General features: G+C 66.9%; 109 protein-coding genes, 3 tRNA genes and 1 other annotated feature (1 of these 113 running past the window's edge). Of the genes, 70 read left to right on the top strand and 42 right to left on the bottom strand.

The genetic code is table 11. The features are described 5' to 3' along the window. The 5 genes from VGV58_RS01495 to VGV58_RS01515 all read left to right on the top strand — a co-directional run. A partial coding sequence (locus VGV58_RS01495; protein ID WP_326872195.1) for an autotransporter outer membrane beta-barrel domain-containing protein occupies positions 1-1,345 on the top strand: 1,345 nt, incomplete at its 5' end. Positions 1,346-1,484: 139 nt separating this feature from the next. After that, positions 1,485-2,123, top strand: a complete 639-nt coding sequence (locus tag VGV58_RS01500; protein WP_326872196.1) for a lysophospholipid acyltransferase family protein — start codon at positions 1,485-1,487, stop codon at positions 2,121-2,123. Next, entirely contained in the window at positions 2,120-3,070 is a 951-nt protein-coding gene (locus VGV58_RS01505; protein ID WP_326872197.1) for a phosphatidate cytidylyltransferase, read from the top strand. The genes VGV58_RS01500 and VGV58_RS01505 overlap by 4 nt, the downstream gene beginning before the upstream one ends. Before the next feature lie 20 nt (positions 3,071-3,090). Continuing rightward, positions 3,091-3,474 (top strand): hypothetical protein, encoded by a 384-nt coding sequence (locus tag VGV58_RS01510; RefSeq protein ID WP_326872198.1) that lies wholly within the window; start codon positions 3,091-3,093, stop codon positions 3,472-3,474. Then, positions 3,461-4,102: a CDP-alcohol phosphatidyltransferase family protein gene (locus VGV58_RS01515; RefSeq protein ID WP_326872199.1), complete on the top strand. Its 642-nt coding sequence runs from the start codon at positions 3,461-3,463 to the stop codon at positions 4,100-4,102. The genes VGV58_RS01510 and VGV58_RS01515 overlap by 14 nt, the downstream gene beginning before the upstream one ends. Positions 4,103-4,129: 27 nt before the next feature. On the opposite strand, the gene VGV58_RS01520 is transcribed toward VGV58_RS01515, so the two are convergent. Next, a complete protein-coding gene (locus VGV58_RS01520; RefSeq protein ID WP_326872200.1) occupies positions 4,130-5,071 on the bottom strand; it encodes a PLP-dependent cysteine synthase family protein in 942 nt (313 codons plus the stop codon). Positions 5,072-5,116: 45 nt separating this feature from the next. Then, entirely contained in the window at positions 5,117-5,524 is a 408-nt protein-coding gene (locus VGV58_RS01525; RefSeq protein WP_326872201.1) for an MAPEG family protein, read from the bottom strand. Positions 5,525-5,647: 123 nt separating this feature from the next. Here VGV58_RS01525 and VGV58_RS01530 point away from each other — a divergent pair, with 123 nt between their 5' ends. Then, on the top strand, positions 5,648-6,613 hold the full coding sequence (locus VGV58_RS01530; RefSeq protein WP_326872202.1) for a GlxA family transcriptional regulator: 966 nt from the start codon (positions 5,648-5,650) through the stop codon (positions 6,611-6,613). A 3-nt stretch (positions 6,614-6,616) separates the two neighbouring features. Here the strand turns inward: VGV58_RS01530 and moaA are convergent, their stop codons facing one another. Next, on the bottom strand, positions 6,617-7,618 hold the full coding sequence (gene moaA / locus VGV58_RS01535) for a GTP 3',8-cyclase MoaA (RefSeq protein ID WP_326872374.1): 1,002 nt from the start codon (positions 7,616-7,618) through the stop codon (positions 6,617-6,619). Between the two features lie 168 nt (positions 7,619-7,786). Here moaA and VGV58_RS01540 point away from each other — a divergent pair, with 168 nt between their 5' ends. Both VGV58_RS01540 and VGV58_RS01545 read left to right on the top strand, forming a co-directional pair. Further along, positions 7,787-8,152: a gamma-butyrobetaine hydroxylase family protein gene (locus tag VGV58_RS01540; protein WP_326872203.1), complete on the top strand. Its 366-nt coding sequence runs from the start codon at positions 7,787-7,789 to the stop codon at positions 8,150-8,152. A 17-nt stretch (positions 8,153-8,169) separates the two neighbouring features. Beyond that, positions 8,170-8,451, top strand: coding sequence for a hypothetical protein (locus VGV58_RS01545; protein WP_326872204.1), 282 nt, complete (start codon positions 8,170-8,172; stop codon positions 8,449-8,451). A gap of 97 nt (positions 8,452-8,548) precedes the next feature. Here VGV58_RS01545 and VGV58_RS01550 read toward each other — a convergent pair whose 3' ends face one another. After that, positions 8,549-9,127, bottom strand: a complete 579-nt coding sequence (locus VGV58_RS01550) for a L,D-transpeptidase (RefSeq protein ID WP_326872205.1) — start codon at positions 9,125-9,127, stop codon at positions 8,549-8,551. Between the two features lie 354 nt (positions 9,128-9,481). Between VGV58_RS01550 and VGV58_RS01555 the strand changes: the two genes are divergently transcribed. From VGV58_RS01555 to VGV58_RS01570, 4 genes are all read left to right on the top strand, one after another. Next, on the top strand, positions 9,482-10,249 hold the full coding sequence (locus VGV58_RS01555) for a hypothetical protein (RefSeq protein WP_326872206.1): 768 nt from the start codon (positions 9,482-9,484) through the stop codon (positions 10,247-10,249). 257 nt (positions 10,250-10,506) lie between these two features. Next, positions 10,507-10,767, top strand: coding sequence for a hypothetical protein (locus VGV58_RS01560; RefSeq protein ID WP_326872207.1), 261 nt, complete (start codon positions 10,507-10,509; stop codon positions 10,765-10,767). 249 nt (positions 10,768-11,016) lie between these two features. After that, entirely contained in the window at positions 11,017-11,655 is a 639-nt protein-coding gene (locus tag VGV58_RS01565; protein ID WP_326872208.1) for an outer membrane protein, read from the top strand. Positions 11,656-11,801: 146 nt separating this feature from the next. Continuing rightward, positions 11,802-12,485, top strand: a complete 684-nt coding sequence (locus tag VGV58_RS01570) for a response regulator transcription factor (RefSeq protein ID WP_326872209.1) — start codon at positions 11,802-11,804, stop codon at positions 12,483-12,485. Positions 12,486-12,494: 9 nt separating this feature from the next. Here VGV58_RS01570 and VGV58_RS01575 read toward each other — a convergent pair whose 3' ends face one another. Beyond that, positions 12,495-13,838 (bottom strand): HAMP domain-containing sensor histidine kinase, encoded by a 1,344-nt coding sequence (locus tag VGV58_RS01575; RefSeq protein ID WP_326872210.1) that lies wholly within the window; start codon positions 13,836-13,838, stop codon positions 12,495-12,497. 201 nt (positions 13,839-14,039) lie between these two features. Here VGV58_RS01575 and VGV58_RS01580 point away from each other — a divergent pair, with 201 nt between their 5' ends. Then, positions 14,040-14,708 carry an EipA family protein gene (locus tag VGV58_RS01580; protein ID WP_326872211.1) on the top strand — a complete coding sequence of 223 codons (669 nt, stop codon included), beginning with the start codon at positions 14,040-14,042 and terminating at the stop codon, positions 14,706-14,708. A gap of 25 nt (positions 14,709-14,733) precedes the next feature. Here VGV58_RS01580 and VGV58_RS01585 read toward each other — a convergent pair whose 3' ends face one another. From VGV58_RS01585 to VGV58_RS01600, 4 genes are all read right to left on the bottom strand, one after another. Then, on the bottom strand, positions 14,734-15,417 hold the full coding sequence (locus VGV58_RS01585) for a lysophospholipid acyltransferase family protein (protein WP_326872212.1): 684 nt from the start codon (positions 15,415-15,417) through the stop codon (positions 14,734-14,736). A gap of 81 nt (positions 15,418-15,498) precedes the next feature. Next, positions 15,499-16,248, bottom strand: a complete 750-nt coding sequence (locus VGV58_RS01590; RefSeq protein ID WP_326872213.1) for an alpha/beta hydrolase — start codon at positions 16,246-16,248, stop codon at positions 15,499-15,501. A 178-nt stretch (positions 16,249-16,426) separates the two neighbouring features. Next, positions 16,427-16,501: transfer RNA gene (locus VGV58_RS01595), tRNA-Val, on the bottom strand. 36 nt (positions 16,502-16,537) lie between these two features. Further along, on the bottom strand, positions 16,538-17,236 hold the full coding sequence (locus tag VGV58_RS01600) for an HAD-IA family hydrolase (protein ID WP_326872214.1): 699 nt from the start codon (positions 17,234-17,236) through the stop codon (positions 16,538-16,540). Between the two features lie 164 nt (positions 17,237-17,400). Between VGV58_RS01600 and VGV58_RS01605 the strand changes: the two genes are divergently transcribed. The 4 genes from VGV58_RS01605 to VGV58_RS01620 all read left to right on the top strand — a co-directional run bounded on the left by VGV58_RS01605 (position 17,401) and on the right by VGV58_RS01620 (position 20,740). Continuing rightward, a complete protein-coding gene (locus VGV58_RS01605) occupies positions 17,401-17,802 on the top strand; it encodes a hypothetical protein (protein ID WP_414643836.1) in 402 nt (133 codons plus the stop codon). A gap of 131 nt (positions 17,803-17,933) precedes the next feature. Then, positions 17,934-19,385, top strand: a complete 1,452-nt coding sequence (locus tag VGV58_RS01610) for an NAD-dependent succinate-semialdehyde dehydrogenase (protein WP_326872215.1) — start codon at positions 17,934-17,936, stop codon at positions 19,383-19,385. Continuing rightward, complete coding sequence (gene rpiA, locus VGV58_RS01615; RefSeq protein WP_326872216.1) at positions 19,382-20,092, top strand: ribose-5-phosphate isomerase RpiA; 711 nt, start codon at positions 19,382-19,384, stop codon at positions 20,090-20,092. The genes VGV58_RS01610 and rpiA overlap by 4 nt, the downstream gene beginning before the upstream one ends. A gap of 156 nt (positions 20,093-20,248) precedes the next feature. Then, positions 20,249-20,740 (top strand): DUF2059 domain-containing protein, encoded by a 492-nt coding sequence (locus tag VGV58_RS01620; protein ID WP_326872217.1) that lies wholly within the window; start codon positions 20,249-20,251, stop codon positions 20,738-20,740. 223 nt (positions 20,741-20,963) lie between these two features. On the opposite strand, the gene VGV58_RS01625 is transcribed toward VGV58_RS01620, so the two are convergent. The 3 genes from VGV58_RS01625 to VGV58_RS01635 all read right to left on the bottom strand — a co-directional run bounded on the left by VGV58_RS01625 (position 20,964) and on the right by VGV58_RS01635 (position 24,030). Beyond that, positions 20,964-22,463: a tripartite tricarboxylate transporter permease gene (locus tag VGV58_RS01625; protein WP_326872218.1), complete on the bottom strand. Its 1,500-nt coding sequence runs from the start codon at positions 22,461-22,463 to the stop codon at positions 20,964-20,966. A 19-nt stretch (positions 22,464-22,482) separates the two neighbouring features. Next, positions 22,483-22,962, bottom strand: a complete 480-nt coding sequence (locus VGV58_RS01630) for a tripartite tricarboxylate transporter TctB family protein (protein ID WP_326872219.1) — start codon at positions 22,960-22,962, stop codon at positions 22,483-22,485. 105 nt (positions 22,963-23,067) lie between these two features. Continuing rightward, the gene (locus tag VGV58_RS01635; RefSeq protein ID WP_414643837.1) at positions 23,068-24,030 is read right to left on the bottom strand and encodes a Bug family tripartite tricarboxylate transporter substrate binding protein; all 963 of its coding nucleotides are present in this window, start codon (positions 24,028-24,030) and stop codon (positions 23,068-23,070) included. 410 nt (positions 24,031-24,440) lie between these two features. Here VGV58_RS01635 and VGV58_RS01640 point away from each other — a divergent pair, with 410 nt between their 5' ends. Together VGV58_RS01640 and gor are read left to right on the top strand one after the other, a co-directional pair. Next, positions 24,441-25,616, top strand: coding sequence for an O-antigen ligase family protein (locus VGV58_RS01640; protein ID WP_326872220.1), 1,176 nt, complete (start codon positions 24,441-24,443; stop codon positions 25,614-25,616). After that, a complete protein-coding gene (gene gor, locus VGV58_RS01645; RefSeq protein WP_326872221.1) occupies positions 25,609-26,982 on the top strand; it encodes a glutathione-disulfide reductase in 1,374 nt (457 codons plus the stop codon). The genes VGV58_RS01640 and gor overlap by 8 nt, the downstream gene beginning before the upstream one ends. A 93-nt stretch (positions 26,983-27,075) precedes the next feature. Here the strand turns inward: gor and VGV58_RS01650 are convergent, their stop codons facing one another. Beyond that, complete coding sequence (locus VGV58_RS01650; protein ID WP_326872222.1) at positions 27,076-27,291, bottom strand: hypothetical protein; 216 nt, start codon at positions 27,289-27,291, stop codon at positions 27,076-27,078. Positions 27,292-27,389: 98 nt separating this feature from the next. Between VGV58_RS01650 and VGV58_RS01655 the strand changes: the two genes are divergently transcribed. Next, positions 27,390-28,283, top strand: coding sequence for a LysR substrate-binding domain-containing protein (locus VGV58_RS01655; RefSeq protein ID WP_326872223.1), 894 nt, complete (start codon positions 27,390-27,392; stop codon positions 28,281-28,283). Positions 28,284-28,296: 13 nt separating this feature from the next. Here VGV58_RS01655 and VGV58_RS01660 read toward each other — a convergent pair whose 3' ends face one another. Further along, positions 28,297-29,334, bottom strand: coding sequence for an alpha/beta hydrolase (locus VGV58_RS01660; RefSeq protein WP_326872224.1), 1,038 nt, complete (start codon positions 29,332-29,334; stop codon positions 28,297-28,299). 148 nt (positions 29,335-29,482) lie between these two features. Then, on the bottom strand, positions 29,483-29,872 hold the full coding sequence (locus VGV58_RS01665) for a RidA family protein (protein ID WP_326872225.1): 390 nt from the start codon (positions 29,870-29,872) through the stop codon (positions 29,483-29,485). 257 nt (positions 29,873-30,129) lie between these two features. Here VGV58_RS01665 and VGV58_RS01670 point away from each other — a divergent pair, with 257 nt between their 5' ends. Both VGV58_RS01670 and VGV58_RS01675 read left to right on the top strand, forming a co-directional pair. After that, the gene (locus tag VGV58_RS01670) at positions 30,130-31,515 is read left to right on the top strand and encodes a class II 3-deoxy-7-phosphoheptulonate synthase (RefSeq protein WP_326872226.1); all 1,386 of its coding nucleotides are present in this window, start codon (positions 30,130-30,132) and stop codon (positions 31,513-31,515) included. Positions 31,516-31,627: 112 nt separating this feature from the next. Then, positions 31,628-32,464, top strand: coding sequence for a cycloisomerase (locus VGV58_RS01675; protein WP_326872227.1), 837 nt, complete (start codon positions 31,628-31,630; stop codon positions 32,462-32,464). 138 nt (positions 32,465-32,602) lie between these two features. On the opposite strand, the gene VGV58_RS01680 is transcribed toward VGV58_RS01675, so the two are convergent. Beyond that, the gene (locus VGV58_RS01680; RefSeq protein WP_326872228.1) at positions 32,603-33,475 is read right to left on the bottom strand and encodes an outer membrane protein; all 873 of its coding nucleotides are present in this window, start codon (positions 33,473-33,475) and stop codon (positions 32,603-32,605) included. Positions 33,476-33,638: 163 nt separating this feature from the next. Between VGV58_RS01680 and VGV58_RS01685 the strand changes: the two genes are divergently transcribed. Together VGV58_RS01685 and VGV58_RS01690 are read left to right on the top strand one after the other, a co-directional pair. Beyond that, positions 33,639-33,932, top strand: coding sequence for a Dabb family protein (locus VGV58_RS01685; RefSeq protein WP_326872229.1), 294 nt, complete (start codon positions 33,639-33,641; stop codon positions 33,930-33,932). A gap of 78 nt (positions 33,933-34,010) precedes the next feature. Then, on the top strand, positions 34,011-35,750 hold the full coding sequence (locus VGV58_RS01690) for an NAD+ synthase (protein ID WP_326872230.1): 1,740 nt from the start codon (positions 34,011-34,013) through the stop codon (positions 35,748-35,750). 21 nt (positions 35,751-35,771) lie between these two features. Here VGV58_RS01690 and VGV58_RS01695 read toward each other — a convergent pair whose 3' ends face one another. Then, positions 35,772-37,247: a SulP family inorganic anion transporter gene (locus VGV58_RS01695; protein WP_326872231.1), complete on the bottom strand. Its 1,476-nt coding sequence runs from the start codon at positions 37,245-37,247 to the stop codon at positions 35,772-35,774. A gap of 58 nt (positions 37,248-37,305) precedes the next feature. After that, positions 37,306-37,361 (bottom strand) — a sequence feature (sul1 is cis-regulatory element that is thought to sense ions involved in sulfur or methionine metabolism; They are found in Alphaproteobacteria). 98 nt (positions 37,362-37,459) lie between these two features. After that, a complete protein-coding gene (locus VGV58_RS01700; RefSeq protein ID WP_326872232.1) occupies positions 37,460-38,239 on the bottom strand; it encodes a peptidoglycan-binding domain-containing protein in 780 nt (259 codons plus the stop codon). Between the two features lie 137 nt (positions 38,240-38,376). On the opposite strand from VGV58_RS01700, the gene gltX reads away from it, so the two are divergent. After that, positions 38,377-39,717: a glutamate--tRNA ligase gene (gene gltX, locus VGV58_RS01705; protein ID WP_326872233.1), complete on the top strand. Its 1,341-nt coding sequence runs from the start codon at positions 38,377-38,379 to the stop codon at positions 39,715-39,717. A 59-nt stretch (positions 39,718-39,776) separates the two neighbouring features. On the opposite strand, the gene VGV58_RS01710 is transcribed toward gltX, so the two are convergent. The 3 genes from VGV58_RS01710 to VGV58_RS01720 form a co-directional block, all read right to left on the bottom strand. Next, a complete protein-coding gene (locus VGV58_RS01710; RefSeq protein ID WP_326872234.1) occupies positions 39,777-41,210 on the bottom strand; it encodes an aldehyde dehydrogenase family protein in 1,434 nt (477 codons plus the stop codon). Positions 41,211-41,392: 182 nt separating this feature from the next. Further along, positions 41,393-42,253, bottom strand: coding sequence for a DUF3313 domain-containing protein (locus VGV58_RS01715; protein ID WP_414643846.1), 861 nt, complete (start codon positions 42,251-42,253; stop codon positions 41,393-41,395). Positions 42,254-42,389: 136 nt separating this feature from the next. Then, entirely contained in the window at positions 42,390-43,718 is a 1,329-nt protein-coding gene (locus VGV58_RS01720; protein ID WP_326872235.1) for an MFS transporter, read from the bottom strand. Between the two features lie 285 nt (positions 43,719-44,003). Between VGV58_RS01720 and VGV58_RS01725 the strand changes: the two genes are divergently transcribed. Next, on the top strand, positions 44,004-44,633 hold the full coding sequence (locus tag VGV58_RS01725; RefSeq protein ID WP_326872236.1) for an HAD hydrolase-like protein: 630 nt from the start codon (positions 44,004-44,006) through the stop codon (positions 44,631-44,633). Between the two features lie 10 nt (positions 44,634-44,643). On the opposite strand, the gene VGV58_RS01730 is transcribed toward VGV58_RS01725, so the two are convergent. The 3 genes from VGV58_RS01730 to VGV58_RS01740 form a co-directional block, all read right to left on the bottom strand. Next, entirely contained in the window at positions 44,644-45,777 is a 1,134-nt protein-coding gene (locus VGV58_RS01730; RefSeq protein ID WP_326872237.1) for a DUF2865 domain-containing protein, read from the bottom strand. 274 nt (positions 45,778-46,051) lie between these two features. After that, positions 46,052-46,540 carry a MarR family winged helix-turn-helix transcriptional regulator gene (locus VGV58_RS01735; RefSeq protein ID WP_326872238.1) on the bottom strand — a complete coding sequence of 163 codons (489 nt, stop codon included), beginning with the start codon at positions 46,538-46,540 and terminating at the stop codon, positions 46,052-46,054. A 249-nt stretch (positions 46,541-46,789) separates the two neighbouring features. Beyond that, entirely contained in the window at positions 46,790-47,875 is a 1,086-nt protein-coding gene (locus VGV58_RS01740) for a TRAP transporter substrate-binding protein (RefSeq protein WP_326872239.1), read from the bottom strand. A gap of 62 nt (positions 47,876-47,937) precedes the next feature. On the opposite strand from VGV58_RS01740, the gene VGV58_RS01745 reads away from it, so the two are divergent. From VGV58_RS01745 to VGV58_RS01765, 5 genes are all read left to right on the top strand, one after another. Beyond that, positions 47,938-48,951, top strand: coding sequence for a fumarylacetoacetate hydrolase family protein (locus VGV58_RS01745; protein ID WP_326872240.1), 1,014 nt, complete (start codon positions 47,938-47,940; stop codon positions 48,949-48,951). Positions 48,952-49,097: 146 nt separating this feature from the next. Then, positions 49,098-50,054, top strand: a complete 957-nt coding sequence (locus tag VGV58_RS01750) for an MBL fold metallo-hydrolase (RefSeq protein ID WP_326872241.1) — start codon at positions 49,098-49,100, stop codon at positions 50,052-50,054. 12 nt (positions 50,055-50,066) lie between these two features. Next, positions 50,067-51,635 (top strand): FAD-dependent oxidoreductase, encoded by a 1,569-nt coding sequence (locus tag VGV58_RS01755; protein ID WP_326872242.1) that lies wholly within the window; start codon positions 50,067-50,069, stop codon positions 51,633-51,635. Further along, positions 51,632-51,853 carry a DUF2783 domain-containing protein gene (locus VGV58_RS01760; protein WP_326872243.1) on the top strand — a complete coding sequence of 74 codons (222 nt, stop codon included), beginning with the start codon at positions 51,632-51,634 and terminating at the stop codon, positions 51,851-51,853. The genes VGV58_RS01755 and VGV58_RS01760 overlap by 4 nt, the downstream gene beginning before the upstream one ends. Positions 51,854-51,887: 34 nt before the next feature. Then, on the top strand, positions 51,888-52,421 hold the full coding sequence (locus VGV58_RS01765; protein ID WP_326872244.1) for a hypothetical protein: 534 nt from the start codon (positions 51,888-51,890) through the stop codon (positions 52,419-52,421). Here VGV58_RS01765 and VGV58_RS01770 read toward each other — a convergent pair. Then, a complete protein-coding gene (locus VGV58_RS01770; RefSeq protein WP_326872245.1) occupies positions 52,391-53,029 on the bottom strand; it encodes a GNAT family N-acetyltransferase in 639 nt (212 codons plus the stop codon). The two genes, VGV58_RS01765 and VGV58_RS01770, sit on opposite strands and share 31 nt — an antisense overlap. A 47-nt stretch (positions 53,030-53,076) precedes the next feature. Here VGV58_RS01770 and VGV58_RS01775 point away from each other — a divergent pair, with 47 nt between their 5' ends. After that, positions 53,077-53,592, top strand: a complete 516-nt coding sequence (locus tag VGV58_RS01775) for a CreA family protein (protein WP_326872246.1) — start codon at positions 53,077-53,079, stop codon at positions 53,590-53,592. A 22-nt stretch (positions 53,593-53,614) separates the two neighbouring features. Here the strand turns inward: VGV58_RS01775 and VGV58_RS01780 are convergent, their stop codons facing one another. Together VGV58_RS01780 and VGV58_RS01785 are read right to left on the bottom strand one after the other, a co-directional pair. Further along, positions 53,615-53,962, bottom strand: a complete 348-nt coding sequence (locus VGV58_RS01780) for a hypothetical protein (protein ID WP_326872247.1) — start codon at positions 53,960-53,962, stop codon at positions 53,615-53,617. A 91-nt stretch (positions 53,963-54,053) separates the two neighbouring features. After that, positions 54,054-54,425 (bottom strand): hypothetical protein, encoded by a 372-nt coding sequence (locus VGV58_RS01785; RefSeq protein WP_326872248.1) that lies wholly within the window; start codon positions 54,423-54,425, stop codon positions 54,054-54,056. A 344-nt stretch (positions 54,426-54,769) separates the two neighbouring features. Between VGV58_RS01785 and cysS the strand changes: the two genes are divergently transcribed. Beyond that, on the top strand, positions 54,770-56,239 hold the full coding sequence (cysS, locus tag VGV58_RS01790; protein ID WP_326872249.1) for a cysteine--tRNA ligase: 1,470 nt from the start codon (positions 54,770-54,772) through the stop codon (positions 56,237-56,239). Positions 56,240-56,434: 195 nt separating this feature from the next. Continuing rightward, positions 56,435-58,090, top strand: coding sequence for a citramalate synthase (gene cimA / locus VGV58_RS01795; protein WP_326872250.1), 1,656 nt, complete (start codon positions 56,435-56,437; stop codon positions 58,088-58,090). Positions 58,091-58,309: 219 nt separating this feature from the next. Here the strand turns inward: cimA and VGV58_RS01800 are convergent, their stop codons facing one another. Continuing rightward, on the bottom strand, positions 58,310-58,657 hold the full coding sequence (locus VGV58_RS01800; RefSeq protein ID WP_326872251.1) for a hypothetical protein: 348 nt from the start codon (positions 58,655-58,657) through the stop codon (positions 58,310-58,312). Between the two features lie 171 nt (positions 58,658-58,828). On the opposite strand from VGV58_RS01800, the gene VGV58_RS01805 reads away from it, so the two are divergent. The 7 genes from VGV58_RS01805 to VGV58_RS01835 all read left to right on the top strand — a co-directional run bounded on the left by VGV58_RS01805 (position 58,829) and on the right by VGV58_RS01835 (position 64,890). After that, positions 58,829-59,455, top strand: coding sequence for a nucleoside triphosphate hydrolase (locus VGV58_RS01805; protein WP_326872252.1), 627 nt, complete (start codon positions 58,829-58,831; stop codon positions 59,453-59,455). 96 nt (positions 59,456-59,551) lie between these two features. Next, a complete protein-coding gene (locus VGV58_RS01810) occupies positions 59,552-61,462 on the top strand; it encodes an ABCB family ABC transporter ATP-binding protein/permease (RefSeq protein ID WP_326872253.1) in 1,911 nt (636 codons plus the stop codon). Positions 61,463-61,489: 27 nt separating this feature from the next. Continuing rightward, entirely contained in the window at positions 61,490-61,789 is a 300-nt protein-coding gene (locus VGV58_RS01815) for a hypothetical protein (protein WP_326872254.1), read from the top strand. Positions 61,790-61,921: 132 nt separating this feature from the next. After that, positions 61,922-62,776 (top strand): AraC family transcriptional regulator, encoded by an 855-nt coding sequence (locus tag VGV58_RS01820; RefSeq protein WP_326872255.1) that lies wholly within the window; start codon positions 61,922-61,924, stop codon positions 62,774-62,776. After that, on the top strand, positions 62,773-63,423 hold the full coding sequence (locus tag VGV58_RS01825; protein ID WP_326872256.1) for a methyltransferase domain-containing protein: 651 nt from the start codon (positions 62,773-62,775) through the stop codon (positions 63,421-63,423). The genes VGV58_RS01820 and VGV58_RS01825 overlap by 4 nt, the downstream gene beginning before the upstream one ends. Then, positions 63,423-64,307: a DMT family transporter gene (locus VGV58_RS01830; protein ID WP_326872257.1), complete on the top strand. Its 885-nt coding sequence runs from the start codon at positions 63,423-63,425 to the stop codon at positions 64,305-64,307. The genes VGV58_RS01825 and VGV58_RS01830 overlap by 1 nt, the downstream gene beginning before the upstream one ends. A gap of 79 nt (positions 64,308-64,386) precedes the next feature. Then, positions 64,387-64,890, top strand: coding sequence for a hypothetical protein (locus VGV58_RS01835; protein ID WP_326872258.1), 504 nt, complete (start codon positions 64,387-64,389; stop codon positions 64,888-64,890). Between the two features lie 56 nt (positions 64,891-64,946). On the opposite strand, the gene VGV58_RS01840 is transcribed toward VGV58_RS01835, so the two are convergent. Together VGV58_RS01840 and VGV58_RS01845 are read right to left on the bottom strand one after the other, a co-directional pair. Continuing rightward, positions 64,947-65,339, bottom strand: coding sequence for a hypothetical protein (locus VGV58_RS01840; RefSeq protein ID WP_326872259.1), 393 nt, complete (start codon positions 65,337-65,339; stop codon positions 64,947-64,949). A 113-nt stretch (positions 65,340-65,452) separates the two neighbouring features. Then, complete coding sequence (locus tag VGV58_RS01845) at positions 65,453-66,457, bottom strand: SDR family oxidoreductase (RefSeq protein ID WP_414643839.1); 1,005 nt, start codon at positions 66,455-66,457, stop codon at positions 65,453-65,455. 144 nt (positions 66,458-66,601) lie between these two features. On the opposite strand from VGV58_RS01845, the gene VGV58_RS01850 reads away from it, so the two are divergent. The 3 genes from VGV58_RS01850 to VGV58_RS01860 all read left to right on the top strand — a co-directional run bounded on the left by VGV58_RS01850 (position 66,602) and on the right by VGV58_RS01860 (position 70,126). Then, on the top strand, positions 66,602-68,257 hold the full coding sequence (locus VGV58_RS01850) for an FAD-binding dehydrogenase (RefSeq protein ID WP_326872261.1): 1,656 nt from the start codon (positions 66,602-66,604) through the stop codon (positions 68,255-68,257). Positions 68,258-68,362: 105 nt separating this feature from the next. Next, complete coding sequence (locus VGV58_RS01855) at positions 68,363-69,103, top strand: phosphatidylserine decarboxylase (RefSeq protein ID WP_326872262.1); 741 nt, start codon at positions 68,363-68,365, stop codon at positions 69,101-69,103. A gap of 165 nt (positions 69,104-69,268) precedes the next feature. Beyond that, positions 69,269-70,126, top strand: coding sequence for a CDP-alcohol phosphatidyltransferase family protein (locus VGV58_RS01860; protein WP_326872263.1), 858 nt, complete (start codon positions 69,269-69,271; stop codon positions 70,124-70,126). Here VGV58_RS01860 and VGV58_RS01865 read toward each other — a convergent pair. After that, positions 70,123-70,500 carry a hypothetical protein gene (locus VGV58_RS01865; RefSeq protein WP_326872264.1) on the bottom strand — a complete coding sequence of 126 codons (378 nt, stop codon included), beginning with the start codon at positions 70,498-70,500 and terminating at the stop codon, positions 70,123-70,125. The two genes, VGV58_RS01860 and VGV58_RS01865, sit on opposite strands and share 4 nt — an antisense overlap. Positions 70,501-70,787: 287 nt before the next feature. Between VGV58_RS01865 and VGV58_RS01870 the strand changes: the two genes are divergently transcribed. From VGV58_RS01870 to VGV58_RS01895, 6 genes are all read left to right on the top strand, one after another. Continuing rightward, complete coding sequence (locus VGV58_RS01870) at positions 70,788-71,438, top strand: Maf-like protein (protein WP_326872265.1); 651 nt, start codon at positions 70,788-70,790, stop codon at positions 71,436-71,438. A gap of 21 nt (positions 71,439-71,459) precedes the next feature. Then, complete coding sequence (locus VGV58_RS01875; protein ID WP_326872266.1) at positions 71,460-72,887, top strand: L-lactate permease; 1,428 nt, start codon at positions 71,460-71,462, stop codon at positions 72,885-72,887. A gap of 109 nt (positions 72,888-72,996) precedes the next feature. After that, entirely contained in the window at positions 72,997-73,821 is an 825-nt protein-coding gene (locus tag VGV58_RS01880) for an SDR family NAD(P)-dependent oxidoreductase (protein WP_326872267.1), read from the top strand. Beyond that, entirely contained in the window at positions 73,811-74,020 is a 210-nt protein-coding gene (gene yacG, locus VGV58_RS01885; RefSeq protein ID WP_326872268.1) for a DNA gyrase inhibitor YacG, read from the top strand. Before VGV58_RS01880 ends, yacG begins: the two co-directional genes overlap by 11 nt. Positions 74,021-74,454: 434 nt before the next feature. Then, positions 74,455-74,530: transfer RNA gene (locus VGV58_RS01890), tRNA-Phe, on the top strand. Positions 74,531-74,697: 167 nt separating this feature from the next. Beyond that, entirely contained in the window at positions 74,698-75,006 is a 309-nt protein-coding gene (locus tag VGV58_RS01895) for a DUF6894 family protein (RefSeq protein WP_326872269.1), read from the top strand. Positions 75,007-75,140: 134 nt separating this feature from the next. On the opposite strand, the gene VGV58_RS01900 is transcribed toward VGV58_RS01895, so the two are convergent. Both VGV58_RS01900 and VGV58_RS01905 read right to left on the bottom strand, forming a co-directional pair. After that, on the bottom strand, positions 75,141-76,796 hold the full coding sequence (locus tag VGV58_RS01900; RefSeq protein ID WP_326872270.1) for a caspase family protein: 1,656 nt from the start codon (positions 76,794-76,796) through the stop codon (positions 75,141-75,143). 166 nt (positions 76,797-76,962) lie between these two features. Further along, complete coding sequence (locus VGV58_RS01905; RefSeq protein ID WP_326872271.1) at positions 76,963-77,247, bottom strand: hypothetical protein; 285 nt, start codon at positions 77,245-77,247, stop codon at positions 76,963-76,965. Between the two features lie 467 nt (positions 77,248-77,714). Here VGV58_RS01905 and VGV58_RS01910 point away from each other — a divergent pair, with 467 nt between their 5' ends. From VGV58_RS01910 to VGV58_RS01925, 4 genes are all read left to right on the top strand, one after another. Continuing rightward, complete coding sequence (locus tag VGV58_RS01910; protein ID WP_326872272.1) at positions 77,715-78,341, top strand: transglutaminase-like cysteine peptidase; 627 nt, start codon at positions 77,715-77,717, stop codon at positions 78,339-78,341. Positions 78,342-78,554: 213 nt separating this feature from the next. Continuing rightward, positions 78,555-79,388, top strand: a complete 834-nt coding sequence (locus VGV58_RS01915) for a hypothetical protein (RefSeq protein WP_326872273.1) — start codon at positions 78,555-78,557, stop codon at positions 79,386-79,388. Positions 79,389-80,245: 857 nt separating this feature from the next. Beyond that, entirely contained in the window at positions 80,246-80,677 is a 432-nt protein-coding gene (locus tag VGV58_RS01920) for a hypothetical protein (RefSeq protein ID WP_326872274.1), read from the top strand. A gap of 129 nt (positions 80,678-80,806) precedes the next feature. Beyond that, positions 80,807-81,880: a helix-turn-helix transcriptional regulator gene (locus VGV58_RS01925; protein WP_326872275.1), complete on the top strand. Its 1,074-nt coding sequence runs from the start codon at positions 80,807-80,809 to the stop codon at positions 81,878-81,880. An 18-nt stretch (positions 81,881-81,898) separates the two neighbouring features. Here the strand turns inward: VGV58_RS01925 and VGV58_RS01930 are convergent, their stop codons facing one another. Further along, on the bottom strand, positions 81,899-82,522 hold the full coding sequence (locus VGV58_RS01930; protein WP_326872276.1) for a Vgb family protein: 624 nt from the start codon (positions 82,520-82,522) through the stop codon (positions 81,899-81,901). Between the two features lie 36 nt (positions 82,523-82,558). Next, on the bottom strand, positions 82,559-83,779 hold the full coding sequence (locus VGV58_RS01935) for a helix-turn-helix domain-containing protein (protein ID WP_326872277.1): 1,221 nt from the start codon (positions 83,777-83,779) through the stop codon (positions 82,559-82,561). A gap of 127 nt (positions 83,780-83,906) precedes the next feature. Between VGV58_RS01935 and VGV58_RS01940 the strand changes: the two genes are divergently transcribed. The 6 genes from VGV58_RS01940 to VGV58_RS01965 all read left to right on the top strand — a co-directional run bounded on the left by VGV58_RS01940 (position 83,907) and on the right by VGV58_RS01965 (position 88,130). After that, positions 83,907-84,698 carry a DUF899 domain-containing protein gene (locus VGV58_RS01940; protein WP_326872278.1) on the top strand — a complete coding sequence of 264 codons (792 nt, stop codon included), beginning with the start codon at positions 83,907-83,909 and terminating at the stop codon, positions 84,696-84,698. Continuing rightward, positions 84,686-85,522, top strand: coding sequence for a DUF2182 domain-containing protein (locus tag VGV58_RS01945; protein WP_326872279.1), 837 nt, complete (start codon positions 84,686-84,688; stop codon positions 85,520-85,522). Before VGV58_RS01940 ends, VGV58_RS01945 begins: the two co-directional genes overlap by 13 nt. Before the next feature lie 160 nt (positions 85,523-85,682). After that, a complete protein-coding gene (locus tag VGV58_RS01950) occupies positions 85,683-86,795 on the top strand; it encodes a branched-chain amino acid ABC transporter substrate-binding protein (RefSeq protein ID WP_414643843.1) in 1,113 nt (370 codons plus the stop codon). A gap of 267 nt (positions 86,796-87,062) precedes the next feature. Continuing rightward, entirely contained in the window at positions 87,063-87,260 is a 198-nt protein-coding gene (locus tag VGV58_RS01955; RefSeq protein WP_326872281.1) for a hypothetical protein, read from the top strand. Between the two features lie 99 nt (positions 87,261-87,359). Continuing rightward, positions 87,360-87,450, top strand: a tRNA-Ser gene (locus tag VGV58_RS01960). Between the two features lie 317 nt (positions 87,451-87,767). Further along, entirely contained in the window at positions 87,768-88,130 is a 363-nt protein-coding gene (locus tag VGV58_RS01965; RefSeq protein WP_326872283.1) for a hypothetical protein, read from the top strand. Positions 88,131-88,875: 745 nt separating this feature from the next. On the opposite strand, the gene VGV58_RS01970 is transcribed toward VGV58_RS01965, so the two are convergent. The 5 genes from VGV58_RS01970 to VGV58_RS01990 form a co-directional block, all read right to left on the bottom strand. Beyond that, on the bottom strand, positions 88,876-90,255 hold the full coding sequence (locus tag VGV58_RS01970; RefSeq protein WP_326872284.1) for an amidase: 1,380 nt from the start codon (positions 90,253-90,255) through the stop codon (positions 88,876-88,878). Next, positions 90,255-90,473, bottom strand: coding sequence for a hypothetical protein (locus VGV58_RS01975; protein WP_326872285.1), 219 nt, complete (start codon positions 90,471-90,473; stop codon positions 90,255-90,257). Before VGV58_RS01975 ends, VGV58_RS01970 begins: the two co-directional genes overlap by 1 nt. Further along, positions 90,470-91,870, bottom strand: a complete 1,401-nt coding sequence (locus tag VGV58_RS01980) for an MmgE/PrpD family protein (protein ID WP_326872286.1) — start codon at positions 91,868-91,870, stop codon at positions 90,470-90,472. The genes VGV58_RS01975 and VGV58_RS01980 overlap by 4 nt, the downstream gene beginning before the upstream one ends. Continuing rightward, complete coding sequence (locus VGV58_RS01985; protein ID WP_414643847.1) at positions 91,870-92,826, bottom strand: ABC transporter substrate-binding protein; 957 nt, start codon at positions 92,824-92,826, stop codon at positions 91,870-91,872. Before VGV58_RS01985 ends, VGV58_RS01980 begins: the two co-directional genes overlap by 1 nt. Positions 92,827-93,092: 266 nt before the next feature. Then, on the bottom strand, positions 93,093-93,995 hold the full coding sequence (locus VGV58_RS01990) for a LysR family transcriptional regulator (RefSeq protein ID WP_326872288.1): 903 nt from the start codon (positions 93,993-93,995) through the stop codon (positions 93,093-93,095). A 314-nt stretch (positions 93,996-94,309) separates the two neighbouring features. Between VGV58_RS01990 and VGV58_RS01995 the strand changes: the two genes are divergently transcribed. From VGV58_RS01995 to VGV58_RS02025, 7 genes are read left to right on the top strand one after another with little or no spacing between them, the layout of a single operon-like run. Next, complete coding sequence (locus VGV58_RS01995) at positions 94,310-95,350, top strand: ABC transporter ATP-binding protein (RefSeq protein ID WP_326872289.1); 1,041 nt, start codon at positions 94,310-94,312, stop codon at positions 95,348-95,350. Next, entirely contained in the window at positions 95,347-96,195 is an 849-nt protein-coding gene (locus VGV58_RS02000; RefSeq protein WP_326872290.1) for an ABC transporter permease, read from the top strand. Before VGV58_RS01995 ends, VGV58_RS02000 begins: the two co-directional genes overlap by 4 nt. Further along, positions 96,192-96,986, top strand: a complete 795-nt coding sequence (locus VGV58_RS02005; protein WP_326872291.1) for an ABC transporter permease — start codon at positions 96,192-96,194, stop codon at positions 96,984-96,986. Before VGV58_RS02000 ends, VGV58_RS02005 begins: the two co-directional genes overlap by 4 nt. After that, entirely contained in the window at positions 96,983-98,092 is a 1,110-nt protein-coding gene (locus VGV58_RS02010) for an NAD(P)/FAD-dependent oxidoreductase (protein ID WP_326872292.1), read from the top strand. Before VGV58_RS02005 ends, VGV58_RS02010 begins: the two co-directional genes overlap by 4 nt. After that, positions 98,085-98,396, top strand: a complete 312-nt coding sequence (locus tag VGV58_RS02015; RefSeq protein WP_326872293.1) for a (2Fe-2S)-binding protein — start codon at positions 98,085-98,087, stop codon at positions 98,394-98,396. Before VGV58_RS02010 ends, VGV58_RS02015 begins: the two co-directional genes overlap by 8 nt. Further along, complete coding sequence (locus tag VGV58_RS02020; RefSeq protein ID WP_326872294.1) at positions 98,386-99,780, top strand: FAD-dependent oxidoreductase; 1,395 nt, start codon at positions 98,386-98,388, stop codon at positions 99,778-99,780. The genes VGV58_RS02015 and VGV58_RS02020 overlap by 11 nt, the downstream gene beginning before the upstream one ends. After that, a complete protein-coding gene (locus tag VGV58_RS02025) occupies positions 99,777-100,136 on the top strand; it encodes a RidA family protein (RefSeq protein WP_326872295.1) in 360 nt (119 codons plus the stop codon). Before VGV58_RS02020 ends, VGV58_RS02025 begins: the two co-directional genes overlap by 4 nt. Positions 100,137-100,308: 172 nt before the next feature. Here the strand turns inward: VGV58_RS02025 and VGV58_RS02030 are convergent, their stop codons facing one another. Together VGV58_RS02030 and VGV58_RS02035 are read right to left on the bottom strand one after the other, a co-directional pair. Next, positions 100,309-105,279: an autotransporter-associated beta strand repeat-containing protein gene (locus VGV58_RS02030; RefSeq protein ID WP_326872296.1), complete on the bottom strand. Its 4,971-nt coding sequence runs from the start codon at positions 105,277-105,279 to the stop codon at positions 100,309-100,311. Between the two features lie 858 nt (positions 105,280-106,137). Beyond that, a complete protein-coding gene (locus VGV58_RS02035; RefSeq protein ID WP_326872297.1) occupies positions 106,138-107,025 on the bottom strand; it encodes a LysR substrate-binding domain-containing protein in 888 nt (295 codons plus the stop codon). A gap of 137 nt (positions 107,026-107,162) precedes the next feature. Here VGV58_RS02035 and VGV58_RS02040 point away from each other — a divergent pair, with 137 nt between their 5' ends. The 3 genes in view from VGV58_RS02040 to VGV58_RS02050 are tightly spaced (at most 17 nt apart) and all read left to right on the top strand, a layout consistent with a single transcriptional unit that may run on beyond the window. After that, the gene (locus VGV58_RS02040; RefSeq protein WP_326872298.1) at positions 107,163-107,915 is read left to right on the top strand and encodes an SDR family NAD(P)-dependent oxidoreductase; all 753 of its coding nucleotides are present in this window, start codon (positions 107,163-107,165) and stop codon (positions 107,913-107,915) included. Positions 107,916-107,932: 17 nt separating this feature from the next. Further along, positions 107,933-108,775: a transketolase gene (locus VGV58_RS02045; RefSeq protein WP_326872299.1), complete on the top strand. Its 843-nt coding sequence runs from the start codon at positions 107,933-107,935 to the stop codon at positions 108,773-108,775. Continuing rightward, a protein-coding gene (locus VGV58_RS02050) for a transketolase family protein (protein WP_326872300.1) crosses the window boundary here: on the top strand, positions 108,772-109,631 show its 5' portion. Its footprint extends 166 nt past the window's final position; 860 of the gene's 1,026 nt are visible here — the first part of the coding sequence; its start codon is at positions 108,772-108,774; its stop codon lies off the right edge, out of view. The genes VGV58_RS02045 and VGV58_RS02050 overlap by 4 nt, the downstream gene beginning before the upstream one ends.

Consider the following 109,631-nt stretch of genomic DNA (forward strand, 5'->3'; position numbering starts at 1 on the left):
GGTGATCAACTATACCGGCGGGACCTTCGTCGCCGGCCAGCGCTACACCATCCTGACCTCGACCGGGCTGACCGGCAGCTATGGCGGCGACCTGACGCTGTCGGCCTTCCTCAGCCTGCGCAACAGCAGCGACGCCACCAATGCCTATCTGACGGTGGTCCAGACCGCGACGGCCGGCAATGTCGGCGGCACCGGCAATGAGCAGGCGGTCGGCAACGCCGTCGACAGCCTGCCGAGTGGCAACGCCGTCCAGACCGGCGTCTACAACCAGCCGACGGTCGAGGCGGCGCGCGGCGCGCTCGGCCAGCTCGCCGGCGAGGTTCATGCCACGGCTCGCACCGTGCTGGTCGATGAGAGCTGGCTGCTGCGCTCGGCGGTGAACGACCGCCTGCGCTCGGCTTTCGGTGCGGTCGGCGCCGCCCCGATGGCGACGCTGTCCTATGGCTTCACCGCCGACCTCGCGCCGGCGGTGAAAGGACCGATGCCGAAGCCGCCCTCGGCCGAGCGCTTCGCCGTCTGGGGCCAGGGCTATGGCTCCTGGGGGCGCACGCGCAGCGACGGCAATGCCGCCAGCCTCTCCCGCTCGACCGGCGGCCTGCTGGTCGGCGCCGATGCCGCCGTCTTCGACAATTTGCGCCTCGGCGTCGTCGCCGGCTTCAGCCACAGCAAGTTCGACGTCAACGGCCGGCTCTCCTCGGGTGAGAGCGACAACTATCATCTGGGCCTCTATGGCGGCGGGCAGTTCGGCGCCCTCAACCTGCGCACCGGCCTGAGCTACACTTGGCACGATCTTTCGACCCGGCGCAGCATCGTCGCGGCCGGGCTCGGCGACACCTTGCGCGCCGATTACGATGCCGGGACCCTGCAGCTCTTCGGCGAGGCCGGCTATCGCATCGATCTCGGCCAGACCGCCTTGGGCCAGGTCGCGCTCGAGCCCTATGCCGGCCTGGCCTATGTCCTGCTGCGCAGCGATCGCTTCAGCGAGCGCGGCACCGGGGCTGCGGCACTCGCCGGCACCAGCGACGACACGAGCCTCGGCTACACCACGCTCGGCCTGCGCGCCGCGACGACGACGCGCCTCTCCGGCATGGACCTGACCCTGCGCGGCGGGCTCGGCTGGCGCCATGCCTTCGGCGATGTCGATCCGAAGACGACGCTCGCCTTTGCCGGCAGCAACCCGTTCGCCATCGCCGGCCTGCCGATCGCGCGGGATGCCGCTCTGGTCGAGGCCGGGCTCGATCTTGGGCTCGGTCCGAACATCAGCCTCGGCGCCTCCTACACCGCCCAGCTCGCACAGGACGCGCAGGACCACGCCTTCAAGGCAAACCTCGCCGTCAGGTTCTGAGGAAAAGGGTCGGCAGCTGGCCGATAAGCAGATCAGAGCGCGCCCTCGCAGCTTTCGAATTCGTCCCAGACCTCCGCAATCTCGACAGCGTTCGAGATGAACGCTACGCCATCGTCAGGCTGGTAATCGGGTGGGGGGAATGCGCGACATCGGAGCCGGCCTGGCTGGCGCGCTTATTCTGTTCTTTGCCCGCTTCATCACGGCGGTGCGCGGGCGCTGGGACGGCGTCGCGCCGACCGACGAGCAGCGCATCTATTTCGCCAACCACGCCAGCCACGGCGATTTCGTCCTGATCTGGACCGTGCTGCCGCGCCGCATGCGCTTCGCGACCCGGCCGGTCGCCGGCAGCGACTACTGGCTGAAGAGCAGCCTGCGGCGCTTCATCGGCCGCGACGTCTTCAACGCCGTCCTGATTGACCGCGATCCCGCGACGCGAACGGCTGACCCGATCGTCCAGATGACCGAAGCGCTCGATGCCGGCTCCTCTCTGATCGTCTTTCCTGAGGGTACGCGCAACACCACGGATGCGCCGCTGCTCCCGTTCAAGAGCGGGCTGTTCCATCTGGCGCAGGCGCGCCCGAACGTGGCGCTCGTGCCGGTCTGGATCGACAATCTCAACCGCGTCATGCCGAAGGGCGAGTTCGTGCCGGTGCCGCTGGTCTGCACCGTCACCTTTGGCGCGGCTCTCACCCTTGCCGAGGCTGAGGCCAAGCAGGATTTCCTGGCGAGGGCTGAAGCGGCGCTGCTCGCGCTGTCACCGAAGGCGAACGCGCCATGACGATGCCGCATCCCGATCTCCTCGCCGTGCTGGCCGGCCTGCTCGGCGTCCTGATCGTCGCGTCCACTGTCGGCTACGTGCTGCAGCGCCGGCTGTCGCCCGACGGCTCGAATGCCGTGGTCGAGAACCTGAACGACCGCATCCGCGCCTGGTGGATCATGATCGTGCTGATGGGCCTGGCGCTGATCGGCGGCAAGACCGGCGTGACGCTGCTCTTCGGCTTCTGCTCCTTCGCAGCGCTGCGCGAGTTCATCACGTTGACGGACACGCGCCGCGCCGATCATTGGGCGCTGGCGGCCGGCTTCTTCGTCGTGCTGCCGGTGCAGTTCTATCTGATCTGGACCGAGTGGTACGGGCTCTACTCGATCTTCATTCCCGTCTACGCCTTCCTGCTGATGCCGATCATTGCGTCGCTGCGCGGCGACACCGAGCATTTCCTCGTGCGCATCGCCGAGGTGCAGTGGGCGCTGATGATCTGCGTCTTCTGCATCTCGCATGTGCCGGCGCTGCTCAGCCTCGACATCCCCGGTTTTCAGGGGCGCAACGTCCTGCTGATCGCCTTCCTCGTCATCGTCGTGCAGATGAGCGATGTGCTGCAATATGTCTGGGGCAAGCTGCTCGGCCGGACCAAGATCGCGCCCAGGCTGTCGCCCTCCAAGACGGTCGAGGGCTTCGTCGGCGGCGCGCTCAGCGCAACGGCGGTCGGGGCGGCCCTGTCCTGGATGACGCCGTTCACGCCGCTGCAGGCGGCGTTCCTGGCGCTGGTGATCGTGCTGATGGGCTTCTTCGGCGGGCTGGTGATGTCGGCGATCAAGCGCGATCGCGGCATCAAGGACTGGGGCCATCTGATCGCCGGCCATGGTGGTTTCCTCGACCGGCTCGATTCGGTGGTGTTCTCCGCTCCGATCTTCTTCCATCTCGTCCGCTATGGTTGGTCGACGACGTGAGCCCGCCGCTGGCGCGCCTGATGCAAAGCAGCATCGTCCATGTCGGCTTCGCCTTCCTCGCCATGGGCAGCTGGGCGGCGTTCGCCAACCGCGCCCATCCCATGCCGGCGCCGCTCCTCGCCGGGTTGATCCAGGGCACACTGTCCGCTCTCATCACCCTGCTGCTGAAGCGCGGCATCGAGTATCTCGCCAGCAGCTTCACTGGCCTTACCGCGCTGCTGGCGCCGCCAGTGATCGCAGGTGTCGTGTCCGCCAGTCTGCTGACGGTCATCCACACGATCGGCGGCACGCCCGAGATCGCGAGGACCATCGCCGTCCCGCTCACCGTCGCGACCAGCTATGCGGCGCTCTACAATTATTCGCTGTGGCGCAGCAGGAAGGCCATGAACCATGGCGCAGAGTGACGATCGGCGGCCGCTCTCGAGCCGGGACACCGGCTGGGCCCGGGCGATTGCGCGCCGGCTGAGCGCGACCGGGATCACGCCGAACCAGATCTCGATGGCGAGCATGGCGATGGCGGCCGGCGCCGGCGCGGCCTTTTGGCTCGCGGGCACGGCGGCTTCCGGGCCGCGCATCGTGCTGCTGCTTGCCGCGGCCCTGTTCTGCCAGTTCCGGCTGCTCTGCAATCTCTTCGACGGCATGGTCGCGATCGAAGGTGGCAAGCAGGCTGCCGACGGACCGTTCTGGAACGAATTCCCCGACCGGGTCGCCGATATCCTGATCCTCGCCGGCGTCGGCTACGGGATCGGTGCTCCCGCGCTGGGCTGGGCGGCGGCCGCTTTTGCGGTACTGACCGCCTACACCCGCGAACTCGGCCGAAATTGCGGGCTGCCGGCCGATTTCTCCGGCCCGATGGCCAAGCAGCACCGTATGGCGACGATCACGGCGGCGGCGCTGCTGTCGCTGCTGGAACCGATCTGGCGCGGCCATAACGACGTGCTGACCACCGCCCTTTGGCTGATCGCGATGGGCGCGGCCGTGACCGCTCTCAGGCGGGCGGCGAACATCGTGCGCGGCTTGAGGGCTCGCTGAGTCCTCTGAGCCCCAGTGCGGGCGCGGTCAATGGTCAAGCGCCTGCGAGAACGTCTTCAGGTATTTCATGCCGGTATCGCACATGATGGTGACGATGGTGGCATCCGGCCCGAGCCGTTCGGCCAGCCGCAGCGCGGCCGTGACATTGGCGCCGGTCGAGGTGCCGCAGAACAGGCCTTCCTCCGCCGCCAGGCGAAACGCCATCGCCTTGGCTTCTTCCGTCGAGACCTGTTCGATCTCGTCGGCGATGCCGTCATGCCAGAGCGGCACGACATAGCCCGCGCCGATCCCGTCGATCTTGTGCGCGCCGGACGGCCCGCCCGAGAGCACCGCTGATTCCGCCGGTTCGACCGCGACGAAGCGGATCCTGTCGTCACGCCGGCGCAGCGTCTCAGAGGTGCCGCGCAGCGCTGCTGCCGTCCCGACGCTCTGGACGAAGCCGTCGATCCGGCCGCCGGTCTGCTCCCAGATCTCGTCGGCGAGCCGGGCATAGGCCGCCAGTTGGTCGGTGTTTTCCATCTGGGCGGTGATGTAAGCGCCGAGTTCGCCGGCGATGCGATGCGCCTCGGCGATCATGTCCCTGGTCAGCTTCGCGGTCTGCTTGCCGTTCTCGCTCGGCACGATCGTCAGCTTGGCGCCGAGCAGGCGCATATGATCGAGCTTCTCCTTGGAAAAGGCGTCGGAGGTCACGAGGTGGAGCGGATGTCCCTTCACCGCGCAGACCAGCGCCAGCGAGACGCCGGTGCTGCCGCCGGTGTATTCGACGACCGCGCCGCCCGGCTTCAGCCGGCCATCGGCTTCCGGCGCCTCGATCATCGCCAGCGCCATGCGGTCCTTCATGCTGCCCGTCGGATTGCGGGCTTCCAGCTTGAGTAGGATGCGGGCGCCATTGGCCGGGACGACATTGCGCAGGGCCAGCAGCGGCGTGTTGCCGATCGTGTCGAGGATGGTGGCGGGTATTGGGTTCATCGCTGTCTCGTAAGGTTGTCCGTGGGAGGGCGTGCTCGATGCGCGCTAGCCGGCTTGGCCAAGCAGCGCGGCGACGAAGACGATTGTCGCGCCGAAGCCGGCCGCGAAGGCGAGCGTCCGGATGATCGGGATGCCGGCGGTGTAGACCACGTAATGGATCAGCCGCGCCGCCAGGTAGAGCTTGGCCGCGAAGACCGTCGCCGCCGTGCTGATACCGGCGAGAGCCGCAATCAGAACCAGTGGCGCGAACACCGCGAGGTTTTCGACGGCGTTGGCATGCGCCCGCCGCGCGCGCTCGGCCCAGGCCGGGTCCGGTGCAAACGATGGGTCGGGATTGGCCATCGCCGCCATGAGGCCGCGGGTCACGATCCGCGCAAGCATGTAGGGGATCCACATCAGGACCGTCGCGGCGGCGGCCAGCGTCAGGCAATAGAGTTCCGGCGTGAGCGTCATGGCGCGTCCACTGATTGGATCGATAGGGCGAGTGGCGGTCCGGCGAGGACTATGGGCGGACGCTAGACCTGAGCAGGCGAGGTCACTATCGTCGTAAATGACAATCTTGAGGTCATTTACGCCATGCGCTTGACCGTGCTCGCTCTCGACGGCGTCTTCGATACCGGCTTGACGGTGCTGCTCGACACCTTCTCCACCGCGAACGAGCTGGCGGCGATGCAGGGGATCGATCGGCCCCTATTCGATGTGCAGCTCGTCGGCATCAGCGGACAGGTGCGCACCGCGATGGGGCTGACCGCAAGCGCCGCCTTGCCGGATACGGCCCGCAAGCCGGATTGGGTGATTGTGCCGGCCTTGAACGCCAAGCAGCCGGACCGGCTGGTCGAGGCCTTGGGAAGAACGGACGTCGCCGAGGGGCTCGCTCACCTGCGCGGCTGGCAGGCGGAGGGAGTGGGCATGGCAGGGGCCTGCATTGGCACCTTCCTGCTGGCGGAGGCCGGGATTCTCGACGGGCGCGAGGCGACGACGACCTGGTCGCTCGCGCCATTGTTCCGCCAGCGCTATCCGCAGGTGAGGCTGGACGATTCACGCATGCTCATTCCGGCCGGCCAGGTGGTCACGGCGGGTGCGATGATGGGGCATCTCGACCTAGCGCTATGGCTGGTGCGTCAGGCGAGCCCGCAAATCGCGGCGCTGGTCGCGCGCGTCATGCTGATCGACAAGCGGTCCTCGCAGGCTCAATACATCATCCCCGACCACCTCGCCCATGCCGACCCGCTCATCGAGCGCTTCGAGCGCTGGGCACGCGCCAATCTGGCCTTAGGCTTCTCGCTCCAGGAGGCGGCGAGCGCGCTGGCGGTCAGCGCGCGAACCCTGCAACGGCGCACCGAGGCCGTGCTGGGCAAGTCGCCGCTCGCCTTCTTCCAGGACATGCGGGTCGAGCGTGCCCGGCACCTCGTCTCGATCGGAGAGAGCCTGGACAGCATCGCGGGAGAAGTCGGCTATGCCGACACGGCGACCTTGCGCACCTTGCTGCGGCGCCGGCTCGGACATGGTGTCCGGGAATTGCGGGCCGAGATGCGCTCGTAAGGTTCAGCCCCCGGTCACGCTCATATGCCGGCCGACTGCCGCGCGGGGCTGGCGCCGGTCGATGACGAAGTCGTGGCCCTTGGGCTTGCGCGAGATCGCCTCTTCCATCGCCCGGTAGAGCAGGGTGTCGTCGCTGGAGGCGCGGATCGGCGCGCGCAGATCGGCGGCGTCCTCCTGGCCGAGGCACATATAGAGCGTGCCGGTGCAGGTCAGGCGCACGCGGTTGCAGCTCTCGCAGAAATTATGGGTCATCGGCGTGATGAAGCCGACGAGCCCGCCGGTCTCCTGCACCCTGACATAGCGCGCCGGCCCGCCGGTCCGGTACGGATCGTCGTCGAGCGTATAGCGGTCCATCAGCTTGGCCCGCACCATCGAGAGCGGCAGGAACTGGTCGAGCCGGGCCGGCTCGATCTCGCCGAGCGGCATCACCTCGATCAGCGTCAGGTCCATGCCGAGCCCATGGGCCCACTGCATCAGCCCTTCGATCTCGTCCTCGTTGACGCCCTTCAGCGCCACCGCATTGATCTTGACCCGCAGGCCGGCGGCGCGCGCCGCCTCGATCCCGGCGAGCACCTTGGAGAGGTCGCCCCAGCGCGTGATCTTGCGGAACTTGTCGGGGTCGAGCGTGTCCATCGACACGTTGACGCGGCGCACGCCGCAATCGGCCAGCTCCTGCGCATAGCGGGCGAGCTGCGAGCCGTTGGTGGTCACGGTGAGCTCGTCGAGCGCGCCCGAGGCCAGATGGCGCGAGAGCGAGCGGAACAGGTTCATGATGTCGCGCCGCACCAGCGGCTCGCCGCCGGTGATGCGCAGCTTGCGCGTTCCGCGCGAGACGAAGGCGCTGGCGACGCGGTCGACCTCCTCAAGGGTCAGGAGATCGCGTTTCGGCAGGAAGGCCATGTCCTCGGACATGCAGTAGACGCAGCGGAAATCGCAGCGATCCGTCACCGAGATGCGCAAATAGGAGATGTCGCGGCCGAACGGGTCGGTCAGCGGCGCACGCATCAGGGGGCGGACGGGGTCATGCAGCACGACGGCTGAAATCCTCGGGCGATCGCGGTCTTGCGGCGCAGTGCGCCTGCCGTTGCTCTGATATAGGAAGCGAGCATTGTCGGCGGCAAGCCCGCGGTCAAGCGGGCTGATGGTCGCAAGCCGTTCTGGAGAAACACGAAGATGTCAGATTGGCCGAGCGAGATCCGCCTCTCGAAGGATCGCCGTACGTTGCATGTCACCTTCGAGAGCGGCGAGAGCCATGCGCTCTCGGCCGAATTGCTGCGGGTGGAGAGCCCCTCGGCCGAGGTCCAGGGCCACGGCCCGACGCAGAAGCAGACGGTGCCCGGCAAGCGCGAGGTCGAAATCCTGAAGGTCGAGCCGGTCGGTCACTATGCGGTGAGGCTGACCTTCGACGACATGCACGACACCGGCATCTACGGTTGGGATTATCTGCGCGAGCTCGGCCGCGACGGCGAGGCGAAGCTGCAGGCCTATCTCGACGATCTCGCGGCGAAGGGATTGTCGCGGGAGCGGGTGAGGCGGTGAAGGACAGAGGATTCTACGTGTGGATCACGGTCTTCGCCGTGGTCGTGGGTGTTCTGGTTTGGAACCTCAGCCCCAGCTCTTCGGAACACCCATCGATCGGAGGAGGTGGTTATGATCTCTCCGGCCCGGTCTACACCTTGGCGCTTCTGGCATTCACGGGCCTCTGGACGCTTGCAACACTGATGACTGGCTTGATCCACAGCAAGGCTCGGACCCGTTTTCGCGCGCTCGTCCTGGCGGCAATCGGCCTCGTCACCTTCTCCGCGTCGATCATGATCTGGGGCAACAACCTGAGTTAGCGGTTTCGTGCGGGCGAAACCGGAAATCGGGTAATCGTGCCAAAGAAAAAGGCCGGCGAAACGCCGGCCTTTCGCAATCCTGGAAGCGTGCAGTCGCTCAGCGGGCGACGACGACGCGGGTGCCGACCTTGGCGCGCTCGTAGAGGTCGATCACGTCCTCGTTCAGCATGCGGATGCAGCCCGAGGAAACCGCCTGGCCGATCGTCTCCGGCTCGTTCGAGCCGTGGATGCGGTACAGGGTCGAGCCGAGATACATGGCGCGGGCGCCGAGCGGGTTCTCCGGGCCGCCGGGCATGAAGCGCGGCAGGTCGGGGCGGCGCTTCAGCATCTGCGCCGGCGGGGTCCAGCCCGGCCACTCGGCCTTGCGGGTGATGGTCTGCGAGCCGGCCCAGTCGAAGCCCGGGCGGCCGACACCGACGCCGTAGCGGACGGCCTTGCCATCGGGCAGGACGAAATAGAGGCGGCGCTCGCTCGTGTTGATCACGATCGTGCCGGGACGGTAGGTGCCGCTGAAGGAGACGACCTCGCGGGGGATCGCGGTCGCCTGCGCCTTGGCAGGGTCGACATAGGTGACCAGCGGCTGGCGAGTGAGCGGGTCGATTTCGGCGACAGCGGCGGTCGCCGTGGCCGCGACGGCCGTGCCGGCGATCAGGGCCAAACGGAAGGAGCGGAGCATTGCGACCTCGGAAGGGGATTGCAGGATGGCGGGCACGAGGAAAGGTGACGGAAAAACGTCAACAATTCCTCAAATCTCTGGCAGAGCAGTGGCTGCCGTTCAATCGATCGACGTTCACATCGACGCGACCTTTCGAGCTTTGAAGGCGTCCGTTGCGGGGTTGCAACAGGCGCGGGCGTCTGGATGCCGCTTGGCTCGATCTGGGCGCTTTTCGGGCGGGACCGTGGCGGGGCGCGGGGCGGCTCCTCCGAATGAAGGACGAAGCTCGATTCAGTGCACGCTAGGGAAGCTGCTGGCCTGGTCCGCAGCCCGGACGAGGCCGAAGCCGGGCATTGTTTCGAGGTGGAGAGGCGCATGGCCAACGAAGTCGCAGTCCATGCCGTCTACCTTGAGGACTCCACCATGATCCATGCCTTCAACCTGAAGCGGGGTGGGGCCGACTCATTGCCGACCGGGCACACCGGCATACCCAAGGGCTATTCGCCCCAGAAGGCCATCGACAAGGTCCTGGCTGCGGCGAACGGGAACAGGATCAAGATCCTGCGCCTGCTGGCGCATGGCGACGCCGGCGAGTTCGATTTCCCGGGGATCGAGGACCGCAGCTCGGTCTCGTCGAAGTACACGCAATTGCGCAAGGCGTTCGCTCCCATGGCCCGCATCGAGATCCATGGCTGCGGCTGCGCCAGCGAAAAGAAGCTCGATCGCGATCTCGGAAAATACAGCGGCGATCCGAAAGGGCGCGGGCTGCGCTTCCTCTGGGCCGTGGCGCAGACCTTCAACGTCCCGGTCACCGGTGCGGTCGATGCGCAAGGGGGCTGGGACGGCTGGGGCTACAGCGGGATCACGGTGACCATCTCCCCCGCCGGCAAGTTCTACGCCGAGAAGCCGGGGCAGCGCTGGTGGGATCCCTCTTCGGCGGATGCGGAGGCCAAGGCGGAATTCTACCGGATCAAGAAGCTGTATATCGACAGGAAGCTCTATGTGGATGCGCGCATCGCGCTGCGCGTGCTGATGGCGAACTACCCGACCTCGGAAGCGGCCGGCTGGGCGGCGCAACTGGTGCCGCTGGGAGCGATGGAGAATCCGGATCGCGGATTGAAGAAGGAATGGTCGGAGAACTAGAGCATTTCCGGCGAACCCGGGTTCGCCTCCAATGCTCCATCTCTTTGTTTTTACGCAATTCTGGACGGAAAACCGCTACGCACTTTTGCTGGAATTGCTCCAGGAGCCGCATCCTCGCGGGATCGTGCGTCGCTTGCGGCGATCTCTCCGATTGCCGTTAACCGGCCGTTCTCCTAGTCTTCAGATCGAGGGGCAACTTCCGATTGCAAAGCCGGGCCGGCTCTGGTCCGCTCATGCGACATGCCGGGAGGTTCGCCATGCCTACCTGCCAGTTCAATGCGGGCCCTGAAGAACTCGCTGCCCTCGGGACGGCCTTTCACGAGGCGTGGCTGCATGTCGGCCCGATCTATGGACCGTTCGAGAATCCCCATCGCGAATGGCTGGCCCGCCTGATCCTCGGCCTGCGCCGCTCCGGCCATTCCGGCGACATCGTCCTGCTCGCGATCGAGCAGTTCATGGCGACCGCTCCGCTGGCTGAATGGGCGAACGGTGCGCAGAAGCCCGTCACAAAGAACTAAACGCCCTGTCAGCAGCACCGCGCCATCGCCCCCCGCGGCCTGTTCGCAGGGAGCGTGCCCCGTTTTGCGGGCAACGTTGCCGTAATCTTCGCCCGCAATCTGCGCCGTGCTGACCCGATCCGATGCCCGGATGCGTGGTCGCAAGAGCCGGATCCGACCAGGTTGAAACAACCTGGTCGGTGAATCCGCCTCTTACTTTGCTGGCCTGATGCGTCGGCGGCGATTTAGGGCCGCCGCAAGGAGTCTTTGATGAAGCGTTTCATCCTGTTGGCAGGCCTCGGCCTGTCGGCTCTGCTCGCGATCCCGGCCATGGCGGCCGATCGTTCCGTGCGCGGGCAGGAATGGCCGGCCTATTCCGCGCCGCGGCCCTATAACTGGAACGGCGTCTATGCCGGTGTCCATACTGGCGGCGCCTTCGATCGCTTCCAGGGGACCGGCAAGAAGAGTCGCAACGAGATCCTGCTTGGTGGCCAGGTCGGCTACAACCTCCAGATGGGCGGGCTCGTCACCGGTGTCGAGGCCGACGTTTCGATGAACGGCCTCGGCAAGGGCGCCAAGCGCACCGGCGGCACCAGCGCCGACATGCGCTATGTCAGCACCCTCAAGGCCCGGGCCGGCATCGCCTTCGACCGCGTGCTGGTCTACGGCCTCGGCGGTGTCGCCTATGGCAGCCTGAAGGCCAGCAACGGACTGGTCTCGAAGGAGAAGAGCAAGGTCGGCTATGTCGTCGGCGCCGGCGCCGAATACGGCATCACCGACAACCTCTCCGCCAAGCTCGAATACAACTACGTCTCGCTCGGCAAGCAGAACTTCCAGCTCGCCAATGGCCGCACCCGCGTCGGCGTCAACGAGCATCTCGTCAAGGCCGGCCTGAACTACCGCTTCTGACGCCGAAACTCCGGGCCGGGAAACCAGCCCGGTCTGCCCTGCGGCCTCATCGCCGCGCCCAGGCATGGATGGAGCGTGATGCGTCTGGATATTTCGCCCCTATTCCGGCATCACGTTCCATCCGTGCACCCTGAATTGCTTCTTCCATGCGCGCCCTGATCGTCGAGGACGAGCCACAGTTGATGGCTTTCCTGTCCTCGCTCCTCACCAATGCCGGACTGATCGCCGATCGCACCACGACGATCGATGCGGCGCTTGCCGCCTTGCGCTCGACGCCGTTCGACATCGTGATCGTCGATCGGCGTCTGCCTGACGGCGACGGCCTCTCGATCGTCAAGGCGCTGAATTCCTCCGAGGCGCGGCCCGCTTTCCTGGTCTTGACCGCTCGCGACGCCAAGGCCGACGTGATCGAGGGCCTGAACGGCGGTGCGGACGACTATCTCGTCAAGCCATTCGAGCCGGAGGAGCTGCTGGCACGCCTGCGCGTCATCCTGCGCCGGCGCAATCCCAAGCGCTCGCTTGTGATCACCGCCGGCAATCTCTCGCTCGATCTCGAGGGGCGCAGCGCCTCCGTCGGCTCGGAGATGCTCGACCTGCGCCGGCGCGAGGCGCTGATCCTCGAGGCGCTGGTCCAGCGCGTCGGCCGCGTCGTCACTCGCGACGTCCTGATCGAGGCGGTCTACGGCTTCGACGACCTGATCGAATCCAACACGCTCGAAGCGCAGATCTCGCGGCTGCGGCGCAAGCTCAAGGAGGCCGGCGCAGCGGTCGAGATCACCTCGCTGCGCGGCATCGGCTACATGCTGCGGGTGTCGGAGCTGGCGCAGTAACGCCGCGCCTCAGGCGCCGCCACTCTCTTGCGGCGGAAAGACGAGACGCACCATCGTGCCGCCGCCCGGCTGGCCGAGGATGGTGAGCGTTCCGCCATGGGCGGCCATGATGTCGCGCACGATCGTCAGCCCGAGCCCGGCGCCGGTCGAGTTTGGCGACATCCGGTTGAACGCCTCGGTCATCTGCGGGCGGTCGGACGGCGCGATGCCGACCCCGTCATCGGCGACCTCGATCACGGCGCCGTCGATCACCTTGACCAGGATCGTCGATTTCGCCTGCGCGTGCCGCAGGGCATTGTCGACGAGGTTGGCGATGGCCGCCCGCACGGTCGGCTCGTTGGCCTCGATCAGCGCGCGGCGCTCGCCTTCTTCTTCCAGCGCGACATCGGCGCCGTTGCTCAGGATCAGCGGCGCGAGATCGGCCAGCACCGTGCGGGCGATGCCGTTGAGCTGCAGCGGCTCGAACGGCAATTCGGTACTGTGCAGCCGGGCGAGCTGCAGCATCGACGAGACGATCGTGGTCAGCCGGCTGACATCGGTGGTGAGCGCGAGTCGCATCTGGTCGTTCGGCAGCGCGTCGATCCGGCCACGCATCACCGTCAGCGGCGTGCGCAACTCATGCGCGACATTGTTCATGAAGCGCCGCTGCACCTCCATATTGCCGGCGATCTTGTCGAGCGCGGCGTTGAGCGCCGTGGTCAGCGGCATCAGCTCGATCGGGGTTTCCTCGGTGGGCAGCAGGCCGCGCGGCGCCTTCGGGTCGATCCTGGCCGCGGCCTCGGCGGCGCTGCGCAGCCGCTCGCCGATATAGGACACCGACATCGCGATCGCGCCGGCGATCAGGAGGCCGAAGACCACCGAGATCGCCAGCGCCGAGCCTGCGATTGCCCGCAGATAGTAGCCGAGGATCAGGTCCCAGCCCGGCTGGCCGCCGCGGGTGGCGACGATGATCCTGCTGCCGTCCTTCTCGATCACGTCGAAGGCGAGCGCGTTCTCGCCGCCGATCCGCATCTGCGCGGCGATGGTCGGCCCGTCGAGCCGGATGTCGATCGGCAAGGTCGGCCGCAATTCTGGCGCATACTCGACGAGGGAACGTCCATCGGAGACGAGATACCAGAGCGAGGGGCTGGCGCGCTCGATCCGGGACAATCCCGCGGTCTTTTCGACCTGCACGGCATTGCCGGAGGGAGCGCGCACGCTCTGCTGGATCACTTGGGAGGTGACGTCGTTGCGCAGGACGCCAGGATCCTCGGTGATCAGGGCAAAGGCGATGACGGCACCGATGAAGGCGGTGAACAGGACGATGCCGAGCAGCGACAGGCGGATGGTGAGGGCGCGCGACAGCGAGGTCATGGCAGGGCCTCGCCGCCATGCCGCTCGGTCCGGACCGGCCGATCGGTCGCTCGTCCCTGGCGCGGGATTGCTGCAGCGTTGCGAGTCGTCACGGAACCTCGATGCGGGTATGGCTTGTGGAACCGGGCGCTCGCCATTTCCTGTCTCTGCATGGACCGTATCGCCATTGCCGTTCAACTCTCTTCCGGAGCTGCCGGCCTGATGAATGCGCTGCGCGCCATGTCGCGTCGGCCCGGCCTGCGCCTCGTGCTGGCCGCGCTGCTGGCCTTCGCACCGGGACTCGCGCTCGGGCAGGGAGCCGTGAGCAAGGGCGAGGTCCGTGCCGGCCAGCTGCCGACGACCTCGCGGCAGGACATTGCCCGACTGGTCGAAGGCGTGTTCGACACCACTTCCAAGACGGTCAGCATCCCGATCGAGCGCTCGCTCGCGCTCTTCGGCGAACCGAATGCCTATATCATCGGCGGCGAGCTCAGCGGCTCCTTCGTGCTCGGCGGGCGCCATGGCAGTGGCGAATTGCGCTTTTCCGACGGGATCCCGACGCCGGTGACCTGGTCTGCCCTGTCGGTCGGCATCGGGCTCGGCGCCGATTACGGCCGGGTGATCATGCTGGTCTATGGGCTCGACCGGCACGAGGACGTCTTCGGCACCTATGCCAGTCTCGGCGGCAGCGCCCATTTCCTCGCCGGCGCCAACGCCACCATTCTGGCCTCGCCCCGGGCGCGGATCGTGCTGATCTCCTCCGGTCTCGGCCTGCGCTTCTCCGGCGATCTCAGCCGCATCGTCATCGAGCCGGCGGGTGCGCCGGAGCAGTTGCGCCCGCCCGGCATGATCTGCACCACGCCGGCCGAGTGCGCCGCTCCCGGTCGCTGAAGTCCCGATAAGCAGGATCGCGGCCCTAGCGCCGCCGTTCGAGGAGACGGTGCGCCGTGGCATGGAGCTCGTCGAGCTGGGTCGAGATGTCGAGCGCGATCAGGCCCATCTCGCGCTCATCGGCGGCCCGCCGGACATAGAGCGGCTCCGACCAGAGCACGCAGCCACGGCCGAAGGGCAGGGCGATGCTGGCCCTGTCCCAGTTGTCGAGGTCGACGCGGGCGCTGGTCACCGCCGCGAAGAGGTAGATCGGTCGGCCGGTGGCGCGAGCGAGCTGGATCGCCCCCTTGCCGGCGACGCGCGCGAGCTTCGGGACGTCCGCTGTAAGCACGAGGCTGGTGCCCTCGCGGAGCGCCTCGCGCATTTCGAAAAAGGCGGGAATGGCGCGCTTGGTCTTGATCTTGAGCGGGCTTCGGGCACCCGAGCCGCGAATGGCACGGAAGCCCGCCCGCTCCACCACCGAGGCGACTACCGTCCCGTCGAAATGCAGCGAGGTCAGGATCGCGACCTCGGCCGCGCCGTCGAGCGCCGCCAGACTCAGCATCTGCTGGCCGTGCCAGGTCAGGGCGATGAAGGGTTCGCGGCTGCGCTCCCACGGCCTGACGCCGGGGATCGCCGGCTTGAAGCGGGTCGTCCGCTGGACGAAGGCGAGATAGGCGTGCAGGGCGCGGCCGGCGAACGCCGCAGACTGCCCAGTGCCGAATCGCATGATTCGATCTCCACGGTGATTCCGGTGGAGAAATCGGCGCGTCAGCTTGCTCCAACATTGCGCGACCCTAGGGCTGTCGCTTCAGCGCATCATGAACTTGACGATGCGGGCAACGAGCTCCTCGTCCTGCCCGGCGAAGCCGTGATGTGCGCTGAAACGACAGGGATTGGCCTCGTCTGTCTGCCCGCCGCTCATCCACTCGACCTGGACGCGCCCACCCGCCCAGGCCTGGAACGGGGCGACGCCGGCGGGCAGCGTCAGGCGACAGCGATCCTCGCGATGATGCAGCGCGAGCGTGCGCGGCAGCCGGTTCGGCGTCCCCAGGGTGCTCTGGACGGTGTTGTCGCTGGGCCCGGACGCCTTGCTCAGGAGGCCTGAGGTGAGGACGAGCCTGTCCGGCATGGCGCCCTCCACGAGCCCCTGGGCTGCACGCATCGTGCCCATGCTGGTGGCAACCACGATGACCGGACGCTTGATCGCCGCCATATGGTCGACCGCCGCCGAGAGGTTCGTCCCGAGTTCGGCGAGCAGCACGTTGTAGCCCTGCGCGACGAAGGCGTCGCGATTGCGGATCAGGACGTTGTCGCCGGCCTTGCCGAAACGCGCGCCGCTGCCGACCTCGAGCCGGCCATCGCCGCCGGTCAGCAGGATCACGCTGCCCTTGGGATGCGGAGCACGGATGAGGATGCTGCGGACGCCGGCGATCGTGACGGTCTCGCCGCCCTTGACCGCGATCGGCGTCTCCGCCTGGCCCGCCGACGGGGTGGTGAACGACCATAGGATCGCGAGCGCGCCGAGGGCGCGCAGGATACGCTGCTGAAATCCGATCATGTTGTTAGGTCACCCATTCACCTGAAGCGGCGCAGAACGATGCGCGCCACCGTCACCGTGTCGCGCCTGCGCCTGCCGCTAGGATTCGGTGGCTACATTGCACGAAATGTGCAGCCCGCCGGATCGCCATGTACTCTGCAGCGGGCGGGTGGTCCGGATCGCGTCGATGTCGGGGAAATGGTGGGCGGCACAGGGATCGAACCTGTGACCCCTCCCGTGTGAAGGGAGTGCTCTACCGCTGAGCTAGCCGCCCGGACCGCGCTGTTCCTAGTGGGGTGCGCCGCCGCCGTCAAGAATGAGTAGCGAGGGCCGGTTCGCCGCTGGTCAGCCGCCGCACCGCCTGTGGCAATTCGTCGAAGTGCTGGATCACCAGATCAGGCGCAAGCGCCTCGACCGGCACGTCGGTATAGCCGAACGGCACGCAGACCACCGGGATTCCCGCCGCGCGCGCCGTGTCCACGTCGGTGCGCGAATCGCCGATCATCACCGCGCGGGCCGGGTCGGCGCCGGCCTGTGCGATCGTCTGCGTGAGATGGCGCGGGTCGGGCTTGAAGAACGGGAAGCTGTCGCGCCCGGCGATCGCCGCGAAGCGCTCGGTCAGGCCGACCGCATCGAGGAAGAGCTTCGTGTGCAGGATCGGCTTGTTGGTGCAGACGGCAAAGACGAAGCCATCGGCAGCGAGCGCGTCGAGCGCGGCGACGACCCCGTCATGGACATAGCTGTGATTGGCGGTCCCGCCGGCATAGATCGTCAGGAACTCCTGGAACAGCTGCTCCAGCTTCTCGGGATCGAGCGGCCGGCCACTGACCTTGAAGCCGCGCTCGATCAGCGCCCGCGCGCCGGCGCCCACCAGTTCGCGCGCCCGCTCGACCGGAAGGGCCGCCAGGCCCTCCTGCTCGAGGATGACGTTGAGCGTGCGCATGATGTCGGGGGCGGTCTCGGCGAGCGTGCCGTCGAGATCGAAGACGACGATCGGGGGAAGCGACATGATCCATCCTGTGACGTGGCCCTGCGCATAAAGGCCGGCTGGAGCGGCTTGGCAAGGCTCAGGACGGAAGAGGCGCCATGCCGTCGTCACCTTGCCGCAATCGCGATGATACGGCTTCGCCGGCATGATAGGGTGCGGACGAATCGTCGAAGGGGGTCGCAGCGGTGCCGAAACTGTCGAGCTGTTCCAGCAGCACCATTGGCCGTTCCCTGGCCCGGGCGCTGGGCGCTGGCCTGTTCGTCTTGCCGGTCTTCGGGGCGGCGCTCGCCGCGCCCTATGAGTTCGCGCCGGCGCCGCAGACCGATCTCAATCGCGTCTATCGCATCGACAAGGCGACCGGCGAGGTCGGTGCTTGCCAGTTCCAGCTCAAGGAGGGCGGCGTCGGTGTCACCGTCTGCTTCCCGGCGGGTGAGGGGGCCGGCCCGCAGGCGCCGAGCGACTATGTGCTGGTACCTTCGCGCCATGAGCGTGAGGGCGGCATCTTCCGCGCCAATGTCCGCACCGGCGAGCTCAGCGTCTGCTACGTCTTCGACGACAAGGTCGTCTGCACGCCGATGGTGAAGTAGCACTGCGGCCGGGCCGGTCACGGAACGGTTACTGCAATTTATTCACGGCGGCGATGCGGCGTTTGCTATCGGCAAGCGCTTGCGCCGCGTGCTAGAGCCCCGGCGACCCGCTCAACACGCCGGAGGCTCGCATGCTTGCGCTCAAGGATCCCTCGCTGCTGCGCTCGCAGTGCCATGTCGACGGCGCCTGGATCGGCGAGGGCGTCGATGCGGTCGACAACCCCGCGACCGGCGAGGTCCTCGCCAAGGTGCCGCGCTTCGGCGCTGACGAGACCACTGCCGCAGTCGAGGCCGCCTCGCGCGCCTTCAAGCCCTGGGCGAAGAAGTCGGCCAAGGAGCGCTCGGTCATCCTGCGCAAATGGTTCGAGCTGATCATGGCGAACCAGGAAGACCTGGCGCAGATCATGACGGCCGAGCAGGGCAAGCCGCTGGCCGAGGCTAGAGGCGAGGTCGCCTATGCCGCCTCCTTCGTCGAGTTCTACGCCGAGGAAGCCAAGCGCATCTATGGCGAGACCATTCCCTCGCCCTTCCCGAATTCGCGTATCATCGTCGCCAAGCAGCCGGTCGGCGTCTGCGCCGCGATCACGCCCTGGAACTTCCCGGCGGCGATGATCACCCGCAAATGCGCGCCGGGCCTGGCCGCGGGCTGTACCTTCGTGGTCAAGCCGGCGCCCGACACGCCGCTGACCGCGCTGGCGCTGGTCGCGCTCGCCGAGCAGGCCGGCTTCCCCAAGGGCGTGATCAACATCGTCACCGGCGATGCGGTTGCGATCGGCGGCGTGATGACCTCCCATCCGGCGGTGCGCTTCATCGGTTTCACCGGCTCGACCCCGGTCGGCAAGCTGCTGATGCAGCAGGCGGCCACGACGGTGAAGAAGGTCGGGCTCGAGCTCGGCGGCAATGCGCCCTTCATCGTCTTCGACGACGCCGATCTCGACAAGGCGGTCGAGGGCGCGATCATCGCCAAGTTCCGCAATATGGGCCAGACCTGCGTCTGCACCAACCGGCTCTTCGTCCAGGACGGCATCCATGACGACTTCGTCGCGAAATTCGCCGGCGAGGTCGCGAAGATGAAGGTCGGCAACGGCGTCGAGGTCGGCGTCGTGCAGGGCCCGTTGATCAACGAGCGCGCGATCGAGAAGGTCGAGCGCCATGTCGCCGATGCGGTCGCCAACGGCGCCAAGGTGATGGTCGGTGGCCAGCGCCATGCGCTCGGGCGCACCTTCTACGAGCCGACCGTGCTCGCCGGCGTCACCACCAAGATGCTGGTGACGCGCGAGGAGACCTTCGGGCCGATCGCGCCGGTCTATCGCTTCAAGAGCGAGGACGAGGTCGTGGCGATGGCGAACGACACGCCCTTCGGCCTCGCCGCCTATTTCTACACGAAGGATCTCGGCCGCGCCTTCCGCGTCGCCGAGGAGCTCGAATACGGCATGGTCGGCATCAACTCGGCCATTCTCGGCACCGAGGTCGCGCCTTTCGGCGGCGTCAAGGAATCCGGCCTCGGCCGCGAGGGCTCCCTCCACGGCATCGAGGAGTTCGTCGAGATCAAGTACATGCTCATGGGCGGGCTCGGCGCGTGAGCGAGGACCTGAAGAAGGCGGCTGCGCTGGCGGCACTGGAGCTGGTGCGGCCGGGCATGCGACTCGGGCTCGGTACCGGCTCCACGGCGAAGCACTTCGTCGACGGTCTCGGCGCCAAGGTCGCGGCCGGGCTCAAGGTGATCTGCGTCGCGACCTCGGAAGCGACGCAGGCGCAGGCGCTGAGCCTCTCGATTCCGATGTCGACGCTCGACGAGACGCCTGAGCTCGACCTCACCATCGACGGTGCCGACGAGCTCGACAGCGCTCTGCGGCTGATCAAGGGCGGCGGCGCCGCGCTGCTGCGCGAGAAGATTGTCGCTGCGGCCTCCAGGCGCATGATCGTGATCGCCGACACCGGCAAGCAGGTCGAGACGCTCGGCCGCTTCCCGCTGCCGATCGAGGTCGTGCCCTTCGGCCTGGAGGCGACGCGCCGGGCCGTCGCGGCCGCAATCGCGGCGTCGGGGGCGAGTGGCGAGCTCAAGCTGCGCAAGAGCTCCGATGGTTCGGCGCTGCTGACTGATGGCGGCCATTACATCCTCGACGCGCATCTAGGCCGGATCGAGGTTCCGGAGGTGCTGGCATTGGCGCTGAACCAGGTTCCCGGCGTTGTCGAGCATGGCCTCTTCCTCGGCCTCGCTACGGCGGCTTTCCTCGCGGGCGGGGACGGCGTGCGTGTCCTCGGCGATCCGGCTGCGGAACGTCGCTGAGCGCTTGTCGAGCGGCATGCTTTCTCCGCAAAAGTGGTTTCCCCTTTTGCGGAACATGCTCTAAGAGCGGCCGGCGGCTGCGCCGGTCAGGGTCGTTGCCGCACCGGAACAGATGGACATCGCCGCCTGGCGCGCGATCGACGAAGGGGTAACCGCATGATCCGTCACAGCCTGGCAGGCGCGCTTCTGTCGTTGGCGTTGTTCGCTGTGCCCGCGCTGGCGCAGCAGGCGCCGACGCCGGAGCACATCAAGGCCGCCCGCGAGGTCGTGATGGCCTCCGGCCTGTCGCAGACGATCGAGTCGATCTATGGCGAGTTCGTCGGCGGCATTCGGCAGACCTATGCGACTCGTCCCGAGCTTAAGAAGGACATGGAAGAGGTCCTCACCGCGCTCAAGGCGGAGTCGGATTTGCGGCGCGACGAGATGGTCGACTCCTCCGCCCGGATCTTCGCCAACAAGATGACGGAAGCCGATCTCAAGGAGATCGCTGCCTTCTTCAACTCGCCGGTCGGCCAGCGCTACAATTCCTATCGCACGCAGGCGCTCAGCGAGATTTACGCGCTGATGGAGCCTTGGAGCATGGCGACCAGCAACCGGCTCTTCGACCTGTTCGGCGCCGAGATGCGCAAGCGCGGCCACCAGCTCTGAGCGACTGGCTCCTGCGATCCAAGAGCAAGGCCGCCGGCAGAACCGGCGGCCTTTTTTCGTGCGCGACGGCGTTTCCAAGGGACATGCAATCAAAACCACACCGCCATTCCGGCGCTCCGCTTCGCTGCGGCCGGAATGGCGAAGGTTGGGGGCATCGGGAAACAAAAAAAGGCCGCCGGTTCAACCGGCGGCCTTCCTTGTCTCAGGCAGGTGAGCGCCGCTCCTAGTCCTCCGCCGCCTTGAACTTGTTCAGCCCCTTCATCACGAAGGGCGCGACGAGGGCGATGAAGGCGATGCCGAGCAGGGTAGCCGAGATCGGGTTCTCCAGCAGGATCATCGGGTCGCCCAGGCTGATCTGCAGGGCGCGGCGCAATTGCTGTTCCGCCATCGGCCCGAGGATCAGCCCGACCACCATCGGCGCGACCGGATAGTCGTAGCGCCGCATCAGATAGCCGAGATAGCCGAAGGCGAAGAGCATCGTGAGCTCGACCGGCGAGCCGTTGACCGCGAGCGTGCCCATGGTCGCGAAGACCAGGATGCCGGCATAGAGCCAGGGCTGCGGCACGGCGAGCAGCTTCACCCACAGCCCGATCAGCGGCAGGTTCAGGATCACCAGCAGGACGTTGGCGACGAAGAGCGAGGCGATCAGGCCCCAGACCAGGTCGGGCTTCTCGGCGAAGAGCAGCGGGCCGGGATTGAGCCCGTATTGCTGGAAGCCGGCGAGCATGATCGCGGCTGTCGCCGAGGTGGGCAGGCCGAGCGTCAGGAGCGGCACCAGCGTGCCGGCGGCCGAGGCGTTGTTGGCGGCCTCAGGCCCGGCGACACCCTCGATCGCGCCCTTGCCGAACTCCTCCGGATATTTGCAGAGCTTCTTTTCGGTCGAGTAGCTCAGGAAGGTCGGCACCTCGGCGCCGCCGGCCGGCAGGGCGCCGATCGGGAAGCCGAAGGCGGTGCCGCGCAGCCAGGGCGCCCAGGAGCGCTTCCAGTCCTCCTTGCTCATCCAGAGCGAGCCCTTGATCGGAATGATCTCCTCAGGTTCGCGGAAGCGCTTGGAGGCGACGTAGAAGGCTTCGCCCACCGCGAACAGGCCGACGGCAAGCGTCGTCACCTCGATGCCGTTCAGCAGTTCGGGCACGCCGAAGGTCAGGCGCGCCTGGCCGGTCAGCTTGTCGATGCCGACCAGGCCGAGCGTGATGCCGAGGAACAGGCTGGTCAGGCCACGCAAGGGCGAGTCGCCGAAGGTCGCCGACACCGTGACGAAGGCGACGATCATCAGGGCGAAATAGTCCCACGGCCCGAACTTGACCGCGACCTCGACCAGCCATGGCGCCAGGAAGGCGAGGCCGATCGTGGCGATCAGGCCGGCGACGAAGGAGCCGATCGCCGCCGTCGCCAGCGCCGGGCCGCCGCGGCCGGCCTTGGCCATCTTCGAGCCTTCGAGTGCCGTTGCGAGCGAGGCGCTCTCGCCCGGGGCGTTGAGCAGGATCGCCGTGGTCGAGCCGCCATACATGCCGCCGTAGTAGATGCCGGCGAACATGATCAGCGAGCCGGCGGGGTCGAGCTTGAAGGTGACCGGCAGCAGCAGCGCGACGGTCAGCGCCGGACCGATGCCGGGCAGCACGCCGACAGCAGTGCCGAGGAAGACGCCGACCAGGCAGAACAGCAGCTTGGAGGGCGCGAGAGCGACCGAGAAGCCGTTCAGCAGGGAGAGGAGAGTGTCCATGGTTTACCCGCCTTCGGCGTCAGAGGAAGAGCTGCTCGAACGGCCCTGACGGCAGGATCAGCGTCAGGAGCTTGGCGAAGACCAGGAAGATGATGAGCCCGAGCACGAAGCCGATGGCCGCATCGACGAGGAAGGCACGGCGGCCGAAGCCGCGGGCGGTGCAGGCGAAGATCAGCATGGTCGCCAGCACGAAGCCGCCGCCGAGGCCGATCGAGGCGATCAACCCGACGAGGCCCGCGGCGATCCAGAGCAGCGCGCCCTTGTCGGCGGCTTCCGGCTTGGGCAGCCCCTCGCGGAAGGCGACGAACAGATGCGCCAGCCCGAGAAGGACGAGCCCTCCGCAGATCACATAGGGCATCGCCGTCGGCCCGAGGCCGTAGTTCGAGGTGATCGTCTGGTTCGAGGCGTCATGGCCGACGATCGCCGCGACGGCGAGCAGCAGCACGCCGACCAGGAGGGCCGGCTTGTCCGGTCGGTGCGCGAGAGGCTGCTGGCTCATCGGGTGATCCGTCGTTGCCCGGCGCGCCTGGAGCCGGGGAGGGGTAACGAGAGGTAAAAAGGGGGCCGGTTTCCCGGCCCCGCAATCAGCTGTGCCGTGGCTGGCTCACTTGACCAGGCCGACCTCGGTCATGACCTTGGAGACGCGGGCGATCTCTTCCTTCAGGAAGCTGTCGAAGGCGGCGCCGGCGAGGAAGGAATCGTCCCAGCCGCGAGCCTTGAGAATCTCCTGCCATTCCTTCGACTTGACCATCTTCTCGGTGGCTTCGATCAGCGCCTTGGTCTGGTCGGCCGACAGGCCCGGAGGCGCCACGACCGAGCGCCAGTTCAGCAGCTCGAGATCGATGCCCTGCTCTTTCAGCGTCGGCGCATCCGGCGCGTTCTCGAGGCGCTTGGCCGAGGAGACCGCGAGCACGCGCAGCTTGCCGGCCTTGATCTGGCCCTCGAACTCGCCATAGCCGGAGACGCCGGCGGTGACGCGCCCGCCGAGCATCGCGGCCAGCGCCTCGCCGCCGCCCGAGAACGGGATGTAGTTGATCTTCTTGGCGTCGGCGCCGACGGCCTGGGCGAACAGGGCCGCCAGGATGTGGTCGGTGCCGCCGGCCGAACCGCCGGCCCAGGTCACCTTGGCCGGGTCGGCCTTGAGGCGCTCGGCGAGGTCCTTGGCCGACTTCAGCGGGGAATCGGTCGGGACGACGATGACCTCGGCTTCGGCGGTCAGGCGCGCGATCGGCGTTACCTGGGTCAGATTCACCGGCGACTTGTTGAGCAGGATGGCGCCGACCATGACGAAGCCGTTGACCATGAGCTGGTGGCCGTCGCCCTTGGCGCCGATCAGCTGGGCAAGGCCGATCGTGCCGCCCGCGCCGGTGACGTTGTTGACCTGGACGCTCTTCGAGATGCCCGCGGCCATCAGGGCCTGCTGCATCGAGCGCGCCGTGCCGTCCCAGCCGCCGCCGGGCGCGGCCGGGGCCATGATCTTCAATTCCATCTGGGCGAAGGCGGCCGTGGTGAGGCCGGCGAGGGCGACGGCGGCCACGGCCCCGCGCTTGAAGAAGGACGTGAGCATTGTTACCTCCCGAATGGCGCGCTTCGCACGCCGATTGTCGACGCTCGCCCTGTGGCATCGCATCAGACCGCGGATCAATTGCGCCTGATTGCATAATCACAAGTCAAGATGTTTCGCTTCAGGGGCCTGTGCACGCAGGAAAATTCGACGAGAGGCGGCTGGTAAGGTCGCCGAAGGTCGTAGGTCCTGATGGAGCTGGAACGGCTCGGGGCGGGCTCGGAGGATCTCGTCCACGTCATGTCCGGCTGCCCTTCAGCCTCTAGGCGACACTTCCCGCATCGCGTAAGCCGCAGCGCATGAGCCAGATCTCTCCGCCAGCCAGTTCGACTGCCTCGAATGCTCCGCCTGCGCGAGCGGGCGAGCTCGCGGCGGTTCGGACCCTTCGCATTGCCGGCGCGGTCTGCCTGGTCTTGCTGCCGCTCGTCATGTGGCTGGCGAACCGCTCGGCCCCGCTGATGCTGGGCCTTGCCGCCGCCGCTTTCCTGGGGGCGGGGCTGCTGGCCGAGCCGGCCACGGCAGCCCTTGCGCGCCTGCGCGCTCTGTTGGCCACGCCCCTGGCGCTGGCGATCGCCGCATTCCTCGCCTGGGCGCTGGTCTCGATCGGCTGGAGCAACAAGGCTTCCGTGTCCCTGCAGGCCTGGGCGGAATTGATCTTGCCGGTCGTGTTCGCGCTGGCGATCGCGGCCTCGGGGCAGTGGCGGCCGACGCCGCTGCTCCTGCGCGCGCTCGCCCTGATGATCATCGCTGCGGCCATCCTCTCGATGATCGAGCTCGCCTCGGGCCTCTCGCAGCGTGCCGCGCTGGGCACCGGCAAGATGATGGCCTTCGTCTTCAATCGCCCGGCGATCACCTGTTTCCTCCTCGCGGTGCCGACGGTCCTTGGACTTTGGTCGCGACCGGGCGCTCCGCGGATTGACCGGCTGCTGGCCGTGCTGCTCACCCTCGTGGTCGCGGTCTTCGCCGTCCGCTCCGAAAGCGCCTCGGTGCGGCTCGGCCTTGCGGTCCTGGTGCTGTGCTGGGCCTGTGCTGCGCTCGCCCCGCGCCTGGCGCTGACGGCGGCTGCACTCGCCTTCGTCACCACCATGGCACTGGCCCCCGTGCTGGGCGTGACGGCACAGCGCTGGCTGCCTTCCGTGATCCTCGACCGCTTCAGCACCATGACCGGGCAGGCGCGCATCGATATCTGGCAGAGCTTCGGCGAGGTGGTGCGGGTCCGCCCGGTCGCCGGCGCCGGCTTCGGCACCTCCGCCATCATGCGTGCCCACCCCGTCGCGGCAGAGGTTCCTGCTGCGGAGCGGGAGTTGCTGGGGGTCGGCCATCCGCATGACATGCCGCTGCAGGCCTGGGCCGAGACTGGCGTGATCGGCGCTGGGCTGCTGACGCTCGCTGGCCTGTTGTTGCTCGCGCGACTTCGGCGCCTGCCCGCCGCTGAACTGGCGCCACGCTTGGCCCTGTTCACAGCGGCCTTCTCTATCGCCGTTGTCGGGCATGGGGCCTGGCAGGGCTGGTGGATCGCCGCGCTCGGCGCCGCCATTCTCTGGTTTGGGATAGATGCCGCCTCGCGGCAGGGGGATGATCATGGCTGAGTTCGACGTCGATCTCTTCGTCATCGGAGCGGGTTCGGGTGGCACGCGCGCCGCCCGCATCGCCGCCGGCCATGGCGCCCGTGTGATGATCGCCGAGGAAGACCGCATCGGCGGCACCTGCGTCATCCGCGGCTGCGTGCCCAAGAAGCTCTTCGTCTACGCCAGCCGCTTCGCCGACGAGTTCGAGGATGCCGCCGGCTTCGGCTGGAGCGTCGGCAAGTCGGAGTTCGACTGGCCGACTCTGCGCGATGCCGTCGCCAATGAGGTGACGCGTCTCTCGGGCCTTTATCGCAAGGGCCTCGACGGCGCCGGCGTCCAGATCCGCGAGGAGCGCGCCGTCGTCACCGGGCCGCATGAGGTCAGGCTGCAGAAGAGCGGTGAGACCATCCGCGCCCGGCATATCCTGGTCGCGACCGGCGGCCATCCCGCCTTTGATCCGCCGATCCCCGGCGGCGAGCTCGGCATCTCCTCGAACGAGGTCTTCCATCTGCCGAGCCTGCCCAAGCGCATGCTCGTCATCGGTGGCGGCTATATTGCGCTCGAATTCGCCAGCGTCTTCGCCCGGCTCGGCGTTGCCGTCACGCTGCTGCATCGCGGCGACAATGTCCTGCGCGGCTTCGACGAGGATCTGCGCACCCGCCTGCGCGATGCGCTCGGCCATGCCGGGATCAGCCTGCGCCTCGGCTGCACCGTGAACCGCATCGAATTGCTGCCGGACGGCACGCGCCGGGCGCATTGCGCCCATGGTGCGCCGATCGACGCCGATGTCGTGCTGGTCGCGACCGGCCGCCGACCGAACACGGCCGGGCTCGGCCTCGAAGCCGTGGGCGTCAAGCTCGGCCCGGCTGGCCAGGTCCTGGTCGACGCCGCCTCGCTCTCCAATGTCCCGTCGATCGCCGCGGTCGGCGACGTCACCGATCGCGTCAACCTGACTCCGGTCGCGATCCGCGAAGGTCACGCCTTCGCCGACTCGACCTTCGGCGGCAAGCCGTGGACGGTCGATCACGCGCTCGTCGCCTCCGCCGTGTTCACCACGCCGGAGCTCGGCAGCGTCGGGCTCACCGAGCAGCAGGCGCTCGCGACGGGCCGTGAGCTGCGCATCTTCGAGGCGGGCTTCCGGCCGATGAAGGCGACGATCTCTGGCCGGGACGAGCGCATCTACATGAAGCTCGTGGTCGATGCACAGACCGACAAGGTGATCGGCGTCCACATCCTCGGCCACGATGCCGGCGAGATCGTCCAGTCGGTCGCCATCGCCGTCACCATGGGCGCGACCAAGGCCGATTTCGACCGCACCATCGCTTTGCATCCGAGTGCGGCCGAGGAGCTCGTCACCATGCGCACGCCGCGCAAGAGCGCGCTCTGACGGCTCGTTCGCAAACACTCCGAAGCCCTCAATCCTTCGAGACGCCGCTTCCGTGGCTCCTCGGGATGTGGGCTTTGAGATTTCAGGCGAGTTTCAGGCCTCGCGATCGGCGCGGCTTCTGTCATAAATCAGGCTTGCATCACTGAGCCCGACGTCGCGCGCCATGTGAGGGCTCAGCCCCTCCTGATCGAGGCGGTCGTCGAGGGCGACCAGGCGATTGCGCTGGAACTGGCGAATGCGAGCGAGAACCGCGCGCAGCGCCGGCGCAAGGCTGACATATCCGGTATTTCTGCTAACTTCGGCCGACATGATGCGGCTCCCGGGGTGGCTTTCGATTGCGCACAGGGATGCTGCCGATCAGTTCTGCGGACAAACCGGTTTTCTCATCTGACGCATAAGGCCAGCTGATGAATGACATGGTGACCGGCCTGCCGCCGCTCAGCGCGGTCAGGGCCTTCGAGGCGGCGGCGCGCCATGGCAGCTTCACCCGCGCCGCGGCCGAGCTCGGCATGACGCAGGCTGCGGTGAGCTATCAGATCAAGCTGCTCGAGGAGCGGCTCGGCCTGGCGCTGTTCCAGCGCCAGGCCCGCCGCGTCGTCCTGACCGAGGCGGGCGAGCGCCTCGCCATCTCGGTGACCGATGCCTTTGACGGGCTGCGCGGCGCCTTTGCCGCCGTCACCGAGACGGCGGAAGGCGTGCTCTCGATCCAGGCGATGCCGACGCTCGCCTCGAACTGGCTGGCGCCGCGGCTGGGCCTGTTCCAATGCGCCAATCCCAGCCTCGCCATCCGGCTCGTCCCGCGGGCGGCTCCGGCCGAACTCGAGGCGGATGATTGCGACGTCGTCATCCGGCGCGGCGGCGGGCAATGGCCGGGCCTGGAGGCGCATTGGCTGATGACCAACGAGTACAGCCCGCTCTGCGGTCCGGGGCTGTTCCGGCACCTTGGCCGCGCCCCCGAGCCGTCGGACCTGCTGACGGTGCCGCGCTTCGGCTGCCCGAAATCCTGGGCCAGTTGGTTCGCCGCGGCAGGGATCTCTTCAGCCAGCCTGCCCAATGAACCCCGGATCGATCTCGTCGTCCAGCAATACGAGGTCACCGCCGCCCTGGCCGGCAATGGCGCGGTGATGGCGCAACCGGCCTTCTTCCGGCGCGAGCTGAACCAGGGCGTGCTGGTCCAGCCTTTCGACGTGATGCTGCGCGACGGACAGGATTACTGGCTCACCTATCCGGCGCGGCGGCGCAGTTCCCGCAAGATCCGCCTGTTCCGCGACTGGCTGCTCAAGGAAGCGCGGGACGGCTGAGGCTGCGGGGGGCCTATTTGTAGAGCCCCTTCTTCGCCAGCCAGTCCTGGATCACCTGCGCGACGGCGAGATTGTTCTTGTCCATCATCAGCATGTGCGAATTGCCCTTGATGCCGATGGCGGGCAGGTTGACGACATCGACCGAGCCGCCGGCTGCGGTGATCTTGTCGCCGAAATCCGTCGCGGTCTTGCGGATCGTCGGCCAGCGCGCGTCCTGCTCGATATAGTCACCGAAGACCATCAGGACGGGGATGTCCTTCAGCGCCGCCGCCTTGGCCGGATCGCCGATGCCGGCGGGCTCGACCGCAATCAGCGCCTTGACCTTGTCAGGCCGTGCCTGCGCCACCTTGAAGCCGAACTGGCCGGACTGGCTGTGGAACGAAATCACGCAGGGGCAGACCTTGTCGACCTCGGCGATGTAGGCGTCGATGATCATCTGGTCGGTCGAGGTCCAGCGCGGCACGATCTGCTTGACGAAATTGTCGTAGCCCTCGGCTGGGAATTGGCTGCCCGGCAGGTATTTGCGCTTGGCCGGGTCGGCGTCGTAGCCGCCGCCTGCGCCGATGCGGAAGCGCTCGAACGGGTTCGCCGTGGTCAGGAATAGCGGCTCGCCGGGGATGACGTCCGGATACATCGCCCAGCTCGAGCGCCCGCGCTCGACGGCGTCGGAATTATAGACCGACCAGCCCTTGCGCAGGAAGAATTCGAGCCAGCCCTGGCGGCCGTCCGGTGTCGACTCGTAATTGACGCCGGTCATGCCGCCGCCATGCCAGAGCAGCAGCGGGGCGGAGCCGCGCTCGTTCTGCGGCAGGAAGTACTGCACATACATCTGGCCGGTCTGGTAGGTGCCGTTCGGGTCGACGCGGGCGGGCGTGCCGCCTGGCGTGAACACCACGTCCTTCACCGGCCGGCCGGATATCTCGACCAGCTTGCCGCCGACATGGAAGGAGCCCATGCCGCGCAGCGTGATCGGCTCCTGCGCTTGCTGGGCCTGTGCCGCACCCAAGCTGCAGGCCAGGCCGAAAGCGGCCGCCAGAACGTGACGTCTCATGGTTCCTCCCGTCGCCGCGACCGGCGTTGTTGGTTGCGCGGCCATCTTCGGCCGCGCCGCGCGAGGGAGACAATGGTGTTTGCGGGCAGGTGTGAAATGCAAATGCCGGGGAGATTGATGCAAGCGGAGCATCAAATCGTGCTGTGCCTCAGCCTTCCTTGCCGAGATAGGCGGTGGCGTCGATCTCGACGAGGCAGTCGGGTGAGCCCAGCCCGTTGACGATGCAGGAGACGCGGTGCGGCGGCTCTTCGGCGAAGTTCGCGAAATAGACCTCGTTCATCGGCTCCCAATAGGCCCGGTCGGTGACGTAGACCGTGCACTTCACGATGTCCTTCAGGCCCGCTCCTGCCTCCTCGAGCAGGGCCTTGATGTTGTCGATGCATTGCTGCGTCTGCGCCCTGGCGTCGCCGGTCGCGTATTTTCCCTGCAGATCCGCGCCGACGCAGCAGACGAACATGAAATCGCCGGCGATCGTCGCCTGGGCGAAGGGCAGGCGGCTCTTGTAGACCCGGTCGGAAGAAACGATGCGCTTGGGCATGGTGCGTCCTGTTCTGGCGGATCGGGTTGAATCGGGATCCGAACCTGTTGAATCGGCCTCTGAGGGACTTGAATCGGGACGACAGAAGGGCGCGCCAACTGCCTGATTTGATTCGTCCTTTCGCGTCGCGGCGAGAGGCGCGGCATGTCGTCCTTGCCGTAACGGTGGCCAGAGGCCATCTGCGGGTGTATAGGCCGCCCTTCGCGCCAAGATGAGGTTAACGCAGGCGCGATGCGTGAAATCAGGAGCAAAGACCCATGTCCGAGCGGTGGACGCCCGAGAGCTGGAGGGCAAAGCCCGTCCAGCAGATGCCGGAATATCCGGATCAGGCAGCCTTGAAGGCGGTTGAGCAGCAGCTCGCCGGCTTTCCGCCGCTGGTTTTTGCGGGCGAGGCGCGCAAGCTCAAACGGGCGTTGAGCAAGGTCGCCGCCGGCGAGGCCTTCCTGCTCCAGGGTGGCGACTGCGCCGAGAGCTTCGCCGAGCATTCGGCCGACAACATTCGCGACTTCTTCCGGCTGTTCCTGCAGATGGCGGTGGTGCTGACCTTCGCCGGTGGCTCGCCGGTGGTGAAGGTCGGCCGCATCGCCGGCCAGTTCGCCAAGCCGCGCTCGGCGCCGAACGAGAAGATCGGCGATGTCGAATTGCCGAGCTACAAGGGCGACATCATCAACGACAACGAGTTCACGGCGGAGTCGCGCATTCCCGACCCGCGCCGGCAGCTCGAGGCCTACAGGCAGTCGGCGGCGACGCTCAACCTGATCCGCGCCTTCGCGACCGGCGGCTACGCCAATCTCGACAACGCGCATCGCTGGATGCTCGGCTTCGTCAAGGACAGCCCGCAGTCGCATCGCTATCAGGAGCTGGGCGACCGCATCACCGAGTCGCTCGACTTCATGCGCGCCATCGGTGTCGATCCCGAGACGCATCCCGAGATGCGGACGACGGATTTCTACACCAGCCACGAGGCGCTGCTGCTCGGCTATGAGCAGGCGATGACGCGCACGGACTCGACCACGGGCGACTGGTACGCCACCTCCGGCCACATGGTCTGGATCGGTGATCGTACTCGCCAGCTCGACCACGCCCATGTCGAGTACTTCCGCGGCATCAAGAACCCGATCGGCCTGAAATGCGGCCCGTCCCTCAAGCCGGACGAACTGCTCAAGCTGATCGACGCGCTCGATCCGCAGAACCAGGCCGGCCGCCTCGTCCTGATCGGCCGCTTCGGCGCCGACAAGGTCTTCGACCATCTGCCGGCTCTGGTGCGCGCCACTAAGCGGGAAGGGCGCAATGTCGTCTGGTCCTGCGATCCGATGCACGGCAACACCGTCAAGGCGGCTAGCGGCTACAAGACCCGGCCGTTCGACCTGATCCTGACCGAGGTGAAGAACTTCTTCGCCGTGCATCAGGCGGAAGGCACGCATGCCGGCGGCCTGCATCTCGAGATGACCGGCAAGAACGTCACCGAGTGCACTGGCGGCGCCCGCGGCATGACCGACGCCGATCTCAACGACCGCTACCACACGGTCTGCGATCCGCGCCTCAATGCCGAGCAGGCGCTGGAGCTGGCCTTCCTCGTCGCCGAGCTGGTCAAGCGCGAGCGGGCCGGCCGCACCCGGCCGGAGGTCGAAGCGGCGGAGTGAACGATAGGGTGACGGGCCGGCGTCGTTGGCCCGTCACCTTGACCACCTAGCCCCCGCCTCCCATGGTCGACGCCGAGAGCGGCTGAAGCCGACGAGGCGCGGGGAGACGGTGATGAATCTCAAGATTGCGGCGGCGCTCGTCGCCTGTCTTGTTGCGGTTCCTGTGCTCGCGCAGGACGTCGCGAAGAAGCCTGCGGCTCCGAGTGGCCGCTTCGTCGAGATCGCGCGCTTCAAGGCACCCTCCGCCCGTCAGGCGGCTGCGGTCGATGCCGGCCATGTCTACGCGATCACCGACCGCGCCATCGCCAAGCACGACAAGACCACTGGCGCGCTGGTCAAGGAATGGAAAGGGGCCGAGGACGGCCCGATCATCCATCTCGACAGCGGCGCGGTGGTCGACGGCAAGCTCTACGCCGCCCATTCCAACTATCCGGCCTCGCCGATGACGAGCTCGGTCGAGATCTGGGACGCCCAGACGCTCGAACATGTCGGCTCGCACAGCTTCGGCATCCTGCTGGGCTCGCTGACCTGGCTCGACAAGCATGACGGTGCCTGGTGGGGCGTCTTCGCCAATTACAGCCGCGTCTTCGGCCAGAGCCAGCAGCCCTACGGCAACTCCTACTGGACGACGCTGGTGAAGTTCGACGAGGCCTGGAAGCCGGTCCAGGGCTGGACGTTCCCCGCTGCCGTGATCAAGCGCGCCGAGCCGATGAGCATGTCGGGCGGCAGCTGGGGCAGGGACGGGCTGCTCTACGCCACCGGCCATGACCACAAGGAAGTCTACGCCCTGCGCCTGCCGAAAATGGGCTCGGTGCTGGAGCTGGTCGCGACCTATCCGATCGAGGGCGAGGGCCAGGGCATCGCCTGGGATCGCAGTGGCGGCGCGGAGACGCTGTGGATGATCAGCCGTGCGAAGACCGAGCTGATCGGTCAGCGCTTCGAGCGCTAGAGCAGGATGCGAAAAAGTGGGAACCGGTTTTTCGCTATGATCCTGCGCTAACTCTTTGATGAGAGACGGATTCAGATTTCAGTTGGCATCGCCCGGCGATTCCAACTGAAATCATCCGGCTCTGATCCGGAGCGCGGATCAGAACTTCAGCGCGGCGGCGACGCGGCCGGTGTTGACCGTCGTCGTCGTGCCCTCGACCTCGGCGAAGCGGATGATCTGATACTCTGCCCGCAGGAACAGGTTGTCGGTCAGGGCCCAGTCGACGCCGACGCCGCCGGAAAGGCCAAAGGCGTAGGTGTTGTTCTTGACGTTGCCGACGCGCAGCGGGTAGCCCGCGCCACGCGTGCGGGTTTCGTTCGCCTGGTCGGGATTGTTGACAATCGCGATGTCCGCATCGATCGTCGAGGTCGTGTTGAAGCGGCCGAGCGCCGCGCCGATGGTGGCGAAAGGCATGATCCGGCCATAGGCCCAGCCCATGCGCAGGCGTAGGGTGGCATAGTCGTTGAGCTTGGCCGCCTGATTGGTCGCCATCGCCCAATCATAGACGCGGCCGCTCGACATGGTGCTGCGCCGGGCGATGTAGTCGGTCACCCGGTATTCGTGCCCCGAGCGGGTGTAGTCGGCCTCGATACCAAGGACGACATCGTCGAAGAGATAATTGTAGCCGGCGATGCCGAAGAACTGCGTACCGCTGTCGCGCTTGTCCGGCAGGTCGTTGATGAACGACCCCATGTCGCGTTCGGCGACGAGATCGGTGTTGCGGAAGGCGGAATTCGCCAGGGCGCGCAGGCCTTCGCCTGGCTTGAACTTGGTCTCGCTCACGCCCGCGCCACCGCCGAAATAGAAGCCGGACCAGTCGAAGCGCCCACCGCCGAACATCGGCGGCGCCTCCGCCGGTTGCTCGATCTGCGAGCCCCGGAGGTAATCGGCGCCCAGAGCCGCCTGCGGCAGCACCAGCGTGCAGGCCATGGCGACGACGGGGGCGAGGGCGGCGATTGATGCAGCACGCATCGCGTGTCTCTCCGAGCAGCGGCCGAAGCAGCGGTTGCAGCGGCCCGGAGACGATTCATGCCCGGTTAACCCTAATGTCGGGTTAATGCGGTTGCCGATCCCGCCCGCTTCTGAAAGAGATCCCCCGCGTCGAAGGCCGGGCAGGGCAGCCGGAGGAGGTCGGATGATCCGGCACATCGTGTTCTTCACGGTCAAGCAGACCGAGGACCTCGACAGGACCAGGCGCCTGCTGGGCCGATTGGGCGAAATCCCGCATGCGCTCGCCTTCGAGGTTGCGGCCAACGCCAGGATCGATCCGATCGGCGATGCCGCCGATATCGTCGTCTACGGCGAGTTCGCCGACGAGGCCGCGCTTGCCGCCTGGAAAGCCCATCCGCTCTATGACGAGACGACGCAGGCGGTGCGCCCCTTGCGCGAATTGCGCTGGTCGGCCGATTTCCGCTCGGCGCTGAGCTGATCTGACCTTGCGAAAACGCAGGGGCGGGCAGGACGCCGGCCCGTTGCTGGCGCGCCGGCCGCAAGCTACATCCAGATCATGACCGCGACCTCTCTTCGCCTGGCGCTCGCCCAGCTCAACCCGATCGTCGGCGACGTCGCCGGCAATGCCGAGAAGGTGCGCGCAGCCCGCCGCGAGGCGGCTGCCGGCGGCGCCGAGCTCGTGATGTTCCCCGAGCTCTTCCTCTCGGCCTATCCGCCGGAGGACCTGGTGCTGAAGCCGGCCTTCCAGGATGCCTGCCGCAAGGCCTGCGAGGACCTCGCTCGCGAGACCGCCGATGGCGGCCCGGCCGTGCTCGTGGGACTGCCCTGGCTCGAGGACGGCAAGCTCTACAACGCCTATGCGCTGCTCGATGGCGGCCTGATCCAGTCGGTGCGCTTCAAGGTCGACCTGCCCAATTACGGCGTCTTCGACGAGAAGCGCGTGTTCGAGCCCGGGCCGCTGCCCGGCCCGGTCGTCTTTCGCAACCATGTCCGCCTGGGCATTCCGATCTGCGAGGATATCTGGGGCGAGGAAGTCGTCGAGTGCATCGCCGAGACCGGCGGCGAGATCCTGCTGGTGCCGAACGGCTCGCCCTTCCGTCGCGGCGTGATCGAGGAGCGGCTCAATGTCGCCGTCGCCCGCGTCGTCGAGAGCGGCCTGCCGATGGTCTATCTCAACCAGCTCGGCGGCCAGGACGAGCTCGTCTTCGAAGGCGCCTCCTTCGTCCTCAACGCCGACCGCAGCTTCGCCCATCAATTGCCGGCCTTCCGGGAAGCCGTCCGCATCACGGATTGGGAGCGCGGGCCGGATGGCTGGCGCTGCCTGCCGGGCGAGGTTGCTCTGGTCGAGGCAGGCGATGAGGCCGACTACGCCGCCTGTGTGCTCGGCCTGCGCGACTATGTCGAGAAGAACCGTTTTCCCGGCGTCGTGCTCGGCCTCTCCGGCGGCATCGATTCCGCGATCTGCGCCGCCATGGCGGTCGATGCGCTCGGCTCGGAGCGCGTGCGCTGCGTGATGATGCCCTATCGCTTCACCTCGCAGGAGAGCCTCGACGACGCCAAGACATGCGCCGACGCGCTCGGCGTGCGCTATGAGATCGTCCCGATCGCCGAGCCGGTCGAGGGCTTCGAGCACGCTTTGGCCGAGCTCTTCGCCGGCACCAATCGCGGCATTACCGAGGAGAACCTGCAGAGCCGCGTGCGCGGCACGCTCCTGATGTCGATCTCGAACAAGTTCGGGCCGATGGTGGTGACGACCGGCAACAAGTCGGAGATGTCCTGCGGCTACGCCACGCTCTATGGCGACATGAATGGCGGCTACAACCCGATCAAGGACCTCTACAAGACCGAGGTCTTCCGGCTCTCTGCTCTGCGCAATCGCTGGAAGCCGGCCGGCGCGCTCGGGCCGGACGGCGAGGTCATCCCTGAGAACATCATCGTCAAGCCGCCGTCGGCGGAACTGCGCGAGAACCAGAAGGACCAGGACTCGCTGCCGCCCTATGACGTGCTCGACGACATCCTCGCCTGCCTGATCGAGCACGAGATGCGCCTCTCCGACATCGTCGCCCGCGGCCATGACCTGGAGACGGTGCAGAAGGTCGAGCGGCTGCTCTATCTCGCCGAGTACAAGCGCCGGCAGGCGGCGCCGGGCGTCAAGGTCACCCGCAAGAACTTCGGCCGCGACCGGCGCTACCCGATCGTCAACCGCTTCCGCGACCCCGGCGAGCCGGCGCATGAGCCGGATCGGTCACTGGTCAAGGGGGTCGGCAAGGCCGGGGCTGAGAGCTTCGACTTCTGAACCTTGCTGGACCGGCCCGCCTCAGTGGGATGAGACGGCGCCGATCTCATCCTTGTCGTGCCGGCCGAACCGGTCGACCATGGTCGCGCTCGCCTCGTTGAGCCCGGTTACCACCACCTCGGCCCCGGCCTTGCGGAAGCGCAGCACGGCCTTGTCGAGCGCGCCGATCGCAGTGATGTCCCAGAAATGGGCGTGGCTGACATCGATCACCACCCGGCTCGGCATCTCCTCGAAGGCAAAGCCGCGCAGGAAGCTTTCGCTGGAGGCGAAGAAGACCTGCCCGCGCACGGTGTAGGTCGGCTCCCATTCGTTGCCGGTCCTCTCGACATGGATCAGCCTCGCGACCTTTCCGGCAAAGAAGACGCCCGAAAGCAGCACGCCGACGATGACGCCCTTGGCGAGGTCATGCGTCGCCACCGTGGTGACGACGGTCGCCAGCATGACAATCGAGGACGGCAGCGGATTGCGGCGCAGATCGAGGATCGAGCGCCAGGAGAAGGTGCCGATCGAGACCATGATCATCACCGCGACCAGCGCCGCCATCGGGATGATGCGGACGAGATCGTCGAGCACCAGGATGAGGAAGAGCAGGAAGGCACCGGCGACGAAGGTCGATAGCCGCCCGCGCCCGCCCGAGGAGACATTGATCACCGACTGGCCGATCATCGCGCAGCCGCCCATGCCGCCGATCAGCGCCGAGGCGATGTTGCTTGCGCCCTGGCCGTAGCATTCGCGATTCTTGTCGCTGCCCGTCTCGGTCATGTCGTCGACGATCTGCGCAGTGAGCAGCGATTCGAGCAGCCCGACGGCGGCGAGCGCCAGCGAATAGGGGAAGATGATCTTGAGCGTCTCGAGCGTCAGCGGTACCTGCGGCAGCGCGAGCACCGGCAGCGTCGCCGGCAGTTCGCCGAGATCGCCGACCCGGCGCAGATCGAGCCCGGCCCACCAGGCGACGAGAGTCAGCACGCCGATCGCGACCAGCGGCGAGGGGATCGCCTTCGTCAGATAGGGGAAGAGGTAGATGATCGCGAGCCCGGCAGCGATCATCGCATAGGTGATGCCGGGCACGCCGATCAGCTCCGGCAGCTGCGCCATGAAGATCAGGATGGCGAGCGCGTTGACGAAGCCGGTGATGACCGAGCGCGAGACGAAATTCATCAGCCGCCCGAGCCTGAGCGCTCCCGCGGCGAGCTGCAGCACGCCCATCAGGACGGTCGCGGCGAAGAGGTATTGCAGCCCGTGCTGCTTGACGAGCGTCACCATCAGCACCGCAGTGGCGGCGGTCGCGGCCGAGATCATGCCCGGCCGGCCGCCGAGGAAGGCCGAAACGCAGGCGATGGCGAACGAGGCATAGAGCCCGACCTTGGGATCGACGCCGGCGATGACCGAAAAGCCGATCGCCTCCGGGATCAGCGCGAGCGCGACGACGATGCCGGATAGAAGATCGCCGCGGATATTGGCGAACCATTGCCGATAGTAGGCGGAATGCTGTGTCATGAGAAAAATCCGCAAGGGACCTGTGCCCGCCGGAAGCGGGCCGATCAGTCAGTCATTGCGTGGTCCGGCGGATTGGCGGCCGGAAGAGCCACCCGGAGTTTCACCGGGTCCGATCGAGTACCTCTCACTAGCGCGATGCCGCGCTGCGATGCAACATTCCGCGCCCGCGCCTCGGGAATGGCAGCGCCCCGCCCGGCGGCTGTCTCTCCGCCTTACAGCCAGAAGCCGCCGATCTGGTTGGCCGCTGGATTGGCGATGCAGGCCGTCATCCGGTCGAGCCAGACGCGCTGGTACTTGGCATTGGCGCCATGCTGGGTGTCGATGTCGTAGCGGCGCTGGATCAGCTTGACGCGGCGCTTGATGTGCAGGTCGACAAGGCTGTTGAGCTGGGTGATCAGCCCGCCGATCGTCGGAGCGCGGGCGATGGTGAGTTGGTGCGCCAAGGCGCGGCAGACGACGAAGCCGACATCGTAGTGGAATTGCTCATGCGCCAGCAGGCCTGCATCCAAGGTCACGCCGATCCGGACCTGCGCATTCGGCCAGACCTCGATGTCATTGGGCGCGCCGAAAGCATAGTCGGTGCCGACCAGGCGGGCGCCCTTGTCGAAGATCTCGTATTCGAAGGCGGTATAGGCGTCCTGCACCGTGCCGTCGGCCGGGTCGATCACCACCGGCACCTGCAGGAAATCGCCGGCCTTGAGCTTCACCGGCAGGCGCGAGGCGCTGACCACGACGCCGGCGGGCGCCGGATTGTTGGCCATGTGCAGCAGGGTCGCGCCGCCCGGATCGACACGCGAATCCGGGCTCGGCATCTTGAGGAAGACCTGCTGGTAGCGCTTGATCGCGCCCCTCGTCAGCGGTCCGCAATCGCCGTCGACATCGAGCAGGGCGACGCCGAGCGCGGCGACATGCGGATTGATCGTCGCCTGAACCAGGCGGACGTCGGCAGCCACGTTCTTGCCGCCGAGCCCGACCGAACCCGTGATGCTCATCCTCGCCTCCCTGCGCAGGTAGCCCGTCGCCTTCGCACGCTACCCTTGCGTCAATCTGGGCGCTTGTCGATCTCCTTTGGTCAAGCATTTGCGATGCCCTTGCCCTCGGGCGCGTCCCGCGCGACAAGCGGCCGGTCATGACCACTCCCTTCGTCCGCACCGCCCCGTCGCCGACCGGCTATCTGCACATCGGCAACGCCCGCTCGCTGATGTTCAACTGGCTCTTTGCCAAGCGCCATGTCGGGCGCTTCCTGCTGCGCTATGACGACACCGACCAGGCGCGCTCAAAGCCGGAATTCGCCGAGGCGATCGCGGAGGATCTCGCCTGGCTCGGCGTCATCCCCGATGCCAGCATCAAGCAGTCGGAGCGGATCGCGCTCTACGATACCGCGGCCGACAAGCTGCGCGCTGCTGGCCGGCTCTACCCCTGCTATGAGAGCGCCGACGAGCTCGACCGCAAGCGCAAGCGCCAGCTCGCCCGGGGCCTGCCACCGGTCTATGACCGCGCCGGCTTGAAGCTGACGGCCGAGGAGCGCGCCAAACTCGAAGCCGAAGGCCGCAAACCGCATTGGCGCTTCCTGCTCGACTGGGAGGAGGTCGGCTGGGACGATCTCGTCCGCGGCCCCTCGCATGTCGACTGCGCCTCGCTCTCCGACCCTGTGCTGGTGCGCGAGGACGGCACCTATCCCTACACGCTGCCTTCTGTCGTCGACGATCTCGACGTCGGGATCACCCATGTCATCCGCGGCGAGGACCACGTCACTAACACTGCCGTGCAGATCCAGATCATGCAGGCGCTGGGGGGGACGCTGCCGACCTTCGGCCACCACAACCTCCTGACCACCGCGAGCGGCGAAGGGCTGTCGAAGCGCCTCGGCCATCTCTCGCTCAGGGGCCTGCGCGAATCCGGCATCGAATCGCTGGCGGTCGCGGCGCTCGCCGTGCTCACCGGCTCCTCCGATGCGGTCCGGCCGGTATCGAGCCTCGACGAGCTCGCCGGGCTGGTCGATCTCGCCCATGTCTCGCGCGCGCCGGCCAAGTTCGACGAGCACGAGCTGGAGACGCTCTCCGCCCGCACCCTGCACCAGCTCGACTTCGCCACTGTCGAGGAGCGGCTGAAAGAGCTCGGCATCCCGGCCAGCGAGCCGTTCTGGCTCGCCGTGCGCGGCAATCTCGCGCGGTTATCCGGCGCGAGTGACTGGTGGAAGATCGTCGAGGGGCCGATCGAGACGCACATTGCTGACGCATCATTCGCAGCGGCTGCGGCAGCGCTATTGCCGGCCGAGCCGTTCGATCAGACGACCTGGAAGAGCTGGACGCAGGCCGTGGCTGCTGAAACGGGCGCCAAGGGCAAGGCGCTGTTCATGCCACTGCGCCAGGCCCTGACCGGCCTCGACCATGGTCCGGAGCTGGCGGCGCTGCTGCCGCTGATCGGGCGCGAGAAGGCGCTGAAGCGGCTCGCTGGCGAAGCAGCGTAACTCTCGAAGAAAAAACGCGCCGCCGGGATGACCGGCGGCGCACACTTTGAACGGCGGGGTCAGGCGGCGGCGTAGCCGACCGTGCCCTTGATCTCGAGGAACTCCTCGAGGCCAAAATCGGCGTATTCGCGGCCGTTGCCGGACTGCTTGTAGCCGCCGAAGGGCGCGCCGGCGTCCCAGGCCGGGTAGTTGATGTAGACATTGCCGGAACGCATCTGCGCCGCGACCTTGCGCGCCCGCTCCAGCGAGCCGGACTGGATGTAGGACGCCAGCCCATAGGGCGTATCGTTCGCCCGCGCGATCACCTCCGCCTCGCTCTCATAGGGCAGGATCGAGAGTACCGGGCCGAAGATCTCTTCCCGGGCGATCGTCATCTCGTCGGTGACGCCGCCGAAGATGGTCGGCCGGACATAGTAGCCGCGGTTGAGGTCCTCCGGCCGGCCGGGGCCGCCGGTGACCAGCGTCGCGCCTTCCTTGACGCCGCTCTCGATCAGGCGCTGGATCTTGTCGTACTGGATCTCGCTGACGACGGGGCCGAGGAAGACACTCTCCGCCGAGGGCGCACCGACCTTGAGCGGCTCGGCGGTGGCCTTGGCGATGGCGAGCGCGTCCTCATGCAATTGGGCCGGCACGAACATCCGGGTCGGTGCGTTGCAGGACTGGCCGGAATTGCGCATCACGCTCTCGACGCCGAGCTTCACCGCCTTCTTCAGATCGACGTCATCGAGCAGGATGTTGGCCGACTTGCCGCCGAGTTCCTGATGGACGCGCTTGACCGTGTCGGCCGCCGCCTTGGCGACGAGGATGCCGGCGCGGGTCGAGCCGGTGAAGGAGACCATGTCGACGCCGGGATGGCGGGCGATAGCCTCGCCGACTGTCGGCCCATCGCCGTTGACGAGGTTGAACACGCCCTTGGGCACGCCGGCCTCGTGCATCGCCTCGGCGAAGATGATGGCGTTGAGCGGGGCGATCTCGGAGGGCTTCAGCACCATAGTGCAGCCGGCGGCGAGCGCGGGCGCGACCTTGCACATGATCTGGTTGATCGGCCAGTTCCACGGCGTGATCATGCCGACGACGCCGATCGCTTCCTTCGAGATCAGGGTCGAGCCGCGCAGCTCTTCGAACTCGAAATTCTCCAGCGTCTCGATCATCTTGGAGAGATGCGCCGTGCCCATTCCGGCCTGCGCCCGGTGGGCGAGCTCCTTCGGCGCGCCCATCTCGCGTGACAAGGTATCGGCCACCTCCGCGTAGCGGGCCTTGTAGGCCTCGAGCAGGCGGCGCATCAGCGCCAGGCGCTCTTCCTTGGAGGTCGCGGCGAAGGCGGGGAAGGCGGCGCGCGCCGCCGCCACGGCCTTGTCGACATCCGCCTGGCTGCCGAGCGCGATCTGGGCGAACGCCTCCTCGGTCGAGGGATCGATCACGTCCAGCGTCTTCAGCCCGCCGGCGGGATCGACCCAGGCGCCATCGATGTAGAATTGCAGGGCATGGGACATCGGCTTCTCCTCGCAGGCTGCGAACGACCGCGCCGCATGCGGGTGGTCACCGACCCGCCATGCCGCGATCGCTATGTTGAGATGGATACAGCGTAGCAGGGCAGGGCTGCGGCTGTCACCGCGCGGCCGACGAATAGGGGGATTGCCGGGCGCGGGGAGGTGGCGAGATAAATGCCCATAGATCAGGGAGCGGTCTTCACCTCCTGCTTGTCGGTCCATTCGGGCGGCGCACCGAAATGGCCGCCGATCACGCCCTTCAGGCCCGGCGCCCTGCCATAGGCCTCGCAGGCCGGGTATTTGTGCTCGCCGCCGAACCAGGACTTGACGCTCTGGCGAGAGGGCAGGGAGAGGTCGATCCCGTCCTTCTCCTCGCCTTCCACCAGGATCTGCGAGAACTCGCTGCCGAATTTCGTGGCCAGGCCATAGGCATCGGCGACTTCGGACACCAACGGCGAGTTCTGGATCGAATTGGCGCCGCGCCCCCAGACCATTGCCGCTCGCTGAACCCCCTTGCGGTCGACCGCCTCCGCTTCGACTGACAATCCGCCCAGCCCGACCGGAAGACGCGGAATGCTCACCGGCAAGACGAAACCGCTACCCAGCGTCACCGCGGTCGAGACGCCCGCCATCGTCTTGTCGGTCAGCACGATGTCGGTGATCACTGCCCGCACGGTCAGGTCGGCCGGCTGTGTCGGTGGCACCATCTCGTATTTGTCGCTCAGCGCGATGCAGAGCTCCCGGTCGAGCACATTGGTGACCAGAGTCCGCTCCGCCGGCGTTTTCACCGCTTGGCGGGCGCTCGCGGAAAAGCTCGTCGGCACGATCCGGGCCGTCTTCGCGCCGACGAGGGCCAGCCCGTCGACATAGGTCCGGGATTTGGACAGCTTGCCCTTCTCCTCGCCGAGATTTCCGTAGGTCGAGAGGGTGCCGGCCGGTTTGGGCGGGACGGACGCACAGCCGGCAGCGGCCAGTGCCAACGATAAGGATAGGCAAGGGCCTCCGTAACCCAGAAGCGCCGAGCGCCATGTCGGGCTCTGCAGCAGAACAGTCGGCAAATAGCTTATCACGGTCTTCGACCTCGCCGCCGATATCGGTGGCGGCGAAGTTGGGGACGTGGCGTTGCCGCAGTATTGCGCTGCTATGGGCTACCGGTGCGATCCTGAAGGCTGAGCGTGGTGATCACTCGTGCCGATCCATCGCTGTCTGATGCTTGGTATCGCGCATGGTCGAATAGACCAGGAGCGAGATGAAGATCACGCCTGAGAGGTAGTAGTAGAACCACTGCTCGTGGCCCTGCTGCTTGAAGAACAGGGCGATCGCCGGGGCGGTGCCGCCGAAGATCGAGACGGTCAGCGCATAGGGCACGGCGACGCCGGTGGCGCGGATCGAGGTCGGGAACAGTTCCGCCTTCACCACCGCATTGATCGAGGTGTAGCCGGCGACGAAGAGCCAGGCGCCTGAGATCAGCAGGAACGCGACCCAGGGCGACTTGGTCTGCGCCAGCGTCGTCAGGATCGGCACGGTCAGCAGCGTCCCTGCGACGCCGAAGAAGATCAGCAGCGGCTTGCGGCCGATCCGGTCGGACAGCATGCCGTAGAGCGGCTGCAGGATCGAGGCGAAGATCAGCGATCCTGCGATCACATAGGTGGTGGTGATGTCGGTGAGGCCGACGGTCTGTTTCACGAAGGTCTGCATGTAGGTGGTGAAGGTGTAGAAGGCGGCGGTGCCGCCGGCGGTCAGCCCGACCACGATCGCGACTTCGCGCGGGTATTTCAGCAGGCCGCGCAGCGAGCTCTCTTTCTTCTTGGTCTTGCTGGCCTCGGCAAAGGCTTCCGTCTCGTGCATGTGCCGGCGCATGAACATGGCGGTCACCGCCAGCATCGCGCCGATCACGAAGGGTATGCGCCAGCCCCAGTCGACCAGTTGCTCATGGGTCAGGAAGACGTTCTGCAGGAGCAGCAGCACCAGGATGGCGGTGAGCTGCCCGCCGATCAGCGTCACGTATTGGAAGCTCGAATAGAAGCCGCGATGGTCGGGGTGGGCGATCTCGGTCAGGTAGGTCGCGCTCGCCCCGTATTCGCCGCCGAGGCTGAGGCCCTCGATGATCCGCGCCAGCGCCAGCAGCACCGGCGCGGCGAAGCCGATCGTCTCATAGGTCGGCGTCAGCGCGATGATCAGCGAGCCGAAGCACATCATCAGCACCGAGACTGTCAATGACAGCCGTCGTCCGTAGCGGTCGGCGATATGGCCGAACAGCCAGCCGCCAATGGGGCGCACGATGAAGCCGGCGGCGAACAGCGTCGCAGCGTTGAGTTGCACCACCACGGGATCATGCGAGGGGAAGAATTTCGGCGCGAAATAGAGTGCGAAGGCGGTGTAGGCGTAGAAGTCGTACCACTCGACGAGGTTGCCCACCGAGCCGATGAAGATCGCCTTCAAGCGTCGCGCCGTATCGGCGACGTCGAGGCCCTGCGATGGGGCAGGCGTGGCGATTGCTGGATCGGACATGTGGCTCGCTCCGCGTTCTGAAAGGCGGCGCGAGCAGCAGCGGGCGCCGGCAGCAATACGTTGGTCTACGCCTTGCGCTCTACGCCAGTCAGCGAGGAGAGATTTGGTCTGAGTTGCTTCTGGCGCATGGCGTGGGCGGGAACTTTATGGCCGCGGGCATAGAGATGTCGGCAATGAGGGCGGTGGTCTGCGGCGACGACAGATCAATGGCCGCTGATCGGAGCCCGCATTGACGCGCGCGGAAGCGTCCGGCAATCACCCGAGCCCATAAGATCGGTCTCCGCGATGCCTGCCTATTCTCTTGCGATCTTCGACTATGACGGAACGCTGGCCGACAGCTTTCCGTGGTTCTGTTCGGTGCTCAACCAGACCGCACGGCAGTTCGGCTTCCGCGAGGTTACAGAGGGCGAGGCTGACGAGCTTCGCGGGCTCGATTCGCGCCAGATCATTGCCCGCCTCGGCGTTCCCCAGTGGAAGATGCCGGCAATCGCGATGCATATGCGCAAGCTGAGTGCCGAAGCCGGGGATGCGGTGGCGCTCTTCCCGGGGGCCGAGTCGATGCTCGCGCGCCTGGCCGCGAGCAATGTCACGATCGCCATCGCCAGCTCGAATAGCGAAGCTGTCATTCGCCGTACGCTCGGCCGGGCCTCGGCTCATGTGAGCCATTTCGGCTGCGGTGCGTCGCTCTGGGGCAAGAGCGCCAAGTTCAAGGCCGTTATCCGGCAGGCCGGAGTTCACCGGCGGCAGGTGATCGCGATCGGAGATGAAATTCGCGACATCGATGCGGCACGGCGAGCCGGCATCGCCTCCGGGGCAGTGACCTTCGGTTACAACACCGGGGCATCCTTGCGAGCCTGCGGGCCAGACCTGATCTTCGACGACTATGGGCAGTTGCTGGCGAAGTTGACGGCTTGATTTGGGGCGATCACGGCCGCGCCGTCGCCCCGGCGCCGAGATTGGGCGCGAGGTTCGGCGCGACGATCCGCACGGTGCGGCGCTCGCCGGTGACGCTCTTGCTCTCGCGCTTCAGCCCGTCGCCCTGTTGCAAGGTCTTCTCGCCGTCGATGCGCTGCGGGCCGACGCCGGCGGATTCGGTGCTGGCGGTCGGGACATTGGAGTCCGAAGCCGGCTCGTCGCCGGGGGCGGCCTGGAGCGTGGTCGGCGCCGGGGTTGGCGGCGTGTTCGGCTTGGCTTCCGCCGTATTGGCGGCAGCGCCCTTCTTGCCGCGTTGCGGCTGCTCGGGCTTTGGCCGTGACATTTCCTGCGAGCGCTGCTCGGTGACGATTATGTCGCCCTTGCGCTGCTCGAGCATCTGCTCGGCGTTCTGCAGGGTCTGGGCCCAGCTTTGCCCCTGGGCCCGGCAGGTGCAGGAGGCGTCGAAGCTGCGGGTGTATTTCAGCGCGTTCGGCAGGGACGAATAGGGCTGCCCGGTGCTGCGCGCCACCGCGTTCTGGATGTCGCCGCCGGTGCTCATGCCATAGGCCAGCGTCTCGGTACCCGGGCAGAGCGACTGGCACATCTCGTCCTGGCTCTCGCGGCCGCCCGGGCTGTTGGCGAGCGGGAAGAAGTAGCCGTCACAGCTGCGCACGCAGACCGAATAAGGCCCGCCCTGACGTGCTCCCCCCTCGGTCGGCTCGCGCGGCTCGTCGGGGTCGAGCTCGGGCAAGGTGGAATCGATCTCGCCGCGGCGCGGCTCGATGCCGAAGATCGTCTCGAAGAAGCCGCGCGGCTGGGCGCGGCAGTTGTTGTTGATCAGCGCGGCAAGCTGGGCGCGGCGCTGCTCGATGCCGCCGCCCTGGGCCTGCTGCTGGAGCTGCGCATATTGCGACTGGAGCGCGCCCAGCTGGGCGCGGATGCCGCCGCATTGCGGTGGAGGGGCGTCGCCGAAGAACAGGAAGCCGCCGCGATCGCAGCCCATGGCCCGGTACTGGTTGGAGAGCTGCGCCAGCTGGCCGGCAACGCGCTGCGCCGCCTGGGCGGCGCGAGCATCGCCGCCGCGCTGACCCTGCAGGCTGGAGAGCTCGGCGCGCCAGTTGTCGCAAGCCGGCGACTGCGCCACGGCTGCGCTCGTCAGCGCGGCGAAAGCCAGCGCCGGAGCGAATGCGCGTCGGAGCGAAGCGAAAATCATCGAAGGCAGAGTGCTATCCCTGTGACTCGTCCGGTGCCGGCAGTGACTGCCCGCACCGGAGAAGCACATGCCAGAAACGCGACGGAACTAAGGAGGCGCGTTGCAACCGGGCCGAAACGGCGATTCGACGCACCGTCTATTCGCCCAAGCGCATCGCATATCGCGTCCGCTGCGGCAAATCGGCGGCCGGATCACGGTTTCGAGATCAGGCTTCCTCTGTCTGATAGGCGCCGGCGAGATGGCGTCCGCGCTCGGTCAGCACCGCCAGCACGCGCTCGAAGACGCGCAGCTCATCGGCTGAGATCCCCTCGATCCAGCGTTCCTCGAAAGCCAGCGCCAGCGGCACGATCTGGGCGTAGATGCGCTGGCCGGCGGCCGTGAGGGCGATGAAGGCCTCGCGCCGGTCGGCCCGGTTCTCGCTGCGCGTCACCAATCCGCGCTTGTCGAGCTCGGAGACCGCCCGCGAGACCTTGGTCTTGTGCATTTGCGAGAGCTCGCCGATGTCGCGCGAGGTCAATTGCCCGAACTCGCCGAGCTGCGCGATCACCCGCCATTCCGGGATGCCGATGCCGAAGCGCGTGCCGTAGACCCGGCCGAGCGCCCGACTGGCGAAAAAGCCGACGACATTGAGCCGATAAGGCAGGAACTGCTCGAGATGCAGGGCGCGTTCGGCGGGCTTTTGCTTCGTTGACATTAGTTGCACATGTAACTAACTGGAGTGAAAGAAAGCCGCAGAGGCTGCGGCGCGATCATTACCGAACGGCAGCGCCTGTCAAAGCGGCCGCCATGGGAGGAACAACGATGAGCTTGCAGGCCGCGGTTCGTCCAGGTTTCTGCCGGTGGATCGGGATTGCGCCTGCCCATGCGTGAAGCGGGCGTCTCCCGGCGGGACCATCGGCCCCGGAAGCGCGCTGCCGGCGCGCTCCGGAGCGATGGCTGTCGGTCAGCGCGAACGCAGCCGGTTCATGAAGGCGTCGTAGGAGAGTTCCGCGACCTGCCACCAGAGCAGGTTCTCGCCGCGGAACGCGACCATCGACTCATAGCCCTTCTTGAAGACTTCGCTCTTGGCCGAGGTCTCGGCATAGTACTCCTCGGCCGCCTTGAGCGAGGCTTCCATGATCGGCTGCGGGAAGGCCTTGAGCTGCGCGCCCTGGGCGATCAGCTTGCGCAGGCCGCCCGGATTCACGAAGTCGTACTTCGCCAGCATCCAGTTGTTGGCGGCTTCGCAGGCGTTCTGCACGATCGCCTGATAGTGCTTGGGCAGCTTGTTCCACTGCTCCTGGTTGATGACGAGGTGCAGCATGGCGCCGCCCTCCCACCAGCCGGGATAGTAGTAATAGGGCGCGACCTTCACGAAGCCGAGCTTCTCGTCGTCATAGGGGCCGACGAACTCGGCGGCATCGATCGTGCCGCGCTCCAGCGCCGGGTAGACGTCTCCGGGCGCGATCTGCGTCGGCACGACGCCGAGCTTGGCCAGCACCGAGCCGCCCATGCCGCCGATGCGGAACTTCAGGCCCTTGAGGTCCTCGACGCCCTTCAGTTCCTTGCGGAAGAAGCCGCCCATCTGGCAGCCGGAATTGCCGCAGGGGATCGAGTAGGCGTTGAACTTGGCCAGCGCGCCGTTGATGATCTGCTCGCCGCCGCCGAAATACCACCAGCTGTGCTGCTGGCGGGCGTTGAGGCCGAAGGGAATGCCGGTGCCGAGGCCGAGCGCCGGCTCCTTGCCGATATAGAAATAGGTCGGCGTATGCGCGCATTCGACCGTGCCGGAGGTGACGGCGTCGAGCGCCTGCAGGCCGGGCACGATCTCGCCGGCCGAGAAGGTCTGGATCTGGAACTTGCCGTCGGTCGCCTCGCCCATGAACTTCGCGAACTGCTGGGCGGTGCCGTAGATCGTGTCGAGCTGCTTGGGGAAGCTCGAGGTCAGGCGCCACTTTATCTCAGGCATCGATTGCGCGATCGCCGGCATCGCGATCGGCGCGGCGGCCGCGGCGAGCGCGCCCGTCTTCAAAAACATACGGCGTTGCATGGACTTTCCTCCCGAGGATCGGTTTGCTGCCATCATCACTGTTCGGCGAGGATTGAAAAGAGATGAAACTAGCATCCCTCATGCACGGCCGGGATGGCCGCCTCGTCATCGTCTCCGGCGATCTGACCCGCGCGACCGACGCCTTCCCGGTCGTCGCGACGCTGCAGGGGGCTCTCGACGACTGGGATCGCTGCGCGCCGCGCCTCGCCGATCTCGCCGAGAGCCTGGAGCACGGCTCGGTGCCGTTCTTCCGTTTCCACGAGCATGACTGCGCTTCGCCGCTGCCGCGTGCCTATCAGTGGGTCGACGGCTCGGCCTATGTGAACCATGTCGAGCTGGTCCGGAAGGCAAGGGGCGCGCAGATGCCCGAGAGCTTCTGGACCGACCCGCTGATGTACCAGGGCGGCTCCGATTCCTTCCTCGGCCCGCGCGAGGCGGTGAAGCTCGCCAGCGAGGACTACGGCATCGATCTCGAAGCGGAGATCGCGGTCGTCACCGGCGACGTGCCGATGGGCGTCACGCCGGAGGAGGCGAGGGGCCTCATCCGCCTCGTCATGCTCGTCAATGACGTGAGCTTGCGGAATCTGATTCCGAACGAATTGGGCAAAGGCTTTGGTTTCCTTCAATCAAAGCCGTCCTCGGCCTTCTCGCCGGCGGCGGTCACGCCGGACGAGCTTGGCTCGGCCTGGAAGGATGGCAAGCTCAGCCTGCCATTGCTCGCCCAGGTCAACGGCAAGCCTTTCGGCAAGCCCGAGGCCGGTGTCGACATGACCTTCGATTTCGGTGTGCTGATCGCCCATGCGGCCAAGACCCGCCCGCTCGTCGCCGGCACCATCGTCGGCTCCGGCACGGTCTCGAACCGAGATGCCGATGGCGGGCCGGGCAAGCCGGTCGCGGAAGGCGGGCTCGGCTATGCATGCATCGCCGAGCAGCGCATGGTCGAGACCATACGGAACGGCGCGCCGAAGACGCCGTTCCTGCGCTTCGGCGACAGTGTCCGCATCGAGATGAAGGATGCTGCCGGCCATTCGATCTTCGGCGCGATCGAGCAGGACATCCTGCCGCATGCGGGATGAAGCCCGATCGTCATTCTCGGGCGAAGCGAAGCGCGGGCCCGAGAATCTTCTGAGGAGAAGGCGCTTTTCAGCGCCTTTCGCGGCCTGAGATGCTCGGGTCAAGCCCGAGCATGACGTCAGTATCGACACGTTTACGAGGTAGTTCCATGTCCTCCCCCGCTTTCGCCTCCACCGCCGATCTCGGCGAGAAGACCGTCTCCTTCGACGAGATCGGCAAGGGCGTCTACGCCTATACCGCCGAGGGCGACCCCAATAGCGGCATCGTCGTCGGCGACGACAGCGTGCTCGTCTTCGATGCGCAGGCGACGCCGACCATGGCCGAGCGTGTCATCGCGAGGGTTCGCGAGGTCACCGACAAGCCGGTCAGCCATGTCGTGCTTTCGCATTACCACGCGGTGCGCGTGCTCGGCGCGCCCGCCTATGGCGCGAAGGAGATCGTCTCGTCGGATGCGGCGCGGGCGATGATCGTCGAGCGCGGCGAGGAGGACAAGGCGAGCGAGATCGGCCGCTTTCCGCGGCTCTTTCAAGGTGCTGACTCGATCCGCCCCGGACTGACCTGGCCGACCACGACCTTCTCGCACAACGCCTCGATCTGGCTTGGCAAGCGCGAGGTCCGGCTGATGAAACTTGGCCGCGGGCATACCGCTGGCGACATCGTCGCCTGGATGCCCGACACCAATGTGATCTTCGCCGGCGACCTCGTCGAATATGGCGCGACGCCCTATTGCGGTGATGCCCATTTCACCGACTGGCCGACGACGCTCGATGCACTCGCCGCCTTCGCGCCGGCTGCGATGGTGCCGGGCCGCGGCGCCGCGCTGACCAATCGCGGCATGGTCGCCGATGGCATCAAGGGCACGCGCGCCTTCCTCTCCGACCTGTTCGAGGCGGTGAAGGGCCATGTCGCCGCCGGCCGCTCGCTACGCGAGACCTTCGAGCGCGTCCACGACACATTGAAGCCCTCCTATGGCGACTGGGTGATCTTCGAGCACTGCCTGCCCTTCAACGTCACCCGCGCCTATGACGAGGCCGGCGGCCTCGACCATCCGCGCATCTGGACCGACGAGCGCGACCGCCAGATGTGGCTGGACCTGCGGGGCTGAAGGCATCGTCGCATGCAGCCCTTCCGCCAGTTCGCCTATCGCCGGAGCGCCGATCAGGATGCCCCCAAACCCGCCCGGCACCCCGTCGTCATCGTCGGCGCCGGCCCGGTCGGGCTGACGCTGGCGCTCGATCTGGCGCGCCGGCAGGTCCCGGTCGTGCTGATCGACGATGCCGACCGGATCGGCGAGGGCTCGCGCGCCATCTGCTTCGCCAAGCGCACGCTCGAGATATTCGACCGGCTCGGGCTCGCCCAGGCGATGGTCGAGAAGGGCGTCACCTGGCAGAAGGGCCGGGTCTTCCGCGGTGAGGCCGAGCTCTACGCGTTCGACCTTCTGCCCGAGGGGGGTCACAAGCAGCCGGCCTTCATCAATCTCCAGCAATTCTATGTCGAGGCGGCGCTGGTCGAGGCTGTCCTGGCAGAGCCGCTGGTCGATCTGCGCTGGAGCAGTCGCCTGGCCGGGCTCGACAACCGCGCGGACGGTGCGACGCTCACCATCGCCACACCGGACGGGGACTATGCTCTCGAAACCGACTGGCTGATCGCCTGCGATGGCGCCCGCTCGCCGACGCGTGGCCTGCTCGGCCTGGAGTTCCGCGGCGAGGCCTTCGAGGACCGCTTCCTCATCGCCGATGTGAAGATGACCGCGCCGTTCCCGACCGAGCGCTGGTTCTGGTTCGATCCGCCCTTCCATTCCGGCCAGTCGGCGCTGCTGCACAAGCAGCCCGACGATATCTGGCGCATCGATCTCCAGCTCGGTCCCGATGCCGATCCGGACCATGAGAAGCAGCCGGAGATCGTGCGCCCCCGGATCGAGCGCATGCTCGGCCATGGCGACTTCGCGCTGGAATGGGTCTCGGTCTACCGTTTCCAGTGCCGCCGGCTCGACAGGTTTCTGCATGGCCGGGTGATCTTCGCCGGCGATGCTGCCCATCAGGTCTCGCCCTTCGGTGCCCGCGGCGCCAATTCCGGCATCCAGGACGCCGACAATCTCGGCTGGAAGCTGGCGCTGGTCGTGCAGGGCAAGAGCCCGGCTTCGCTGCTCGACAGCTATGACAGCGAGCGTGTCGCAGCCGCAGACGAGAATATCCTGAACTCGACGCGGGCGACCGATTTCATCGCGCCGCGCTCGCCGGGCGAGCGCCTCTTGCGCGAGGCGGCACTGTCGCTGGCGCCGCTGACCGGCTTCGCCAAGCGCTTCGTCAATTCCGGTCGGCTGTCGCTGCCCTCGGCCTATGCCGGCTCGACGTTGTCGGGCGAGGATGAAGGCTGGGAGGGCGGCCTGCCGCCCGGCACGCCCTTTCTCGACGCGCCGCTGGCCGGTGCTTCTCACGCCTGGCTGAGCGAGGCCTTCTCGATGGGGCAGGCGATCCTGCTCGGCGATGGCGCAGCCGATATTGCCCCTGCTGGCGTGCTGGCCATCGAGCCGGCGGCGGGCGATGGGACATTGCGCCAGCGCTATGCCTTGGAAGGCGGCGCAGCCGTGCTGCTGCGGCCGGACGGACATGTCGCCGCCCGGTTCCGGAAGCCGAATCGGGCGGCGATTGATGCTGCGATCGCGCGGATGGAGGGCAGGGGATGAATGCAGTGGCTACCACGTCGCCTGCGGGCAAGCTCGCGCGCGAATCGCGCTTCGCCGATCCCGACGCCGCCTTCCGCCTGCTCGCCCAGGCGCATCGTGATCTCGGCGAGCGGGCGAGCGCCGCATTCAATACCCGCCTCGTCCTGATCCTCGCCAACCAGATCGGCGACGAAGAGGTGCTGCGCGAAGCCGTGGCGTTGGCGCGCGAGGCGAGCTAGGTTCGGCTCACGACATTCTGGAGCCGTGAGCCTGATGGAAGATCTGCCGACCTTCTACTCCACCTTGATCCCGCTCGGTTTCTTCTTCTGGGGGCCGGCGCTGGTGGTGCTGACGCTGCTGCTCTCCTGGCTCTGGGCACGTAGCCTCAAGGTCGACCGGGCCTTGGAGAGTGATTTTGACGGCTTCACCAAGGCGGATGTCGAGAAGCTGTTCTCGCTCTATGGCCCCGAGCGCCGGGCGATCTACCGCAACAAGCTGCTGCCGGCCGATCTCGCCTTCGCGCTGGTTTATACGGTCGTCGGAGCGCTGATCGTCACCGGCCTGTCGATGCGCGGCTATCCCTGGTGGGTGGCGGCCCTGTGCGGCGGCGGCTGGCTCTTCGGCGGGCTTTGCGACATCGTCGAAAACCTCGCCATCGCGCGTCTCCTCGATCGTTTCCCGACCCTCGACGACGGCACCGTCGCCATCGCCAGCGGCTTCACCCGGCTGAAGCTCGTCCTGACCGGGCTCGGCTTCATTGGCGCGATCGCGGCCTATTATCTGGCGTTCAAGCCGATCGTGGGCTGAACGCGCGGCTGGCACGCAGTCACCGTCTGGCGGAAGCAGGCGGCCGGGACCGGCGGGTAGCCGATCGTCACTGAATCACGGGTGGTGTCGCTTTCGAAACCCAGTCTCTCGGCGAGGCGCAGCGATGCCGCATTCTCCGGATGCGTCACAATCGCGATCGCCGGCAAGCCCAGCGCATCGAAGCCGTGCCGCACCAATCGCCCCGACGCTTCGGAGGCATAACCCTGTCTCCAGTGCCTGACGGCGAAGCGATAGCTGAGCTCGGCGGTTCCAGCCTCTAGCTCGGCGCGCCACGGGATCAGCCCGACATAGCCGAGCGGCTCGCTTTCATCGGTGCGGGCGAACACCGTCCAGTAGCCGAGCCCGCGTGCGACATGCAGGAAGCTGCGCGCCGCAACGCCCTCGCGCCCCATCGCCGGGTCGCCCACCGCCGCGATATGGCGCATCACCTCCTGATCGGTATTGAGTGCCGCGACGAAGTCGAGATCGGCTTCGGTCCGCGGCTTCAGCAGAAGGCGCTCGGTCTCCAGCACCGGCAGCATGGTCGTCGCCCTGTCGTATCGTTCGAGGATTGCTCGTGCCTGCACTGGTGCGGGCGCGCGGGCCATCCCATATCGTGCCGGCTGTCCCTCGGGAACGCTCTGGGAGAATCTGTATGAGCTTTCGTCGTTGTCTTCTCGCCGCCTCGGCGGTGCTCGCGCTCGCTGGCGTCGCTGTACCGGCCACAGCGCAGGAGGACCTGATCTTCAAGAAATCGACGGTCTGGAAGATGCTGACCCCGGACGACAAGCTCGCTGTCTACGGCGTCGACGATCCCGTGGTCGAGGGCGTCGCCTGCCACTATACCGTACCCGAGAAGGGCGGGGTCTCCGGCATGTTCGGCGTCGCCGAGGAGGTTTCCGACGTTTCGCTCGCCTGCCGGCAGATCGGCCCGATCCGCTTCAAGGAAAAGGCCTCGCAGGGCGATGTCGTCTTTCGCGAGCGCCGCTCGCTGATCTGGAAGAAGATGCAGATCGTGCGTGGCTGCGACGCCAAGCGCAACGTCCTGATCTACATGGTCTACACCGACAAGCTGATCGACGGCTCGCCGCAGAACTCGACATCGAGCGTGCCGATCATGCCCTGGGGCACAAGCGGCGACGTACCCAAATGCTCGGAATGGGTGAGGTGAGGGGCGCCCAGGGCGCCCGCTCCTAGCGGAGCGTGTAGCTGCCCGTGTAGTTGCAGTTCGCGCCGTGGAACGGCGTGCAGGAGCCGCTCTCCGTCACCGTGAGAACGCGGCCCTTGCGGCGAATCTCGAGACGGCAGATCTCGCCATACTCCATGGCTTCGGCCACGAGCCGGTCGCCTTGCGCGCGGCCGCGGGCGGAGATGACGCCGACGCAGCTCCGGCTCCCGATCTCGGCATCGACCTTGAGCATGCCGGCGCCGGCTGGGCGGATCGTCATGCTGCCGCCGAGCATCCGGTAGCGGCCCTCGAAGGCCTCGGCGGGCAGGAGTGTCGCCAGCGCGAGGATTGCAGCGAGAGCTGGACGAACCATGATCGGCGACCCTCCTGTTCAGCCGCGCCAGAATTTGCGGCTGCCGTAAGGTAGGGCCTGCGTCGATCCGGCGAAAACTCGCCCGTCGGGATTAACCCCCGCAGGTGATCGTCAGCGGCAATTCGGTTTGCGCCACGTTCGCCGGGCGCGGGGTCGAGCCGGTGATGTCCTCGCGGGCGGCGACGCCATAGGCAGTGGCGGTCCGATGACCCTGCGATTCGCACCAGGCGTCGGCGACGATCTGGCCGCATTCCGACTTGCTGGAAATGCAGTCGGCGACACCGTAGCCGTCTCCGGCCGGGATCAGATAGGTGCGCTCGGCCTTGGGGGCGGCGACTGTTCCCGTTGCGGGCAGCAAGGCCAGCGACATGCCGGCGCCGATGATTCCGAACAGCCCGACCAGAGCGACGGCGCGGCGCATGATGATGTCCCTGAGCTTCGACCGGTTTTGAACCTGCGACATCTCAAACTGGTTCCAATTGGTTAAGACCGCGTGAACCCGCGGCAATCTTCGTTGCGCGCAAACCGTCTTCCGCTTGTGGCGGCATTGCGGCGAAGAGAGCGCAAATCGCGGGACGGAGGCGAGACGCCGGCGGACCGTTGCCAAGCTGCCACTTGACGTAAGCGCACATGACGGGCATCCATCACGGCATGATGACGCGAGCCCTCGCCATTATCTGCATTATTTGCCGCTAGCTTTCGCTGGCCGGCTGCTCACGTCCTCGTCCCAACGAAAAGACAGACAGCGCCCCGGCCAGCGGCCAGGATACGCCGTTTTTGTCGCTTTCTCGTCAGGACACCGCTTCGATGCAGCCGACTCTCAGGCTCTACAACACGCTGACGCGGACGAAGGAGGTCTTCGCCCCCGTCGATCCCCAGAACGTGCGCATGTATGTCTGCGGCCCGACGGTCTATGACTACGCCCATATCGGCAATGCCCGGCCGGTCATCGTCTTCGACGTGCTCTACCGGCTGCTGCGGCATGTCTATGGCGAGGGCCATGTCCGCTATGCGCGCAACCTCACCGACGTCGACGACAAGATCAACGCCCGCGCGGCGCGCGACTATCCCGATCTGCCCCTGAACGAGGCGATCGCGAAGGTCACGCAGACGACCACGGCGCAGTTCCACGCCGATGTCGATGCGCTCGGCAACCTGCGCCCCGACGACGAGCCGCGCGCGACCGGCCATATCGAGGAGATGAAGGCGATCATCGAGCGCCTGATCGCCCGCGGCATCGCCTATGTCGCTGAGGAGCATGTGCTCTTCCATGTGCCGGCTGTGGCTGGCCTGAAGGATGCGCCGCGCTACGGCTCGCTCGCTCGGCGCTCGCTTGACGAGATGATCTCGGGCGCCCGCGTCGACGTCGCGCCCTACAAGCGCGATCCGATGGATTTCGTGCTGTGGAAGCCGAGCCGCGCCGGCATCGATCCGGGCTGGCCGTCGCCGGCCGGTATCGCCACGCCCGGCCGCCCCGGCTGGCATATCGAGTGCTCGGCCATGTCGATGAAGGCGCTGTTAGAGCCGTTCGGCGGTGGCCTGCAATGCGACGATCCCGCCCGGAATGTCTTCGACATTCATGGCGGCGGCATCGACCTCGTCTTCCCGCATCATGAGAACGAGCTGGCCCAGAGTTGCTGCGCCTTCGGCGGAGCCGAGGGCGCGCCGCGCATGGCCAATATCTGGATGCATAACGGCTTCCTGCAGGTCGAAGGCGAGAAGATGTCGAAGTCGCTCGGCAACTTCGTCACCATCAACGAGCTGCTGGCGACCAACACCTTCGGCGGGCGCACATGGCCCGGTGAGGTGCTGCGTCTTGCCATGCTCAAGACCCATTACCGCCAGCCGATCGACTGGACGGTGAAGGCGCTGGAGGAGGCGGAGAAGACGCTGGCCGATTGGGCGGCCGCTGCCGGAGAGGCGGAAGCCGGGCAGGTTCCGGCCGGCGTGATCGAAGCGCTTGCGGACGATCTCAACACCTCGCAGGTGCTGGCCGAGCTGCACGCCCTGCGCAAGGCCGGCGACAATGCCGGCCTGAAGGCGAGCCTTGCCTTGCTCGGCATCGCCCTGCCGGAGGTCGCAGCTGCCGAGATCGACGATGCCTTGCGTGCGAAGGTCGAAGCCTTGATCGCCGCTCGTCTGGCTGCCCGCAAGGCGAAGAACTTCGCCGAATCCGATCGCCTCCGCGACGAGCTCGTCGCGATGGGCATCGTGCTCATGGACGGCAAGAACCCGGCCTCCGGCGAGTTGATTACCAGCTGGGAGGTGAAGCGGTAGCTTCACCTCCCAGAGAAAGCCTTGAACCTGTCGCCGCATTGCGGCGTTGCGCTACCCCATTGAAAGAACACCAAGAACAATGACCACCGAAGCCCCCAAGATCCGCAAGCGCGGTTCGCTCTCGATCGCGATGAAGCTCGTCATGCTCGCCATGGTGATGCCGAAGGTGCTGCGCTATCGGCTGAGGTCCAGGCTATGAGCACCTCGGCTCCCGCAACGCTGGCCGAGGCCGCGCCGCGCAAGGCCGACGAAGCGGCGCTCGCGCGCATCCACCTCTTCGACACGACGTTGCGCGACGGCGCCCAGACCACGGGCGTCGACTTCTCGCTCGACGACAAGCGCGCGGTCGCCGGCCTGCTCGACAAGCTCGGCATCGACTATGTCGAGGGCGGCTATCCCGGCGCCAACCCGCTCGACACCGCCTTCTTCGGTGAGAAGCCGACACAGCGCGCGAAGTTCGCCGCCTTCGGCATGACCAAGCGGGCAGGGCGCTCGGCGTCCAACGATCCCGGCATCGCCGCGCTGCTCGACGCCAAGGCCGACGCCATCGTCTTCGTCGCCAAGAGCTGGGACTATCACGTCCATGTCGCGCTCGAGATCTCGCTCGAGGACAATCTCGACGGCATCCGTGACAGCGTCGCCACCGCCAAGGCCGCCGGCCGCGAGGTGATGCTCGATTGCGAGCACTTCTTCGACGGCTACAAGGCCAATCCCGACTATGCACTCGCCTGCGCTCGTGCGGCTTACGAGGCCGGCGCTCGCTGGGTCGTGCTCTGCGACACGAATGGCGGCACGCTGCCGGACGAGGTCGGGAGGATTGTCGCCGAAGTCGCCAAGGTCGTTCCCGGCGACAATCTCGGCATTCACGCCCATGACGATTGCGGTTGCGCCGTCGCCAATTCGCTGGCCGCGGTCGAAGCAGGCGTCCGCCAGATCCAGGGTACGCTCAACGGGCTCGGCGAGCGCTGCGGCAACGCCAATCTCGTCACGCTGATCGGCGCTCTGAAGCTCAAGGATCGTTACAATCGCCGCTTCAGCCTCGGCGTCGGCGAGGCCGAGCTCGGCGAGCTCACCCATGTCTCGCGTGCCCTCGACGAGATGCTGAACCGCGCGCCGAATCGGCACGCACCGTTTGTCGGCGCCTCGGCCTTCGCCACCAAGGCCGGCATCCATGCCTCGGCCGTGCTGAAGGACCCGCGCACCTACGAGCATGTCGCGCCCGATCTGGTCGGCAATGTCCGGAAAGTGCTGGTCTCCGACCAGGGCGGCAAGTCGAACCTCGTCGCCGAGCTGGAGCGCATCGGCGTCACCATCGGCCGCGACGATCCGCGCCTGTCGCGCGTGCTGGAGGAGCTGAAGGAGAAGGAGGCGCAGGGTTACGCCTTCGAGGGCGCCGACGCCTCGTTCTATCTGCTCGCCAAGCGCATCCTCGGCGAACTGCCGGCCTATTTCGAGATCGAGCGCTTCACCGCCAATGTCGAGCGCCGCTACAACGCACTGGGCGAGCTCGTCACCTTCTCGGAGGCGATCGTCAAGGTGAAGGTCGGCAAGGAATCGCTGATCTCGGTCGCCGAAAGCGCGCTCGGCCCGGTCAACGCGCTCGACCTTGCCTTGCGCAAGGATCTTGGCCGCTACCAGTCGCTGATCGGGGGCCTGAGGCTGGTCGACTACAAGGTCCGCGTCTTCCAGGGTGGCACCGACGCCGTCACCCGCGTCCTGATCGAATCCGCCGACGAGACCGGCGAGCGCTGGACCACGGTCGGCGTCAGCGCGAATATCATCGACGCCTCGTTCCAGGCGCTGGTCGACTCGATCACCTACAAGCTGATGCGCGAAGGCGCGACGGCGTAGTCAGCCTCCTTCTTCCACCCATCTCGGGCTTGCCCGAGATGGGCACTCTAGGCGGCGCATATCGGAAACATCCGACATGCGCAGGGGAGAAGGTCCGGCAGGGGATGAGGGCGGCGCGACCGGGTGAGGCGGTTATCGCTCGCCCGTCCTTCCCTGATCCGTCAGCGCTACGCGCTGCCACCTTCTCCCCCGAGGGGAGAAGGGTTTGCGTCGCGGATCTCACTCCGTCAGGCGCAGCGACTTCTCCTTGCAGAGATCGACGCCGTCATTGTCGCTTTCGCTCTCGTCGCTGAACTTGCCGAGCAGGTAGTAGCTGCAGCCGGCCGGCTTGTTGAGCTTGATCATGATGCTCTTGCCGGGCGCCAGCGGCTTGGCGAGCTTGCCGACGAGCCGGGCCTGCTCGCCCGTGGTGGTGATCTCCAGCGACTCCAGCGGCACGGTGCGGGCATTGGTGATCTTGATCTGTGCCGGTGGGCGGGACTGTGCCAGCGCCGGCACGACAGGCAGCAACGCCAGAGCGCAAGCGGCGGGAAGAATGCGTCGAAGCGTCATGTGTCCAAGTGTCATGGGCGTCTTCTCCAAGCTTCGGCCTTTAAAGGCTTTAGGCCAGTCTGACATCGCAGTTGCGACGAGAACAAGGCCTGATCGGTGCCGCTTGGTGGCGAAAACGTCCGGTTGCAGGCGTCGTGGCTCTCGCCGATCCTGTCGCGCGACGTGAAGACTATCGGGCTATCGATCATGCAGACTGCCGAAGACATCGCTGCTTGGATCGTCGAGCGGGCGCGCGATATGCGGCGCATCGTGATCGCTCTTGCTGGCCCTCCGGGCGCCGGCAAGTCGACGCAGAGCGCGCGCCTGCTCGCGGCGCTGCCGCAAGGCGAGGCGGCGCTGGTGCCGATGGACGGCTTCCATTTCGACAACGCCGTGCTCGATCATATGGGCCTGCGCAACCGCAAGGGCGCGCCCGAGACCTTCGACTGCGCCGGCCTCGCGGCGACGCTGCGGCGCACCCGATCGGGCGAGGGGGATGTGGCGGTGCCGCTCTTCGATCGGGAGGCTGATCTCGCCCGCGCCGGCGCGGCGATCATCCCCGCCGATGCCCGGCTCATCCTGGTCGAGGGCAACTACCTCCTGCTCGACCGGGCGCCCTGGTCCGCGCTCGCGCCGCTTTTTGATCTGACGATCTTCATCGACGTGTCCATGGCCGAGCTGGAGCGCCGGTTGCTCGCCCGCTGGACCGATCTCGGTCGGAGCGAGGAGACTGCCCGTGCCTGGGTCGAGGGCAATGACCTGCCCAATGCGCGCTTGGTGATCGAAAGCAGCCGCCCGGCGGACATCGTTTGGCGGAATGGTGCTGTGCCCTGATTGAATGAACCGGGGCAGCATGCGGATTTCTTCTCCCACCCCCTGCATTCCCTGGAGAATCCACCTATATCGGCGGTTCCATTTGGAAGCATTTCAATGTCCTCGCCTGCCACGCCGGTTCCGGCGCCCCTCGCGCGCGCCGCCGTGCTCCAGCCCGGCTCCGGCTTCATCGCCACCTTCAAGGCGCTCTGGCCCTATCTCTGGCCGCCGGAGCGGGCCGATCTGCGCCAGCGCGTCGTCGCCGCCTTCGTGCTGCTGGTGATCGGCCGTCTCGTCCTGATGGGCGTGCCCTTCACCTTCAAATGGGCGACGGACGCGCTCGCCAACAACCCGACCTCGCTGTCGAACTGGTTGCCCTTCCTGGTCGGCGCGCCGCTGGCGCTGACGGTGATCTACGGCTTCGCCCGCGTCGGTTCGGCCGCCTTCGTGCAGTTGCGCGACGCGATTTTCGCGCCGGTCTTCATGCACGCGGTCCGCACGCTGGCGCTGCAGACCTTCGGCCATCTCCACCATCTCTCGCTGCGCTTCCATCTCGAGCGCAAGACCGGCGGGTTGACCCGCGTGCTCGAACGCGGCCGCAACGGCATCGAGGAGATGGTCCGCCTCGGCCTCAACCAGCTCGTGCCGGTGATCATCGAGGTCACCCTGATCGTCACCGTGCTGCTTTATCTGTTCGACTGGCGCTATGTCGTCGTGCTGGTGACGATGGTGGTCGGCTATATGGCCTACACCATCAAGGCCACCGAATGGCGCATCGCCATCCGCGCCCAGATGAACGAGTCCGATACCGACGCCAACGCCAAGGCGATCGACTCGCTGCTCAATTACGAGACGGTGAAGTATTTCGGCGCCGAGGCGCGCGAGACCGCCCGCTACGACCTCTCCATGGCGCGCTATGAGCGCAACTCGATCAAGGCCTACACCTCGCTCGCCTGGCTGAACTTCGGCCAGGCCGCGATCTTCGCGATCGGCCTCACCATCTCGATGGTGATGTGCGTGCGCGGCTTCCAGGCCGGCACCAACACGGTCGGCGATTTCGTGCTGATCAACGCCATGCTGATCCAGCTCTATATCCCGCTGAATTTCATGGGCACCGTCTATCGCGAGATCAAGCAGGCGACGCTCGACATCGAGCAGATGTTTTCGCTGATCGGCCGCGACCCCGAGATCCAGGACGAGCCGGGCGCACCGCCGCTCGACGTCCGCGCCGGTACCGTCACCTTCGAGGACGTCCACTTCGCCTATGTGCCGGAGCGGCCGATCCTGCGCGGCATCTCCTTCGAGGTGCCGGCCGGCCGCACGGTCGCGATCGTCGGTCCGTCGGGCGCCGGCAAGTCGACGATCTCGCGCCTGCTCTTCCGCTTCTACGAGCCGCAATCCGGCCGCATCCTGATCGACGGCCAGGACATCGCCGAGGTCCAGCAGGTCAGCCTGCGCTCGGCGATCGGCATGGTCCCGCAGGACACGGTGCTGTTCAACGACACCATCGAATACAATCTGCGCTATGGCCGGCCCGAAGCCACGCAGGCCGAGATCGAGGACGCGGCGCGCCTCGCCCAGATCGACCGGTTCATCAAGTCGCTGCCGGAGGGCTACCAGACCTCGGTCGGCGAGCGCGGTCTCAAGCTCTCCGGCGGTGAGAAGCAGCGCGTCGCCATCGCCCGCACCATCCTGAAGGGGCCGCCGGTGCTGGTGCTCGATGAGGCGACCTCCGCGCTCGATTCCTTCACCGAGAAGGAGATCCAGGACGCGCTCGACCGGGTCAGCGAGGGCCGCACCACGCTGGTGATCGCGCACCGGCTCTCGACCGTGGTCAATGCCGACGAGATCATCGTCCTCGACAAGGGCCTGATCGTCGAGCGCGGCCATCATCGCGAACTGCTCGCTGCCGATGGCGTCTACGCCGCGCTCTGGAACCGTCAGCGCCAGGTCGACGAGGCCAAGGCGACGCTGCAGCGCGCGACGCAAGAGGAAGGCGAGAGCGTCAGGGTCAGCCTGACGCAGTGAGCGTTCTGCCGACGCCGGGAAATTTTCGTGGCGTCGTTGATTCCGGCCCAAAATCGCGCATATCGAATTTACGACGCTAGCACAGGCCGGGGCGCCCCGGCCGAGGTGGCTTTCGGGTCGTCGTTTGCTTCTTTCTGGCATGCACGCCGCCAAGGCGTCGCAGCTTCTTCCTCCGTCCCATTCCGCAATCCAGGCGCACGCAGCGCCCGACAAGACGAGGCGCGCGGCCCCAACCGGAGCCCGACCATGATCATCGCCGGCTACGCCCTTCTGGCACTCGGCTACACGCTTCTGGCCTTCGCCGCCCTGACCGGCATCGGCCACTGAGACGACCCCGCCCCGGAGCGAAGGCTCCGGGGCGGTGGCTTCCGGAAAGAGCGCTGTCGGTTGTGGACGATCGATCAAGCGACCGGCTGAAGCGGATGATATGCACGGGGCTCTTGCGGGAGGAGCCGGGGCATGTCGCTTGCCGACAAGGCGCTTTGGGTAATCGAGCGTAATTCGAGCAATGAGCTGACGCTGGGCTCGATCGCGGCGGCCTGCAAGGTCTCGCGCTCGCATCTCGCCAATGCCTTCGGAACCGCGAGCGGCTGGCCGGTGATGGCCTATCTGCGGGCACGGCGATTGAGCGAGGCGGCCAAGCGCCTCGCTGCAGGTGCTCCCGACATCCTCTCCGTCGCGCTCGAATTCGGCTACGGCTCGCATGAAGCCTTCACCCGCGCCTTCCGTGATCAGTTTGGGGCCACGCCGGAGGAGGTCCGCAACAGCGGCAGCACCGACAGGCTCGGCCTCGTCGCGCCGCTGCGGTTGACGAACGGACGCGCCCGGACGCCGATTCCGACCGTGCGGGAACTGGGTCGGCTGCGCCTCGTCGGGCTGTCCGCTCCCTGCTCATACGAATCGGCGATCGGGATACCGGCGCAGTGGCAGGCGTTCATGTGCGACCACTATGCCGATATCCCCGACAAGGCGCCGGGCATACCGATCGGTGTCTGCCGCGCGCCTGATGAGGATGGCTGCTTCGAGTATATGTGCGCCACCGAGGTGATTTCGGCGGCTCCGCCGCGAAAGCCGCTGGCTTATCTGGAGACCGAACCGAGGACCTACGCGGTCTTCGATCATCGCGACCACATCTCGACGATCTTCGATACCTATACGGCGATCTGGAACGAGGCGCTGCCTGCCGCCGGGCTCAATGCGGCGAACGGCCCCGTGCTCGAATTCCACAACGACGCTTTCGATCCGGGCACCGGGCTTGGCGGCCTGCAGATCTGGATTCCGCTGGAGTACAACGGCAACGGGAGTGGGGCATGACGGCGTCGGACACGCCCAACCGGGATAGGAAGACGGGCCGCTCGGCCTCCAACATCTCGACCCTCGCCGGTTATGAGGGCTGCGCCGACGACTACGCGGAAACGACGGCGCCCAAGCCGGGGGCTGATGACCAGCCGGTACTCGTCGAGTTGCTGAAGCTCGTCCCGCCGGGCAGCCGCCTGCTCGAAATCGGCTCCGGGCCGGGCTGGGACGCCGACTGGCTCGAAGAGAGAGGGCTCGCCGTCAGGCGCACCGATGGGGCGGACTCTTTCGTGCAGTTTCAGGCGGGGCGCGGCCGCCGGGCCGAGCTCCTCGACGTCATCCGCGATCCGCTCGGCGGCCCCTATGACGGCGTCATCGCACTGCACGTGCTCCAGCATGTCGAGCGCGAAATCCTGCCCGCGATCCTCGCCAGGATCGCGGCGGCGATCCGCGAGGGCGGCGTCTTCCTGCTCGCGCTCCGGGAAGGGCAGGGCGAGACCGCCGAAATCGGCTCGAAGGGCAACGAATACTACGTCGCCCTGTGGCCACGTTCCGAGATCGTCGCCATTCTCGCCGCACTCGGCCTCAGCTTGCACTGGTCGCGCTCGTTCGAAGGCCGCGATGGCCGCTGGCTGACCGCTCTGTTCAGGAAGGGCGCGCCGTAATGAGCCGGAAGGCCTTGATCCTCTTTCTCGCCCTCGGCGTGATCTGGGGCGTGCCCTATCTGCTGATCCGGGTCGCGATCGCCGACTATCATCCGGTCATCGTCGCCTTCGGCCGCGCCGCCATCGGTGCGATGGTGCTGCTGCCCTTCGCTTTGCGCGGCAAGGGCGTCATGGCTGGCTTTCGCAGGCCGGGCTGGCTGATCCTCTACACACTCGTCGAGATCAGCGGGCCATGGTTCCTGATCGGCTTCGCCGAGACGCGGGTGACGAGCTCGCTGGCTGGCCTGATCATCGCGCTGACGCCGATCATCGCCGCGCTCCTGGGTGTCGTGCTCTCGCAGGAGCGTCTCGGAACCGGACGGCTCGCCGGGCTCGGCCTTGGCCTTGCCGGCGTCGTCGCGCTGCTCGGCTTCGACGAACAGCCGGTCGAACTCTGGCCGGCGCTGGCGCTGGGGCTGAGCGCGCTCGGCTATGCCATCGGCCCGATCATTGTCGTGCGGAAGCTCGCCGAAGCCGAGGCGAGCGCGGTGGTGGTCGTTTCGCTGATCGTCGCTGCGATCCTCTATCTGCCTTTCGTTCCCGCTTACTGGCCGGCCCGGATCACGCTCGATGCAAGCCTCGCGGTGATCGCCCTGGCCGTCTTCTGCACGGCGCTGGCCTTCCAGCTGCTGTTTGCGCTCATCGCCGAAGTCGGCGCCGCCCGGGCGACTGTCATCGCCTATCTCAACCCGGCGGTGGCGGTGCTGCTCGGCGTGGCCGTGCTGGGAGAACCGTTGTCCGTCGCCCTGCTGGCAGGTTTCGCCCTGATCGTCGCCGGTTCCTATTTCGCGACGGTCCGGACGCAGAGCGCCGGCGTTGCGACGGCAGAGGAAACCGCCGGTTGAGAGTGCGACAAGGCCCTCGCCAGGATGGCACCGAATTTGCCAATATGGTGTGCTGCTTTTGAAGCGGGGGGGCTTCATCATGTTCGTGCTTGATCCCACTACGTTGGTCGGTTTCCACACCTGGCTGAGCCTGATCGCGATCGTCGCCGGGTTCCCGATGACGATGGCCCTGCTGAAGGGGCATCTCAGCCCGCGCTGGAACGGCATCTATCTCTCGACCGCCTTTGCATGCAGCGCCACCGGCTACGCCTTCCCCTTCGACAGGGTGCTGCCCTCACATATCGTCGGCGCGGTTTCGCTGGTGCTGCTCGCCCTTGCGGGATTGGCGCTCTACGCCTTCGCCTTGCGCGATGTCTGGCGGCGAATCTACGCGATCACGGCGGTACTCTCGTTTTACCTGCTGATCTTCGTGCTGATCGCCCAGCTTTTCCTCAAGGTGAACGTCCTGCACGATCTGGCTCCGACCCAGAGCGAGCCGCCCTTTGCGATTGCGCAGGCGTTGGCGCTGATTGTCTTCCTGATCTTGACCCTGATCGCCGCGCGGCGCTTCGGCGCCGGCGTGACGGTGGCGAGAGCGGTGTAAAAAAGGCGGCCCGGAGGCCGCCCAGTTATCACCATGTCGGTCTTCTGATCTCTGCCTCAGCGGCGATCGACGTCGACGATCTCGCCGCGCCAGTTGATTTCGACGCGCAGCTCGTCCCCGCGCCTATCGCTGCCATCGATCACCCAGGCATTTCCGCTCCAGCGCGCCTGGTCGATCTCGGCGACGCCGTTGCGACGGGCGATCCTGATCGCCTCACGCTGCGAGATGGTGTCGTAGCGAGCGCCGTCATACCCGCCGCGGTCATAGCCTCGGCGATAGTCGTCGGGCTTGTAGGTGCCGCCGCGATAGGGCGCGTTGTCATTGCTGGTCGGGCCGCGCTCGTATTTCGGAACGCTGTTCTCCGGCCGCAGGTCGACGCCCTGCGCGAGAGCCGCGACCGAGGACAGCGCGAGTGTACCGGCGACCAAGCCAATCTTCAGCGGTTTCATCCTCATCCTCCAGGGGTTGATGATGTGTCCTGGAAAAAGAACCGCTGCGAGAGCCAGGCGTTCCAAGATCTTTCGTGACCATTCTGCGGCAAATATTTAATCACCCCAACGATCTAGCCATGGCCACCGATCACCGGGAGAATTTCGCCGGTGATGTAGCTGGAGCAGTGCGGCGAAGCGAGGAAGACATAGGCTGGCGCGATTTCCTCCGGCTGGGCAGGGCGTTTCATTGGCACCTGCGCCCCGAATTCGGCGACCGCTTCGGCCGGTCGGTCCGACGGATTGAGCGGTGTCCAGACCGGCCCCGGCGCGACGGCGTTGACCCGGATCCCGCGCGGTAGCAGATGCGCCGCCAGCGAGCGGGTGAAGGCGTGGATGCCGCCCTTGGTCGTGGCGTAGTCGATCAGCTCCTTGCTGCCTTCCAGCCCAACGATCGAGCCGGTGTTGACGATCGCGCAGCCCTTGCCGAGATGCGGCAAGGCCGCCTGCGTCATGTGAAAATAGCCATGAAGATTGGTGCGGATCGTCGTGTCGAAATGTTCCTCGCTCAGATCCTCGAAGCGAGGAGAATGCACCTGGAAAGCAGCATTGTTGACGAGGATGTCGAGCCCGCCCAGCGCCTTCACGGTCTTCGCCACGGCATCACGACAGAAGGCTGAGCTCCGAACGTCGCCGGAGAGAGCTATACCCTTGCGTCCCTCGCTCTCGATCGCGGCAAGAGTGCCCTTCGCATCCGCGTCCTCGCCAAGGTGTAGGATCGCGACGTCGGCACCCTCGCGCGCAAACAGCACCGCGACCGCCCGGCCGATGCCGGAATCGCCGCCGCTGATCAACGCGACCTTGCCCTGAAGCTTGCCCGAACCCTTGTAATAGGGCGCATCGTACATCGGTGCCGGATCTAGCGCTGCTTCCGAGCCAGGCTTTGCCTGATGCTGGGCCTTGAACGGTGGCACCGGATAGAGCCGGGCGCCGGCCTGCACCGCGCCATCCCTCTTTTTGCGTGGGCGGGCGTCGGCGCGGGTGATGTCCTTCTGGATGCGCCGCTGCTGTTTGGCTGCGGCTTTCACCGATTTGGGTGCCTTGTCATCTTTGCGCTTCGTGGCGGTCTTGGCCATCATCGCCTCCTTGCGTGCTTTTCCCGTTGCTTTGGGCAACGTGTCGCTCCTGCCTCTGTTCCGCTCGCCGCCGCATCTATGCCCTTGCGGCCAGGCGATTTCTCGGCAAGCTCAACCGCAACGGGAATCCGGCGGCTGGGAGGGTGCATGGCGCTCGATGCGGATGTGGTCATCGTCGGAGCCGGCCTTGCCGGCCTCGTCGCGGCTGCCGAGCTGGCCGATGCCGGCCGCAAGGTGATCATCGTCGAGCAGGAGCCGCGGCCCGCGCTGGGGGGCCAGGCGCATTGGTCCTTTGGCGGGCTCTTCCTGATCGATTCGCCCGAGCAGCGGCGCCTGCGCATCAGGGATTCGCTCGCTCTTGCCCGGCAGGACTGGTTCGGCTCGGCCGGTTTCGACCGCGACGAGGATCGTTGGCCCAGGCAATGGGCCGATGCCTATCTCGATTTCGCCGCGGGCGAAAAGCGCAGCTGGCTGCACCAGCAGGGCATGCGCTGGTTCCCGGTCGTCGGTTGGGCCGAGCGCGGCGGCTATCTCGCCACCGGCCATGGCAATTCGGTACCGCGCTTCCACGTCACCTGGGGCACAGGTCCGGGCGTGCTCGAACCCTTCCTGCGTCGCGTCGCCGAGGCCGAGGCTAAGGGGTTGATCGAATTGCGCTTCCGCCACCGTGTCACCGCCCTGACGCGCAGTGCCGGCGCCATCGACGGCGTCGAGGGCGAAGTGCTGGAGGACAGCGCGGTCGAACGCGGGCAGGCGAGCTCGCGCGCTATGACCGGCAGCTTCGCGATCAAGGCACAAGCCGTGATCGTCGCCTCCGGCGGCATCGGCGGCAATCACGAGCTCGTCCGCCGCAATTGGCCGCAGCGTCTCGGCGAGCCGCCCAGGCACATGCTCTCGGGCGTGCCGGCCCATGTCGACGGCGACATGCTCGCTGTGGCGGAAGCCGCCGGCGGCCGGCTGATCAATGGCGACCGGATGTGGCACTATGTCGAGGGCATCGCCAATTGGGCGCCGATCTGGCCTGCGCATGCGATCCGCATCCTGCCCGGCCCGTCCTCGCTCTGGTTCGATGCCCGCGGCAACCGCCTGCCGGTGCCGCTTTTCCCCGGTTTCGACACGCTTGGCACGCTGGAGCATCTGCGCAAGACCGGCTTCGATCATTCCTGGTTCGTCACCAGCCGCAGCATCGTCGCCAAGGAGTTCGCGCTCTCCGGCTCCGAGCAGAACCCCGACCTCACCGGCAAGAGCTGGCGCCAGGTGATCCAGCGCGCCCGCGCCGGCATGCCGGCGCCGGTCCAGGCCTTCCTCGACAAGGGCGAGGACTTCATCGTCGAGACCGATTTCTCGCGGCTGGTCGCCCGGATGAACGCGCTCGGCGGCGCCGGGCTGATCGACGAGGGGCACTTGCGCGCGCAGATCGAGGCGCGCGATCGCGATGCCGAAAACCCCTATGGCAAGGACCTGCAGGTCACGGCGCTGCGCGGCGCCCGCGCCTATCTCGGCGACCGGCTGATCCGCACCGCCAAGCCGCACCGCATTCTCGATCCCGTCCATGGCCCGCTGGTCGCGGTCAGGCTCAACATCCTGACGCGCAAATCGCTGGGCGGGCTGATGACCGATCTCTCGGCTCGCGTGCTGGGGCAGGGCGGCGAGCCCGTGCCCGGGCTCTACGCGGTCGGCGAGGCCGCCGGCTTCGGCGGCGGCGGCCTGCATGGCTATCGCGCGCTCGAGGGCACCTTCCTCGGCGGCTGCATTTTCTCGGGACGCGTGGCGGGGAGGGCGGCGGCGAAGGCGGTGGGCTAGGGATTGATTGTCGCGCGGTCCCCGCGCCCCTTTCGCAAAAGCCCGCGAAAGCCTAAACAGCTACGCCGTCTTGCGGCCTCAACCCCGCCGCGAAGGCGAAGCCAGATGCGCGCGCCGCGCCAACAAGAGCAACAGGACTTTACGCCCATGTCTCTCGTCGACTCCGTCCGCCGGACGATCGTGCCGATCCACAAGGAAGGCTATGTCTTCATCGCCATCGGCGTGGTGGCGACGCTGGTGCTCGGCCAGCTCTGGGGCCCCTTCGGCTGGATCGGCACGCTGATCACGCTGTGGATCTGCTATTTCTTCCGCGATCCCGTCCGCATTGTGCCGCAACGCGAGGGGCTGGTGATCTCGCCCGCCGATGGCCGGATCAGCCAGATCGCCACCGCCGTGCCGCCGCCGGAGCTGGAGCTGCCGGCCGAGCCGATGACGCGCATCTCGGTGTTCATGAATGTCTTCGACTGCCATGTGAACCGCAGCCCGGTCGCCGGCCGCCTGCTCAAGATGGCCTATACGCCCGGCCTCTTCCTCAATGCCGAGCTCGACAAGGCGAGCGAGGACAATGAGCGCAATGCGCTGGCGATCGAAACGCCGGCCGGCACCATCGCGGTCGTCCAGATCGCAGGGTTGATCGCCCGCCGCATCGTTCCCTTCGTCAAGGAAGGCGATCCGCTCGGGCAGGGCGAGCGCTTCGGCCTGATCCGCTTCGGCTCGCGCGTCGACGTCTATCTGCCGCAGGGCGTCGTCCCGCTGGTCGGCGAGGGCCAGACCGCGATTGCCGGCGAGACCGTGCTGGCGGATTTTTCGGGCAACGACATCGGCCGGGCGTTCCGCGGGATTTGAGACAAGGCCGTCATTCTCGGGCGGAGCGAAGCGCAGACCCGAGAATCTCGTAACAAGAGGGTAGCCGCCCACTGGTTCTGAGATGCTCGGGTCAAGCCCGAGCATGACGCTATGCGCTTCGTCCCACGCTAGCCTCCCACCTGAAAACCGCGTATTCCGGCTGATATGAGCGATCTCTTTCCGCCTTTCGAACCCGAGCGCGTCGAATCGAAGCGCACCCGCTTCAAGGCGATCCCGTTCCGGCTGATCGCGCCCAATGTCGTGACGCTGATCGCGCTTTGCCTCGGCCTGACCGCAATGCGGCTTGCGGTCGACGGCAAGTTCGAATCGGCGACGATCTGCATCCTCGTCGCAGCCCTGCTCGATGGTATCGACGGGCGTCTCGCACGCCTGCTCAAGGGCACCTCGCGCTTCGGCGCCGAGCTCGATTCGCTCTCGGACTTCGTCTGCTTCGGCGTCGCCACCGGCTTCGTGCTCTGGACCTTCGTCCTGCACGATCTGCGCTCCTTCGGCTGGATCATCGTGCTGACCCTTGCCTGCGCCATGGCGCTGAGGCTCGCACGTTTCAACGTGATGATCGACGACCCGAACCGGCCGGAATGGCAGAAGAACTTCTTCGTCGGCATGCCGGCCCCGGCCGGCGCGATCACCGCCATGCTGCCGTTCTACCTCGACTTCGTCGGCCTGCCGGTGCGGGAATATGGCGCTCCCTTCGTCGGCCTCTACATCCTGTTCATCGCCTTCCTGACGATCTCGCGCATCCCCTGCTACGCCGGCAAGACGCTCGGCACCCGCGTCCCGCGCGACCAGGTGCTGCCGATCTTCGTTGCCGTCGTCGTCGTCGCCGGCCTGCTCTTCGCCTATCCGTTCGAGATGCTGGCGCTGGTCGTCGCCGCCTATCTCGCGCTGATCCCGGTCAGCGTCGCGCGCTATCGCAGGCTGGAGCGCGAGTACGATGCCGCGGCCGTGCTGCCGACGGTTGCCGAACCGGTGCTTGAGGCGGGCTCCGAGCCTAAGGCCTAGCGCCGCTTCGCCAGCCGGCTGGCATTGGCGCGGGTGCGCCGCGAGAACGGCTCCAGCGTGCTGTGGACGGCCTTGGCCGTCGCTTCGCCGAGCCCGTTCGGCGTCAGCGGGTTGAACGCCATGCTCCACCAGAACAGTGTCGCGGCATGGCCGATGGCGAAGCTGCTCTCCGCCAGAGCCGCGGCCTTCTCGACCACGGCCTTGCTGGCCTCGCGCTGGCCCTTGGCGTCGCCAAGCGCGCCCTTGGCCAGGATAGGCAATCGCATGGCGATAGTGAGCCCGGCATCGACCTGCATCGCGACCATCTGGGCGAGGACGCTTTGCGCGTCCGCCGCCAGCGCGACGGTCGAGGCCGATCCAGTTCGTGACGCCATGGCGAAAGCTCTCCGGTGACGAGAAGGGGGCCGCAGGGGCCAAGCCTTGTGGGTCGCCGCCACGCCCACCTACCCGATGTGGCAAGCTAAACAGCTTAGTGCAATCCGGGACAATGCATGGCCGTGCCCAAATTCTGGGCCTTGCACAGGAGATCTCGGGAGCCACGCGGGGGCCTCAGGCCTGCCTGCATCCATGCCGCAAGAGCGAAAATGGTTCCCAGCGCGGCGGAACATGCTCTAAAGCCTTGCAGGAAATCCGCCCTCGACGCGCAGCGAGCCGATACGCCTTGAATCTCTTCAGCTCCCAGAAGCCGCCGGGCTGGCGGCCCAAGCTGGTCCTGGCTTCGGCCTCGCCGCGGCGTCTTGCCCTGCTCGAACAGGCCGGCCTCAAGCCAGATGCCTTGCTGCCGTCGGATCTCGATGAGAGCCCGCTCAAAAGCGAGCGCCCGCGCGATCTCGCTCGCAGGCTCGCCCGCGCCAAGGCGGAGGCCGGGTTCGCCGGGCTGAAAGGGCGCCCAGATCTCGATGGCGCCTATGTCCTCGCCGCCGACACGGTGGTCGCGGTCGGTCGGCGCATCCTGCCCAAGGCCGAGATCGTCGACGAGGCCGCTGCGTGCCTCCGCCTGCTCTCCGGCCGGGCACACCGGGTCTATACCGGCGTCGCGCTGGCGACGCCCTCCGGCACGATCCGCGAGCGCATCGTCGAGACACGCCTGCGCTTCAAGCGGCTCTCCAGCGAGGATCTCGAGAACTACCTTGCCTCGGGCGAATGGCGCGGCAAGGCCGGCGCCTATGCCATCCAGGGCATCGCCGGCTCCTTCGTCGTCAAGCTTGTCGGTTCCTATACCGGCGTGGTCGGCCTGCCGCTCTACGAGACGGTCAACCTGCTCGGTGGCGAGGGCTTCCCGATCCGCCTCGGCTGGCTGAATGTCGGCTGAGCGAGGGCAGGCCGCGCGGCCATGATCCTGGTCTGGCTCTCGCCGCTCATCCTCTTCCTCGGTCTGATCTTGTCGGCACGCTCGGCGCTGACTGCCGGCCTCGTCGGCACGATCTGCGCCGCATTCGTCGCCTTCTTCGCCGGTCCTGCGCATCCTGACGCTGCCGCGATCATCAGGCATTTCGCCGCCGGCGCCTGGATCGGACTGCCGGCGACACTGGTCATCGTTGCCGGGCTCGCCTTCTCGCTCAGCCTGGAGAAGGCGAGTGACGCTGCCGACAAGGCCGAGCCCGAGCATGGCGCACTTGCCGAAGCCTGCCTGCTGCGCGGCCCCTTCCTGGAAACCTCGACCGGCTTCGGCGTCGGCTATGTCGTCGCCGTCTCCGGCGCTCGCCGCCTCGGTGTCGACAAGGCACCGGCGCTGGCGCTCGCCACCTTCAGCCAGATCCTGGTGCCCTGGGGGGCGCTCGGCATCGGCACCAGGATCAGCGCCGATATCGCCGGCGTCTCGCTCGCAGCGCTGATCTGGCGGATCGCGGTCGTGACGGCTTTGCTCGGCATGGCGCTGCTGCCGCTGTTCTGGCGCCTGTCGCGACAGGCCAAGCTGCCGCCGGCGCTCGCCGACCGCCTCGAATGGGCCGGCCTGATCGCGCTGCTGATGGCGCTGCTCGTTGCCGCCAACCTGACCTTGCCGCTGGAGCTCGCCGCCATTGCAGCGCTGGCCCCGGTGATGCTGCTGCGCTTCCTGCGGGTGAAGGGCTGGGCGGGGCTCGACCGGTCGCTGCTGGCGCGCCTTGCGCCCTATATCGCCCTCGTCATCGCGCTGGCGCTGATGCGGCTGGTGCCGGCGATCCACGACCGGCTGGAGCACCCGTCCTTCAAGCCCTTCGCCGACGCTTCGGCCTTCGCGCCGCTGCTCTCGCCGGCTCTGCCGCTCATCATCATAGCGCTTGTGGTCGCCACTCGCCGCGGCGGCGCGAAGCAGGCAGCCGCCCTGATAAAACTGACCTTGCAGCGCGCTGGCCGTGCCGCCCTCCTGACCTTCCTGCTCGTCGGCATGGCCTGGATCATGGTCGGCTCCGGCCTCGCTGGCGGCATCGGCCTTTCGGTCAGCGGCGTGCTCGGCTCCTGGTCGGCCGGCATCGTTCCCGTCGCGGGCGCGCTCGGCGGCTATCTCACCGGCTCGAATACAGGAGCTGGTGCCGTCTCGATGCCGCTCGCCACCGCCCTCGTCCCGGCCGGTGAAGTGAGGCTTCTGGTGATCGCCGCCGCGGTCGTCGCCGGCAGCCTGCTTACGGCGGTCAGCCCGGTCCGCGTCACCATGGGCCAGGTCCTGATCAAGGCGACCACGACTGAGACCGGGCAGGCCTTGCGAACGCTCTGGCCCTGGTTCGCGCTGGTCGTCGGCCTCACCACCGCCATCGCCCTCGCCGCCGCGCAACTCGCCTGAGCGCTTCCGGAGCGCATGCCGGCTTGCATGCCATGCGCTTGCCCAGGTCGCTGCGAGTGCCGATGGTGGCGCCGACGGCTAACAAATGCATAGGGCAGGGAACATCGCCATGACGAAACGTCTCGAGGGCAAGGTCGCGATCGTCGCGGGCGCGGGCTCGATCGGCCCGGGCTGGGGCAATGGCAAGGCGACTGCGACCGTGTTCGCCCGCGAAGGCGCCAGGGTCGTCTGCGCCGACCGCAATCTCGAGGCCGCTGAGGAGACCGCGAACATCATCGCCAGCGAGGGCGGCGAGGCCTTCGCCATCCGCACCGACGTCACCAGCGAGGACGATCTGCGCGTGCTGGTCGCGGCGACGCTCAAGGCCTATGGCCGCATCGACGTGCTCGACAACAATGTCGGCATCGCCGAGGTCGGCAGCGTCGTCGACCTGCCGCTCGAGACCTGGGAACGCGTCTTCAGGGTCAACCTGACCGGCTGCTTCCTGGCGATGAAGCACGTCATCCCGGTGATGCAGCGCCAGTTTGCGGCGAGCGGGCAGGGCGGCTCGATCATCAACATCTCCTCGATCGCCTCGATCCGTCACACCGGCGTGCCTTATGCCAGCTATGGCGCCAGCAAGGCGGCGATGAATCAGCTCACGCGCACCACCGCTGCTCAGTACGCGCCCGAGAAGATCCGCGTGAACGCGGTGCTGCCTGGCTTGATGAAGACGCCGATGGTCGAGCATTCGGCCGGGCTCGCCCAGACCTATGGCAAGGGCGACGTCGCCGCGATGTGGGCCAAGCGCGACTCGCAGGTGCCGATGGGCCATATGGGCGAGGCCTGGGACGTCGCCTGGGCGGCGCTCTTCCTTGCCAGCGACGAAGCGCGCTATGTCACCGGCATCGAGCTTCCAGTCGATGGCGGAGTGACCTTGCAATATGGCGCCTGAGCAACCTGAGAAGCCTGCTTCGCCGTCGCGGCCCTGTCCGATCTGCGGCAAGCCGGCCGTGCAGCGCTTCAAGCCGTTCTGCTCGTCCCGCTGCGCCGATATCGATCTCGGCCGCTGGCTCAAGGGCAGTTACGTGATTCCGGGCGAGCCGCTGGACGAGACCGAGGAAGCGCCGATGCGGCGCGACGAGGACATTTAATGGAAAGGCCCGGCGTGTCCCTTTCGGGAGGACGCCGGGCCGTTCGCTGACCGGCCGCGCGACGGGTCAGGACTATCCGGAGGGCGTATCGCCCGAATTCCGCCTCCCGCACGATCGAACTGCCGGTACATCCGCGGCTCGCTCGAGATCGGCGGTAGGCACGGCGCCATCGCTGGCGCCGCCGCATCAACCCGGTTACCGCGCTTTGGTTCCAGAGCTTGTCAGTAGCTGCGTTGCCGCGCTCGCTGCCAGCCCGGGCTGACGCGCCATTCGCGCCGGGCGCAGCAAAAGGGCCGTCTTCGCCCGGGTTTTCATCCCCTTTTCGGTCAGGCCGAAATTTTCCCACCGGCAGGATCGTTTGTCGGCTGGACAGCCCGCGCCCAGCCCTCTATATCGCCTCGCACCAACAGAAGCGCAGCGCGCTTCGCGGGAATGCCCAGGTAGCTCAGTTGGTAGAGCATGCGACTGAAAATCGCAGTGTCGCTGGTTCGATTCCAGCCCTGGGCACCATTCGCCTTTCAAGTTGCCTTATGTCCTTGAAATGGCTGACACTCTTATTCCATCGAGAAGAGCATTTTTCTTTTTGAGCTGGCCTGCTGGCGTTAGCCTGCAGGGCTTTTTGTGATCGGAACCAAAGCGGCTCGCTGCGGTTATCAGGGCGACGCAAGGATGCCCATATGCCGAAATATCGCTTCAAGACCGAAGATGGCCACAAGCTCGCCGTGAACCCTCAGCGGCTCGAATTTCCGAATGACAGGGTCGCGTCTGACGAGGCTCAGCGCACGCTCGTCGACATGGCGAAGAAGAAGCTCCCGGACGCATCGCGTCTCCACATTCGGGTCGCTGTGGAGAACGAGAAGAACGAGATGATCTATCAGGCGTCTTTGGACTTCCGCAGCGAGACCAGGGAAGAGATGCGAGCCAGCGTGGTTGAGTCCGCGACAGCGCTGGTCAACGGCCCACCGCCTTCCAGGAATGGACACTGAACGACTGGGTTGCTGTCAGCGTTGGATACGAGCGCTTTCCTGTTTCTTGGCCACCGGTCACTTCGCCCGGTCATATGAGAAGCATTGGACGGCTCGGAAGGCGCATTCGCTGATGCAGACGCCAGCCCCGACCCTCATCGCCCGCTCGTAGGCGCCGGCGCTGCCGGGCGCGCCGGATCGGTCGCGAGCGGCGCGATGTGGTGGCCGGGCAGCACCACCGTGTTGCCGGCGGCGTAGAGGAGGCAGGAGCCGGTCGCTCCATCACGCGCCGGGTCGTCGTTGCAGATCTTCAAGGCTTCGGTCTCGGCCGCGAAGGCGCTGGCTGCCCCGGTCTTGACGAAGATGCGGCCGAGCGGGTGGATCGCCATCGCCTTCGGCTCGCGCGCCCGCCCATAGCCGGCAATGTCCGCTTCCTTGCGCCGCTCCGCCGTGATCGCCGGCACCTTGTCGGGGCGATAGGGGCCTTCATGGCGTAGCCTTTCCATCGCCCGGCGTGGCCACTCGCCGCTCTGTTGCGGCGTGCGGAACACCTCGTTCACGGCGAAGAGGACGCAGGGCTCGTCATTGCGCAACTGGCAGCGCTCCAGGACCAGTTCCTCGGCCGCCGCAGCGGAGGGGCTGTCGAAGACGCGAAAGCTCCGCTGCTGCTTCGGTGACACGGCGATGGCGCGGTGCTGCTTGCTCTCCTGATAGGCCTGCAAGGCGCGCCCCTGCGCTTCGAGGCGCCCGCGGGGAACTGAGTGGTCGAGGCTGAGGACGCTCAGCAGCAACGCTTCTCGCCCCTCCGGTGTCGCCGGATCGAGCGCCGTCGCGCTGGCCGCGTCGGGGCGGCGCAGATCGGGCGAGCGGTTGCGCTCCACCTCCTCCAGCCGGTTGCGCGCCAGCGAGGCGAAGACGCCGGTCGGGTAGCGCGTCAGATAGGCACGCAGATCGGCCGGGTTGCGGCTGCCGCGCACGCTTTCCCAGAACACCGTCTCGGCACCGGGAGCCGTCGTGCCCGGGGCAGGGGCGGCGGCTACGGCGGCGGAAGGGGCAGCAGCCGCGGCAGCCGGCGCGGAGGCGGCAGCGGCGCGGAAATAGAAGCTGCCCTCCAGCGCCGAGTTCTCCCAGGGCACCTGGCGTCCCTGCGTCGCCTCGCGGACCTCGCGCCTGACCTCGGCCATCAGTTGGCGGATCTCCAGCCCCGGCGTCTCGATGCGCTTCAGCAGCGCGGTGGTGAACGGGCTGTTCCGGCCGCGGCCGTCATCGGCCACCGTGCCGGGCGCGGTGGCGAAGGCGAGCAGCGTCCCGACCGTGGCGCTCGCCTGGCCGAGTCCGGATGCAGCCGGTGCACCGCGGCCCGAGGCCTGCAGGCGCTTGCGGAAGGGATTGTCTCGGCAGGCGTCGAGGACGAGGATCGAGAGCCGCGCCGCGCCGTCGAGCTGTTCCAGTACGCTGTCGAGGTCGAGCGCCTCGAAGCGCAGATCGCGGTCGCTGCGGATCTCCGCGGGCGCGGGCAGCAGCCAGTTGCGCCCGGCAGCCTCCAGCCCGTGCCCGGCGAAGAAGAAGAACGCCGCATCGGCGCCGCGGGCGCGCTGGCCGAGGCGCCTGACCCCGGCTTCCAGCGCCAGTCTGTCGGGGTCGACCAGCGTCTCCGTCTCGAAGCCGAGGCGATCGAGCACCGCACCGAGGTCCCGCGCATCGTTCGGCGGGTTGGCGAGTGCGGGCACATTGCGATAGGCGCCGACGCCGACGATCAGGGCGACGCGGCGCTCCTGCTGTGCGAAGGCTGGAGACGTGGCGAGAAGCAATCCGAAAACCAACAGAAGCAGCCGGTAAGCGGCCTCCCGGTGGCGCCATAGTCCCGTCCGCACATTGCCGAACCGCATGGCGCGACCCCAGCTCGCAACCTCTCCGCCAGAATCGCATTTCGACGGGCGGGCCGCAACACGCGATGTCCTGATCTCTCCTGGGGTATCAGGAGAGGCGCCTGTCCTGCAGCTCGACGATCCGCTCCACGATCTCCAGATGCTCCGCCAGCAGCTCCTGCAGCGGTCCGATTGGCCGGAACGCCCGCTGGTCCTGCTCTTCCTCGCCCTGCTCGGCCCAGGCGGCGATCGCCTCGTCTGCGGCGGCGAGATGGTCGGCTGACACCGTGGGGGACGACGGGGCGCCTGCCTCCTCGGCGAGGCGTCTCGCGATCTGGTGGCGCAGCTCTTCCTCGCGTTGGAGCATCGGCTCGAGCGGGTCAGTATACGGCATCTGTCGAACCTTGAGATCTCGGCGGCATGAACCACGCGCGGCAACACCGTGCTCTCTCGCGCGTTCAGGTCTCGTGGGCAATCGCTGCGGAATCTTGCGCTGCGGGATCATGCGATCGAGCGCCGGGCCGGCAGGCCGGAACGGCTGCAGGGGCGGCGGCAATGCAGCTGCCTGCCCCGCAGCGTGACCCGCCGAAAATCGCTGGGTCGCGAGTTGAAACTTGCTCTGAGTGCAGAGCTATTTTGATATAAAATCAATATGTTGAGACAAAAATCTCACCCGTCGCGCAATGGCGCGCCCTGCGAATTCTGTTGACGGGGGGCTTTCAGCCTTGCCTCGGCCGCTCGAATCTCCCGTCATTTCTCATCACAGAATTGCCTTCTTTCTTAAGCAAAGGCGCCCATCCTTCGACCGGCCGTTCCCGCGATCTCCCCTGCAAGGCGGACCATGACGATGTGGTTTCGACCATGACGATGCCTGCCTTCATCGCTGCATCGGCGCTCAGCTTCGCGCTGCTCGCCGGTGCCCTGCCGAGTTCCGCCCGGGCCGAGCAGCTCGCGGCGAGGACCCGCGGGCCGGCGTCGCCGCCACCGGCATTCCTCGATTTCTGCGCGAGGAACCCGGCGGAATGCCGCCGGTCCGGCGCTCTGACGCGCCAGGTCGTGTTGACGCCGGAACGCCAGCGCGACCTGCAGGAGGTCAATGCGCGGGTGAACTCCGCGATATCGGAAATCTCCGACCGGGAGCACCATGGCCGTGAGGATGTCTGGAGCATCCCGACTGACGGGCAGGGGGATTGCGAGGATTTCGCTCTGTCGAAGCGCAAGCAACTGATCGAGCGGGGCTGGCCGTCATCGGCCCTGCTGATCGCGGTCGTCGGCACGCCCACTGGCGAGGGGCACGCGGTGCTGATGGCGACGACCTCCGAGGGGGATCTCGTTCTCGACAACAAGACCTCCCGCATGTTGCCGTGGACGCAAACCGGGTACCTGTTCTTCACCCGCATGTCGCAGTCCAATCCCCGCGCCTGGGAGGCGATCGATGGCGGCAATATCGCCGTGACCGCCGCGACCCGCCGTCCGTATCGGCCCTGAGCGGGCCGCTCCTCGAGAAGACCTGTTTCGCAAAGCCGGGACATTGGAGGGCGTGCTCGCTTTCCTTCCCGGCGGCCTGCCGAGGCCAGGGTCGTTGTGCGCGCCGGAGTGCGCATGATCCGATCAGGCTGCGTACCAGCCTGATCGGATATACGTCTGGCCTCAGCGGCTGAGACCGCCGCCTCCACCGCCACCGCCGTTACCGCCGCCGCCATGGCCGCCGCCACCGTTGCCGCCACCGCCGTTGCCGCCGCCACCATGGCCGCCGCCGCCGTTGCCGCCGCCGCCGTTGCCGCCGCCACCATGGCCGCCGCCACCGTTGCCGCCGCCACCGCCGTTGCCGCCGCCACCATGGCCGCCGCCGCCGTTGCCGCCGCCACCATGGCCGCCGCCACCGTTGCCGCCACCGTTGCCGCCGCCGCCATGACCGCCGCCACCGTTGCCGCCTCCGCCATGACCGCCGCCGCCGTGGCCACCACCGCCATGGCCGCCGCCGTTGCCACCGTCACCATGACCGCCGCCACCATGGCCACCACCGCCATGGCCACCACCGCCATGGCCACCTCCGCCATGACCGCCGCCGCCATGGCCACCTCCGCCATGACCGCCGCCACCGTGGCCACCGCCACCATGGCCACCTCCGCCATGGCCACCTCCGCCATGACCGCCGCCACCATGGCCACCGCCACCATGACCGCCGCCACCATGACCGCCGCCGCCATGACCACCACCGCCATGGCCGCCGCCACCATGGCCACCGCCACCATGGCCGCCACCACCGTTGCCGCCGCCGCCACCGCCACCGCTGCTGCCGCCGCCGCCGTTGCCGCCGCCGCCGTTGCCGCCGCCGCCGCCACCGCCGCTGCCGCCACCACTGCCGCCGCCACCGCTGCCGCCGCCGTTGCCGCCGCCACCGCTGCTGCCGCCGCCACTGCCACCGCTGCTGCCGCCACCGCCGCTGCCGCCACCACTGCCGCTGCCACCGCTGCCGCCACCGCTGCCGCCGCTATTGTTGCTTGCGGAGTTGCCGCCTGCGCCATTGGATGAACCGTCAGCGCCGCCGCCAAAGCCATCACCTCCATTGCGGCCGTTGCCTCCCGACTCGCCGGTGCTGCTCGGCCCTCCCGAAGACAAGGCTCCTGTCGTCAGCGGCGGGCAGGCCCAGTATTGGTTGCCGCCCTGCTGAACCACGGTGCAGCCGGGGCCGGGTGCGCGCGTGCGCCTCCCGTTGGCGGCGACGACATTGTAGTATTGGACATTCCCGGCCGCGGCGCCCTGGGGGGCTGGGGTCGTGGCGCTGATCGACGCGGTGGCAAGCGGCGGGCAGGCCCACAGCAGGTCGCGTTCGGACTGCACGACGACGCAGTCCCGGCTCGGTGCCCGCGTCCTGCGGCCAGCCGGCGACACCGCGTTGTAGTACCGCACGCCGCCTGTATCCGCCGTGCTTGTGCCGGATCCGGCTGCGCTCGCGCGGAACGGATTGTCGCGTGCCGCCGAATTGCATTCCCACAGCCAATTGTTTCGGATGAGCTTGCGGTCGCAGCCGCTGCGGGGCTGCGGCGTCGGGCTGCCATCGACAGCGAAGCCTTCATGGTACTCAGGCCATGGGCTCGCCCCTTGGGCATAAGCAAAGGTCGACGTAGTCGCGAGAAGTCCCGCAATAAAGATCTTGCTGTGCAGGTACCGCATGACATGCCTCCCGCCCGGGCGGTCTAGCGGCCGCTCAGCGCAAAAAAGAGATGTATTCGGGATGGCTTGTTCTAGATGAACGTGACCAAGCCCGCACGTTGAGCAATAGCATGCGGTATTGGCTTGATTTTATTCTATTTGAGTGAAAGCTTTAGGTCGCTCGAACTAATCCGATGGGATTACTGCCGGGCGAGCCGCCGAAAGGAAGGCGAGAGATGATGACGTATTGGAAATGGGCGATGCCGGCCCTGGTCGCCTTGCTGCTCGCCCATCCGGCGCTCGCCCAGATCGGCACGCCGGGCAACGCGCCGCTGACCCCGGGCGGTCCAAGCCAAGGTCTGGGCCCGCCCTCGATCTTCGACAATCAGCCCGATATCAGGCTGCACGCGCCCGGCGCCGGCGGCATCCCCGGCGCTGGCCCGCCGGTCGATTATGGTGGCACGCCGCGGGGCGCACCGCGCTCGTCGAACCCGATCACCATGCCGCGCTACGGGGCGGCGAGCGATCCCTCGCTCCGGCGAGCCATTGTCGCCTATTGCAGGACCCCGCGCCGGGCCTGTGCCGCGCCGAGCCGCGCCCGGGCCGGCGCGGTCTGCTTCTGCCGCCTGCCGAGCGGGGGGCGGCAGCGCGGACGTGTCGCCCGCTAGCGCGCCAAAGGGCCTGACGACGGCGGCCTCTGTTCTAAGCTCCCGTCAGGGTTGTCTTGTCTGCTGGTTCCGCCATTCAATGGAAAGCGGCTGCATCGCCATGAAGGGGGCGCCTAGCGATTGTCGATATTGAGGGACGTTGCCGACGACATCTATGAGGCAGCCTTCGATCCCGAGAGATGGCCGCGCGTCATTGATCGGATCAGCCTGCATAGCGGCGCCGACTCCGGCGGGATGATGGTGTTCGACAACATCCAGCCGATCAGGAACCTCGCGACCGGGCGTACGGCCGACCTCCTGTCGAGGGTGTCGGAGGGCGGTCACTGGAAGCTGGATCGCCGTATCCCGTTCTTCTTCGCCAATCCGCTCAGCGGCTTCGTCGTCGCGGACGAGTATTTCTCGCCTGAGATCGTCCATGACGAGACCGCCATGCTGGGGCGGGCGCTGGGTTTCGATCAGCAGGCCGGCACGATCATCCCGATGCCGACGGGAGAGCTCGTCGTCTTCGTCCTCAACCGGTTGCGGGAGGCGGGGCGGTTCGATCCGGCCCTGACGGGAGAACTCAATCGCCTCCACCCTCATCTCGCACGCAGCGCCTATCTGGCGGCGCGCCTGAGAATGGAACGGGCGCACTCGACGGTGGTGGCGCTGCAGGCGCTCGGCGTGCCCGCGGCGGTGCTCTCTGGCAAGGGGAGGGTGCTGGCGAGCAATGCCCTGATAGAGAGCGTTTCGCAGACCCTGATCCCGCTCGCCTTTGGCGGCCTCGGCCTTGCCCGCCCGGCCGCCAACAAGCTGCTGCAGGAGGCGATTGCGGCGGCCCAGGGCGATCAGGAGACCGCTTCCCGCTCGATCCCGGTGCAGGCGGAGGACGGCCGCCCGGCGATGATCGTCCATGTCGTGCCCTTGCGGCGCTCGGCGAGCGACATCTTCTCCGGAGCCGCCATCCTGATCGCTGCGGTGACGGTGAGCGCGAGCCGTGTCGTTCCTTCGCTGCAGGTGTTGATGGGCCTGTTCGACCTGACACCCGCCGAGGTGAAGCTCGCGGCGGCGCTGGCCGGTGGGCTGTCGCTGCAGGCAGCTGCGGCCGTGAGTGGTATCCAGATGACCACGGCGCGCACCCATCTCGATCGCATCTTCCGCAAGACCGGGACGAGCCGGCAGGGCCAGCTCGTCGCCCTGCTGAAAGGCTCGCAGCTGCTTTGAGCATGGGGCGCGGCGCCCTCAGCCACGCTTCACCGCCCTGACTGTTCCGCCCTTGCCGCTGCCGCAATAAAAGCGGCCCCCGCCGGCCTCCATGCCCGAGACGAAAGCGCCCTCCGGCATGCGCATGGCGTCGAGCACCTCGCCGCTCTCGGGATCGATGCGACGGATCTCGCTCTCCTCATCCTCCCAGGTCGCATGCCAGAGCTCGCCATCGCTCCAGGTCACGCCGGTGACGAAGCGGTTGGATTGCAGCGTGCGCAGCACCTTGCCGGTCTGAGGATCGATCTGGTGGATCTGGCGCTCGCGGTAATGGCCGACCCAGAGCGTGCCTTCGGCCCAGGCGAGGCCGGAATCGGCGCCGCCGGCCGGTGCAGGAATCGTCGAGAGCACGCGCCCGCTTTCCGGATCGATCTTCTGGATGCGGTCCTCGGCGATCTGGTAGAGGTGCCTGCCGTCGAAGGCGGTGCCGGCATGGGCGGGAACGTTGAGGCTGCGGACCGTCTGTCCGCTCTCCGGATCGAGCGCGTTGAGCTTGTCGCCGGAGCCGAACCAGACGTTCCTGCCGTCATAGCTGACGCCGTGCACGGCCTCGACGCCGGGGAAGGGGCCGTATTCGCGAAGGATCGTGGCTGTCCTGGTCATGATGATCTCCTCTGTTCGGTTGGACCGTCACGAGGTCTAGCCATCCGGCAGCGGGGCCGGGAGTAACAAGGCTGTCGGGAAACCGGGCACCGGCGGCGTCAGCCAGCGCCGCGCCCGCGCCTGGCCGAAGGACTGGATCTTGCCGCTCGCGGCCAGCGTCTCCAGTGCGCGCTGCATATTGCGCTGGCTGGTGCCGAGGGCCAGGGCCAGCGCCGAGCTCGACCAGGCTTCGCCATCGGCGAGCAAGGCGAGCACGTCGGCATGCGCCTCCTCCAGCGGTTGCGCCAGCACCGCGACCTCGCGTGCCCGGTGCGGTTTCAGGGCAAAGCCGCGCTGCGTCGCGTTGATCTGCGCGATCCCGTGCAGTTCGGCGCGCAGCCGGCCGATCTCGACCCGCAGCCGGGCACGATGCGAGTCGTCCGCCTCCTTCGCCCGGAAAGCTCGTTTCAGCAGATCTTCGCGCGAGACGTCCGCCGGCCAGGCCTCGGCGAGGGCGCGGGCGAGGGCGAACAGCACGGGGCGGGTGGCGAGTGGCACGGCCGTGCCGGCCTCGCGCACGACATTGCGGCAGGCATCGACGACGAAGCTGCCCGAGGCGAGCAGCGCTGCGACCTCGCCCAGCAGCAGCGGGCGCTCCGTGCCGCGGAGGATCAATCGCGCCGCCGGGGCCTCCAGCGCGTGTGCCGCGGCCTCGACCTCGACCACCAATGCCGGGATGCGGGCGCGCCCGGCCGCTTCCGCCGCCCGCGCAAACGCCGCGCGCGCCGGCTCCGCCTGCAGCCGCCGTAGCGCGATGCCGCCGATGGCGAGCGCCCGCGCCGCCTCCAGCGCCGGCGGCAGCGGGCTCTCATCGAAGCCGGTGAGCGCGCGCTCGGCCTCGCCGAGCCGGCCGATCAAGAGCAGCCGGCGCACCTCGATCGTGCGGGCATGGGCGGCATTGAGACGGTCACCATGGGCTTCGAGCACGGCGCGCGCCGCATCGAGCGCGTTGGCCGGCCAGCCGAGATCGCGCGAGACCAGGGCGATCTCGGCCTCGGCGACGACGCAGCGGGCTCGCGCGACTGGCTCTCTCGGCCCGAAAGCCTGGCCGGCGCGCTTGAGCAGGACCTTGGCTCGGGCGAGGTCGCCGAGCTGCGCCATGGCGATGCCACGCAGCGCCAGCGCCGGCGCGTCCTCGCGCAATGCGACGCGATTGAGCGCTCCGAACGGGTCACCCGCCGCCAGGGCCCGTCCGGCCGCCGTGATCAGCGAGTCCATGCCGCCACTCGAAATCCCGCCAAACTTGTCACTCCCGCTCCAAACCGTTCGGGGCCTACCCCTGTTCCCGACGCCGCATCGCGAAACGGCAGGCGGCGAATGTCAACCGACGACAGGAGCAAGCATCATGACGGTTCATACCATCGGAACGCGTGAGGATTGGCTGAGAGCCCGGCTCGACCTGTTAGCGGCCGAGAAGGCACTGACGCGGCAGAGCGATACCGTGGCGCTGCAGCGCCAGGCTTTGCCCTGGGTTAAGGTCGACAAGGACTATCGCTTCGTCACCGAGGCGGGCGAGGTGGGTCTCGCCGATCTCTTCGCCGGGCGTTCGCAGCTCTTGGTCTACCATTTCATGTTCGGGCCGGATTTTTCCGCCGGCTGCCCGTCCTGCTCGCTGATCGCCGACGGCTTCAACGGCATCCATGTCCATCTCGCCAATCACGACGTCACGCTGACGGCCGTATCGCTGGCCTCGCTCGACAAGCTTTTCGCCTTCAAGCGACGCATGGGCTGGAGCTTCCCCTGGGCCTCCTCGGCGACGGGCGACTTCAACTTCGACTTCAGCGCCTCCTTCACGGAAGAGCAGGAACGGCGCGGTGCGGTCGACTACAACTTCCAGCGCGAGCCGCAGATCGACTGGAGCAGCAACGGCATCGTCTCCGGGCTTGCCGTGCAGAGCGGCACGACCCCGGGAGGCTATATGCGCGAGCGGCCGGGAATGAGCGCCTTCATCCGTGAGGACGGCGCGATCTACCACACCTATTCCAGCTATGCCCGTGGCATGGACGCGATCTGGAGCATGTATCCTTGGCTCGATCGCGCCCCGAAGGGCCGCAACGAGCCGAACGGGCCCTGGTGGCGCCTGCGCGACGCCTATCCCGCCTCGGCTGCTGCGACGGCCCAGTCATGCTGTGCCTGAGCGCCCGGGCACAGGCTGATCGCGGAGCGCCGGACATCCCGTCCGGCGTCTCCGCCGTCGATGCAGGTCGGATGTTCCTCGCCGTCTGCACCCTCCTGCTCATCGTCAGCACGACCGCGACCGTCGCAATCTGCCTTGCCATGGCCGATATGGGCGAGGTGCCGATGGCCGGCGGCTGGTCGATATCGACAGCCTGGACGCCGCTCTGCGGCGGCTCCTGGCCCGCTGCCGCCGGAGCTTTCCTCGGCATGTGGATCGCGATGATGACGGCGATGATGCTGCCTTCGCTTGCCCCTGTCCTCTGGCAGCTCCGCGAGAGCGCAGTTGCCGCAGGCGCCGCTCGCCCGGGCTTGTTCGCTTCGCTCGCCGGCCTTGCCTACCTCCTTGTCTGGAGCGGGCTTGGCCTGGCGGTCTTCATCGGCGGCGCGCTCCTGCTGGAGGCCGGGCTGCGCTGGCCGCTTCTGGCTCGCGCCGTGCCGTTCATTGCCGGCCTTGTGGTGATCGCCGCCGGTCTCTTCCAGGTCTCGCGCTGGAAGCTCGCCATGCTCGGCCATTGCCGGAACGCGCGTGCGCGAGGCGTCGGCGTGATGGCCGCGACAGGGCAGGGGCTGCGGCTCGGCCTCGCCTGCTGCGCCTCATGCGCCGGGCTGACCGCATTGCTGCTCATCGGTGGCGTAATGGACCTGCGCGGCATGGCGGTCGTCGCGCTCGCGATTGCCGCCGAGCGGCTCGCCTCGGCCGGCGCGCGTATCGCCCGGTCTGTCGGTGCGGTCATGCTCGGCGCGGGCCTCGTCCAGCTGGCGCAGGCATTCTGGCAGCTCTGAGCCGAGCCGGTGCGGCCTCGCCATGCCTGCCATGCATTTTTGCATCTGCTCAGAAACGCGCCACGCAGTGCCGCGATGCCTCGCTCTGGCCTATACAGGTCGCAGGCGATCCACGGATCGGGTCGCACGCAAAGATTGTACGATTCACGAGGAGACGCACATGACGCTCAAAGCCCAGTTCCTGATGGGTGCGGCCTTCGCCGCGGCGCTGCTCGCTGGGGCGCCGGCGCGCGCTGACATCACCATCGGCCTGCTCGCGCCGCTGACCGGCGCCGTCGCTGCCTATGGCGAGCAGGTCAAGAACGGCGCCCAGGCCGCCGTCGACGCGATCAACAAGAAGGGTGGCATCGGCGGCGAGAAGGTCGTCCTGAAGTTCGCCGACGATGCCGGCGATCCCAAGCAGGGCGTCTCCGCCGCCAACCTCCTGGTCGGCGACAAGGTCCGCTTCGTCGTCGGCCCGGTGACCTCGGGCGTCGCCATGGCGGCTTCCGATGTCTTCGCCGAGAGCGGCGTTCTGATGGTGACGCCGACCGCGACCTCGCCGGCCCTGACCAGTCGCGGCCTCAGCAACGTCTTCCGCACCTGCGGCCGCGACGACCAGCAGGCCGAAGTCGCTGCCAGCTACGTGCTGAAGAACCTGAAGGACAAGAAGGTCGCCATCGTCCACGACAAGGGCACCTATGGCAAAGGCCTCGCCGATTCCTTCAAGAAGGGCATCAATGCCGGCGGCGTCACCGAGGTCGCCTATCTCACGGTGAATCCAGGTGACAAGGACCTCGCGGCCGTGATCACGCGCCTGAAGTCCGCCAATGCCGAGCTGATCTATTTCGGCGGCTACCATCCCGAGGGCGGCCTGCTCGCCCGCCAGTTGCACGATGCCGGCGTCAAGGCGACGATCATCGGCGGTGAGGGCCTCTCCAACACCGAGCTCTGGGCGATCGGTGGCGACACCGCAGCCGGCACGCTCTTCACCAACGCCACCGACGCGCTGAAGAACCCGGCCTCGGCCGAGGCCGTGGCGGTGCTGAAGGAGAAGGGCATCCCGCCGGAGGCCTTCACGCTCAATGCCTATGCCGCTGTCGAGGTGCTGAAGGCCGGCATCGAGAAGGCCGGCAAGGACGCCAAGGCCGATGCGGTCGCCAAGGCGCTGAAGGCCGGCCTCGAGGTCAAGACCGCGATCGGCACGCTGACCTATGGCAAAACCGGCGACCTGAGCTCGCCGAGCTTCTCCATGTACAAGTGGGAAGCCGGCAAGATCGTCGCCGCCGACTGACGAACGCGCTTGGAAAGGCGAGGGAAGGGGCCTGCGGCATGCCGCAGGCCCTTTTTGTTTTCCCGTCATTGCGAGCCCCCGGATCTTGCCTTCGGCAAGCCCGAGGACAGGCTCCGCGAAGCAATCCGGGAGACGTAGAGCACTGCAGCGCCTGGATTGCTTCGTCGCTTCGCTCCTCGCAATGACGACGCTTCTTCCTGAACGCGCCGTTCGGAAACCGTTCAGGTGATCCGGGCTTTGGTGCGGGCGACCGAACGGGAAGTGCCCATGCCAGTCACTGATGCCCTCGCTGCCCTCGAGCCTCTCGCCAGGCCGTCCCTGATCGCGATTCGGCGCGAGGCCGACGGCTACGGCATCCGCTTCGGCCTGAGCGAGGCCGAGGATGCGCGGATGCCGGGCCCGGTCTTCCCGACGCTCGACGAGGCGATGGCCTGGATCGAGGGCATCGACCGCGCCCGTAGCTAATGAAACGGCCCGGATCGGGGCAATCTGCGGGATGTCTGTCGATCGCTTGTCCTGACGGCTTGTCAAAGCGGGTCGCGATCGGGCATAGAGCCTTCCAACGGAGACGTGGCCGAGAGGCTGAAGGCACTCGTTTGCTAAATGAGCATACCCCACAAGGGTATCGAGGGTTCGAATCCCTCCGTCTCCGCCACTATTTTTCACGTGATATTTCAATCGTTTAGCTTGGAAATTGTAGGCGAGTGTGTAGCAAAAGTGTGAGCGCTTTTGTGTAGCTGCGAGACCATCGCGCCCTTATAAGAGCGCGACGCCGATCATGAGCGTGAGCAGAGCTAATAGAATCGGTATCTCATAGCCCCGTGAGATCGCCGCGAAGCGTCGCTGGAGGTCGCACAACAGATCCCTGTCGGCACCCGTCTGAATGCGATGCCGACCCCGCGTGCTCATAAAGAGCCTTTGACAAAGTCCCTGATTGTGTCGAATTTGTTCGGATTGCGGGGGAGATTTGCTATGCGCATTGTCTTCTTTGGAATAATGGCCGGCGCAATAGCGCCTTTGTTTTTTTCTTCAGCTTGGGGCGCAAGTTTCAAAATTCCCAAGGGACAGAAAAGCCTAATCGCGTTCTGGAAATGCAACGGCGGCGGAGTATCATTCCTCTGCAAGCGGAAGATATGCTTTTCTTATGTCAATGCGTCCGATCAGAATCCAGGCGTAGCTCATCTATTTAGAGAGGCGAAGCCCGGAGGAGGAAAAGATCTCGATATTCATCCCGGCGGACGGTGTCTTGATACAAAAGGTAGAGCGTATTGGGTTTATGCCATGCCATTAAGTGAAGATCTTGTCGTTACAGTTTCCGATGATGTGGCGCCCTAGGAATACGTTTCTAATTGACGCCTGTTGCTTGGTTTAACGCAGCCGTCTCGACAGCCGGATTCCGGCTACCCTGCCGTAGTGTGCCTGCGCCGCCTACCAGCCCACCTCGACAACCTGATTCCGGCTGCCCTAGCGTAACGCCGCGCGCCGCGAATGGCGCTAGCTATGGCTGGGGAATATTGTGACGATAAGGAGATTGATTGCTGCGTCGGTGATCGGCGCGGGACTGGCTGGCTGTGTGTCAGCGCCGGCTGTTAAAGAGGCTTCGCAGGCTACGCCCAACAAGGCATCAAAGTCGCCGATAGCGCTACAGGCCTATCACCGCACTGCCGTTGAGAATGCGGCGAAAGGCAAGCTGAAGGATCCATACAGCGCGATGTTCTCAAACGTAATTGCGTTCCGACAGAGCGATTCTCGCACCGTTTAAGTGTGTGGTCTGATAAATGCTAAAAATAGCTTTGGCGGATAGTCGGCAGCGTAAAGAAGTCGCTTGGTTTCAGCGTTGAAGGAAAGGCGATCTCGCTTTCTGATCCCTCTATCTCTGAGCTATTCGGCGCGCTGCCGACTGCCTCCGGTGTTTCTGTTACTGCACACACTGCGCTTCCCGAATCGGTCCGGAGCTGATTCAGGCTGTCTGCCGGATGCAGTCGGCGACCAGGAAGCCGACATTCCCTCTCAATGCCGCGAGCGTCCGCTTCCGAGCGACAAGCCAATGTCCGGTCATGGGCATCCGCACCGGTCATCGTCAACAGGGTCGAAGAGAGCGGAAATCGGTCGCGGCCTCGAAAGCGCTTGCTACTTGCAGCATCAGGGCTTCCTGAAACGGCTTGGCGGCGATCTGCACTGAGACCGGCAGCCCGCCTTCGCCAAAGCCTGAGCAAACGCAGGCAGCAGGCCAGCCCGTGACGTTGAACGGTTTGGCGAAGCCCGGGCTCGCCAGGAAGCCCCATTTCGAGATGCTGTCGATCCGCGCTGCTTCCCGAGGAGCAGCGGGAGTGGCAATCACATCCACGTCCGCGGCGGCCTTCGCCGTCAGCACGCACAGCTCACGACGCCGGCGCAGTGCCTGCAGATAGTCGGAGCTGGAGAGCAGCCCGCCTATCAGGATGCGGTCGCGGAGCAATTCGCCATAGTCGTAGAGGCGTGATCGCATCCAGGGCTCATGCAATGCATAGGCCTCGCCGATCATGATGATGACGCAAACCGCCTGGTAGTCGAACAGGGACGGCATCGTGATATCGACGATCTCCGCTCCCTGGTCCCGCCAAATTGCCAGAGCGCGATCGAAGCCCTTCTGGACGCCCGGGCTGACCGGACAGTCAGTGTCGTGCCAGCGCGACACGACGCCGATACGAAGACCTTTCACGCCACGGCCCAGAGCTGCGCTGAAGTCCGGAGCCGGGCGTTCGATGCTCGTATGGTCCTCCGGGTCATGAGCGGCCATCGCCTGCAATAGCAGCGCGCAATCCTCGATGGTCCAGGCCATTGGGCCGGGATGGTCGAGCGAAAAGGCCAAGGGCAGGATGCCGCGCCGGCTGCAGAGCCCGTAGGTCGGCTTCAGCCCGGCGATACCACAGAGCGCGGCGGGCTCACGGATCGACCCGCCGGTGTCGGAACCGGTGGCTCCGAGGGCGAGCCCAGCGGCGATGGCCGCAGCCGGACCGCTGGACGAGCCCGAGGTGAAGTGATCGATATTCCAGGGATTGCGTGCCGGGGGCCAAGGCAGGTCGAAAGATGGCCCTCCTAACGCAAATTCATGCGTCGCGAGCTTGCCGAGCATCGACGTGCCGGCCTGAGCCAGGAGCATGGCGGTGTGAGCGTCCTCGTCGGGCATCGCTCCCTGGAGCAGCCGGGAGTGTGCCGTGGTGGCGATTCCCCTCGTGCAATAGATGTCCTTGTGCGCGATCGGGATGCCGTCGAGCTTGCCGCGCAGCGTACTGGTCATCATACGCCGCTCGGCCGCCCGTGCGTCCTCGAGCGCACGTTCGGGGGTGACCGTAACGAAGCTGTGCAAGGCGCCATCGAGCGCTTCGATACGCGACAGGCAATGCCCCACCAACTCTACCGGCGAGATCGCGCGCGCCGCGATCAAGGCCGCAGCCTGAGCGATGGTCGGCGTCTCCATCAGAATGTTTCCGTCTCGCCGGGACGCGATGCATGGATATCGGCGCGGAAGATGTGCGCAGGCTCGGCGGCGCGATCACGACCAGGCGAGCGGATGCGATCGAGCATCGGTTCCACCAAGGCCCAGGCCTCGTAGATCTGCCGAATATCCACTGGCTGGACCGGCAGGCCGGCTCGCCGGATCAGCGCCGCGAAATCCTCGACGGGTGTTTTCGTCATCGCTCGTTCGCCTCGAAGGTCAGATCTTCGAAACAGGCCATGAGCCCCGCTGGCTGGCCTGCGCGCGCATCGTTGACGGCCGCCAGCACCCGGCGCTGCTGCGCCTCGGTCGCGACCATGCGGGTTGCCGCGCTGAACTTGTCCTCGAGAGCCGACCAAGTCAGCGGACTGGTCGCTTCGCCCTGTGGCCCCGTCGGTTCGGAGGTGAAGCGCGCATTCCCGCTCACGATGGTGACGCGGGCCAGCGTCTCGGCCGGAAAGCGGGCATCGAGCTTATGGTCCAGCGACAGCAGGACCTTGCCAGCGAGTTCCTTCACGTCACCGAGCGCGAGAATGCGAGAGGTTATCGGCAACAGGGCCTGGGGGCCGACCAGGGCGACCAGGGCCAGGCAATAGGGAATGCTGTATTGGACATCGACCAGGTTGGCGGGGGCCGGCTTGTTGGAGATGCGCAGGGCGCCGCCATAAGTCTCGACCTCGATCCGGTCGATCGTCCGCACCTCGATGGCGTGCCGCTCGATCAGCCCCAGCAGCGCGTCGAGCGGCGCATGGACGTGGCGGCAGCAGGCGTAGAGCTTGAAATAGGTCTGGCAGATGCGCGGCGCCGAGCCGAGCGACGTCTCCTCGGGGAAACGGTAGTGGCAGGCGCTGTCGAGGATGTTGCGCGGGCCGGTATGGCCTGCCTCGGCGAGGCCCAGTGCGACCAGGCCGGTGACGACCGACCAGGGAATGCCTTCCTTGACGTCGCTGCCCTCGGGAACAGGACCTTGCAGCGGCGCGCTCGCGAACAACTGGTTGGGCGCGCTCTCGCCCGCGATCGCCAAAGCGTGTTCGATCACCTCGACGGGTGTACCACGCAGGGCGGTGGCCGCGGCGACGACGGCATAGGCAGACCAGGTGCCGGTATTGCCGTAGGTGGTGCGCGCGGCAGCTATGGTGATGCCGACCTCATAACCGATCACGATCGCAGCGATGAGTTGCTCCAGCGAGGCGCCGGTTTCGCGCCCGATGGCAAGGGCGGTCGGGATGACGGCGGCACCAGGATGGCCACGGGCTAGGCGGTGGCCGTCGTCGAGGTCGAGCGCCGAGGCTGCGGCGCTGTTCGCCCAGGCCGCGCCGATGGGGGAGCTCGACCGACCGGAAAACCAGATGGGAGCGTTGCCTGTTCCCATCGTTGCCAGTGCCGTTGAGCGGACGGCGATCGCGCCCCGATCCGCAATGCCCGCGCCGACTGCGGCCATGAGGTCGAGAATGCATCTGAACGCGGCTTCTCGTGCCGGTTCCGAGACCCGACTTTGCCTCGCCGCTGCGACATAGGCTGCGATCCGTCCTGCGATACCCGTTTGGTCGTGTCGACCAAACGGGGCTGCTGTCTCTTGCATCGAGGGCCGGCCCATCAACGCTCGATCTCTCGGTTCCAGCGGCTGGTCCAGTCGGCCCGCTTGGGATTAATCGCGGTGTAGCTCGGCTTGATCAGCGAGTTCACCTTCTCAGGCCCGAAGACGACATCCGCGGCGATCGCCGGCGGAAGCTTGGTCTCCTGATTGACCGGCCCCCAGCCTTGCGTTTCGGCGATGATGGTCTGGACCTCCGGGCTGAGCAGATATTGGACGAAGTCCTGGGCCTGCTTCGGCTGGGGGGCGCCCTGCACGGCGCAGACCTCGGTGAGGATCACCAGAGCGCCTTCCTTCGGATAGACGAACTTGACCGGCGCTCCCTGTGCCACAAGAGCCCGGACGCGGCCATTTCCCCAAACGCCCAGGGCAGCCTCGCCCGTCTGCAGCAGCTCGGCCATTTTTCCGGGCGACGGTTCCCAGGCGAGCACGTTCGGGCTGATGCGCTTCATCGCCGCGAAGCCCGGGTCGATCGCGCTTTCGTCGCCGCCGTTCAATCGTGCCTGCATCACCAGGGCGAGCAAGCCGAAGCCATTGCCGATCGGCGGGATCACGATCTTCCCAGCGTAGCGCTTGTCCTCCAGGTCCTTCCAGGAGGTCGGCTCGGCCCAGCCGTTCTTCTTGAACACCTCGGTGTTGTAGACGAGGCCGGTGGCGCCGTAGCCGAGGCCGATCGCCGATTTGCTGACGCGGCGCGCGCTACGATAGACGTTGTTCGAATTGGGACCGTCCTCGAGCGTGGCGCAGAGGCCGAACTCGACGGCCGTGGTCATCGGGCCGTCATCGATCAGGGCGACCGAGATCTCCGGCTTGGCGCGTTGCGCTTGCAGCTTCGCCAGAGTGTCGGTCGAGTTCCCCGGGACGTAGACGATCTTGATGCCGCTCTTCGCCTCGAAGGGCGGGATGATCTTCTCCCGGAAAGCAGTTTCCGTGGCGCCCCCGAAACCCGCCACATACATTATTTCTGCGGCCTGCAGGCTCAGCGGAGCGGCCACGGCGAGCACGCTTATGACGCCAAGGTATTTGCGCATTTCTATCCCCTTATTGTGGTTTTGAACGCAGGGGGACTTTAATCCGCGTGCCGCAGCACGAATATGTAAATTGCTTCCGCTATATATGCCGGATTGTTATGCTTTGCCGAGGCATGCGAAGCTGCGACGCGGGGGAGTGCGCCGGCACGATGCCGTGTGGAGACGGGTGGGGACCAGCCCGAAGGGATCGACGATCAGCGCGTCGCGCCCTGAAACTCGGCGCGCAGATCGGCCGCGAAGGCGTCCGCGAGGCTCGACCTTGTCGTCAGCTGCGGGAATACGACCGCGTACCGGCAGGTGATCCCGGCATCGAGCGGACGGACGATCACATCCGGAGATATGTCACGGTCGGCGGTCGATTCCGAGATGATGCTGATGCCCGCTCCGGCGGCGACCAGCGCCCACGCGATCGATGCGCTCGCGGTCTCCAGGACGACCGTGGGGGCGACGCCGGCCGCCGAAAACGCGTCGTCGATCTGATAGCGCACATAGCTGTGCTGCGAGAGCAGGACCATGCGCTCGCCGGCGAGGTCACCCATTGAGATGCGATCCTGCGCGGTCAGCCTATGCCCCGCAGGCAGAGCGACATTGAAGACGGATTCGCCGAGTTCCTCGGTATCGATCCCCGGCCGCGACACCGGCATCTCGACGATGCCGACGTCGAACTGGCGCGTGGATACGAGCTCGGCGATCTGGACGGACGGCAAGCTCTGGACGAAGGCCGTCACATCCGGCCGTGTCGACAGGAAGCGGCTGATCGCGCGCGGCACCAGCCATTGCGATAGCGCCGGCAACACCGCGATGCGCAGCGCACCGGCCCGTTGCAGGCCGATATCGAGAGCGACCCGCGATATGGTTTCGATGCTGCGGTAGCTCTTTTCGATCTCGCGATACAGCGCCTCGGCCTCGGGCGTCGGCACGATGCGACGGCCGCGTCGCTGGAACAGCGCGTAACCCAACTTCTTCTCGAGCATGCCGATGGTGCGGCTGACGCCCGGCTGCGTGACGTTCATCAATTTGGCCGCGCCGATGATGCTTCCGCACACCATCACGGCCCGGAACGTCTCGATCTGGCGGATATTCAGGAGCGATCTCATTCATAACTTATCGGCATAAACAGCAATAAAAGTCTACATTTTCTTCTGCTCCCCGCAGACCTATCATACGACGATAACGAATAATCCCTGCTTCAAGATGCGCTCTTGATAGCAATTAAGCGGGCAAAGGGGAGATGGCGGGTGCATACCGGTTTCTTATCAGTGATTTCTTGCGCGGCTGGTGAGCATGCCATCTGCCGCAAAGTGAGCCCGGCCGAGCATTGCGAGATCGCCGCACATGCCCCCGGCCGGAGCAATGCCAGGCCCATGCCGCCGAAAGGCCGAGCGTGACGCGGGGCGGCCGGGAGGACGACATGGCATTTCTGGACCTGCAGAATCTGGGCAAGGCCTATGGCGAACTCGTCGCCGTCGCGGACTTCAACCTGGCGGTCGCCAAGGGGGAGTTCATCTGCCTGCTGGGGCCGTCGGGCTGCGGCAAGACGACCATCCTGCAGATGATCGCCGGCTTCGTGACACCCACCAAAGGGCGCATCCTGCTCGACGGCGCCGAGATATCCGATGTCCGCCCGAGCAAGCGCGGCCTCGGCATCATGTTCCAGAGCTATGCCCTCTTCCCGCACATGACCGTCGCAGCCAATGTCGCCTTCGGGCTGGAGATGCGCGGGATCCCGGCGCAAGAGCGCGCCGCGCGGGTTGGCGAGGCCCTCGAATTGGTACAGCTCGGCCATCTCGCCGAACGCTATCCCCGCCAGCTCTCGGGCGGTCAGCGGCAGCGCGTGGCGCTCGCCCGCGCGCTCGTCATCCGCCCGCCGGTGCTGCTGCTCGACGAGCCGATGGGTGCGCTCGACGCGCAATTGCGCGAGGGCATGCAGATCGAGCTGCGCGCCATCCAGCGCAAGGTCGGCATCACGACGATCATGGTCACGCATGACCAGGCCGAGGCGATGACGCTCGCCGACCGGGTCGTGCTGATGAACAAGGGCACTGTCGAACAGGTCGCGGCGCCGTTCGAGATGTACGAGCATCCCAATGGCCGGTTCACCTCGACCTTTCTCGGCAAGGCGAACGTCTTTGCCGGAGCGGTATCGGGGGAAGACGTCATGGTCGGCAGCATGCGGCTGCCGATGGGACAAGCTTCGGCGAGCGGCGATGTCGACTACATCGTCCGGCCGGAAAAGCTGAACTTTTCCATCAGCTCTGCGCTCGTCCGCGGGCGTGTGGCCGTCCGCATATTCCTCGGGCAGCACTGGCTCTACCAGATCGAGACGGCACTCGGGCTTCTGCAACTCACCGAGCCCAATATCGGCCCGCCCGGAGCGGCGGAAGGCGACGAGGTCGGCCTGACCTGGTCGCCCGAGCACGTGCGTGTCGTCGGGCGCGGGGCGGCGTCATGAACCGCGCGCCCTATTGGCTCGCCGGTCCCGGCGTCGTCGCAGCGCTCGCGCTCGTCGCGCTGCCGCTGGCGATGACCTTTGCCCTGAGCTTCCAGCCTTTCTCCAGCAGCGGCGGCGTCGGGCCCGGCTTCACGGTCGAGAACTACGTCCAGGTCGCAACCGACGACTATTACCTCACGATCTTCCTGCGCACCTTCAAGCTGGCCTTGTTCGTGACGGCCGTTGCCGTGCTGATCGGCGTGCCCGAGGCCTATGTGCTGAGCCGGCTGTCACCCGGTATGAGGGCGTTGTCGCTCGTCATCGTGCTGGGTCCGCTGCTGATCTCTGTGGTGGTGCGCACGCTCGGCTGGTCGATCCTGTTCGGCAATACCGGCATCATCAACACCATCCTGCTGGCCTCGGGGCTGGTCTCGGCACCTATCAGGCTGATGTTCAGCTTCACCGGCATGGCCATCGCGCTCGTCCACGTGCTGGTGCCGTTCATGGTGCTGTCGGTCTGGGCTTCGTTGCAGAAGCTCGATCCGGCCACGGAACAGGCGGCCGAGTCCCTTGGCGCGGGGCCGGTGACGATCATGACCCGGATCGTGCTGCCGCAAGTTCTACCGGGCGTCCTCTCGGGCGGCCTGATCGTGTTCGCGCTCGCCGCCAGCGCCTTCGCGACACCCGCGATCATCGGCGGGCGGCGCCTGAAGGTCGTTCCGACCACGATCTACGACGAGTTCCTCAGCAATCTGAACTGGCCGCTCGGGGCAGCGCTGTCGCTGATCCTGCTTGTCATCGTGCTCACGGTCTCACTCGGCGCCAACAAATATCTCGAGCGCCGATTCAGCCAGGTGTTCCAATGAGCCGGACCCCGCTCGCCCTGATCATTTTCCATTGGCTCTTCGCGCTGTTCATGCTGGCGCCGCTGGCGGTCGTCGTCCTCGTCTCCTTCACCGACAAGGGCTATGTCGCGCTGCCCTTTGATGGTGCGTCCTTGCGCTGGTATCGCGCTCTGCTCGACGCCAAGGATTTCATCGACAGCTTCAAGCTCAGCCTTGGCCTCGGCGTGCTCGCCGCCACCGCTTCGGTGATCCTGGCCGTTCCCGCCGCGATGGCGATCGCCTGGCATCGCTTCCCCGGCCGCGATGCCATGCTGGGACTGCTGATGTCGCCGATGATGGTGCCGCCCATCGTGCTCGGCATCGCGCTATTGCGCCTCTTCACGCATCTCGGTGCGACCGGAACGATCTGGAGCCTGGCCGCCGCCCATACGGTCATCGTCCTGCCCTATGTGCTGCGCCTCGTGATCGCGGCCGCGACCGGCTACGATCAGACGCTGTCGCAGGCGGCGATCTCGCTCGGCGCCTCACCCTTGACGGTGTTCCGCCGGATCGAGCTCCCGCAATTGCTGCCAGGTATCGCCGGCGGCTGGATCATCGCCTTCATCACGAGCTTCGACGAACTCACCATGTCGCTGTTCGTTTCCGGCGTCGGCACCTCGACCTTGCCGGTGCGCATGTACAACCACATCGCCAACACGATCGATCCGCTACTGGCTTCGATCTCCAGCGTCCTGATCGTCCTGACGCTGCTCCTGATGGTCGTCATGGACCGCGCCTTCGGCATCGACCGCGTGCTCGGAGGCAAGGCGTGAGCGCTCTCGACACGATCGTGGTCGGCGGCGGCGTGGTCGGCCTGTCGATCGCCTATGGCCTCGCCAAGGCCGGCGAGCGCGTGCGTCTGCTCGACGAAGGCGACGGCGCTTTTCGCGCCGCGCGGGGCAATTTCGGGCTCGTCTGGGTTCAGGGCAAAGGCGCCGGCAAGCCCACCTACGCGCTATGGTCGATGGCAGCCGCGAAGCTCTGGTCCGGCTTCGCCAGAGAGCTCGAAGAGATCGCCGGCCTCGGGCTGCAGCTCTCGCAGCCCGGCGGCCTGACACTCTGCCTCGACGAGAGCGAGCTGGACAGGCGCTCCGTCATGATGGCGCAACTCGCCGCCGACGTCGCGGCGTCCGGCGAAACCTATCCCTATGACATCCTGCGTGCCAATGCGGTGCGGGAGCTGTGTCCCCATGTCGGCCCGGATGTCGTCGGCGCCAGCTTCTGCCCACTTGATGGCCATGTCAGCCCGCTGAGGCTGCTGCGCGCCCTGACGGCGGCGCTGCTGGTGCTCGGCGGCGAACTGCGGACCGGGCGACATGTGGACGCTATCGAATACCGCGACGCCAAGTTCCGCATCCACGCAGGGGGCACGACCCATGTGGCAGCCAAGCTCGTTCTCGCCGCCGGCCTCGGCAACGCAGGGCTGGCGCCGATGGTCGGGCTCAATGCCCCGGTCAAGCCGATCCGCGGCCAGGTGCTGATCAGCGAACGCGTCGCGCCCTTCCTCGACTTGCCGACGGGCAGCGTGCGCCAGACCGGCGATGGCGGCGTCCAGATCGGCGAGAGCAAGGAGGATGTCGGCTTCGACGACGGCACCACCATCGCCGAACTGTCGCGCATCGCAGAGCGCGCCGTGCGGATGTTCCCGGTGCTCGCCGGCGTCAACATCGTGCGGACCTGGGGGGCGCTGCGCGTGATGACGCCGGACGGCTATCCGATCTATCAGGCGTCAGCCGAATGCCCGGGCGCCTTCGTCGTGACCTGCCATTCGGGCGTCACGCTCGCCGCGCAGCACGCCGATCCTCTCGCCCGATGGATCATGGGCGACGCAGAGCCGGCGGTTCTGGCGGACTTCAAGGCCGAGCGCTTCCATGTTTGAGCCGATGGCCGGCCTGGCCGCCAAGGACCGCATCACGATTCAGGTCGACGGCCGCTCGCTGCAGGTCCGCAAGGGGATTTCGCTGGCGATGGCCTTGATGGAAGCGAATGTCGTGCCGCTGCGCCGCACTCCGCTGTCGCATGCGCCGCGCTCGCCTCTCTGCCTGATGGGCGTCTGCTTCGAGTGCCTGTGCCACGTGGATGGCCGCCAGAATATCCAGTCCTGCATGGTCGAGGTCGTGGACGGCATGAACGTACGGCTTGCGAACGGTGCACGCCGGGTGGAGGCCGTCCGTGACGCATGATCTCGTCATCATCGGAGCCGGTCCGGCCGGCATGGCGGCTGCGCTCGCCGCAGCGAAGCTCGGCTTGAAGACAGCCGTGTTCGACGAGCAGTCGCGCCCCGGCGGGCAAATCTATCGCAATGTCGGTGATGTCGCGCCACAGGTCGGCCGGCTTCTCGGTTCCGATTATCTGCACGGTAGGCCACTCGCCGCACGGTTCCTCCATGCCGGCATAGATCGCCATCTTGCGACGACCGTCTGGGACATCACGCCCGACCTGACCGTGTCGGCGATTGCGGGCGGCCGCAATTTCCAGCTCCGCGCACCGCAACTGATCGTCGCGACGGGTGCCATGGAGCGCGCCTCGCCACTTCCGGGCTGGACCTTGCCGGGTGTCCTCAATGCCGGCGCAGCCCAGATCGCGCTGAAATCGAGCGGCTCCATTCCGTCAGGCAGGATCGTGCTGGCCGGTTGCGGCCCGCTTCTGCTGCTCGTCGCCTGCCAGTTGCTCGCTGCGGGCGCTGACATTGCAGGAATCGTCGAAACCGCCCCTGCCGCAAACCGGCGGGCGGCGCTCCCGGCGATGGCAGGAGCTCTTCTCGCGCCCAAGCTCCTGGCAAAGGGGCTGGCCATGATCAGGCGGATCCGCCGGGCGCGGGTTCCATGGTTCATCGAGGCGACGGATATTGCGATCGAAGGCGATGAACGGGCCGAGGCCCTGCGCTTCACGGTGGCTGGCGAACGGAAGCGCATCGCGGCGGATATCGTGTTGTTGCATCACGGGGTCGTGCCCAATACGCAGATCTCCCGTCTCCTGCGCGTTGAGCATGCCTGGGACGACGCGCAGCAGGCCTGGAGGCCGCACCAGGATGTCTTTGGCGAGACGAGCCTTTCGGGCTTCCGCATCGCCGGTGACGGCGGCGGCATAGCCGGGGTACTGGCGGCGGCAACGAGCGGGGAACTCGCTGCGATCGGTGCTGCGTACGCACTGGGCCGGGTATCCTTCGAGGAGCGCGACCGGCTGACGAAAGCGCCGCGCCGGGCCTTGCGCGGGCAGCTTCGCATCCGTCCCTTCCTCGACGCGCTCTACCGTCCGCCGGACTGGATCACGGCGCCGTCGGGCGAGACGATTGTCTGCCGCTGCGAGGAGGTGAGCGCGCAGGAGATCGCGCGCATGGTCGATCTCGGCTGTCTGGGGCCGAATCAGACCAAATTCTTCAGCCGCTGCGGCATGGGGCCGTGCCAGGGCCGGATCTGCGGTCTCGGCGTGACAGGCATCCTGGCGCGTGAACTGAGCATGACGCCCGCAGCCGTGGGCGCCTACCGTATCCGATCGCCGCTCAAGCCGGTGCCGCTTGCCGCGATCGGATGTGTTCCTGCCAAAGAAAGCGAGACTCCCCGATGACCATCGACCGCTTCCAGACCGGGCCGCGAATGAGCAAGATCGTTCGCCACGCCGGGCTGATCTTCCTGTCGGGCCAGACGGCGAACGGCACGACCCTGAGCGATATCTCCAGCCAGACGAAGGAGGTCTTGCGGCGGATCGACGAACTCCTGGCGGAGGCCGGGAGCGACAGGTCGCATCTGCTGACCGCGACGGTCTATCTTCGCGACATCGGCGACTTTGCAGCCATGAACCTCGAGTGGGAAGCTTGGCTGGCGCACGCCTCCGCGCCTGCGCGGACGACGGTCGAGGCCCGGCTGGCTAGTCCGAATCTCCTTGTCGAAGTGACGGTCACCGCCGCCAGGATGAGAGATTGACCACTTCCCGATCCAACTCGGTCAAGCGGCCGAATGTCGAGCCCGGATCGACGCAAGAAGGCGGCTCGCCCAATGCGTTAGATATGTCCGGTTTCCGGCGGCATCCCAACATCCGCTCATGGCGCGGCGCGGTCGCGAGGCTCTGCCTTCCAATGTGCTCGCAGAAGCCGGATCAGAACCTCATCTCGACGCGCCCCTTGAGGGCGTGATCTCTGGAGCGTTCGCCGATGGCGGCGGAGTAGGTCAGGCCGAGGGCCGTGGCCTGCGATATCCGCCAGTCGAGCCCGGCCTCGGCGACGAGGGCCTCGCGATCGATCGGGGCGGCGAAGACGGCGGCCGCGGTGGTGCCGGCAACGAAGGCGGTGCGGGCCTGCGGCGTGAGCTCGCCGAAGCCGTGGCGCCAGCCGAGCATGGCGCGGGCGAACAGTGGCATCGCCCCGAGCTGCGCCTCGGCCCGCAGGCCCAGTGTGGTGAAGCCAAGCGTCTGGTCGGAGGAGAGCACGCGCAGGGCCGCCGCCCCGCCGCGTTCCGTGCCGGCGTCCGTGCTGACGCGGATCAGCGCCAATTGCGCGAAGGGTTCGAGCGCGACGCCGCTGAAAGCGAAGGCATAGCCGAGCTCGGCAAACCCTTGCGTCACCGAACCCGAGCGCTGCAGGCGCAGGAGATCGCCGAAGCCGCGGATCTGGACCTGGCGGCGGATGTCGCTCTCGGACCAGGTGTAGGCCGCGCCGGCGTCGAAGCGCAGATTGCCGAAGCGCGCCCCGGCATAGAGCGCGGCATGGCCGCTCTCGAGCTTGCCCGAGGAGAGACGCGCATCGAGATCGAAGCGCGACTGGCTGTAGCCGCCGGCGACGCCGACCTTCAGCGACGAGTCGGGTGCGTCGTAGACCATGAAGTCGGCGCCGAGCAGGGCGCCGCCGCTGCGGCGGGAGAGGCTCGCGGCATTGCCGTCGGCGTCGGTGTTGCCGGCGCTGCCGAAGGCCGTGCCCCAGAGCGCGTAGCGCGGCTGGGGGATCGGCGCGGGCATCGCGATCGCGCCCTTGCGACCGGGAAGGTCGGCGCTGAACGAGGCCGCGACCTGACCGGGCGCCTGCGTCAGCAGCGGGCCGCGCAGATGACCAAGGATGGTGTCGCGCACCAGCCGGCTCTCGTCGATCATGACGCTGGCCGCCTGGGCATGCGCCTCGCCCGAGAGCAGGTCGAAGCCGGCGCGCGCTTCCGCCGCCGTCGCCGAGATCAGCGCGTCATAGACCGGGTTGCCGACGCCCAGCCGCTCCGCCGCGATCGCGATGAAGCCCTGGTTGCGGGTGGCGGCGACGTAGTTGTCTCCTGTACCGGGGCTGGTGTCGCCACCACCCGTGCCACCACCGTTATCCGGGCCGAAGGAGGTGTCGTTGCGGGTCATCGTCAGCGTGACGTTCTGACTGTCGTAAGCCAGCGACGGCGTCAGGAAGGCCAGATTCGAGCTGACGCTGCTGAACTGCCCGCTGATCCCGCCACTCGCGGTCAGGATGATGTAGTTCGTGCTCGCCGCGTAATTGCCGTTCTCGGCCAGCACCTGCACGGTCCCGCCCGAGATCGTCGCCGAACCGGAGGCGTCGATCCTGTCACTCTGGCCGGCGGCGTTGACCTCGACCTGATAGGTCGAACCGCTCGCGAAGGCGACGTTGCCCGAGACGGTCAGCGTACCGATCGAGTTGCCCGGAGCGATGGTCGCGCCGGCATTGGCGACGATGCTGCCGACTGTACCCGAGCCGCCGAGCACCGCGCCGCTCAGCACCGTGACCGCCGAGGAGGCGAGCGAGCCGTTGACCGAGAGCTTGCCGGCTTCGACCGTTGTCGAGCCGCCCAGTGCGCTCGTTCCGGTGAGGGTGAGGTTGCCGACGCCGCGCTTCGTGAAGGAGCCGCCGCCGTTGATCATGTTGGAGAAGCTTGCATCCGTCGTCTGGTCGATGACGAGTGCGCCATTGTTCATGATCTGGCCGGTGCCGAAGCTGCTGGCCGTGCCGATCAGCGTACCCTGCGAGATCAATGTGCCGCCGGAATAGCTGTTGGCGCCGGTCAGGGTGAGCGACCCGGCACCGCGCTTCTGCACGTCGCCCGTGCCCGAGATCGCGCCGGCGAAGGCGATGTCGTCCGAGCGATTGAAGGCGAGCGTGCGGTTGTTGACGATATCGCCGGTGATCGAGCCCGAGGTGCCACCATCGCCGATCTGCAGGACGCCGGCGGTGACCGTGGTTCCACCCGCATAGGTATTCGTTCCGGTCAGCACCAGCGTGCCGTTGCCGGCTTTCGTCAGCGCGCCACCGCCGCTGATGACACCCGACCAGGACAGGTCGGCGTCGGCCTGGAAGGTGCCTCCGCCGGCATTGATCACGACATTGCGGGCCGAGGTGAAGTTCCCCGTCGTCCTCAGCGTGCCGCCGTCCAGGCTCAGGCCGCCGGAGGTCGCACCAAGATTCGCATCGGCTGAAACCTGCAGCAAGCCGCCGGCAATTGTCGTCCCCCCGGTGTAGCTGTTGTTGCCCGAGAGTATGAGGGTGCCGCCGCCCACCTTGACGATGGCGGTGCCGCTGCCATCGACGATGGTCGATGCGATGCTGGCGACGATGCCGTTGTCGACGTTGAAGGCGCCGGCACCTCCGCTCGCGGGTGCGATCGAGAGCGTGCCGCCGCTCAACACGTAGCCGTTGGTCGAGAATTGCAGCGTGTCGAAGCTCACCGTGCCTGAAACACTCACCGCACCGCCCGCGGCGCCGGCGAAGATGCCGACCGAGCCCCCCCAGCCGGCATTGGCGCTGCCGGCATTGTCGGTCCAGTTGCTGCCGAAGCTGGACCAGGTGCCGGCGCCGCCGTCGATGGTGCCGTTGGCCGTGGTGTTCGCGCCGTCCCAGAACTGCATGGTCTGGCCGGCCCCGAGCACGACGAGGTTGACCTGTCCTGCCACGGCCGTATCGACCTGCGCGCTGGCGATGGTGAAGCCGCCTCGGGTCGAGGTCACGCTCTGGCTGTCGAAGCTGCCCGCGAGCGTGCCGCCATAGTCGAACAGGCGATAGTAGCCGGCCGCCGCAGCGCGCGCGTCGAGCGCGCCGCCGAGCGTGATGTCGCCGGTGACCGTGACGAGGTCGTTGCCGGTGACGGGATCGCTGCCGCCGACCACACCCGGCGTGTTCAACTCGAAGACCGAGGTCGAGCCGCTGTTGAGCGTCAGCGATCCGACCGTCAGCGTGCCGGGGCTGTGGCCCGCCGACAGGGTGCCGTCCACCGTCACCGCCCCGGCAATGCTGCCGGTGCCGGACAGCGTCGCGCCGGCGCTCACCGTCACCGTCCCCGGCCCAGTCAGCACGCCGTCGACGCGCAGTTCACCGGCCGCCACCGTCGTGGTGCCGCTGTAGGAGCTGGGTCCGCTCAGCGTCTGCCTGCCGGTGCCCTGCTTGACGATGCCGCCGGTGCCGCTGATCGAGCCGGCGAAGCTCTGGTTCGCCGCATCGCCGAAGGTCAGCGTTCTGGCGCCCAGCGTGACGGCGCTTCCGGCCGCGCCGGATAGCCCGCCGATGGTCTGATCGGTGGCGGATGCGCTGATGTCGAACGCAGTGCCTGCGCCGGCAAGCGAGACGGCGGAGCCCAGGGCGAGGCTCCCGCCGGCGCCGAGCGCGAGTGTGCCGGCATTGATCGTGGTGCCGCCAGTATAGGTGTTCGCGCCGGTGAACGTCTGCGTGCCCGCGCCCTGCTTGACGACACCGCCGGTGCCGCCGATCGATCCGGCGAAGCTCTGGTTCGTCGCATCGCCGAAGGTCAGCGTACTGGTGCCGAGCGTGATGGTGCTGCCGGCCACACCCGACAAGGCGCCGATGGTCCGGCCGCCGAATGCCCCACTGATGTCGAACTCAGTGCCTGCGCTGGCGAGGTTGAGGCTGCCGTTCGCGGCGAGGCTGCCCGAGCCGGTCAACGCCAGCGTGCCGGCATTGATCGTCGTGCCACCGGTGTAGGTATTCGCGCCGGAGAGCGTCTGAGTGCCCGTGCCCTGCTTGACGACACCCCCGGTGCCGCCGATCGATCCGGCGAAGGTCTGGCTCGCGGCATTGCCGAAGGTCAGCGTATTGGTGCCGAGCGTGATGCTGCTGCCGGCCACGCCGGACAGCCCGCCAATGGTTCGGCCCCCAGCGGCGGCGCCGATGTCGAACTCTGCGCCTGCGCTGGCGAGGCCGACGCTGCCGCCCGCGGCGAGGCTGCCAGCACCGCTCAGCGCGAGCGTGCCGGCATTGATCGTGGTACCGCCCGTATAAACGTTGCTGCCCGTCAGGGTCTGTCTGCCGCTGCCCCGCTTGACGACACCGCCGGTGCCGCCGATCGATCCGGCGAAGGTCTGGTTCGTCGCATCGCCGAAGGTCAGCGTGTTGGCGCCGAGCGAGACGGTGCTGCCGGCCACGCCCGTCAAGGCGCCGATCGTCTGGTTCGCACCCGCGGCGCTGATATCGAAAATGGCGCCTGCGGCGTTAAGGGTGAGGGCGGAGCTCTGAGAGAGGCTCCCGCCGGCGCCCAGCGCCAGCATGCCCGCATTGATCACCGTGCCGCCGGTGTAGATATTGGCGCCAGTCAGCGTCAGCGTGCCGGCGCCGCCCTTCACGAGCGCCCCGGAGCCGGTGATGACGCCGGCGTAAGTCGTGTTGCCGGCGGAACTCGCGGTCAGCGTCGCGGAGCCGAGATCGATGATGCCGCCGGCTCCGCTAAGCCCCGCGACGCTCTGATCGAAGCCGTCCAGGTTCAGCAAGCCGCCAATGACCGTGAGCGACCCGGTGCCGAGCGTATTCGCCTCGATCAGGGTCAGGGTGCCGGCCTCGACGACAGTGCCGCCGCTATAGCTGTTCGCGCCGCCCAGGAGCATCACGCCGGCGCCGGTCTTGATGAGGGCGCCGGGGCCTGAAATCGGGGTCCCCTCGAACGCCAGGCGGCCGCCCACGGCCGTGTCGATCGTCAGATCGGTCATCGCGACGACGCTGGACGGTCCAAAATTCATGCTAAATGAATGGTAAGCGCCGCTCGGTTGCACCTCGATGGTCGCGTTCGCACCGTCGAAGATCAGCGTGCCATTGTGAATGCCGTAGCGAGGTCCGCTGCTGGTCGCGAAGGTGAGTCTGTTCACCGTGAACGTCCCGCCGCTCAGATCAATACTGGTATTGACAGGCGGGTCGGGCAGGAGCACCTGCGCCGCCGCGCTGTTCGGGACCACGCCCGTGTCCCAGGACCCGGTCGCCCCCCAGGAATCTCCGCTCCCGCCAATGAAGGTCTGGGCCCTTGCCGGGGCGGCCGGCAGCGCCAATGCGGCAAGGGCGGCGCCGGCAAGCGCCGTCGAGCTCTTCAGCAGGTGAGCGCGGCGAGCCGCGCGGGAGGAGGCGCCGGCAGCGGGGCGAACGTTCGACGGGGCAGCACACCCCCTCGTTGGCCTCGCCCAGATCGAGGCGAAGTCAGAGAAGGCCCGTCCGTCCAACCGCATGCCGCAATGCCTCCGCGGGCAAGCCATCGCAGCCGCCCAGTGCGGCGGCGAGATCTCAAGTGAGTCGCCGCGCGCCTGCTACCCGGAAGAGTATAGCCAGCGCCGTGCAATTTGGAAGATGGAGCATTCGCTTCAACCCATACCCCACCGGTCACCGCTCGAGCATGGTCGCCGGACGCGCCTGCCTGGGTTTCGGGCGCGGCGAGACCGAGGGGCCATGGACGGCGACCCGAGGAACGGGATCATTGCCCTCTACGAGGCTCAGCCGGACCTGCTCAGCCTGCCTGGGCTTCTCTTCGCCGGCATCGATTGCCCGCGACCCGGCCACGTCCGCTTTCCGGGCTTCCCTGAATGTCCGGAGATGGCGCAAAGCACGTGGAGCAGCCCGCCGTCCTCCGGGAATCGAGCTCTACGCGCCTATCAGCCTTCTTAAAGTCTGCTCCCGGGTGACCAGCATCAGGGGTTGCTCTGGCATGGCTGCCGGTCGTGGTGCGCTGGAAACCTGAATCAGATCTTCGGCAGCGGCAGGTTCAGTTCCTGCGTCAACCATTGGGTGAACATGCGTACCGAACGGCGTGCTTTCGCCACGCGCGGAAAAACCAGGTAGTGCCCGACATAACGGACATCCTGCGCCCGTCCCGTGAGAGGCGCTACCAATCGGCCATCGGCGAGTTCGCGCTCGGCCAGCCGTGTCGATTCCAGCGCGATCCCTAGACCGTCAACCGCTGCGGCGATCGCCATGAACGAGCGATCGAAACGCGAGCCGCGCGGCGCCGGCGGGCTGATGTCGTTGGCGCCGAACCAGCTGGTCCAGCGTACCCGCTTATTGTCACTTTCGATCAGCTTGGCGCCGAGCAGGTCCTTGGGTGAGCCGATCCGTTCGGCAAGCTCCGGCGCGCAGAGCGGGGTCACGGTCTCCTCGCCGAGCGGGATGACGATCAGCCCCTCCTGCCGCGGCGGCCCATAGCAGATGTCGGCGTCGAACTCGTCGTGCTCGAATTGCGGGTAGTCGACGCCTGCCGCCAGCCGCACTTCGAGGCCGGGCTGCTTGGCGAGGAGATCGCGCAGGCGCGGCAGCAGCCATTGCGCCGCCATCGACGGCGCGCAATGCAGCCGCAGCAGGTTGCCCGAGCGGGCGCCCACCGTTTCGATGCCCTGCCGCATCTCGTCGAACCCGGCCGCGACATGGCGCAGCAACGCTTCGCCCGCGACATTGAGATGGACGGCACGGCTCTGCCGCTCGAACAATGCGGCGCCCATCAGGATTTCCAGCTTGCGGACCGCGTGGCTGATCGCGCTCGGTGAGATCCCGAGTTCCTCGCCGGCGGCGCGAAACGAGCCCGTCCGGGCCGCCGCCTCGAAGGCCTGGAGCGCGGAAAGCGGCAAGCGTCGCATGACTATCCCCTCGGAGGCACCTGAGCGCTATCGCCAACAGGTGAATGCAGTTCATGTCATAGCGCAATCTTTGCGTTTTTCATGCGTCGAAGCATGAGCCACCCTCAGGCAACAGAACCTGCCGATCGAGGGATGGAATGCTCCTGCAGAACAAGACCGCCGCGATTTCGGGCGCGGCCAGCGCGCGCGGGATCGGCCTCGCCACCGCCAAATTGTTCGCCGCCCACGGCGCCCGCATCGCCATCCTCGACATCGACGAAGCTGCGGCAAAGGAAGCAGCGGCGGCTCTCGGCCCGCAGCATATCGGCCTGCGCTGCGACGTCGCCGACAAGGCCTCCTGCCAGAAGGCTGCCGACCAGGTCATCGCCGCTTTCGGCCAGCTCGACATACTCATCAACAATGCCGGCGTCACCCAACCGGTGAAGACGCTGGAGATCGACGAGGCGAGCTGGGACCGGGTCCAGGACATCAACTGCAAGGGCGTGCTGTTCCTGAGTCAGGTCTTCATCCCGCATATGCAGGCGAGGAAGCAGGGCGCGATCGCCTGCATGTCCTCCGTCTCGGCCCAGCGCGGCGGCGGCATCTTCGGCGGACCGCATTATTCCTCGGCCAAGGCGGGCGTGCTCGGCCTCGCCAAGGCGATGGCGCGCGAGTTCGGCCCGGACGGCATTCGCGTCAACTGCGTCACCCCCGGCCTGATCCAGACCGACATCACCGGCGGCAAGCTCACCGACGAGATGCGCAAGGACATCATCAAGGGCATCCCGCTCGGCCGGCTCGGCGACGCCAGCGATGTCGCCGGCATCTACCTCTTCCTCGCTTCCGATCTCTCGGCCTACGTCACCGGCGCCGTCATCGACGTCAATGGCGGCATGCTGATCCACGGCTGAGCCAAGAGCATCGCCCCATGAGCACCGCTCCCCTCGGCCACAACGTCTCGCTCGAGCGCCGCGCCTGGAACATCCGCCGTCACGCCATCCTGATGGGCGAAGTGCAGGGACAGGGCTATATCGCGCAGGCGCTCGACATCGCCGATGTCCTTGCCGTCGCCTATTTCCACGCCATGCGCTACCGGCCGGACGATCCCGATTGGGAGGGGCGCGACCGCTTCCTGCTCTCGAACGGCCATTATGCGATCGCGCTCTATGCGGCGCTGATCGAGGCCGGGATCATCCCCGAGGACGAGCTCGAAACCTATGGCTCGGATGAAAGCCGCCTGCCGATGTCGGGCATGGCGAGCTACACGCCCGGCATGGAGATGTCCGGCGGTTCGCTCGGCCTCGGCCTGTCGATCGCGGTCGGCAAATGCCTCGGCCTCAAGCGCAAGGGCTCCGCGTCCTACGTCTACACCCTGTTCTCGGATGGCGAGCTGGATGAGGGTTCGGTCTGGGAGGCGATCATGTCCGCCGCCCATTACGGCCTCGACAACCTGATCGCCGTCGTCGACGTCAACAACCAGCAGGCCGACGGGCCTTCGACCAAGGTCATGGGTTTCGAGCCGCTGGCAGAGAAGCTCCAGGCCTTCGGCTGGTTCACCCAGCGCGTCGACGGCAATGATCTTTCCGCCGTCCGCGCCGCCTTCGATGCCGCCAAGGCTCAGACGGGCCGGCCCAGCATGATCATCGCCGACACGCTGATGGGCAAGGGCGTGCCCTTCCTCGAAGCGCGCGAGAAGAACCACTTCATCCGGGTGGAAGCCCATGAATGGCAGCTCGCGCTCGCGGCGCTGGACGAGAGGAAGCCGTCATGAAGCCGGCCGCCAAAAATGGCTCCGCCAAGAGCGAGCCCGGCAAGCCGCGCCTGACCACCTCGGCGATGATCGCCTCGATCGCCGGCGAGGGGCAGCGCACCAAGCCTGCGCCCTTCGGCCATGCGCTGGTCGAGCTGGCGAAGCAGGACGCCTCGATCGTCGGCATGACCGCCGATCTCGGCAAATACACCGACCTGCACCTCTTCGCGCAGGCCTTTCCCGACCGGCATTACCAGATGGGCATGGCCGAGCAGCTTCTGTTCGGCGCCGCTTCGGGCCTTGCGTCGGAAGGCTTCACGCCGTTTGCGACGACCTATGCCGTCTTCGCCTCGCGCCGTGCCTATGACTTCATCCATCAGACGATCGCGGAGGAAGACCGCAATGTGAAGATCGCTTGCGCGCTGCCGGGCCTGACCTCGGGCTATGGGCCCTCGCACCAGGCGACCGAGGATCTGGCGCTGTTCCGCGCCATGCCGAACATGGTGGTGATCGACCCCTGCGACGCGCATGAGATCGAGCAGGTCGTGCCCGCGATGGCGCGGCACAAGGGCCCTGTCTACATGCGCCTGCTGCGCGGCCAGGTGCCGCTTGTGCTCGACGAATACGGTTACGAATTCGAGCTCGGCAAGGCCAAGCTGCTGCGCGACGGCTACGAGGTCCTGTTCATCTCCTCCGGCATCATGACGATGCGGGCGCTGGAAGCAGCCAAGGCGCTGGAGCAGGACCGCATCGATGTCGGCGTGCTGCATGTGCCGACGATCAAGCCGCTCGATACCGTGGCGATTCTCGAAGCCTGCGCCAAGCCGGGCCGGCTCGTCGTCGTGGCCGAGAACCACACGGTCAATGGCGGGCTCGG

This window comes from Allobosea sp., from assembly GCF_035944895.1.
Classification (GTDB): Bacteria; Pseudomonadota; Alphaproteobacteria; order Rhizobiales; family Beijerinckiaceae; genus Allobosea.

What these genes read in the sequence shown, in the direction of transcription:
- VGV58_RS01665 (WP_326872225.1), bottom strand. Translation starts at nt 29,872, where the DNA reads ATGCCCAAGCGCATCGTTTCTTCCGACCGGGTCTACAAGAGCCGCCTG.
- VGV58_RS01530 (WP_326872202.1), top strand. Translation starts at nt 5,648, where the DNA reads ATGCGCTTGACCGTGCTCGCTCTCGACGGCGTCTTCGATACCGGCTTG.
- cimA (WP_326872250.1), top strand. Translation starts at nt 56,435, where the DNA reads ATGAGCACCTCGGCTCCCGCAACGCTGGCCGAGGCCGCGCCGCGCAAG.
- VGV58_RS01950 (WP_414643843.1), top strand. Translation starts at nt 85,683, where the DNA reads ATGACGCTCAAAGCCCAGTTCCTGATGGGTGCGGCCTTCGCCGCGGCG.
- VGV58_RS01805 (WP_326872252.1), top strand. Translation starts at nt 58,829, where the DNA reads ATGCAGACTGCCGAAGACATCGCTGCTTGGATCGTCGAGCGGGCGCGC.
- VGV58_RS01600 (WP_326872214.1), bottom strand. Translation starts at nt 17,236, where the DNA reads ATGTCGCTTCCCCCGATCGTCGTCTTCGATCTCGACGGCACGCTCGCC.
- VGV58_RS01845 (WP_414643839.1), bottom strand. Translation starts at nt 66,457, where the DNA reads ATGATGGCCAAGACCGCCACGAAGCGCAAAGATGACAAGGCACCCAAA.
- VGV58_RS02005 (WP_326872291.1), top strand. Translation starts at nt 96,192, where the DNA reads ATGAGCCGGACCCCGCTCGCCCTGATCATTTTCCATTGGCTCTTCGCG.
- VGV58_RS01750 (WP_326872241.1), top strand. Translation starts at nt 49,098, where the DNA reads ATGTCCTCCCCCGCTTTCGCCTCCACCGCCGATCTCGGCGAGAAGACC.
- VGV58_RS01720 (WP_326872235.1), bottom strand. Translation starts at nt 43,718, where the DNA reads ATGTCCGATCCAGCAATCGCCACGCCTGCCCCATCGCAGGGCCTCGAC.
- VGV58_RS01685 (WP_326872229.1), top strand. Translation starts at nt 33,639, where the DNA reads ATGATCCGGCACATCGTGTTCTTCACGGTCAAGCAGACCGAGGACCTC.
- VGV58_RS01515 (WP_326872199.1), top strand. Translation starts at nt 3,461, where the DNA reads ATGGCGCAGAGTGACGATCGGCGGCCGCTCTCGAGCCGGGACACCGGC.
- VGV58_RS01935 (WP_326872277.1), bottom strand. Translation starts at nt 83,779, where the DNA reads ATGGACTCGCTGATCACGGCGGCCGGACGGGCCCTGGCGGCGGGTGAC.
- VGV58_RS01570 (WP_326872209.1), top strand. Translation starts at nt 11,802, where the DNA reads ATGCGCGCCCTGATCGTCGAGGACGAGCCACAGTTGATGGCTTTCCTG.
- VGV58_RS01835 (WP_326872258.1), top strand. Translation starts at nt 64,387, where the DNA reads ATGTTCGTGCTTGATCCCACTACGTTGGTCGGTTTCCACACCTGGCTG.
- VGV58_RS01540 (WP_326872203.1), top strand. Translation starts at nt 7,787, where the DNA reads ATGTCAGATTGGCCGAGCGAGATCCGCCTCTCGAAGGATCGCCGTACG.
- VGV58_RS01775 (WP_326872246.1), top strand. Translation starts at nt 53,077, where the DNA reads ATGAGCTTTCGTCGTTGTCTTCTCGCCGCCTCGGCGGTGCTCGCGCTC.
- VGV58_RS01555 (WP_326872206.1), top strand. Translation starts at nt 9,482, where the DNA reads ATGGCCAACGAAGTCGCAGTCCATGCCGTCTACCTTGAGGACTCCACC.
- VGV58_RS01975 (WP_326872285.1), bottom strand. Translation starts at nt 90,473, where the DNA reads ATGACGAAAACACCCGTCGAGGATTTCGCGGCGCTGATCCGGCGAGCC.
- VGV58_RS01905 (WP_326872271.1), bottom strand. Translation starts at nt 77,247, where the DNA reads ATGCCGTATACTGACCCGCTCGAGCCGATGCTCCAACGCGAGGAAGAG.
- VGV58_RS01940 (WP_326872278.1), top strand. Translation starts at nt 83,907, where the DNA reads ATGACGGTTCATACCATCGGAACGCGTGAGGATTGGCTGAGAGCCCGG.
- VGV58_RS01800 (WP_326872251.1), bottom strand. Translation starts at nt 58,657, where the DNA reads ATGACACTTGGACACATGACGCTTCGACGCATTCTTCCCGCCGCTTGC.
- VGV58_RS01660 (WP_326872224.1), bottom strand. Translation starts at nt 29,334, where the DNA reads ATGAGACGTCACGTTCTGGCGGCCGCTTTCGGCCTGGCCTGCAGCTTG.
- VGV58_RS01840 (WP_326872259.1), bottom strand. Translation starts at nt 65,339, where the DNA reads ATGAAACCGCTGAAGATTGGCTTGGTCGCCGGTACACTCGCGCTGTCC.
- cysS (WP_326872249.1), top strand. Translation starts at nt 54,770, where the DNA reads ATGCAGCCGACTCTCAGGCTCTACAACACGCTGACGCGGACGAAGGAG.
- VGV58_RS01700 (WP_326872232.1), bottom strand. Translation starts at nt 38,239, where the DNA reads ATGAGCATCACGGGTTCGGTCGGGCTCGGCGGCAAGAACGTGGCTGCC.
- VGV58_RS01820 (WP_326872255.1), top strand. Translation starts at nt 61,922, where the DNA reads ATGTCGCTTGCCGACAAGGCGCTTTGGGTAATCGAGCGTAATTCGAGC.
- VGV58_RS01945 (WP_326872279.1), top strand. Translation starts at nt 84,686, where the DNA reads ATGCTGTGCCTGAGCGCCCGGGCACAGGCTGATCGCGGAGCGCCGGAC.
- VGV58_RS01575 (WP_326872210.1), bottom strand. Translation starts at nt 13,838, where the DNA reads ATGACCTCGCTGTCGCGCGCCCTCACCATCCGCCTGTCGCTGCTCGGC.
- VGV58_RS01500 (WP_326872196.1), top strand. Translation starts at nt 1,485, where the DNA reads ATGCGCGACATCGGAGCCGGCCTGGCTGGCGCGCTTATTCTGTTCTTT.
- moaA (WP_326872374.1), bottom strand. Translation starts at nt 7,618, where the DNA reads ATGCGTGCGCCGCTGACCGACCCGTTCGGCCGCGACATCTCCTATTTG.
- VGV58_RS01850 (WP_326872261.1), top strand. Translation starts at nt 66,602, where the DNA reads ATGGCGCTCGATGCGGATGTGGTCATCGTCGGAGCCGGCCTTGCCGGC.
- VGV58_RS01810 (WP_326872253.1), top strand. Translation starts at nt 59,552, where the DNA reads ATGTCCTCGCCTGCCACGCCGGTTCCGGCGCCCCTCGCGCGCGCCGCC.
- VGV58_RS01710 (WP_326872234.1), bottom strand. Translation starts at nt 41,210, where the DNA reads ATGTCCCATGCCCTGCAATTCTACATCGATGGCGCCTGGGTCGATCCC.
- VGV58_RS01585 (WP_326872212.1), bottom strand. Translation starts at nt 15,417, where the DNA reads ATGCGATTCGGCACTGGGCAGTCTGCGGCGTTCGCCGGCCGCGCCCTG.
- VGV58_RS01825 (WP_326872256.1), top strand. Translation starts at nt 62,773, where the DNA reads ATGACGGCGTCGGACACGCCCAACCGGGATAGGAAGACGGGCCGCTCG.
- VGV58_RS01995 (WP_326872289.1), top strand. Translation starts at nt 94,310, where the DNA reads ATGGCATTTCTGGACCTGCAGAATCTGGGCAAGGCCTATGGCGAACTC.
- VGV58_RS01985 (WP_414643847.1), bottom strand. Translation starts at nt 92,826, where the DNA reads ATGTATGTGGCGGGTTTCGGGGGCGCCACGGAAACTGCTTTCCGGGAG.
- VGV58_RS01955 (WP_326872281.1), top strand. Translation starts at nt 87,063, where the DNA reads ATGCCAGTCACTGATGCCCTCGCTGCCCTCGAGCCTCTCGCCAGGCCG.
- VGV58_RS01610 (WP_326872215.1), top strand. Translation starts at nt 17,934, where the DNA reads ATGCTTGCGCTCAAGGATCCCTCGCTGCTGCGCTCGCAGTGCCATGTC.
- VGV58_RS01865 (WP_326872264.1), bottom strand. Translation starts at nt 70,500, where the DNA reads ATGGCGTCACGAACTGGATCGGCCTCGACCGTCGCGCTGGCGGCGGAC.
- VGV58_RS01760 (WP_326872243.1), top strand. Translation starts at nt 51,632, where the DNA reads ATGAATGCAGTGGCTACCACGTCGCCTGCGGGCAAGCTCGCGCGCGAA.
- VGV58_RS01550 (WP_326872205.1), bottom strand. Translation starts at nt 9,127, where the DNA reads ATGCTCCGCTCCTTCCGTTTGGCCCTGATCGCCGGCACGGCCGTCGCG.
- VGV58_RS02045 (WP_326872299.1), top strand. Translation starts at nt 107,933, where the DNA reads ATGAGCACCGCTCCCCTCGGCCACAACGTCTCGCTCGAGCGCCGCGCC.
- VGV58_RS01725 (WP_326872236.1), top strand. Translation starts at nt 44,004, where the DNA reads ATGCCTGCCTATTCTCTTGCGATCTTCGACTATGACGGAACGCTGGCC.
- VGV58_RS01670 (WP_326872226.1), top strand. Translation starts at nt 30,130, where the DNA reads ATGTCCGAGCGGTGGACGCCCGAGAGCTGGAGGGCAAAGCCCGTCCAG.
- VGV58_RS01930 (WP_326872276.1), bottom strand. Translation starts at nt 82,522, where the DNA reads ATGACCAGGACAGCCACGATCCTTCGCGAATACGGCCCCTTCCCCGGC.
- VGV58_RS01920 (WP_326872274.1), top strand. Translation starts at nt 80,246, where the DNA reads ATGATGACGTATTGGAAATGGGCGATGCCGGCCCTGGTCGCCTTGCTG.
- VGV58_RS01525 (WP_326872201.1), bottom strand. Translation starts at nt 5,524, where the DNA reads ATGACGCTCACGCCGGAACTCTATTGCCTGACGCTGGCCGCCGCCGCG.
- VGV58_RS01755 (WP_326872242.1), top strand. Translation starts at nt 50,067, where the DNA reads ATGCAGCCCTTCCGCCAGTTCGCCTATCGCCGGAGCGCCGATCAGGAT.
- VGV58_RS02000 (WP_326872290.1), top strand. Translation starts at nt 95,347, where the DNA reads ATGAACCGCGCGCCCTATTGGCTCGCCGGTCCCGGCGTCGTCGCAGCG.
- VGV58_RS01625 (WP_326872218.1), bottom strand. Translation starts at nt 22,463, where the DNA reads ATGGACACTCTCCTCTCCCTGCTGAACGGCTTCTCGGTCGCTCTCGCG.
- VGV58_RS01650 (WP_326872222.1), bottom strand. Translation starts at nt 27,291, where the DNA reads ATGTCGGCCGAAGTTAGCAGAAATACCGGATATGTCAGCCTTGCGCCG.
- VGV58_RS01560 (WP_326872207.1), top strand. Translation starts at nt 10,507, where the DNA reads ATGCCTACCTGCCAGTTCAATGCGGGCCCTGAAGAACTCGCTGCCCTC.
- VGV58_RS01915 (WP_326872273.1), top strand. Translation starts at nt 78,555, where the DNA reads ATGGCCGCCGCCACCGTTGCCGCCACCGCCGTTGCCGCCGCCACCATG.
- VGV58_RS01565 (WP_326872208.1), top strand. Translation starts at nt 11,017, where the DNA reads ATGAAGCGTTTCATCCTGTTGGCAGGCCTCGGCCTGTCGGCTCTGCTC.
- VGV58_RS01635 (WP_414643837.1), bottom strand. Translation starts at nt 24,030, where the DNA reads ATGCTCACGTCCTTCTTCAAGCGCGGGGCCGTGGCCGCCGTCGCCCTC.
- yacG (WP_326872268.1), top strand. Translation starts at nt 73,811, where the DNA reads ATGGCGCCTGAGCAACCTGAGAAGCCTGCTTCGCCGTCGCGGCCCTGT.
- VGV58_RS01580 (WP_326872211.1), top strand. Translation starts at nt 14,040, where the DNA reads ATGAATGCGCTGCGCGCCATGTCGCGTCGGCCCGGCCTGCGCCTCGTG.
- gor (WP_326872221.1), top strand. Translation starts at nt 25,609, where the DNA reads ATGGCTGAGTTCGACGTCGATCTCTTCGTCATCGGAGCGGGTTCGGGT.
- VGV58_RS01770 (WP_326872245.1), bottom strand. Translation starts at nt 53,029, where the DNA reads ATGGCCCGCGCGCCCGCACCAGTGCAGGCACGAGCAATCCTCGAACGA.
- VGV58_RS01590 (WP_326872213.1), bottom strand. Translation starts at nt 16,248, where the DNA reads ATGATCGGATTTCAGCAGCGTATCCTGCGCGCCCTCGGCGCGCTCGCG.
- VGV58_RS02040 (WP_326872298.1), top strand. Translation starts at nt 107,163, where the DNA reads ATGCTCCTGCAGAACAAGACCGCCGCGATTTCGGGCGCGGCCAGCGCG.
- VGV58_RS01740 (WP_326872239.1), bottom strand. Translation starts at nt 47,875, where the DNA reads ATGCAACGCCGTATGTTTTTGAAGACGGGCGCGCTCGCCGCGGCCGCC.
- VGV58_RS02015 (WP_326872293.1), top strand. Translation starts at nt 98,085, where the DNA reads ATGTTTGAGCCGATGGCCGGCCTGGCCGCCAAGGACCGCATCACGATT.
- VGV58_RS01880 (WP_326872267.1), top strand. Translation starts at nt 72,997, where the DNA reads ATGACGAAACGTCTCGAGGGCAAGGTCGCGATCGTCGCGGGCGCGGGC.
- VGV58_RS01860 (WP_326872263.1), top strand. Translation starts at nt 69,269, where the DNA reads ATGAGCGATCTCTTTCCGCCTTTCGAACCCGAGCGCGTCGAATCGAAG.
- VGV58_RS01875 (WP_326872266.1), top strand. Translation starts at nt 71,460, where the DNA reads ATGATCCTGGTCTGGCTCTCGCCGCTCATCCTCTTCCTCGGTCTGATC.
- VGV58_RS02025 (WP_326872295.1), top strand. Translation starts at nt 99,777, where the DNA reads ATGACCATCGACCGCTTCCAGACCGGGCCGCGAATGAGCAAGATCGTT.
- VGV58_RS01965 (WP_326872283.1), top strand. Translation starts at nt 87,768, where the DNA reads ATGCGCATTGTCTTCTTTGGAATAATGGCCGGCGCAATAGCGCCTTTG.
- VGV58_RS01505 (WP_326872197.1), top strand. Translation starts at nt 2,120, where the DNA reads ATGACGATGCCGCATCCCGATCTCCTCGCCGTGCTGGCCGGCCTGCTC.
- VGV58_RS01620 (WP_326872217.1), top strand. Translation starts at nt 20,249, where the DNA reads ATGATCCGTCACAGCCTGGCAGGCGCGCTTCTGTCGTTGGCGTTGTTC.
- VGV58_RS02035 (WP_326872297.1), bottom strand. Translation starts at nt 107,025, where the DNA reads ATGCGACGCTTGCCGCTTTCCGCGCTCCAGGCCTTCGAGGCGGCGGCC.
- VGV58_RS01675 (WP_326872227.1), top strand. Translation starts at nt 31,628, where the DNA reads ATGAATCTCAAGATTGCGGCGGCGCTCGTCGCCTGTCTTGTTGCGGTT.
- VGV58_RS01910 (WP_326872272.1), top strand. Translation starts at nt 77,715, where the DNA reads ATGACGATGCCTGCCTTCATCGCTGCATCGGCGCTCAGCTTCGCGCTG.
- VGV58_RS01830 (WP_326872257.1), top strand. Translation starts at nt 63,423, where the DNA reads ATGAGCCGGAAGGCCTTGATCCTCTTTCTCGCCCTCGGCGTGATCTGG.
- VGV58_RS01510 (WP_326872198.1), top strand. Translation starts at nt 3,091, where the DNA reads ATGCAAAGCAGCATCGTCCATGTCGGCTTCGCCTTCCTCGCCATGGGC.
- VGV58_RS01990 (WP_326872288.1), bottom strand. Translation starts at nt 93,995, where the DNA reads ATGAGATCGCTCCTGAATATCCGCCAGATCGAGACGTTCCGGGCCGTG.
- VGV58_RS01735 (WP_326872238.1), bottom strand. Translation starts at nt 46,540, where the DNA reads ATGTCAACGAAGCAAAAGCCCGCCGAACGCGCCCTGCATCTCGAGCAG.
- VGV58_RS01765 (WP_326872244.1), top strand. Translation starts at nt 51,888, where the DNA reads ATGGAAGATCTGCCGACCTTCTACTCCACCTTGATCCCGCTCGGTTTC.
- VGV58_RS01780 (WP_326872247.1), bottom strand. Translation starts at nt 53,962, where the DNA reads ATGGTTCGTCCAGCTCTCGCTGCAATCCTCGCGCTGGCGACACTCCTG.
- VGV58_RS01980 (WP_326872286.1), bottom strand. Translation starts at nt 91,870, where the DNA reads ATGGGCCGGCCCTCGATGCAAGAGACAGCAGCCCCGTTTGGTCGACAC.
- VGV58_RS01680 (WP_326872228.1), bottom strand. Translation starts at nt 33,475, where the DNA reads ATGCGTGCTGCATCAATCGCCGCCCTCGCCCCCGTCGTCGCCATGGCC.
- VGV58_RS01745 (WP_326872240.1), top strand. Translation starts at nt 47,938, where the DNA reads ATGAAACTAGCATCCCTCATGCACGGCCGGGATGGCCGCCTCGTCATC.
- VGV58_RS01690 (WP_326872230.1), top strand. Translation starts at nt 34,011, where the DNA reads ATGACCGCGACCTCTCTTCGCCTGGCGCTCGCCCAGCTCAACCCGATC.
- VGV58_RS01785 (WP_326872248.1), bottom strand. Translation starts at nt 54,425, where the DNA reads ATGTCGCAGGTTCAAAACCGGTCGAAGCTCAGGGACATCATCATGCGC.
- VGV58_RS01895 (WP_326872269.1), top strand. Translation starts at nt 74,698, where the DNA reads ATGCCGAAATATCGCTTCAAGACCGAAGATGGCCACAAGCTCGCCGTG.
- VGV58_RS01655 (WP_326872223.1), top strand. Translation starts at nt 27,390, where the DNA reads ATGAATGACATGGTGACCGGCCTGCCGCCGCTCAGCGCGGTCAGGGCC.
- VGV58_RS01855 (WP_326872262.1), top strand. Translation starts at nt 68,363, where the DNA reads ATGCGCGCGCCGCGCCAACAAGAGCAACAGGACTTTACGCCCATGTCT.
- VGV58_RS01520 (WP_326872200.1), bottom strand. Translation starts at nt 5,071, where the DNA reads ATGAACCCAATACCCGCCACCATCCTCGACACGATCGGCAACACGCCG.
- VGV58_RS01630 (WP_326872219.1), bottom strand. Translation starts at nt 22,962, where the DNA reads ATGAGCCAGCAGCCTCTCGCGCACCGACCGGACAAGCCGGCCCTCCTG.
- VGV58_RS01970 (WP_326872284.1), bottom strand. Translation starts at nt 90,255, where the DNA reads ATGGAGACGCCGACCATCGCTCAGGCTGCGGCCTTGATCGCGGCGCGC.
- VGV58_RS01695 (WP_326872231.1), bottom strand. Translation starts at nt 37,247, where the DNA reads ATGACACAGCATTCCGCCTACTATCGGCAATGGTTCGCCAATATCCGC.
- gltX (WP_326872233.1), top strand. Translation starts at nt 38,377, where the DNA reads ATGACCACTCCCTTCGTCCGCACCGCCCCGTCGCCGACCGGCTATCTG.